The sequence below is a fragment of the Microbulbifer jejuensis genome (assembly GCF_047289955.1).
Classification (GTDB): domain Bacteria; phylum Pseudomonadota; class Gammaproteobacteria; order Pseudomonadales; family Cellvibrionaceae; genus Microbulbifer.
The window spans coordinates 1-114,659 of sequence record NZ_JBLBUB010000015.1 but is presented as its reverse complement, the minus strand read 5'-3'; the positions used below and the strand labels follow the sequence as shown (position 1 = coordinate 114,659).

The window sequence follows — 114,659 nt, the reverse complement described above, 5'->3', positions numbered from 1 at the left end:
CGACAGCTCTTTTATGTAATCTTCCTGGTCGTTTTCCAGTTGCGCGCCGTAGCAGCGCACACCATTACCCAGATCGCCGACAAAACCGGACAACGCCGCACACACCAGGCTGCGCAGGGCGATCATGCTGTCATAGCTGGTGTCGTAGATATCGAGTTGGTAGCGGCTCTGCACCAGGCCGGTAGTACCGTCGGCACTTAGGGGACGGGTGGTGGAAACCCGCTGGTACACCAGCACCGGAACGGTGTCGGTCTCCTGCCGGTCTACCGGCAAAATATTGCCGGCCAGCTCAGGAATCTGTGCGGTAAGACGCGTGACGATACCGGTTTCAATCACGTTTTCTTCACCTCTTTGCCCCAGGCTTTTTCAATGCGCTTGATCAGCGCATTTTTGAAACGCTTGAGTACTTTGTCTCGGTTTTCGTCCAGCGCCGGGCGCAGAAAGGGCTTGGCCCTGGCCTTAACCGTCACCTTTTTCCCGAAGCGACCTTTCTTGCTCACCAGTGAGGTGACGCCGCGTCTGACCGCCTTCAGGCTGAGCTCCACCGAATGCAGCTTGGTGCCGAATTCCACGAATGCCGCGTAGAAGACCGGGTTTTTCTTGGTGGATTTGGTACCGACATACACCTGCGCATCCTGTTTACCGCTACCGGCGAGTTTTTTCTTGCCCGCTTTGCCGCGATAGCGGCGAATGGCTTTGCGCAGTTTGCCGCTATCCTCCGGCACTTTGGCCTTAGCCGTCTTCTGCACCACTTGCGCAGCATCGAACAGAGCATCTTCCAGGGCCTTTTGTGCCATGGCGGTATCAGTGATCGCCGCCAGTGCCTTATCCAGTTCCTTAAATCCCTCTACCCGTATATGATCGCTCACAGAACAATCTCCTTGCACAACAAATGCAGCCAGCGGTTTTGCTCCATGGCGTTGATCACAGTCTCCACCTGCAGAGCCCGACTCCCGAACAACACCCGCATCTTGCTGGTAATGCCTGCCCGGTAACGGATGGTGATCTGGTGACTGGTTTCCTGATAACGGCTGTCCGCTGCGGTAAGTTCGCGCGCGGCATGGGGTTTGACTTCCGCCCACACGGTGGCCAGATTGTTCCAGTTTTCCACTTTCGCCCCGGTGGCACGGCTATCGAGTGTGCGGGTTTGCAGGAGGACGCGGTGGCGCAGCGCGCCGATCCTTACACGGCCAGCCATCGGTGCGGATTCCACAGCAGGCGTGTTGGGAGTGGCAGCTGATGACCATTTACGCTTCCTTCCCGGTTTTCGTACAGCCAGGCCACCAGCACGGCGGCACCCAGTTCGATTTCCTCGGTGAGTGGCAAGGCATTTTCCGGCGCGTCGGTGAGATCCGCCTCACGTGCATACAGGATGCGCCCGGTGTAGTGATTGAACGCCTGTTCTGCGGCGACACCGAGGGAAGTCAGGTAAATATCTTCTTCCTCCGGCGGGTCACGCAGATGCTGTTTAAGAAAATCCAGGGAGAAAATCATTGGGAACTCTCCCCATCATTGGAATTGCCCACCCCGGCAGATCCCTCTGACTCACAGGATGGCAGCTCTGTAGGGTGCTCAGTCAATTGCGCTAACTGCTCCTGCAGCTGGCAATTTTCCTCTTCCAGCAAAGCCAGTTTGCCTTCCAGTTCCGTGATAATGTCGCCCTGGGTTTGGATTTTTTGATCACGCTCGGCAATCTTGGTTAGGGCTTCGTTAAGCTCTTTCCCTTCGGGGTGTACACAGGGTAACTGCATCTTTGCTTGGCGTTTCTGCGCCTCCAGCGCCTTTGCTTCCTCTTCAGCTACACGCTGGGGCTTTGTCGGCGATTTTTGTTTTTTGCTCTTGGGCCGGGCCAGCCCATCATTGAGCAGACGCCATGCCTCGTCATTGCCCACCTCAATTTCATCCCCGGCGGCGAGACTGCAGGTGGTGGTGACCATACTGGTGAGCAGGACCAGTTTGAAACTTGTTGCCATTGGAGTTTTCCTCACACAATAAAAAACCCGCACAAGCGGGTTTTAAAAAGGATAGCTTTGAAAGTCGCCGTCGCTTACCCTTGCTGCAGGGTCTTAATGGCCTCGGCCATCAGCAATTTGCCGTCGGTGCGCTTGCGCATACGGAAACCGACATGGCCGGTATCTGCATACTTTTCGTTGAGGCGCTGCATCACCATGCCACCGCGGTCGGCGATGCGGTATTGCCTGAAGTCGCCAAAGGCAATGGATTTATTGCCGGTGGCTACCCCAGGCATGGCTTCGCTGGTGCGCACCCGGTAACCGAGGAAGGAGTCCGGCACACCGGCCTGCAGACTGGGCTGCCAGAGGGGAATACCGTCGGTGCTTTTCAGCTTGCGCATCATGCCGATGGTGCCGTCCTTGGCCAGAAAGCTGGCACCGTTGCGATAAACGGCGCGCACCGAATGAATCAGGTCGATAATCTCGTCATAGGTAAAGGCGTTGGCACTGGCGGCGACCTTGCCAACCGGAGCCGTTATAGTGACACCGGTGGGCTTTTTATTGCCATCACCAGTAATAAAAGCGGCCTCTTCGGCGGTGCCGAAGGTAAGACCAAAGATCCGGGCGATTTCGCTCTCCAGGCTGACCTGGGTATCCTGCAGCAGTTCTTCGGAAACTTTCATAATGCGCCCGAGCTTCCAGGCTTCAATCACACCGGCACCAAACTGGATATCGGATTCCGGATAAGGTGCACCCTCCTCAATCCAGCCGGCCTGGCCATGATCGGCCACCAGCGGCAGGTTGGTGGTGGTGCTGGTGGAGATGACGGTACAGAGCTCACGCATCACCACGTGATCCGTCAGGGCCTCGATCAATTGCATGGCCCAGGAATCCGGCACCGTATAGCCACCGTCCGCGTCGGTGCCGACGGTCAGGGCGGCCTGGATATCCATACTCATGCCAGCGCGCACATACTGCTCAAAGTTGCCCATATATTCAGTGCTGGCCAGCGGATTGGTTGGCGTATTGCCAGCGGGCTCGGGACGCTGTGCAGGGTTCGGCACTTCACTCAGGCGACCTTCGATCTCCACCATTTTTTCCAGCTGTTCGATCTGCTTGTCCAGGGCGTTGAGATCGTTATTCATAGTCTTCCACTGCTCTTCCTGCTCAGTGGTCATGCCCTTGGCGGCGTCCACACTGTCCACCAGGGTTCGCATGGAGGCTGCCAACTGGCCGCGCTTCTGTTGTAGGTCGAGTAATTTACTCATGGGTGCTCTCCGGTTAGGCATAAAAAAACCGACACACTGTTTCCAGTTGTCGGCTCTGGTTGCGGGAAGCGCGGCGCGCTCCGGCTCGCAATAGGGTTAGATTCAGGCTCTTGCTGCTATCTCAGTCAGGCGCGCATAGAGCGGGGTTCTGTGGTTATAGGCGACTGCTTCGAGTTTAGGCTGAGTCGGTGGTGCTGCTGCGGTAATTAACTGTGTGGGAACCTTTCGACAGCCTTTAAATTTATCCGGGGTAAAGCTGGCAGCTGCCTGCAAACCCTCAACGGTTTCATCCGCAAAGCCTTGCTCGACACACTCGCTGGCGGTAAGCCAGGTTTCCTCATCGAGCATGGCGATCAGCGCATCTTCCGCAATACCGGTTTTTTGGTGATAGTCGTTGAGCATGGCACTGCGTAATTTATCCAGGGTATCGGCGGTCTTGCGCAGCTCATGGGCATCGCCGTAGGCACTGGTCCAGGGATTGTGGATCATATACATGGCATTGTCGGCCATAATCACCCGTTCCCCCGCCAGGGCAATAATGGAGCCCATGGAGGCGGCAAGGCCATCAATATAGGTGGTGATTGTCGCCTTGTGCCGTTTCAGTGCGTTGTAAATGGCATTGCCCTCAAACACGCTGCCACCGGGAGTATTCAAGCGCAGGTGGATTTCATCGGTATCCAGAGCGTTGAGCTCGTCAATAAACGCCTTGGCTTCCACGCCGTAGTAACCGATATAATCGTAGATAAAGACTTCAGCCGGGACAGTTTCCGTCTGTGCTTTGATTTCAAACCATTTAGGCATTGTTGTTTCCTGAGCTGGTAGGTTCGCGGGGTTGGGTGATCGGGGCCATACTGAGCTGCAGCCAGTGCTCATTGCCACCCTCGATACTGTTCATATTTTCCAAACGGCGCATATCGTTAATGCTAATGGCACCAGAGTTGAACAGATTCTTATAAAACTCTGAGCGGGACTTTGAGTCCCCGCGCAACAGCCCTTCCACACTGTGCTCAGCATAATATTCACGCCGCTCCATAGGGGAGAGTAGATCGCGAAATATGCTCTGCTCGATACGCTTGAGCCAAGGTAACAGGCTGTACACCACAAACTGAATGGACTGGTGCTCGATATTTGAGAAGGTGGCTTTTTCCAGGTCGGCGATCATATGCGGCGGCACACCAAAAATAGAGGCAATCTCACTGCGCTGGTATTTGCGCGATTCGAGGAACTGGGCATCCTCGGCGCTCATGCCAATCTGGTGCCATTTGGCGCCTTCCTCCAGAATGGCAACCCGATGTGCGTTGGCACCACCCTGGTGCCGCTCATTCCAGCTTTTTCTCAGTCGCTCATAGGCTGGATCTGATAGCTTGCTCTCCACCTCCAGAACACCGCCGGGCTTGGCACCGTTGGCAAACAAGCGCGCACCATGTTCCTCCAGTGCAAGAGAGAGGCCAATCCCCTCGCGGGCCTGACTGATCGGCGACAGTCCAATAATGCCGTTGGTGGACAGGCCCGCAACACGCCATATACGCTCCGGCGTAAGAGATCGAAAATCCCCGTCGTGTATCTCAAACACCAGCCGCTTGGTCGTTTCCGAACGTCCCACCCACACCTTGTCGGGATTGATGGGCCAGACACCGCGCACACGTCCGGCCCTGTCCCGCTCCACCTCGCTGAACCCATTGCCGCGCAGTTGCAGCGCGGCCATCAGCTGGGTGCGAAAGTCCATCGCGGTCATTTCCTCGTTGGGCAAATCGTGTAACAGCACCTGCAGGGGATGATGGCTGGCAATCTCGCGGTTATCCGCCCCAGTTTTGCGGTACAGATTGAACGGCAGCGCGGCAACGGTTTCCGACAGAATACGCACACAGGCATAGACAGCGGCCACGCGCATGGCGGTATCCGGGGTCACCACCTTGCCCGCGACGGACTGGGGCGCGTTCAGGGCTGCCAGCAGATCATCGCTGGGCGCCTTTAAGGTACTGGTCTCTGCGCGAAATAGTTTATCCAGCATGGTTTCTCCTGTTTTCGCGGGCCTTGAGGAGTTCATCCACTGAAGTGGATCGGGTATTCCGCCAGGCAACCAGGAGCCCGAAAGCCATTAACAGCCCACCCACCACACAGAGCGCCAGGGGCTGGCTGATTTTCCAGAGACCGCAGGCGAGCAGCCCGAGGCCGAGAATGGCGATCAGGTCGGGGGTCAGTTTTTTCATAGGAATCTTATGTCTCGGTTTTCGTAGACGCTGGTTGTGGGCTCTTTGCCCGTCAGTGCGATGGTGAAGGCGATCAGTGTGGCCACGGCGCCATCGATCTTGGATTCCTTGTTTTCCTTCACCGGGCGGATCTTCTTGCCATCGTCGATCTCTTTGGCCACCACATTGCCCATCATCCAGGTGAGGACCGGGTTGCCATCGTGATGAATACGGCCGGCCTTGAGCAGAGCCTCGAACTCCTTCATAAAATCCGACATGGAGTAGTTCTGGGGCACCTCAATCACCTCCAGTTCAGGAACCTGCTTCTGGATCGTTTGCGTCAGCTGGGTTGCGCCCCAGGGATCAAAGCCCAGGGCCCTCACCTCAAAGTTGCGCACATCATGCTCAACGTCGTCCTGAATTTGCTCGTAATCAATCGTCTCACCATCGGTCGGAGTCAGTGCGCCCAGGTGTTCCCAGGTTTGATAGTGCTTATTGCTCTCTTCCCTGATCCGTTCCTCCGGTAAGTAATGTCGGCCAAAAATATAGTAATGCCGCTGACCATTTATCTCTCGTTCAAAGACAGAAATGTTCGAGGTGATATCCAGCTTGCTGGACAAATCCAACCCTTTGTAACAAGGGTCATTGACGAAATTCTCCAGCTGCAGGGAGGTATCCGCCTGCCGGTTCCACTCCACCATATTGAGCCAGGCACACTTGGCGGTAACCCAAACATTCAGATGTTTAGTTTTAAATGCATTCTGCTTGCGCGGACTTTGCACGGCATTACGCTGTCTTGCCTTTAGATAGTCGCCACCAACAGATATACCAAAGTTGGGATTGGCTTTAACAAGCGACTGCTCACTGGTCCAGTCATCATCGGGATCAATACCGTAGACAATACCGAACAACTCATCATTCTGGATACTGCCCTCTAATACCGATTGCACATCCTGCTGTATCGCATAACAGGGGCCGGCGATCTGATTGCCCGCTGTGGTAATCAGCAACATCAGCGGCTGATCGCGTGCGCCCATACCGGTCAGCATGGTGTCGTAAAGTACATCGTCGGTATGCTCATGGACCTCATCCAAAATGGCACAACTGGGGCTGGCACCATCTCCAGGTTTGCCGATCACCGGCTCAAAGCGGCTGTTGTCCGGCAACCGCTTGGTGCCGCGCTGATCGCACTCCAGTCGCTTCGCATGAGAGGTCACGCCATAGGCTCGACGAAATGCCGGGGTACGCTCTGCCATTTTCTGTGCTGGCCGAAAAACTAGCCAAGCTTGCTTCTCTGTAGTGGCTCCACAGTAAATCTCAGCCCCGTACTCACCATCTTCAGTGAGCATATACAAACCGATACCGGCAGCAATAAGAGACTTTCCGTTTTTTCGCGGTACGCAAATGTAAGCGATATGGAAACGGCGCAGACCGGTATCCCTGTGAACCCATCCGAACAGGGAGCCGATGATATATTTTTGCCAGGGCTCTAGCCGGATGCGCTTGGCGAGGCCACGCTTGGCTGCCCACTTGCCCTTCACATGCGGTAGCAGCTCAATAAAGCGAATCACCTTTAGGGCTTTATCCTTATCAAACACATAGGGAAATGCCTCCCCTTTCTGCAGGTCATCTACGTGGCGCTGAACAGAAAGAATTTCCCAGCGGCACGCGGGTTTTACCCCCGTCAGAACATCATTGCAGTAGGCATCCATATCTGCCAGGTGATCTATATCCCAAGTCATAGGCGGTCGAACTCATCATCAAACAGGTTGCCCTGTTTGTCGTTAAAACGGAGTTCCGTTGCGGGGGACATACCCAGCTGCGCAACCATACTGTTCCAGAACCGTGCTACTTCGCGCAGCTGGCCGACTTCCGGGTGATTCTTTATTTGTTCACCATTGCGGCCATCGACGGTATAGGTGCGTCCGTTATCAGCGATAAATTGCCGCAACTCATCCATCTCGACCTTGGTGCGACAATACTCATAGATATAATCCACAAACAGCGGCTTTAGCCGCCCCACCTTCGCCAACTCCAGCGCCACACGATCCCACACTCGGCGCTCTTCCTTAGTGACCCCTCGCGGACGTAACTTTTTGGCCAAAGCTTTGAGTTCAGCTTCCTTCTCTGCAGTGGCCTGTTCATTCTGTGCAGCTGCCGGGTGGTGAACCACATTTCCGGCCTGCGGATATCTCCCTGGCATATCAATCACCTAAAAACACCCAAGTGGGTTTTTTCGATTCAATTCAGCGCGCATAAAAATTGACTTAGGGCGGCGGTGTCGGATTTTTCACTCTTTAGAGATTTAACCCACCCCTCCCCCTGGCGCCGCCACCTTCCTGTGCGGTCTTGATGAGATGACAGGGCTTGCACAGCAACTGAAGGTTGCCCATATCATCCGTGCCGCCCTGTGACTTGGGTTTGATGTGATCCACGTGGGTTCCAGCAATGGCCAACCCCTTGAGCAAGCAATGCTGGCAAAGCCCTTTGTCCCGCCGGATCACTAACCTGCGCAATTTTCTCCAGACTGACCCATATCCGCGCTGGGTATCTGTGCCTTTCTGCTTCTGCCATATTCCCCAGCGGTTTTGAGCCTGGGGGCAGCGATCTGAATGCGCCTGTCTACAGCGTGCGCAGTAACGCTTAGCCCTTGCTGGCATTACGCTGACCCTGCTGCTCTCTCGCCATCTTGTGGCGCTGGTGACTGTAGTACCAGTTCACTACAAAGGAGGCGATGGCCACCAGGGCACAGATAAAGCCAATGGGGTTTTGAACAAACAGGCTGTAGATACCGCCGATAGCGCCCACCGTTACTGTGGTGGCATGACTGGCCTTTTCTGCCAACTCTCGCACAAGGTCGTGTGTGTTCATGGCTTCACCATTGCCTGTGTTTTTTCCTTACTTCCCTGGCTGGAGCCAAACCAGAATTGCAGAATCATGGGGATGGCCCCGGTGATCACACCCAACATCAGGGTGCCGGTCTTCTCAATAGCCGGGGTCAGGGTAATCTCACCGGAGAACAGGGCGAAGGTCAGCGCGAAGTAGCCACCGATAAACATAAAGGACAGCGCCATCTGTGCTGCCAGGCCACCCTTGATCCCCATGTGGCGGGCGCTCTTGCGATCCTCCACTTCAAGCCGGTACACATCAATATCGAGTTTGCGCATCTGGAGCTTGAACTGGTTGTCGAGGCTGCGTAGCTCCATCAGCTTCTCGGGGCTCGCATTCAATACCAGCTCCGCAATGTCCTGCTCCTGAGCATCGGCATCTCCCAGAAAGTGGTCGGCAAGGAACTTGGTTGCGGTCCCTGCAACAGGGCCACCCAAGGCAGCGCCCAAGGTCGGCGCCACGCTTTTAACTATCGCTTTCCAGTCCATTAGTAGCTCCAGATTTTCGGACCTGGGGAAGTAGCTTTCTCCAGGCGTAAAAAAACCGGCTCAGTGGCCGGTTTGGGTGGTTGGATAAAAACGGCTAGCGCCATCCTGCGAAGGGCCCTAGCTTATTGCTTGCGCTTGTTATGCATCGCTTTCCCGAAGGTGGTAAACGTCACCCTCAATAAATCTTTCATATGATTCACAGGTAATCCAACCGTATTTATCAGAATAATACCCTATATTATTTTCAACATAGGAAGCAATTGTTTCCCAGGAAAACAGGCAATGTTCATGATTGTCACTAACTGGAAAGTTTCTCTTGGTCCATTTCTCTTCGTTATCGAGTGCAGCCTCCATAGCCTCGGGTAACCACCAGCCTCTATAGGAGAACATGTCACCGGCTTTTGGAGCTGGATGGGTACTATTAAACGTATCAAATGTATATGTAAGTTCGTCACAATTAACTACACGGTGCAGTTGAAATTGTTCAGTTCCTGTTTTTGGATCTATATAGAGACCCGATGGAGCAACTGGTCCTGAATCCATTCTGTCAAACTCGATCACAGTTCTCGTTACGTTACTCTGTGATGAAATGGTAACAATCTTACCTTTTGGCTCTATGTAAACCATACTTCCTCTTTATGCATAACGCCTCAATCAGCCGACGCGTTAGCGGTCGGCTGCATTGATTTGTTAAATTCGTTGGTCATATATAGCTCAATCTTGGGCGGATGAAATGGAGCTTCAAGTTCTACTACGGCCACACCCTTTGGGAGACCAATTAGAAACTTATGTTCATACTTAACAATGCTAGTTGGTCCCCATAAATAGATTCCGGACCAAAAAGCGTTCCAATACACGATTTCTAAGTAGTTCGCTGATACAAAATAAAGGCCATTGCTACCCACTACTACAAGGTTGCCAGGTTTTGTTATTAACCCTGCTTTAGGCGAATCGGGTAATAAAGTTACGAGTTGTGGCGTGCTTGGTTTTTTCATATTTGGAATAACGTATACAGCACCACGTGACAACATGTGATCTAGCCCTTCCAATATGTAAAGCTTAGGCCCATCAGTTATAAGCTCTTGAACGTTTCCCTTTAAGAGTGGTTTATAGCTTCCTTCATGAGTGTAACCAAGTTCTCCTCCGAATTCCCCTTTGTCTATGGAGCTATAGGTAATGTCACCAATCGTTAGCTGAGTATTTCTTGAGGCATTATCATTAATCTTTAGCTCCAGCGCACCATTAGCCTTATAAATAACATGTCGATCCCATTTTATACGAAGGTCTTCATAGGAGTTAGGGGCACGACTCTTCTCATTCAATTCGTATATTTCTTCAATTGGTGTCTTTGAAAGATTCCACTCTGTCAGTATTTCGCCTAACTCCTTTGATATAGAGCACATGCTATATAACGAAAGAGCTAGAATCACAATTACTCTCATGCCTGCCTCAAGAATTTAACATTTAAATACTGATCACCATGACCACTATTATCCTGATTACTGACCCCGGAATCAATTTTGCGCCGTTTACCTACAATCAGCATTAAAAACAGCTAGTTACATGGATTTGGTGCAGTCGTACAAAATATGACCACCCCCTTCAGAGTAAAAAACCGACTCAGTGGCCGGTTTGGGCAGTTGGGTACTTGGTGCGAGGATTTACGTCTTGCTAGCTAAGTGCCATGCCTGGTAAACCCCTGTAAACGACAGCGCAATCAATCGGCGGGCGATGTTCTGTCCACTGGTGGACTTGATCCACTGCAGCAGGAATTCACGCACCCGCGCACTGCGCTCGGCACTGTCTGCCGCTTTCTCCTCGGCTGTATAAAACAGGGCATCGCCGGTTTTAATCAGGGCATCCGCTCCTTTCTCCAGCGCTTTCTCACTCCCCCAAAGGCGGGACCATATACTCATAGCGTCAGCTCCTAAGCAGAATTGTTGGATTTGCTGCCTCTATTTTGCTTGTGTTGCTCACGCACAAATTTGTTGTGCCGGTTGCGGGTAATCACTGCATACACATTCCACGCCAGACCAAGCGTAGCGATAATCACCCCCAGCACCTGCAGCGGAGTGACGGGAGTTTGTGTCAAACCCACCCCCATAACTGTGACTATCGCACTTCCGGCTTCCTGTTCATTCATGGAATCACTTTCTCCAGGCGTAAAAAAACCGGCTCAGGGGCCGGTTTGTTCATTTAAGTATCTAATATTGCAGCAAGCGCAACATATCCTTATTTGTTATGTATAATCGTGCTAGCCGTTACTCACTACAAGGCACCTTTTATTTCTTTTCTAACACCTCGATCTCTGCTTCGTAAACCTCAGCCTCATAGAGATCTCCCCCATTTTCATCCGGACAAAAAACTAAGGCCATTGGTAGCCCATTTTTACCAGTAAAACCCTGATCCAATTCTACGATATCTCCAACACTTGGCTTTCGACCACTTGGTACTTCAACCTCAAAACGTTCGTCAGGAAGCTCGACTAACAGCCTCGCTCTAGGAGGACTTGATTCGTTCATTAACTCTACAATTTATGTTTTATAATCTTGAATATAGTTGGACTACTTAGTAGTGGTAGGACAGCCGGTTACCCTAACTGCCCCCACGCAGATCCGGACGTGCGGGACTACCGCATCCGGCTCTTCAGTAATATATTCACTCGTGTAAAGTACGATCCCTATTACCAGTCCACGAGTATACTGAGTTTATATATCCGTGGCGACTTTAGCCCAAAACTTCCCAACATCACCCCCATGCTTCATCTTGCAATGATGCTACTACCCTTCATAGCCAATCTCGAACCGCCATATGTGGGCCCACATGTACGGTGGTGTGGGGAGGGCGGGCTAGAAACCCGCCTTTACCCGATTAAGGTTTTGCACTGATTTCAGCCAGTGCTGATTTGCTAACACATTCATGCTCCAGGCATATGCCAACATAGGCTGCTTTATTCCCGGCGCTTTCAGTAAGGGCTGATTTTGCAAGTTCTAAGTTACCGCTCTCGATATTTTGGAGAACTTCATTTTCTAGATGCATAGACTTTGACATAGATATAACAAAGTCATCGTGGGAATTACTATACAGATAGAAAATCCGCACATTCAATGCCACTGAAATAATGAGTGCTACTGATAAAATAACTTTCGAACGATCCATATATTAAACTCTCCAAGAACCTTAACATTTAAATACTGATCCCCATGACCAGTATTTCCTTGATCAGTATTTCTGGATAAATATCGTGCCAACCTCTCAAAAATCCTCTGTGAATCAATCAGATACACCAACCTGGCACTATCGTCACATATGGAAAAATGATCACTCTGACCAGTATCCCAATAAACATCACAGAATGTAACCCCCTGTATTTATTGGTTTTTTAGGAGAAATAAGCCTCCCTGCCAAAATAACAGTCACAGTGATCGAAATTCACCTTCCCATTTGGTCACATTATCTATGGAATCACCCCCACAAAGCTGCTCACCATGGCCCCCTGGGAGGCGATAGCGATCTCGCCTGAGTCCCAGCACCCAGCCAAGCGGCAGGCGATGTCGTGAAGCTCTGGCTCTCCACACTCCAGGAGTTCTGCCGTATTACGGCACAGCTTTAGCAGGAAGGCCTGGGCATAGTCTCGTGCGGTGATGCGCCCCTCTATAAGCAAATTAATTTGAATAATGATAATCAGCAGTAGAAAGCGGGCGCTGTGGGCCTCGGGACAGTTACCCAGACCACTGCTATCCGCCTCAGCGTGGCAGCGATAACAAAGGTGCGCAGCCATCGCATCGTGGGGCTTGATTCCCCGGCCCTTACCATAGCTGTGGCTGCGCTGGCCCTGGTAGTGGGCGGCTACGGTGGTGCCCTCGTTATTACCACAGCGGACACAATCACGGCCTTTGGCCAGCCTCAGTAGTTTCGGGATGCGGGTGGGCTGCAGGTTCACTTTGTCTCCCTGGGTATCTCCAGTCTGAACTGTGAGTCCCTCCATACGCCTCCCCTCAGTAGCTCCAGTTTGTGACACCTGGGGAAGTAGCTTTCTCCAGGCGTAAAAAAACCGGCTCATTGGCCGGTTTGGGTGGCTGGTTAGACCTTACCCGACAAGAACTTCCACCTTGCAAGAAGCATGAAGCTTAGCTTGACGCACTAACGTCAGCAAAAGGCGCGCTGCCTTTTGGCGTCACTCTTGTTGCGATTGTTATATGGTTTATTAGTTGGGCCTAAGGTTTTCAATAATTTTTGCATCTACCCAATAGATATCTGCTTTATCGCCTTTATTGTCATACGACCGGTGAAAGAAAAAGTACTTTCCATCTGGGGTCACACTACCAAATTGCTCTTGGAATTTTGTGTTTATCTTATCTCCTAAGTTTATCGCAGTTCCCCATGAGCCATCTTGCTGTCGGAAAGAAATATGCAGATCACTATCACCATATCCACCGTCTCTTTCACTATCCCATATAATGTAAGACTCATCTGGCGCAATGAAGGGGTGAGCGGTCCATTTACCCGTGTTTATTTCTTTGCTCACAGATCTAGGCGCCTCACGTTTGCCATCTATTAATCGTGAATAACGAATATTGCCTATTTCAGTTGCCTCATCAAAATAGTAAGTGCCTTTAGATGAAGCTGTGAGACGCATGATAGGCAAATCATTGAAAGGGGCATCAAGACTTTTCACCTCAGACCAACCAGAGTGGGTTCGCTCCCTATAGGCTTTCCCCAAGTGCAAAATATTACCGTCAGGGGAAACAAATGGTTGCCCGGCTCTGGGTGGTACAACAGACTCGATCCATTGTTTATCTTTGTATTGAATGACAAACAAAGTATTCTTTTTATATTCCCCCCCTCTTCTTCGAAAATAGAACTCTTTTAGATCGGGACTAAAGGCTGCTGATCCAGCCCTAAATCCCTTATCAAGAATGCTAGGAGCAAAACGTTCAGAGATCAAACCTGGCGGCTTTTGCCCAAGATATAGTTCTTTTGAGGCTGGAGATTTATCTTTACTATAACTATTGCCACTCATACTTATCATAGAAAAGAGTAAAACGATTGAAATACGATGCATAATTTATCCATAATTTGAAATCAAGGAATTATTTAACTTCCATACTAAATTCGCTTTCACTGATATAACGCTTAAATGTGATTGAGAAGGTAGTCACTTCAAGCAAGTCATTTTTAAAATATCTGACATCCTTATGACTGTTAGATGATTTTGTTTTTACGGCGAAAATCAATTTTTTGGGTGCATATAACGCCCGCCGCACAGGCGAGCAACTTGTTGCGAGTCCAGCACATGTAGTGCGCGCTTGTGCCGGCGTTTGTTAGGCTTTGCGCCACAACTCGATTGTTCTTGACTCAGGAGCCTCTCCCCATCGGAGAAAGATATTACCTTGGCTTGGACTCTTTTGCGTAATAAAGACTACTACCTTATTGTCAAAGCTGCAACTCTCTAGATACAGCCAAACAGATTTCGATTTCACCATAACGGCCTTCGGGCTGACCAGATCAAACTCCTTTGGAATATCCTCTCCCGTTAATAGGGACATACCACCTTGAGAAATGAGTTTGACAGCTTCTGTATAAAGAGACCCGAGCTGTTGATGTGATAATTTTTTGGCAACATCTACTCTTTCAGCTTCTTCCGTGCACTCAACACCGCCGCAGCCCACTAATGTAAAAATTATCATTGTAAGCAACACATATCTAAACATTACAGGACCTTTTAAGAAGCCTAACGCCGAGATCAGTCGCGGCTAAGTTTATGCGCTTTTGCGCAAGAATTGAGCGAAGCGACAGCGCAAAAAGTGCATAAAATTTGCCGTCGGCTGCATCGCCTAGTTAAAACCTATCACTCTTTCCAAGGGTCACCCTCGGAGCTAGCCGTTCCCATCACTGGTCTCTCTGATTCCAAAACTGCCTTTTCTTGCCTTATTTTTAGCCAAGAGTAATAAAAAATACTAAGCGCAAAGACATTGAAGAGTAGAAAAAACACAGATGCAAGGACTCTATTTCCTGTAAATGGCACATCGTATTTTCTGAATTCTCTTCTCGCCACCTCATTTACTGCCCATCCGTAAACCAAGCCGGACAGAACCACTACTATCACAGTGCTGATGTAGTGGGGAATGAACATTCCCCCGATTCCGATTGGGATGATTTGTGATAGTAGCCCAAGGATTATTGCTAAGATGAAATTCATATTCTTTTGAGTATTCAGTGTTTCTTGGTTTCGAGTTTTAACATTTATATAGTGTTCGCCGTGACCACTATTATCCTGATTACTGCCCCGGAAGCAATTCTGCGCCGTTTACCCATAATCCGCATTAAAAACAGTTACTTACATGGATTTGGAACAATCGTACAAAATACGATCATTCTCTCCAGAGTAAAAAACCGGCTCAGTGGCCGGTTTGGGTGGTTGGGTGTCTGGTAGAGACAGCAATCACAAAGTAGCTAATTTATAGCTCTAAAACGCAAAAGTGCCAAATTTGCGTAACCCCAAAACTTACGATAGATCTGGCTTGGGGTTGTCCATTTTTTAAGAATGGCTACCCCAAGTTAGAGGTCGAGTATCGGTCCCATAACAAGATGATCTATATGACACATAATCCTCGTATTGCGGCTGCTTTGAAGTGTAGCTAACAACCAGCCCGATAACATGCGCTTGTTAACCCCTTACCGCTACGTAAATGCCGCTACCTATGAGCATTGAACCAGAACTAGCCCTAAGAAGACGCGCTTTTTTGGAGTTAGAATAAATGGATTTGGCTTTATAAGCTATGTAGGCATAGCCAAACATCACGCCGCCAACAGAAAACGTTGCGATGGCATACAATAAAACCGCATCGGAGACTGCTACATTTGATAAGTCTAGGAATGCAGGAAAAAAGCTAAGGTAGAACAAAATAGCTTTTGGATTGCTTAGAGTTGTGATGAGACCAGCCGCAAAGCTGGCAGTGTGTCTTGGCGCATTAATAGCCCTGCCAGCACTAGTATTTGGAGTTGATGAGAGTATTGATATACCCAGCCATATTAAATAGGCTGCACCTAGATATTTGATGACGAAGAATAACTCACCGAGCACATTTGAAAGAGTTGCCAAGCCAAGTAGTGCAAGAGTTATAAAGACGAAATCACCTGTAACGATGCCTGCAGTAGTAAACAAACCGTGGCGCAAACCTGCGGACGTTGATCTTGCGGTGACGGTTAATACTCCAGGCCCCGGTATCAAGGCTAGAACAACCATTGATATAAATAGTGCCATGGAAGTAGTCGGAGTCATGTTCTCTCTCGTAGGGTAAACATTTATATAGTGGTGGTCGTGACCACTATTATCCTGATTACTGTCTCTAAATCAATTATGCGTCACGCCATTCATATGCTCTCCCCCTCAATAACTCCAAACAGCAGGCCGGGTACGCTCACCCGGTATAGGCTCAAGATCATCCAGGTGCAGGAATCGGCCCTTGTAGGGACCATGCTACTTTACCCCAATGCCAGTAAACCCTTCCTCTATCGCAATCCTCAGCAGCTCATAGGCACGCCCACCAGAAACTGATACATCCACAGCCTGCTCAGTGGTATGTGTCATGGTCGATCCGATACTGGCGCAGTGGTCCTGGCAGCGATAACCAGAGGTGATTACCATCGGCTTGGCAAACCGCTCCCTGACTCTGATTAACCGGCGCAGCGTGTCATCCGAGAAGTGGAGTTTCCCGCAACAACGGCAGGACAGCTCCGCTTTCGTGAAGTAGGCGTTCTTGAACATGGGGGTTCCCAATACGAAAAAGCCCGCACTGGGCGGGCTAGGACTAATCAGAACAAAACTCAGATTTAGAATCTACATTGATCCAAGCTTCGTCGTAATTTTCATACCACTTATGGACGAATGTCGAGGTACTCAGGAGATGCATGGTTTGCATTTTTTTCATCACAGCTTGAAATGTCAGGCCATGAAAAATCAACACTTCTATCTGCAATCGTAGCTGATAAAAGCATTGAGTATCCTCTATCCACCTGCTTGGGATCTTCAAAATCTAGCTTGCACCAATTATCTGAACAAGATTGATCTGTAGTGAAATATACACTTCCATCGCCATGAACTATCACTCGAGCAACCTTTTCACCACAGTATGATGCTGAGTGCACGACATTACTTGAAAGAACTAATGCAGCCACAGAAAAAGTCATAGATTTTATTAATTTCGACATTTACTTTTGTCTCCCCAAATCACAGCATTAAAAATTAATATAGAAGCAAGTGGGGCATAACTATACGCTATGGCGCTTTAATTGCCTACTGCTACAAAGAACTGGATCTTGCTAGTTAAGTGCCATACCTGACACACACTGCAAACATTAGGGGGCAGTGACTCTGGAGCAAAAAATTGAATTTTGGACATAAATAAGCCCCGCCAGCTTTACCAGACGGGGCTTTCAAAGGGGGGTATGGTCCCGCTGCGCATACTTCGCGACAGCTTATACAAAGTTAGTCCATATTGACGTATGGTGTCAATACATACAGGCTGTTTTTAAATACAGTTATGCGGCATTCTGCGACAAAAAGAAAGCTTCCACCGTTGCTTCAACAATTTGACACATTTTTTCAACCCAGGGCTTTGACTTTTTGACCTTCCTGGCCACATCCTGCATTTCCCACCGGTAGTAATACCGGAACCAAAAAACCTTCCTCTCTAACGCAGCCTTCTCCTTGTCCTGTCGCCTGGCTATCACATTCAGGTAAGCCAGTACTGCAGCATCCGTAAGGGCTGCTCTCTCGTAATCTATCGGTACCGAGCCCTCCCTATGCCCTGAGATCATCCTTCGCCCAAATGCCGCCATACGGGGCCAGCTCACCGAATCCCCCGCACGTTCAGGATAGGCCCTGGACCACTCCCACAAGCGCTCGCGAATGCTGATTTCATTGACCATCTTTTCCCCTATCTCGATTAACCAACAAATTGTCGGAATCTCTTAGACGGCTCAGCCTGGTGTACCTCCGCCGTCCATACATCCATGCGGAACTGGTTGAGCTTGGCTTTGAGGTTATCGATGCCCGGCTCACCACGGCGGTGCTTGGCAGTGATCACTTCCACCAGGCCGGGGTTCAGGGAATCAAAATTATCTTTGTCCTCCCGGTACAACAACGCCACGATATCGGCGTCCTGCTCGATGGAACCGGAATCGCGTAGCTGGGACATATTGGGCCGACCACCCTTGGCCGCTTCGCGGTTGAACTGGCACAGTGCCAGCACCGGTATATCCAACTCCTTTGCCAACGCCTTGAGTCCGGCAGAGACGCCAGCTACCTCCCGCTCGCGGCTCATCCCATCGCCACGCACCTGTTGCAGGTAATCCACCACAATCAATGACAACGGGCTCTTGCGGTGTTCACGGCGGGCACGACTGGCAATTTGGTTGATGTGCAACGCACCCTGGTCATCCACCCCCAGATCTATGCCTTTGAGTTTGTTTACGGCATAGGTCAGGCCCTGGCTGTGCTGGGCGTAAAAACCTTTGCGGTCATCGGAGTTGTCAGAGTCGGCGAGCCCTATGGGGATGCGGCCAATCATGCCCACCAACCGGCGGTAAAGCTCCCGGCGGCTCATTTCCAGGGAGAAGACCAGGGCGCGGTTGCCATTGAGCGCATTGTGCGCAGCCACCTGCATGGCAAATACGGTCTTTCCTGTACCAGTGGTCCCAGCAAGGATTACCAACTCACCACCACGCAGCCCTTTCCAACGGCGGTCTATGCAATCCCAGCCGGTGTGTACCCGCTCGATCTGCTCGCCAGTCTCCAGGCGGTTCCAGTCCTGCAGAACCTCCCTGGCTGCCCCATCCAGATCTTGAGGGCCTGTACCGGTATCTCGGGCACGCTCCAGGTCGGACAGGCTGGACTGGCATTCGCCGATAATCTCCGTCACAGACCGGATTGGCGCGGTGTAAACGGCTTTGCTGAAATCATCGAAAGCAGCCAGCAACTTACGGCGATGGGCGTGGTCAGCAGCAATGCGGGCGTAGGTTCGTACATTCGATGCCCCTGGGGTCTGTTCACACAGTTCAGCCAGGTAGGCAACGCCTCCTGCAGACCCCAGCTTTTTGGTGCGGTTCAGCTCCTCACCCACAGTAAACGCATCCACTGGCTGGGAGTTCTCTGCCAGGGATTTGATGGCTGTAGCGATAGTGCGGTGTGCCGGAGTCATAAAATCCGACCGGCCTACAATCTCGAATACGTCCTCGATGGCGGAGGGGTTGATCAGGAGTCCACCAAGAACCATCTGCTCTGCAGCGATCAAGGTGTTCTGCTCGTCCCGGTTCAGACGCTTGGCCATCATGCCGCTGCTCCCTTTGCGTTTTCGGTGATGCGTGGATAATTATTCGGGTCAGTCAACCACTCCAGGTCGGCCCTGTGGGAACCATTCAGCCACTGCTGGCTGGCGCAGAAGGCGAAGAATTCATCAAACCAACCCAACTCGCGGTTTGCGCGTTGCGTCCACAGGTAGGTCAGGAACTCCCGCCTTCGGTCGCTCAGGGCTGTCACCGGCACGTTGTTGGGCAGGTTGCGGTGGTAAGACTCGATAATCCGGTCAAACGGAATGATCTCCGGTTGCTCGTCCTCCCAACGGCGTTGGTTCAGGTAGGTGGTTGGGTGCAGCCTGTCAAAACCGAATTGGTTGGCCAGCAGGCGGTGTTCGATATCCTCGGCAAGCAACTCCGCAAACGGCTCTGCATCCCGTTTGGATTTTTTCAGGTTGGCCAGGAAGGCGGCATGCGCTTTTCGCTTGCCCACCCTTGGCAAACCTGCTGACCAGAATCGATCGAACGCCGAATCGATCATAGTATTGGTTTGTTCTATGGTTTGTTCATTGGTTTGTTCTTTGTTCTTGGCTGCTGAGTCCAAATTGGACTTGGTCTCTGAGTCCAAATTGGAATTGGTATCCCCACCCAATTTGGTCTCCCCACCCAATTTGGTCTCTGATACCAACTTGGTCTCTGAGTCCAAATTGGCGGGGACCGTTAGAGTGTATTCATTGCCCCCGGTGAATCCCCTTTTTTTCTTTTTCAACCAACCTTTTTCGGATAGCGCCTTGGTCAGTTTCGACACACGGGTTTTGTCTTTGATCTGTGCACGTTCAGCCAATGATTCCAAACTGGGCCAGACGGTATTCGTGTCCTTTCCACGAAAAGAGAACAGAGAAAAAAGGACGCGACGCTCGGGGTCAGTGAGACGACCATCGGTCAATACCTCCAGGGGGGCGACAATAAGGCTCATTTTTCACCCCCATTCAAAACAGCAGACTTTCGATAGGCACGGTCAGCATCCGCCGCCGCCTTGATTTGTTCAGGTGGGATTTGGAGTAAGGCACGCGCTAACTCACAAGCCGGGAGGCCCGTTTGTTGTGCGCGTTCATTCACGCAATACAGGACAAAAAGATCGGAGTCTTCCATTATCGCCTCCGTCCGCTTCTGCGGCTCTTCAATGGTTTTGATAGTGTCCGTTACATCAAAAGCTGCCGGTCTTTCACCAGCTCGATTTTTTAGACCCTTGGCTTTGTTTCTTCGCGATAGCGTTGAACGCTCTCTAATCGCTCCAAGTCTTCGCGCTCACTTTCAATAACATTTACCCACTCACCTGCAAGGTGGGCACCCAAGGTGGCCAGCTCCTGCGTAGTGGGGTGGTTATCGGGCATGAAGGAAATAGCGAGAAATAGAGTGCGCAGCTTTTCTACGGCTTCTAAGCTAACGCCAGCGAGGTCAAGGGATTGGGTAATAAACTGATCTGCCCGAGCAGCGGGCACAACTGGGGCGTGGTTAGGCATGATAGCCTCCTGATATGGCGAGTTAGCCGCCACACAGGAGTTGCGAATCTCGAAATGGTGGCGGGGTAAACGGGTTCGCAATACCGCTATCAGGAAACGGCGGGCCCGAAGGCCCCCCGAATACCCCACCATAACAAGGAGGTTTCGCGCACAAAAAAAGACGCTTACAGCTAGAGGCGTCTTCCCGGCGCCTGATAAAAACGGGTTGCGAACCCCGGCTCCCGATTTTGCGGGAGCGGGATAAGCATAGGACCGTTCTCCGATTCCTGTCAACCGGGGAAACTGGCTTTTCCGTATAGACGCCTGTTGCATTTTCTATGCCCTTCACCAATAACTTCTGCACTGTTTCGTGCCGAACTCTCCCGGCTGTCACACCACTGGGCAGGTGTCGCCATTCCCGGTATGCTGAAAGCTCCCAAACCAACAGCAACGGAGAATTGCTATGAACGACTCGCACGAACGCATCGCAGCAGACATACTCATTTCCATGATTCGCATAGGTGAGGAAAACTCAGATAGTCTTGCCTCTCTCGCCAAATACTCAAGCCTGGAAGGTGCAGTTGAAAAAGTTTCAGCCGCCTATCAAAAAATCTTCGATACAGTAAGAAATGCTGGAAAACAGAAATAACTTCAGCTTTTCGGGTCCGGCATTGGCACTGGCTGGGCCCCATTCAATCTGTTAATCGCGCTCTGAATGTTGCCAACCCAAAACTCAACATCACATCCCTGGCGCGCTGCGAGGTCCGTCGCCTGGTTGAGTATCTGTTCACGCGTTAGAGATACCTCGGGCTCAGGCTCCCTTTGGCGGGCCCCTATAGGGCTTTCAGACCCTAGCGCCTCGCCTTGCTCCGGTTTAAGGAATTGCACAATTTCTGACAGCTTTACCCGGACCTTCAAAAGCTCAACTTGGTGTCTGCTGTAGTCCACACTTTGCCGGTCATTTTGATCCGCCTGGCTCAACGCTTGCTGGGCCTCATCAATCTTTTTGATTGCGATCTGGACCTTGGCAACCACTCTCTCTTTGGGCTGGATTAGAACTACGTCCTGGCTATTGATCAGTGCAGAAAGGCTTTCGGCTACCAGCGCTGCTCCTTGCTCCGTTTTGAGGAATTCCGCGACCTCACTGTGTATGCTTTGCTTGTCCATCCTTTTCTCCTGTATGAATGACCATGGTTGGCTATTGATTAACCAGTTCTTGCCTTGCCTCCATACTGCTATTGGTGGCAGCTCTAGGGCCTTCGCCCCAGATGTCGGGGCGACAATCTGCCAAAGGGATGCCTGTTTCAGCAGACAACTTGCGAGCGAGCTTGTGGCCTGGCCGACCATTTCCGTAAGCAATCCGAGAAAGGTAGGCACCAGTGGTATCTACTTTCTTGGCTAGCTTTTCCCGCTCCTGCAGGGACAGGGATCGAATGTGGTAATTGAGATTCATGCAGAAACTATATTAAAAAGGTATAGTTTCAGTCAAGAAGGTTTAGTTATTTGCCTGAAAATTGGCACTTAACTAAACCTTTTAGGGTCATTAACGGTCGTTAAAGGTTTGATAAGCTGGCGCAAACTCTGATGGTTTATGCAACGATGGATATCAACGAAATAAGGCGTGCGAACATACGGCTGCTTGCTGCTGACTACAAGAACAGGCGGGCGTTTGCCGATGCTATTGGTCGCTCTGAACAACAGCTCTACCAATTGATCGGGAAAAATGCCACTAAGTCTATCGGTAGCCGCATCGCTCGGGATGTAGAACAGAAGTTGACTCTCAAAGAGTATAGTCTGGATGTTTTGATGGAGTCGGCAGAAAACCAGCCATCAATTACTCCTGACGGCATTGATCTGGAACTATTAGAGAACTGTATTGAGGCAGTCGAAAACGCCATCGAAAGCCAGGGGATACAAGGAATGCCGGCAGGAAAGAAGGCGCAAGCAGTAGCAGTAGCATACAGTGCAGCCCTTGCCAGTAGTAAAAACCAAGTTGCTCCTGTAAATTTTATCGTCAGGACACTTTCACGGTGACTCTCTAACCGGCTCCACAGTATACATTTTGAGTACAATCACACTCCGCACAACTTTATATATCGATCCTGATATATTTATAGCAACCCCACGTAATTAGCTCTGTTTTAGTACTTGGTGCCAGCATGAATTATCCACATTGCCCCAAGCCTCGGGGCACTGAGTTCTCTTTTCACACTTCCGGCACTGGACTGGAAAGGTAGACTGAACCGCACTATCAGCTACTCTCTGAAGCCGAGATGCTTCCTGGTTCTTTTTCTTGTCTTTGGTCAGGCACACCAATTCCATAAACCACACCTCCTGTGGGTCAAGCTCAGTGCATCACAGTAAACTAGAATGACTGTCCTATATAGCCTCTTTGGGTAATTTATTACTTAGCAACTCTGCATATTTTGTAGAGTTATTCACGCGCACTCTGCAAACTTTACCGACCAGATCAATTTGATCGAGCAGACGGTCAAAATGTTTATCGAGCGCATGAGCTCAGCCAAAGTTAACAGGCCCACCGCTTTGGCATCATTATTTTCAAGCTTCACCAGAACAATCATGGAGCCAAATTGTCATGCAATAGAATTTTGGGCATACAGATGTCACCAAATTAGCCCTTAAGTTCAGACCCACTCTCAAATGCATTCCCACCAAATGCCCCAACGCCCTGCTTAAAGCTCTTTTGAAGGATCACGAGCCGATAAGCTCACCAATATGAGAAGAAATCACCGCCTTTTTACAAAAACTATACTTTTTTGGTTTTATTTACTGAATCTTTTTAGTATAGTTAAATTGAAGTCCCAAGGTTAAGTAAAACTATTGCATTGAGGGGGAGCGGTCACGCATACCACCAGCTCAACCACTCCATGCAACAACTCTACAAAGGAAGCCAAGTGATGGAGTACAGGAAACTGGCCCCCCGTCAGGCTGAAGCGCTGACACACCGCGCTCGCGGCCTTAGCAATGCTGAAACCGCCGCCGCTATGCGCTGCTCTATCGCCAATGTCGCCAACCTGTTGACTGAATGCTTCTTTAAATTGCACGCACGTAACAGTACCGATGCCGTCGCTAAAGCCATTAAACACGGCCTGATCCAGTTCGGCCTGCTCGCCTCCATTCTCGTCAGCGCCGGCCCGGAGGCTCAGGAACAACTCCGCACCCGATTCCAGCGCAAACCCACCATTAAAACTATTCGCATACGTAACCAGGGAGGGAGCACCGCATGAAGGGCATCAAATTTAGATCAATCCCGATCACCGACTCAGGGGGAAATCCCAACAGGCCGGTGCTTAGCAAAGAAAACGTTGTGCTGCAGGGCAATATCCTTGGGCGGATAACTTGCCAACGTGGGCTCGACGGCAGCCTGAACTACCACGTCTGCCTGAATGTAAACCTCTCCAGTGCTCTGGGGGCAGGCCTGGCACAGGGCCACGGCGCAAACCGTGCAGAAGCTATTAAAGACGCCCTCATCAAAAGCCGGGAAGCGGCAACGGATTACCTCGCAACCCTCGATCACCTTGCACAGCAAATCAATGAGAGTGAGTTCGCATGAACTCTGAAGCGGTTTCACCAACGGACTACAGCGCCCACGCCTTTCTGGAAAAAGCCGCTCAGCATATGCGCGACCGCGCTTTGCAGCGAGACAGCAAAGACGGCGAGCGCTCCATGGCCAAAACCGTTGCCGCTTTTAATGCCCTCTACGGGTTTGATCTCACGGAAGAGCAGGGATGGCAGTTTATGGTGCTGCTCAAACAGTCCCGTGCAAGCTGCGGGGTGTTTGTACCAGACGACTACGAAGACGGCGCTGCGTACTTTGCCCTGGCCGGTGAAGCCGCAGCAAAGAACAGAAAGGAGGAATAAATGTACGTCTATACGCAAACTGAACCGGGACTGTGGACCGTAGGATTTTATGAGCCAAATGGTAAATGGGTGCCGGAGTCAGATCACACAAGCACCGAAGAGGCAGCCCAGCGTGTTGCATATTTGAACGGAAGCAAATCGGAATAACTTTCCACCGCGCCCCTGGCGCATTCAGCCATCTGTACCCCCACTGCTTGGGCCGCAGGTACTGGGCCCTTTTTTAAAAGGAGCAATATTTAATGAGGCGATACGCAGTTTTTTGCGGTAGCTACAACCTGATGATAGGTGGCGCAAAAGATTTATTGGAGTCATTCGAAACCCTCGAAAAGGCAAAAGAAAAAGTGGAGAAAATTCCCAAAGAAAATTCCTTTGCTAACTGGGTACAAATCTTCGACAAAGAAACCGAAGAAGTAACCGTTTATACCATCGTTGACGGCAAGTTAAAGGAAAGGAAAAACGAATAATCACACCCCTAAATAACTCCCTCAGCCCGCCTAGTGTGGGCTTTGTGGGTGACAGTATTTAATATTTTAATCAACTTGGTACAAGAAAATGAATGAAATTTGATTTTAGAATCACTGGCGAAAATTAGACTGTTTTTTCTTCTCTTGATTGACAGTCTATTTTTCTTCCCCAACTAGGAGTGGTGATCTCGAGTCCGGTGGAAGGCCGGCACCCAATAAAAGGAATTCGCATGAAACATTTAATCGTGCCCATAGATATTCGCAACGGTCGCCCACTGATCACCAATACGATGAAATCGCAATGCATTGGTGAGCACACCTTCTTCCGAGAGGAAGCCTGCGGCCAGTGCTTACTTGAAGGCCATCGCGATGACTGTGAATACTGCCAGGGCTCCGGCGAATATCTACAGGAAATCACCGTACCCTGGACTACCGCCAAAGAGATTTACAAGGCTATGACAGAAGCTGCGGTCAGGGGTGAGGGCTGAGTTGTGAGACTCTGGCAATCCATCACCGGCATCGCCGCACTCATTTTCTGCGGCACCAGCCTCGCCTTTACTGTGCAGCTGTGGATCGCCATACCCAGCACTACCGGTAGCCAGGTAGTGGCCGGCCTTACCGCCGTTGCCCTGGAACTGTGTAAGTTTAGTTTTGCGCCGCTCGGACTCTGGTTGCGCTCCCAGGGACAGCTCAGTGGCCATGTCCTCCTCGCGCTCTGGCCATTACTGGTGGTGATCAGCATTGTCGCCACCGTTGGATTCCTCGCCACTCACAGCGAAGAGCAGCAGCAGCGCAGCACCCAGGGCAGCTTGGAATACCAAGCGCTTGAACAGCAGCTCAACAGCATTAAAGAGCAGATCAACAGCCTCAACGGCCTGATCGCCACAGACGCCGCCAACGGTTACCGCCAGCGCGCTATTGATACCACCCCCAAATTGCATGCCCTGGAAGCCCAGCGCAGCCAGCTGATCGAAAGCCTGTCCACGGCGCAACCAGCCACCAGCATACCCGGCGCGTTTAGCAGCCTGGCCAGCATGCTCAATACAGACCCCGTGCGATTACAGCACGCCGGATTCCTCGTCCTGGCAATCATCACAGATGTGGTAGGGCTGGTGGCGTTACTAGCGTTTAACGCTGCCTCAACGGTTTGTAAACGTTTAGCTAAACGGTCTAAACGGTTTTCAGCGCCAGATAAACAGTTTTCAACGGATTCTAAACGGTTTTCAACGGACGCTAAACGGTCGCGAACCGAGCCTAAACAGCTGCTAAATGACGCTAAACAGCTACCAACGGTAGATAAACGGTTGCCCAGGGAAGGGCAGGGCTCCTCAACGTTTCCTAAACAGTTTTCAACGGTTTCTAAACGGTCCTCAACGCCAGCTAAACGGTTTTCAACGGACCCTAAACGGTTTGTAAACGCCGGCTTCAGTCAGGAACAGATTGAACTGGCCAACCAAATTTGCGCCGGAGAGTTCGGCACCCGGCCCGTGTTACGCAACATCATCAAGTGCATTCGCGGTGGATACCCAGCCGCCAAACCCGTTTTCGATGCCCTGGAAAAGGCAGGAGAACTCACCCGTGAAGGCCAGAGGTTTTACCTGGATGGGTGCCAATAGGATAACCAATAGGCGCGGTTTTGATCGCGCAATCATTTACAGGATAGTGAGATGAGCGAAATACTAACCGATGCCCAGTTGCACAGGTTGACCGGCGCTAAATCCTCCGACGCACAGAAACTGATACTAGATGAGAATCAAATTCCCTATGTGCGTCGGAGAGATGGTAAGCCTGCAGTAACCTGGGAAATGGTCAATCAATCTCAGTTGACCTACAAGAATCGCTTTAATTCAAAGGATGCAAACATCCAATTACCCTCAGGCATAAACATGGGTGCAGCTAATGGCTAGGCCAAGAACCCCTAAAAATGCCTGGATGCCTCGCTGGGTTGAACTTTATTCCCGTGGCTACCGAGTAAAAATTCGCAATCGAGGGGTATGGCATCTTTGCGGCCCAGATGCCACTAAAGCGGAAGTGTGGACAGAATATGAGCGCTGGGAACAAGATCAGCAGGGTAAACCATTCACAATCTCCGACCTGATAGACCTCTATTTTGCCTCACCGCAATACACTAAGGAGTTGCGGACGCAAACACAAAAAGACTACCTCAGATATTCCAAAAGAATACGCGACGTTTTTGGTAATGCAAGACCAAACACTATCACTTCGCCAGTTATACAGCTATTCATGGATACAAGAGGCCAAGAATATCCAACAGCAGCGAATAGAGAGCGCACATTCCTTGCCATAATATTCCGTTGGGGAAAGGCTCGTGGCCTGGTATCAATTGAAGATCCGATCAAAGCCGTAAAGCCGCTCAAGGAGCGCAGGGGAGGGCGGTATGTAGAAGACTCTGAATACATGGCCTTTTATTCTTGGTTGGGCTCCCGTGGTCATGCAGCCCATCAAGCGGCAATGGAAATATCTTACTTATGTGGTGCTCGACAGCAAGATGTATTGGCCTTAAAAAGGCAGGATATTACCGAAGAGGGGCTACTGATCCGCCAGCAGAAAACTGGCAAAAATCAGCTAAAGCTATGGACCGAAAGACTGCATGATGCGGTTGATATAGGATTAAAAGCCAATAAAAACTCCGGGGCACAAAGCGTGCACTTGATTCGAAACAAGAGTGGACATGGCTTTACCCGCAGTGGATTCAACAGTATCTGGATTCGAGAACAATGGGCCGCCATAAAGGCTGGTACCCTTCCTGCCCGATTCCGGTTTCACGACCTAAAGATCAAAGGTATATCGGACTTCAAGGGGGATAAGCAAGAATTCAGTGGTCACAAAACACGCAGCATGATGGAGCGCTACAACCACACTGCTGACAAGGTAGCCTCATTAGACAAGGCAAGGATTAAGCAAAGAGAAGACAGCTCAGAAACTACTGGATAAGCATCCAAAAAAGGCAATCAGAAAAGTTAATGCTGTTAAAAATTACCCCTATGAATTACCCCTAAAGTTGCTGAAACAAGAAGCCCTAGAATCAGGATTTTTGTTAATGTATTGATTTTAAAGATTTATTTCTGCATGCTTGAAAGAAATTGAATACATGAACACAGGTTACGCCATCCTGAGCAAAGCGAACTTGTGATTGGCACAGAGAAGGCAGGTGCCCAATTATTGAAGCTTCACTAATCACGCCACTTTTGATCGGCGGGCTGAGATCACTAGTTTCTGACAGTGCGTGTGACATCACGTCACCATACAATGCGGCATGCTTTATCAGCAACCAATACAAGGTTGATAAAGAACCTGAAAACAACTTCTCGTTTACTGCTGAATGGATTGCGCATTCTGTTCGCGCACGATGAAGGGAGCCGCCACTAGGGTTTCCCGGAATCGGAGCGTAGTATAACGTTTTGATTACCATCCTTCTGGATGTGCTCACCGACCTTATCCGGTTTAGTGAGGGCAATTCCTCCTGTATGGAGCACATCAGTTGTTTGGGGGCCGTGTTATGCATTGCTCCAACGAGAAGTTGATCAATTTATTTTTCTGCTTTCAGATGTTGTCATCGGCCAGATCGTCGGCTAAACAACGGGGTTAAGTGATCGTGGTATGCACAGGCATCCATCAATTTTTTTAGAATAGTAGATAGAGCAGCACCTCACAACATACAGGGTTGATCAAACTATCATGAGAGACAAAGGGCAGGCTTCTCGGTCTGGCCAGCCGCCAGTCAACTCTCCTGAGCCTGCCGCGGACATTAAGATCTGATTGGCTATTTTCAATCTGTGCGCCCAGAGCATAAGTTGGATTGGGCGACTGACATATGAGAGAAAAAACGTTGACTTGCAGTATCTTTTCAATCAGTCCCGTCTGCTGATGATAGTGCGCTTAAAGATTCAACGATCACTTTGTGAAGCTGTTCATTTTCAAGAAGTGCTTTGATCTGGTATCTTTTCCCTTGGATCAACTGCTTGTGTTGTCAGGTTTGCGGTTTTATTTCTGACTGCTGTTTCTAGGTGTGATAGCTGAGAAATGTGCCAGCAGTTGGTTCACTTCTGAAATTTTAACCGAATGCAGTTTTGTATTAATTCAGCAATAGGTGGTAGACAAAAGAGAGTGGGGCAAGCGCTTCTGAGTGAAATTTGCACCGCAAGCTGTAAGCAACTTTTTATACTCAAAGGGTTACATAACATCAGTCCGTTGCTGGTGTGATATTTTCTTTTGGGCATTATTAACCTTCAAGGTTCAAGCATATGTTCAAGCATACATTTTTACAAATTGCCACTTCTGCAGCAGCAATTGCGATAGGCGCTATGGCACAGGCCAACAGTGCCGCCATGGTCAACCCAGCCAGCAGTGTTGTGGTGGGTTATTGGCACAACTGGTGTGATGGCGGAGGATACAAAGGCGGAAACGCACCTTGTGTCACACTGGATGAAATCGATCCGATGTACAATGTGGTGAATGTTTCTTTCATGAAGGTTTTCAATACCTCTGCTGGGCGTATTCCTACCTTTCAGTTAGACCTGGGTATTGGTCTTTCAGAACAACAGTTTATTGATCAGATTGGTGCACTGAACAGCCAGGGGCGTTCGGTCCTGATTGCTCTGGGCGGAGCGGATGCTCATATTGAATTAAGCGCAGGTGACGAGCAGCCTTTCGCAGATGAAATCATCCGCCTGACTGATCGCTACGGTTTTGATGGTCTGGACATCGACCTGGAGCAGGCAGCTATCACCGCTGCGGATAATCAGACGGTGATTCCTGCCGCATTACGCCTTGTTAAAGACCACTACAGGGCGCAAGGTAAAAACTTTCTGATCACTATGGCCCCGGAATTTCCTTATCTGACCAACAGTGGCAGGTACGTTCCCTATATTGAACATCTTGAAGGTTACTACGACTGGATCAATCCCCAGTTTTACAATCAGGGTGGCGATGGTATCTGGGTTGAAGGTGTTGGCTGGATTGCCCAGAATAACGATGCTCTGAAAGAAGAATTCATTTACTACATTTCAGACGCTCTGGTAAACGGCACTCGAGGTTTCCACAAAATTCCTCACGACAAGCTGGTATTCGGCATTCCTTCCAATAATGATGCGGCAGCTACTGGTTTTGTTCAAGACCCTCAAAAACTGTACAACGCTTTTGAGCGCCTAGATTCACAAGGTCAGGGCCTTCGTGGTGTCATGACCTGGTCTATCAATTGGGACATGGGCACCGATGCATCGGGCAATCTCTATAACGAACGGTTTATCAAAGATTACGGCCCATTTATCCTCAGTAACTCACCAACTCCGCCACCAGCAGTGGAAGGCAAACCTGTTTTTAAAGGAATTCAGGATGTCCGTACTTTGCAGGGGCGTTTATTTGATGCTCTGGCTGGCGTGAGCGTCAGGGATTCTGAAGACGGTGATCTCACTGGCGCTATTCGGGTTGATGGCTATGTGGATACCCATACCATTGGTACCTATGCACTCACTTATCATGCAACAGATGCTGACAATAACACGACTTCTGTTGTTCGCTCTGTCGAAGTGTACAGCCTGAAACCTGTGCTTTCCGGTGTTGCCAGCACTATTATCCTGTTAAACACGCCGTTTGATGCAATGAGTGGTATTACTGCCAGTGATGCTGAAGACGGCAACCTGACAGCTACTGTGCGAGTGTCTGGTTTTGTAAATACCGCAATCGCTGGTGTATACACACTCACCTATTCCGTTACCGACAGTGCGGGCCAAACCGTAACCGCTGAGCGGAAAGTGACTGTGTCCGACGGCTCTAGCTGTGCCAACCCCTGGGAGTCCAATGCCACTTATTTACAAGGCGACGAAGTCTCTCACAACGGCATTCAGTGGATGGCTGGCTGGTGGACCAGGGGTGAGGAGCCTGGAACCACCGGAGAATGGGGTGTATGGCGTGAAGTGCCCGACAGCTCTTGCGGCAGCGGTAGTGAACCAACGCCTGATGCAAAGATAACCGTTTCCGCTGTTGCTGCTGAGTACACTGCGAACAATGGTGAGGTAAACCTGTCTCTGCATGTTGCTGTAAACGAAGCGATGGATCTTATGGTCAGAATTACTGATCAGAATGGAACTGCTGTCAGTAATCACAGCCTGGCGGTTGTCAGCACTGCCAACCTGCCAATGACCATCAACAATGCAGAAGCCGGTCTCTATACATTGACGGTGACAGGTACAACAGTAACTGGCGAAACGATAAACCACAATACCAATTTTGTTGTTAAGGCTGGCGGTAGTGACACTCCTCCGGGTGAGTATCCACAGTACGACAGCAATGCCAATTACAATGCTGGTGAAATCGTGATCGGCAGCGACAGTGCTTTATATGAGTGCAAGCCATGGCCTTATTCTGGCTGGTGCTCAAACTCCTTGTATGCACCAGGCAGTAGTATGCACTGGCGGGATGCCTGGACCAAGCTTTAACGAAAACACCCAAAGGTGAAACTGCGGCGGCAGCACCTAAAGGGGGCCATACCGCCAAAGTTGCCGCGAAGCGGCGACTTTGGTCGTACCAACGCAAATAGAGTGCTGGTTAAATAAGCCTCACTTACTAACAAGACGGAAGAGAAGAATGCCCTCCTCTCGGGACCGTATGAGGCATGGACGCCGATTACGAGCGTACAGGGAGGTATTCACAGCGTGTCCCGAGAGGAGGGTATTCTTTGCTTCCGACCCAGTAGTATGTCGTCATTCTGCTTGCATTCGTTCTTTGTTTAATTTTGCTTAAATGGCTGAGAAACTCCCTAAAGTGATATAGAAAAGGATTAGTAAATTTAATAAAAATGAAAATCGCCGACATGAGAAGATGCATGCCGAAGAGCGCCGTACCGGTTAAAATTCCTCAGGCGATATGCTTCGGTGCCCTGCGAGCAGTTGCCGCACCGTAGTAAAATCCACAACACCGCTATCCACGTAAGTGGGCTTGCCCAATAGGGGCGGATAACCGTCACCGCCCGCTGCCAGGAAACTGTTGGTGGCCAGCCGGTAGACCCGGTCGGGATCAAGGGATCGCTTGTCCTCGCCGAGGGTAAGATTGCCATCACCTGTCAGAGAGATACCGCTAAACTGAATTCCGCGTTCATTGCGGGGCAACAGCGCTATCGCCTCCAAGTACTGGCGCAGCTCCCTGCCATTGAAATCCACATAGCCCACGGTATTGGCAAAGGGCATCACCTGCATCAACGATTTGACGGTGACATCACCTTTATACAGGTTATCGCGAATGCCGCCACCATTGGTGATGGCGATATCCGCGCGGGTAAACTGCCTGAAAGCTTGGGTAATCAGGCTGCCCAGTGGGCTGACGTTGGGGAAATCGCGCTTATCGCGACGGTCAAAGGTCTGCTCGGCGCGAGTAATGACCTCGCGCAGGGCAGCACCGCCTTTGTCCTGGAATTCATGCAGGAAAGCCTGCAGATCCTCGTCGGGCTTGATCCTGGATTGTACGAACGCCTGTTTATCGCTTTGAGGTGTTTTCAGGTTGACCGGTATCAGGCGGTAGTCAACCAATTGAACGGTGTCCTTGCCGACAATAAAGTCTGCCCGGCCGACATATTTGCCCCATTCATGCGCCTGCATTATCCAGCTATTATTTTCAAAATCGGGTTTGCAGGGGGCGCCTGGTTGGTAATCTGCAACCAGTTCCCCCCGGGTGTCGGTGCATACCGGCTGCTGGGAATGGCCGCCCACGATAATGTCGATACCATCCACCGCCCTGGCGAGGGCGACGTCGGTACCGACTGAGTCTATATCGTGGCCCATATGGGTAAGTGCAATGACCAGGTCGGCCTCTTCTTGCAGCCCTGGCATCAGCCGTCTCATCTCTTTCTCCGGCAGGACAAAACTGAAATCTTTCACATACTGCGGGTTGCCAATTTTTTCAGTGGACCGGGTGATCAGGCCAACAACGGCAACACGCATCCCACCCTTGTCAAAAATCTTGTAGGGCTTGAACAGCCGCTCACCAGCACTATCATAGATGTTCGCCGAGAGAAAATCGAAGCTCGACCAGTTTTGCTGTTTTCTGATGACCTCAAGCGGGTTGTCAAATTCGTGATTGCCAACCGCCATGGCGTCGTAGCCCATGCGGCTCATGCCTTTGAAATCCGGTTCGGCATCCTGCATATCGGATTCCGGTACGCCGGTATTCACATCGCCGCCGGAGAGCAGCAATGTGTGACAGCCCTCGGCCGCGACCTCCGCGCGGATCCGCTCAACCAGCGTTTTGCGCGCGGCCATGCCGTACTCGCCGTGCTGGTTGTGCCAGAAGCGGCCGTGGTTGTCGTTGGTATGCAACAGGGTCAGGCAGACGCTTGGATTGTCCTGCGCTGAATGTACCTTGTGCGCAAAACCAAACCACAGCAACTGTGCCATTACAAATAGTGTTGCCAAGAGTGTTGTGCAAAAGCGCATACCTTGTCGATATTGTTTCTGGGTGGTCATAGCTGCTCCCGTCTAATTAGATGAATGCGCCTTCTGCAAAGCTGGAATTCCACTGTCCGCGATGCCTGTAGGTGAAAAAGCCGGCGTTAAGCACCGGCGCTGAATACTTCCGATAGGCAATCAAAAGGTGTATTTCAGCCCCAGCTTCACACGCCAGGTGGATTGCTCAACCTGAAAGCGTTCGTAATTGTCGGTATTCAGACCGCCGAAGGGCTCATAGTAGATATACTGGCCGCTTTCATTCACGTCGTAATCGAACAGTATCTGCTGCGGGAATTCCAGGTCGTACACCTTACCCCAGTCGTCATTCAACAGGTTGGCGAAGTTATCTATGGTGAGGTAGATCACACTGCGGTGCTCCGGCAGGAAGCCGGGCATTTCCTGGGTAATGGCCAGATCCATGGTGGTTACCCAATGCATGGTGTCGGAATACTTGTCCACCTGCCCCCCGGCATAACCGGCCACGCCCGCCTGCCGTGCAATCTCCATAATCTCTGCATAACTCAGGCCGCTTTCGAAGTCCATTATGGAATCGCCTTCGCCGGAGGGAATATAGGGGAGGTAGATGTCAGAGTCATCGAAGCTCGGCTGGTCACCGAGGTCATCGTCCCTGAAAGCACCCAGTGTCCAGGAGAAGGGGCGACCGGAGCGGCGCTCCAGGAAAAGATTAAAGTTGGTGGCATAACCCGGCACAAACTCCTGGCGATAACCCAGGTTCAGTACGAAGCGGTGTTCAATCTCGTAATAGGCGGTACCTTCCAGCGGCAGACCACGATTCTCCACCACTTCGTATTGAAAGTTGGACTCCGCAGTGGAGCTGGTGCCCGGATTGACCTCGGTGATGTCCTGGTGGGTATAGGACAGATTCAAGGAGAGGCCGCTGTCAAACGTCTTGTTCAGGGCGGTGGTCCAGATGATGCTGCGACCACCGTTGTCCACATTGGTCAGCTCCAGGTCGTAGTTGCCCTCAAACTCGGTACCGGCGTAAATATTGTCCCAGATGATGCGATCGCCAACGCGCTTGCCATTGTCCACCCGTGACAGGTCGCGCCAGTAAACGGCATTTTCCCGCTCCACATAGGTCAACTCGGTGGTCCAGTTGAAGTCTGCGCCCAGGCCGGGAATATCAAAGGTGTAGTCGGCGGCCAACTGGTAGCGCCAGTCAGACGGTAGTTTGAAATCCGGATCTATGCTGTTGGTGCTGCCGGCGCCTGGTGCCAGTGCGTCCCTGGCCAGCTGGGGTACTCCGGTAAAGTCCACAACGACCGGGTCCAGACTGGTGAGGTAGACGGAATCCTTGGTGGTGCCGTCATTGGTATAGGCATTGGACACCCACACCAGGGGCATGCCGCCGCTGTAACGGCCGGCGCCACCGCGCAGGGTCAGGTCGTCACGCAATTCCCAGGTAAAGCCGATCCGCGGCAACCAGATATCATGGCCATCCAGGTTTTCCGTATTGGAGTAACCGTAGGTTGCCTCGAAATTGCTGTTGCGATTGGGCGCGCTGTCAATACTGAGGGTTTCGTAACGCAGGCCGGCAACCAGCTCGAAGCCGGCAAAGGGCTCCAGAGTGGCATCGCCGTAGAGTGCATAGGTGGTGCCGTTTACGTCGTAGGCGATGTCCTGGATATTGTTGGTATAGGCATTGCTGTATTCCAGGCTGGCCACACGGCGGTTTTCGAAGTCGTCGATACTGTCGAAACTCCAGGTACCGGCGGCGTCGCGGCCGTAGAGGTTATAGTTCCAGGTATCTTCAATTTCCGCACCAAAACGGTACTGGACGTCGCCGGCCATGTAGATGCCGTGCACACCGAAATTCCACACTTCATTGGCGAGTTCGTTGGCGTGACGGTTTTCATCCTGGCCGGCAACGATGGTGCCACTGGCTGTTCTGATATTGATCTCGCCCCAGTTGGAGTTGGTCAGGGAGGCCTGTTCAAACTCCTTGTAGGACAAGTTCACTTCTGTGCTGAAGGCGTCGCTCCAGTCGGAGAAGAGGTGTGAAGTGTAAAAGGTGTTGTCCTGGGCTTGGTTCCAGAGGTTGGACGACAGATTGAGCGTATTATCACTGTCGGTATAGTTGCGGGCAGCGCGACTTTCCTGGCTGCTATAGGTGAAGTCCCCGCGGTGATTGTCGCTGATATTCCAGTCCAGTTTTACCAGCAGTTTTTCGTCGCTGTCCGCGGGGGGCGCCGAGCCCGCTGAATCACTCGCGCCGTAGACATCCTGCATAATGTTCAGCACACGTGACAGCTCATCCGGATCCACATCGTGACCTTCCAATGTGTCCAGATGGTAGTTGAATACAACATCCTCTTCCCATTTTTCATAGGAAGTGAAGAAGAACAACTTGTCCTGAATCAGTGCGCCACTAAAAGTAGCCCCATAGGTTTCCTCGTCGCTATCGATATCGTACTCGGTTACTGAGCCGTCATCAGGCAACCTGTCGTCTTGTGCAGTTCCTGCCCAGGGGACGGACTCGAAGAAGGCGCTGCGATGGAATTCGTTGGTGCCGGATTTGGTCACGGCATTGATGTTGCCACCGCTGAATTTTCCTTTGCGAACATCAAAGGGCGTATAGGAAATGGAAATCTGCCCCACCGCATCCAGGGAAATGGGTGGGCGGTTGGTCGGGTAGCCATTGGACTGAAGACCGAAAGTATCGTTAATACCCACACTGTCGATGGTGAGTGAGTTGTACTTGGGATTGGTGCCGGCAATGCTCAGTTCTACACCGTCCGGGCTGACAACCGCCAGCGGGTTGGAACGGAGCACATCCTTGAGGTCGCGGTTGAACGTGGCCGAATTCGTGATCTGGTCTTCGCCGAATACACTGCTGGAACCGCGGTTGGTGTAGACCTCGGCATCGGCGAATACCACCACCTCCTCGAGGTCGATTAGCGGAAGGTCTGCACTGCCCAGATTGATAGGCAGAGTGAGAGGAGCACCCAGAGCCAGGTAGAGGTCATTCAGAACTTGTTCGCCCTTATCGGATTCCACACGGATGCTGTAGGGGCCACCCACACGCAGGCCGTTGAGGCTGAAGCGGCCGGATTCACTGGAAAGAATGTCACGGCGGCTGTTGGACGGGGTATGAATAACAGTGATCCTGGCATTATCCACGGGTTGGCCATCGCCACCGGTCACGCTACCGCGGATGGCAGTGCTGGTTTCCTGGGCAAAGGTCACAGGTGCGGCGGTCATCGCCGAGATCACTGCGGCAGATAAAAGCCTGCAAGGAAAAGAGCACAGTTTCATCTAATTCTCCTCATTGTGAAGCGGCCTGAGAAAACGACTCTGGGTGTGGTTTATCGCTTTCCGCTGCGTTTTTGTGGTGAAAGTGAAAGCGGCGCTATTCTCTGGGAGAAAAATGACAATTAAGTTAAAATTTTATGAATCTTGCGATGTAGTAATTTCGAGTGTTGAGCCGAACGGCTTTCTGTAATGTCAATTGTGAATTGAATCTGCGCAATTTGCTTTTCCTGTGTTTTGAGAAAACAGGCAGGGAAGGGGGGGTTGTGCATAATGGCACATGTGTGCCCAGCCGAGGTGCTGAAAATTCTAGTGCGGATAATCAGTATTCAGCGCACAGTCAAGACAGGCTCTTCCTGCGCCGGAGAAAATTCCAACATAATTTAAAGACATACTACCGGGTCGGAAGGAAAGAATACCCCTCTCCTAAGACACGCTGTGAATACATCCTTGTACGCTCGTAATCGGCATCCATGCCTCATACGATCCTGGCAGAGGGGTATTCTTCCCTCTTGCTTTACTAGTAAAAAGCAGCGCAATGGGCAGAAGGTTTCAATATTTCCAACGGGCCGTTCGTAATGGTCTTGAAGCGACTGTAATGACCCTGGAGCGAAGGGGCAGTGTCATTCGGCAGGAACAAGAGAGCATTGAGGGCGCGTTTGTGTCAACTTTTCATCAGTGGCGAGTTCGGCAATATTGATGTACCAAACTGACCATCGGCAAGGACGGTATAGAGCAGGTCATCTACTCTTCCACGCTGAGCAGGGAGAGCTGGCTCTTTGCCGGCAGCCCGTTCAATGCGATAAACGATCATGACGCTACTTTAATGATCATAACTGTTGATTGCCAGACATGCCTGATTAGCTGAGAAAATTATCGCCATTGACGCTTTATTTTGACTGTTAACGCCAGATATGAACCATTCATCGCAAGCGACAGCAGCATCTCCAACCGCCCGTTAACCTTTGAGCATCAGTTAGGAATAAGGAATAACGAGATGAAGACTACTCACTATTTAAGCCTGTGCCTACTTACAGGGGCACAAGCTATCGCTGCTCCCAGTGATGCCTTAATTGAACGGTACAATCAGGCTGCTCAGGGTGATAAAGACAAAGTAGACATCGTTTATAACCAGTTGCAAAACCAGATCGAGCATCAAGGTTCCGATGCGCTCACATTAGTTTATCTTGGCAGCACGCAAACCTTGATGGGGCGAGATGCATTTTTGCCATGGAACAAGATGAAACATGTCGAGCAAGGGCTAGGTACTATCGCCAAGGGTCTGGGCCTGTTGTCTGATAAAACCACACCTCTGCCATTGCAGGAGATCCGTCAGGGCTTGCCAGAGGCAGTGTTAGCCAAGGCGATTGCTGCGAACACATACACCTCACTACCGGATATGTTTAATCATTTCGAACGCGGTTATGACCTCTATATGGATCTCCTATCTGATGTGGATTTCATCGCTCAACCATTTGATGCGATTTCCTGGGTGTTTATCTATGCAATTCAGGCAGCGATACGCGCAGAAGATCCAAAACAGGCGCAGCTTTGGGCAAATCAAATGGCGGCGATCAACCCCAGTCATCCAATGACTTTGCAAGCGCTGGCTATGGCTAATAACGCAGCGTAAGGGGATGAGATGTTGCAGTTTCAACAGTTAAGAAAACAATACCATTTAGGCCGGCAGCCGGTAGTGGCACTTAGCGATGTGGAGGGAACAATCAGTGGCGGAGAGATGGTTGCCTTATGTGGCCCTTCAGGATCGGGCAAAAGTACGTTGCTTAACCTCCTTGGCTTGCTGGACATGGACTATCAGGGACAAGTTACTTTTGGAGGCGCACCCTATCCCAAAGGAGCACAACAGGCAGCGGAGCTGAGGCGTTCTAAGATGGGTTTTGTGTTTCAGAGATTCAATCTGGTGCCGGTTATGAGTGCCTGGGAAAACATTGCTTATCCACTATTGCTCAATGGTTTTTCTGCGCAACAACAAAAGCAAAGAGCGATTGAGATACTCGACAAAGTGGAGTTGGCAAAGTTTGCTTATCATCGCCCAGGCCATCTTTCTGGTGGTCAACAGCAGCGTGTTGCCATTGCAAGGGCATTGGTCCATAAGCCGAAGCTTGTCATCGCAGATGAACCAACTGCCAGTCTCGACAGTAAAACCGCTCAACGAGTGATTGAAATAATGAAAGCGCTGGGCCATGAAATGGGAACTACGTTTGTGGTGGCGACACATGATCAGAAGATGGCGATGCAGTGTGATCGAATCATTTCAATGACCGACGGTAAGGTCAGCAAGGAGTGAAAAATGAGCCAGCTAGTTCCACAATCTGTGCGCATTGCGTTCTTCAATCTGCTTCGCAACCGCCGTCGCAGCCTGCTTTCCGTTTTGATCATCACGATCGCTGTTTTTGCTCTGACGTCTGCTGGTGGGTTTGGGTTGTATACCTATGAATCACTGAAAGAGTCGATTGCGCGTGATACCGGCCATCTGACTATCAGCATGCCCGGCTTTTTTGAAAGGGACGAAGAGATGCCACTGGCAAATGGTTTAGAGGACAGCCAGTTGATGATTCAGCACCTGATATCGAATCCCGATATTCGTGGCATTCAACCAAGAATTGAGTTTACCGGATTGGTTTCCAACGGTAACAAATCCACCATTTTCGTTGGCACAGGGGTTAATGAGCGAGAGTTCGACATGAAGGGCCCATTTCTAAATGTGCGTAAAGGTAAAACGCTGTCAAATGTCCGCTCATCACGCTATGACCCTGCAGAGCCAGAAGTCATGCTTGCCGTGGACTTAGCCCGCAACCTGAATGTGTCCGTCGATGATTGGGTCACGGTATTAGTAACGACCAGTCATGGGGCGTTAAATGCACTGGATTTCAAAGTGCAAGCTATCTATTCAACAGGTATCCCTGAATGGGATAAACGCCAAATGTATCTCCATATCAGCTCTGTAAAAGAACTGCTGGTCAATGAAAAAGTTAGTATTTTGTCGGTGTTTCTTTATGAGACGCAAAAAACAATGGAGTTGAAAGCTTGGGTTGAAGATGCATTAACACCGCTCTCCCGTAATCAGGCCCTGGAAGTGACGCCATGGCAGGAACGTGCATTTTTCTATAGCAAGGTCAAAGGCTTGTACGACCGAATCTTCGGCATCATGGGGGGGGTGATGGCACTGGTAGTTTTCGTTGCGCTATTCAACACCATGACAATGTCAGTAACCGAGAGAACCAGAGAAATCGGCACCTTATCAGCGCTGGGAACTTATCCTGCGGAAATAGTGGCTGGCTTTATCCGAGAAGCCGCACTCTTAGCTGGAATAGGAGCGTTATTGGGTGGTGTACTGACGATTGTGACCAGTGGAGTCTTGATACTTGTCGATGTCCAGATGCCACCTCCACCTGGGAGGACAGAGAGCTACCCGCTCAATATCTATTTTTCTACAACGCTTTTCATGTACAGCATTGCAGGCGTTATGGCGATTTGTGTTCTTGCCGCTTGGCTGTCTGCACGCAAAGGTGTTAACAAACCGATTACGGAGGCATTGATTTATGCTTAAGTTTATTTTATTAACGCTCTGCCTGTATGTTTTCAGTATGCATTCGCTGGCCAATGATGTCAGTCAGATGATCAAAAATGCCGATGCTTACCGCCTGGATACGGACTTTTCCAAAGTGGTTGCCCTGGTTAAACTTTATCGGAATGAAGTGCTGGATAAAACACGTCAGTACAATGTCTATACCCGCCCTGAACGGGAATCGCTGGTGGTGTTCAAATCACCTGTTGAAGCCGGGCAGAAGATGCTGATGCTGGATGATAACTACTGGTTAGTGATGCCTAAGAGCCGCCGCCCAATCCGGATCACACCCATGCAAAAACTACTCGGAGAAGCTTCAGTTGGGGACATCTCTACGCTTACCTGGAGTGGGGACTATTCTGCGACACTGACGGGACATGAAGCCTTGACTATCAATGGTCAATCAGTGCAAACCAATCTGCTGTCACTCAAATCGGTAACCCAAGGTGCCGGCTATGGTCGTATTGAACTATGGTTGGCTGCAAAAACAGACTTCCCGCTTAAAGCCGAGTTGTACCTAAGGTCTGGGAAGTTAGCCAAGCAGGCACTGTTTGAACAGGGTGAGCGAGAAGGGCGCCTCAGAGTGGTGAGTATGACATTGCTGGACAAAATACAGCCGACCAAAAAGACCGTGATTGAATATCAGCAGATTACGTCACATCAACTGGCAGACAAGTTCTATATTCCAGCGTTTCTGACTCGCAATGCGCTATCGGAGTTATGAAATGAAAGGTGGTGTGACAATATTTTTACTTTTTATGACTTCAACGATTTGTATTGCTGAGCCAAATCTTGACTGGGACTGGATGGTAACTGTCAGCAATACACAGCATCGTGATTCGGTCTGGTTTGAACCACATAGTGAGTCGCAAACGCAGCAGCTCGAAGGACTGATAAGTGTGCAGGCAAACTGGCAGGACTGGAGTGGTCTGCTGGCAGTTAAGGGAAACCAGATTGCATCGAGTGAACAAGCTCAGACCTTCGACGCTGACTTTATTGTGCAGGAATTATTCTGGCAAGGTGAATGGAATATGGGGGCATCTCCTGTTGAGTTGACACTAGGTAAACTCCGGCTCGACTGGGGTGTTGGCTACGGCTATCGACCTTTGAATTTCTTTAATTCATACCGCCGCAATCCGGTGGGCATACAGGTCGAAGAAGGGGTAGGGGTTGCAATGGCTTCTTACTTTGATCGCTCTGGAGAATGGAGCCTGTTATACAGCGACTCAAACTGGATGGTACTGGATTCTACTGAGCCGAAACAAGGCTCTGAGCAACAAGGAGCCGGCATTCGGCGATACAGCTTGCGGGGAGATACAGAGTGGCAGGGTATTGTGTATTACGATACTGTCCGTCATGGCTTAATTGCGGGCTCAATGGTGTCGGTGATTAATGCCTTCTGGGAGGTGCACGCTTCTTCACTTTATCAGCAAGATTATCGCGCTTATCAGCAGCAAGCGTTTTTTACACCCGTTGCGGTTGAGACGCAACGCGATGGTTTTCAGGGGCTCATTGGGCTGAATTGGGCCAATGAAGCAGGCAACCAGGTCATTGTTGAATACTGGTACGACAGCCGGGCATGGAGCAAGGACGCATGGATTCAGGCTTTAGAGAGAGCGAATATATTGTCACAGCAAACTACAACTGTTAGCCTGGCATATTCCTATGCGCAGGGACTCAACCAGGTCAATCTGGTGCAGCATAATGTAATGCTGCACTGGAATCTAAATTCGACAAGCTGGCGCCACTGGCAGTGGAGCAAAGACATTTTGTGGGTAGGAAACCTCGAACCGAAATTTGATTTACTTTACTCGCCTGAAGATGGTGGCATTATTGCGACGCAGTGGCTCAACTACAGTACATACGATTCAGGAACGGTTTCGATGGACATTGAACTTGCCGTTCGCTTTATGACGGGTAGCCATGCGTCCGTATATGCAAATCTCGCAGATACGCGCATGATTTTTATAAATTTAAAAGGAAAGTTTTGAAGTTTTGATGACAAACTTTGCAACGCATCTTTCCGAGGGATTGAAGAGTCTCGCTTTAACATCCTTGTTTTGTCTTGTGATAGCCTTTGCGACGCACACGATTTGGCTCAGCCCGCTCTGGGAGCATATTTTGATCAGTTTTGGTTACGGGTACAGCGCTATCGTCATCGCTTATCTGTTGCAATGGTCGAGCAGGCAATGGACGAAGCGCCAGATCAGCGTGATATCAATTGGCAGCTCAATGGCTTTGGGTACAGCTAATGCGTACTACTGGCTAAGTAAATACGAAAAATTTTCTAATTTTAGCCAGATGAAGCCTGTTATCATTCTTGGATTTATTTTTCTAGCGGCGTGCTTTCTGTATTTTTACACATATAAGCAAAAACTGTTGACTCAGAAAGAGTTAGAGCGAGCCAAACGCATTCAGGCTGAGCAGGAAAAAGCGCTATTGTTTAGTCAGTTGAAACAGCTTCAAAGCCAGATTGAGCCTCACTTCTTATTTAATACACTGGCCAACATCAATGCGCTGATCGACAGCGATGCGAAAAATGCCAAGCTGATGCTGGGAAAACTTACAGAACTTTTACGTGAGAGGTTAAAGCAGAGTCGTCAGCACAATTCCACTTTAGAGGGCGAATTGGAGTTGGTGGATGCGTATCTCGCCATACAGAAAATTCGATTAGGTGAGCGACTGAAATATGAAATCATTAATCATTGCTCAGAAAACTTTAATATTCCACCATTGTTGGTTCAGCCTCTGGTCGAAAATGCGGTACAGCATGGAATCGAACCCAGCTCTACCGGTGGATGGATCAGGGTTGAAGCTTCTGAGGCTAAGGAACAGGTGACCATTAAAGTATTGGATGACGGTATTGGTTTTGGATATGCTGATGCTCATCCCGGCCAGGGAATCGGGCTGGAGAATATTCGCCAACGGTTGAACACCTTGTTTGGCAGTAATGCTTTGATGAGCCTGAAGAAAAGCCTAACGGGCGGTGTGGTCGCACAGGTTACGATTTTACGCACGTCACTGGAAAGTCTTGAGGTCAAAATGGATGCAAACTAAGCCTCACACCGCTGTCATTGCGGATGACGAACCTCTGCTTCGTCATCACCTCAGCAACGCTCTGGCCGAGGATTGGCCGGAGCTTGACGTTGTTGCATTAGCGAGCAATGGCCAGCAGGCGTTGGAGATGGTCGAACAGCATCAGCCTGATGTGGTGTTTCTCGATATAAAAATGCCTGAGTTGGATGGGATGTCTGTAGCGAAAAGACTCAGCAAAGAAGACCATAACCCTCACATTGTATTTATCACCGCTTTCGATGAATATGCAGTTCAGGCATTTGAGGCTAGCGCCGTAGATTACCTGCTTAAACCAGTCTCCGAGTCACGTCTGGCACAGTGCGTAGAAAAGCTTAAAACGAAGCTTATCAGTGCAGAACCTCCCGCCAATTTGGGGGCGCTCATTAATCAAATTCAGCAGCTAAATACGCCTCAATTGCCCAAATATCTGAGTTGGATAAGAGCAAGTAAAGGGGAGGAAATTCACCTGATTGCTCTTTCAGATGTTCTCTATTTCAAAGCAGAGGATAAGTACGTCTCTTTGTACAAACAGGAGCGGGGGAAAAAGGTCGAGTACATTCTTCGGACGTCGCTAAAAAAGTTGCTGGCACAGTTAGAGCCGGACACATTCTGGCAGGTGCATCGCTCCAGCGTCGTGAATGTCTCGGCGATAGACAAAGTTAAGAAGGACTTTACGGGTAAGTTGGTTGCTGTCATTGGGGAAGATTCGATACCCGTGAGCCGGGCAATGCAAGGCAAGTTTACCAATATGTGGTGAGACAAGGAAGGTAATAGGGCGGTGTGGTAATTCAAATCAGGTCCTTGATGCTTTTTTGCTCGCGAGGTAAGAGGGCGACCAGCTGGCAATTTTAATGCCATACGATACTGAACATGGCTTTATGCATGTGGACAGCTCCGAGCCTCAAGACGATATGTTTTAAGAGGAGGAGTGACATTTGAAAAATACCATCCTTTATTTCCAATAGTGTTTACTATTGGAAATAAAGGATGGTATGATTTCTGTTACTAAATCACTATCCGATGCCCTATGTCCCAGTGTTTTAAAGCGGTTCCGCTATTTGACTCCCACCGCCCATTCTATGCTCTAAAGCGCAGCACTCTGTTTCCAAAAGACATTTCCACCGTTAAGACATTTGTTGATTTGATAGCCGATGGACCTGTTCCGGAAGCTACTGACGATTACTGGCATGTAAAGGATTTTCTGTGGAGCAAATGTCGGCGATCTGAAGCAACCTATAATGCGTTTAGAAGTGAAGCTGAACGTTTTTTACTGTGGGCTTGGTGTATTCACGGTAAATCTATAGCCTTGATGAAAAAGCGGGACATCGAAGCGTACATTGATTTCGTTGTCAATCCCCCAAAAAGCTGGATTGCAACTCAAGTTTGCAGGAGATTTGAGTCTAAGGACGGCCAGAAAAAACCCAATAAGAAATGGCGACCCTTTGTTGTAAAATTAAGTAAGGCTGAACGTAAAGAATTACTTAGAAGCACCCCAGGCACAGATATCAAACCAGACTCTGGTAATTACGTGCTTGCGCAGAAATCTCTTCGGGAGGTGTTTTCAAACCTGAGTGTTTTGTACAACCATCTGGTCGAGGAAGATTACGCTTTTGGGAACGCAATTGCAGCCGTCAAAAAGGCTTCCCCCCACTTAATCGTTGATGTGTCCAATGATTCGGTTAAGCGCCTGTCGGCACTACAGTGGGAGTACGTTTTAGAAAGCACCAGAACCAGGGCCGATGAAGACCCGGTCTGGGAGCGGCACCTTTTTATCATTGCAGGTATGAAGAGCCTTTATTTGCGTGTCAGTGAATTGTCATGTCGGTCAAACTGGAGCCCTAAAATGGGGGATTTTTACAGGGAGGAAGATGACTGGTGGTTTATCGCGTTTGGAAAAGGCAATAAAAAGAGAAAAGTGAGCGTACCAGTCGACTTTCTTGAGTATTTAAGACGGTATCGTCTAAGCCGTGGCTTGGAAGGATTGCCTGCAGTTGGCGAGTCCTCTCCCCTACTCCACTCAATGCGAAAACATAACCCAGGGCTGCGAGCACGAACAATCGCGATGCTGGCCCAGGATGCATTTGATTTGGCAAGTGAAAATATGGCTCAAGATGGCTTTGAAGATGATGCAAAGGTCCTCTTGGCCACTTCAACTCATTGGCTTCGTCACACCGGTGCCTCAATGGATGTAGAAAGTAGAGCGCTTAAAGATCTGTCAGCAGACCTGGGGCATGGAAAACTAAGCACGACAGATAAAGAATATGTTCACGCAGACGACAGAGAGCGTGCAGCTTCTGGAAGAAAAAGGCGTGTTTGAAATTTTTTCTCGATCGCTCAGGTGGATCCATATTCTCCATATCTGTCGTAGTTCAGATGTAGTAGTTCTGACCTGACCTGACAGACCACCGTCAGAAAAACCGGTAACTGTCAGATCAAGTCTGAACTACTACAATTAAAGCCACCGGCTTTGCCGGTGGATATTTACTTCCTGTATGCGTTGCTGCTCCGGCGTCAGGGCGCTTCCTTTGGGTGTTTTACCACCTCGCTCTAAGCGGAGTCTCCGCACCCATGACTCTATGGTAGATTTGCTGACGCCCATGGCTTCGCACGCGGCCTTTACCGTGTACCCCTGGTCAACAACTAGCTGAGCCGCCTCCAGTTTGAACTCTGGGCTAAATTTTCTTTTTGTGCTGGTCATTTATTCACCTGATCTTCGTTGTGAGTGATGTTATCACCCAAAGTCAGGTGGCCAAATTTACTATGCCACTACAGACTGACCATTATATTTTTGAAATGAGAGCTGATGTAAAAGCTACGGTTGTTGATTACATTTTGTTCTATAACAACCACAGGCTTCACTCTTATCTTGGCTACATGAGTCCTGTAAAGTTTGAACAGCAGGAATTCAGAAAAGCGTCTTAACTGGGTGTCCATTTTTACTTGACCACTACAACCAAGGGTGGCTTTGCCAATGAGAACAGCTTACTCAAGCTGCTTTACGCCGATATACTGAAAGCCTCCGAGCGCTGGACGCACCCGATCCAGAACTGGAACTTGACGCTGTCACAGCTGACGATCCACTTCCCGGATCGCCTGGAGAAATATATCAGCCTATGAGGCTACTTGGCTGACACAGAGTTTTGAACACCCTCGCGTAACGAAACAATTCAACCCGCCTTCGACAGTGTCTTTTAGCAACCGTTTGGAACCAAGTATCAATCACATAATGCGCGTAGATGTTAGCAAGAACCGGACTGCAAATGCTCCCTTGGGGGACACCTTCATCGCTAATCGACAACTCGCCATCCGTTAACACGCCGGCCTTGAACATACGGCTGATGTACCGGATAAAACGTTTATCTTTGATCTTCTCACACAACATATCCTTGAGCATCTGGTGATCAATGGTTCCGAAAAAGTTGGATAAGTCAATGTCAATGACAGTGTCAACTTCATGGTGAAGAAGATGGGTACCCAAGGCTTGGGTGACCGTCGCCTCTACCACCTCAATTGAAAGGCGTTTGTTTTTGTGCACTCTTCTTTTATTCGGCTTTAATGGTTCCGATCACCCAAAGTCAACGTGATACTTTGCCAAGAAATCAATCATTTCTGATTCATTGCCACTGTCACAGAACCGGATCATTTTATTATTGAACTCAAGTTTAGCTTTTGCCGGCACCAAAATAGGGGGAATGCCCTCAGACAGCAGGGCACCATTCATCATCAAGCGGCCAGTGCGCTTATTCCCATCCCAGAAGAACTGATTGCGAGCCATCTGCAAAAATAGGGAGCAAGCTCGTACCTTGGTGTCCTGAATCGTCCCCAGCTTGCCTATCATTTCGTTCCACCTAGCATCCAGGTTCTCATGCTTTGGTGGGGTGTATTCAGTACCAGAGATTCGTACATTGCCAGTTCTAAAGCAGCCCCACTCCAGGGCTTCTTCTTTGGCAACCAGATCTTGAAGACCGCACGCCACCTCTTTTGTCACTGCGAAGCGTTCGGTCTCGATCAGTCCAAATAGCTTCTCCCAGCTGGCCTTCTGGTTTAGCACCAGGTTCTGCTCGCTCAGAGTATGCCCACCAACTGTAATCCCATCTAACAGAGTTTGGACCTCCGGCAATGTGAAAGGTGAATCTTCCAGTGCGGCGGTATCAAACACAAACTGCGTCATATAATGCCTGCACTGAAAAAGTAGTTTCTTATTCATATAAAAGCTCATCGAACTTTAACCTTCAATTGCATTTAGGCATTCTGATCGTACTATATAGGTCGTGAAAAATCTTCTCCAACTCCCTTTCTCTTGGCCTAATCTTTCGATCCAAGGTTTTTTTCCCTTTGATCCCGCTTACAGCCATAAGGTCTATATATCCACAACCACCCTCATACATTTTTTTGATAAAAGTATCTCGAAATGATGATGGCTTAGCACCTTGAATAGGCGTTTTCGCAATTAATTGTTTCAGCTTGGAGTTCATTGATACTGGCTGACGGTCGCTAGATTTTTTACTTCTGAGAGATAAGAGAAATTCTTTATCTCTATCATTCAGGAAAAAATAGCTTTCTGGATCTGAATACCGGTACCAAGATTTGTTACTGCGAAACAACTTCCTCTCGACTCGATTTTCCATGTATGCCTCAAAAAATGGAAGTACGTGATCTTCAGTATGCAATTTCCTGGCTTCGCCATTGTATGCAACTGATTCCGGCAGAGTCCAAATTCTATAAAACTCTCCACTTTGCGCCATCACATGCTGCAACTGCAACAAGCTCAATTCTGAAGGCGTTAGCCCCCAATACACAGCCCCCATAAGCAACGCGGCATTTCTTTGTCCATGTGGAGGGATCGCATTCATATCAAGCAGAAGCTGCAACTCCTGCTCAGTAAATATTTTTTTTACCGCCATGACTCTCAAAGAGTCCATTATGAATATCACAGAAGTGATTATTAACTATATCTGTGATACATACTAGCATCCCAATATACATATCACAATTATCTATATAAGTTGAAATATGATAAAAGGCGGTTAATTAAACATCGATCTCTGGACTATAGCTGAACAGTTAGAGGGTATCCGCACGGTAAAACGGTCGAAGGTCAAACGCTTGCCCGCCTGGCGCGCGCTACCAGTGGAAGAAATCTCCGAAATGATGGATTTTTTCTCTGACTAGAGAGGACCTGACCGGGCTGCGGAATGCGGCGATGTTGGCGCTGATGTTTGGCAGCGGGCCACGCCGATCTAAAGTGGCGGCAATCAATATTGGCGATATCAACCACAAAGAGCGCTGTATCCGCATTGTCGGCAAGGGCGACAAGTGAGCGGAAACTTGAATTGCCGGGCAGAACCTGGAAGATTCTTGGGCTGTGGCTGGAAGCCTTGCAGGAGGCAGGGTTTGCTGAAACCTGGGCAGGCCCCCTCTTCCGCGGCGTCGATCGCTGGGGCAATATCAGCAGCAGGCGTATCAGTGCCGACACGATTTATTACGGGGTGCGCAAGCGTACGACACAGGCCGGACTGGACCGCACATCGCCGCAGCTTTGCCACCTATTTGCTGAATAGCGGCATCGACATCCATACGCTGGTAGGTCTAATAGGACACGAGGTGCTGGATTCAACCCGTCAGTACCTGTGTGCTGCTGGAGCGGCTGCGCGCGCTGGCGCTGCAGGGAACAGCGGTATTTGTGCAGCCGCGCCGCAGATAATAATTAGGGCCTATGCCTTACTGCCGTACCAGAATCAGACCGTCAAGCGGGGGTATCACTATCTTGCCGCGTCGCTGGTCGAAAGTGTCTTTTTGGCGGTTCAGCACATTGATCCAGGTTGAGTCGCCGAGTATCTCCGCTGAAATAGTGTTTGCCTGAGAAGCGTTGTTCAGTATGACCAACACCTGGTTGTTGCGATACACCCGGTGATAGCCGTAAAGCCGGCGCTTATCGTCAATTAACACCGATTGGAAATCGCCCAGTTGCAATGCCGGATTCCGGTTGCGGATATGAATCAGGTTGCGATAGTGTCTTAACAGATCTGTATTGACGCCAACCGGGTCGGGGGAACGCTTGCTGCCATCGGGCAGGTAGACTTCATCCTCATACTCAATGTCCGGCCAGATCATCGGCTTGCGTGTATCCGGATCGTTTGCGCCCCACATGCCCACTTCATCGCCGTAGTAGATCATCGGGGCACCCACATACGTCATCTGGAAGATGGCGAAAAGCTTTTGCAGCTGAATTTCGTGCTCGTTGGGCTTCCTGACGGCATAGTCGGCGTTGTTGGTAACCTGTGATCTATTGAAGTAGTTGCCCCAATCCCGGAAATTGCCGATACCGCGGTTCACGATATGTGAACCGATGCGGTTGGAGTCGTGGCTGCCAAACAGGTTTTGCACCACATAGGCGACGCCCTGTGGGTAAAGGTCCCTGAGATCGGCCAGTTTGCGGTCAAATGCACTGACACTGATATTCATGCCCGGTGGGTTGAAAAAGAATTCTGCCGCGGTGAAGGCAAAGTTGTAGTTCATCTCACCATCGAATTCGTCACCCTGAAAATAAGGCTTTACCTTTTCCGGTACATCGACAATTTCGGCCGTCAGGTAGGCCTCGGAATTGATCGATTTGACATGGCCGCGCCACGCCTTCCAGAAATTGTGATGGACCTCGAATGCCACGTCCAGCCGCCAGCCATCGATTCCGTGTTCTATGCCTTTACCTTTCGGGTTCATCCAGCGCTCGGTAGCGGCGAATACATAGTCTCTCGGGCCTTTGACCAGCCCCTGTTCATCCTCCCGGAATTCCGGCAGTGACTCCACGCCGAACCAGCCGGAATACTTGAATTCGCTACCGGTTTTATCGTCCCGGTAAGATTCGACGATAAACCAGTCCTTGTAGGGGGACGCCTGCTGGTGTTGCCGCAGGTGTTGAAATGCGAAACTGTTGACACCCATGTGGTTGAAAACGCCATCGAATATAATTCGGATGTCCCGTTTGTGCGCCTCATCAATCAGGTTCAATGCCAGCTCATCGGCGCTGGTCCAGACCCAGGTCGATGGATCCAGAGGGTCTTCCGTGGCCATCAATTTGCGATCGCCTTCGGGGTCAGGGCCGAAAGTGGGGTCGATATGGTGGTAGCTGGCCCCGTCGTATTTGTGCAGGGACGGGGCATCGAATACCGGATTGAGGTAGATGGCGCTGATGCCGAGCCCTTCCAGATAATCAAGTTTATCGATAACGCCCTGCAGGTCGCCCCCATAGCGACGCCGCAACAGGTGTTTCCACAATTCCGGCTCACCATTGGCTTTTTCGTAGGTCTGCAACTTATACCAGTCACTGCCCCAGGGGTGGACCTGCCATTTTTTAGGCGCTTCCTGGGGATCTGCGCCGAGTATGTCCCCCACTCCTGGGTCGTTGGCGGTATCACCATTGCGGAAGCGCTCCGGGAAAATCTGGTACCAGACGACCTCTTTGGTCCATTGCGGAACGAATTCTTCGCCCTGGCTGGCACTGGTTGCCATTGAGATGGCGAGCGTAGCCGAGATTAGTGTGCGTACGGCAAGCTGGAGAATGTTACTCATATTAAATGCTGCTTTATTCACTGACGTCAATGTACCAAATGGGGAGGATGCAATCGATTACCAAAACGGGAGGAAAGGTGCCCCGCGACTGCTGTAAACGGCCTTGGGACACCCTTCGCCCCCGGCCGACTTTTATGGTCCGGCTGCAACCTTCCGGGACCGGGTATTCACTGCCAGGTGAATACACTCGTCTCCAAAGTTCCGGTCGGGGTGGAAGACGAGATAATCGAACGGTTACTGCCCCCCTCCCAGGTTAAGTTACCGTTGTCGTCCTTTTTGATGAACTTAAACTGCACCGTGGTGTGCTTCGGCAGGGAGACCGGCAGAAACCACTCAGGATAGTTCGGGTTGTGAAAGGGGCCAACTGCCTTGGACGTATCCCAGTTGCCAAGTTCGGGTATGTCTCCGACGATATAGACATTCTCCCCCAAGCTGGTGCTTGTGTTGACTTTGAAGATAATCTGATTCTGGTCATCCGACAGCACTTCATAGCGAAACTGGTTGCTGACCTTGCCGCCTTTTGTGACCGTAATCTGCTTTACACCTGCACTCACGCTGGGCACGACGGCTTTAATCATGGTATTACTGTTGGCGACGATGGTCGCAGCCGTGCTATCGAATTTGACCGTGACGGCACCACCGAGACCCGTGCCGTAAAGGTAAATGGTATTCCCGGCGCGCCCCATGGTGGACATCACATCGCCCAAACGGGGAATATCGGTGCCCAGGTCGGGGTTGTAAGACCAGACACTGACTTCGCCCCCCTCCAGTGTGAAGGGCGCTAACTGCCCGTTGCCAACCGTCACTGTGTCCCCGAACAGCAGACCGCTCAGCACATCGCCGTAACTGCCTGCCGGCAGGGTCGTGTTGATCGCCGGGACTGAAAACGACTGGTCCGGTTGGCGGTTTACCGCGACTACCACCTGTTTGTTATAAAACTGTCGCTTGAATACCAGCACATCGTTTGTGCTGTAAAGTATGGCGGTTTCACCGTAGGCGATGGCCTCATTCTGCTGGCGCAGGGTGGAGAGCGACTGGATCGTCTTGTAAGCCGTTGTCGCCTGATCGAAAGGGGCTTCTCTTTCCATGAAAACCCGACCGGAAATATCGCTGGCGTCAGCGGCGGTCAGGTACTGCTCGGTCCCGTAGTAGATGTTCGGCGTACCGCGCGCGGTGAGTAGCGTGGCCAGGGCCGCGTGATAGGGTTTGTTGTTCGGCTGAATGTAGCGAAAGCGAGTGACGTCGTGGTTGTCGAGGAAGGTGACCGCCTGGCTCTCATACTCGTAATCGGCGCTGGTCGCAGTCATCATCTGGCCGAACGCACTCATCGTCTCGGAGAAGTTGCCGAAGGTGTTGGTGGATGCGCGGAAATACTCGAAGTCAAGGTTGTTGATACCGGTCCGATCGGGAAAAGATTGGTACTCATCGTACTTGGGGTCTGGGCGGCCAATGAAGAACTCCCCAAAATGGGTCAGCGGCCCGCCATCGGCGGAGTCGATGGCGTCCTTGAACCCCTTGGCGAACGAAGGGCCCATGTGTAGTGTGGCGTCGTGGCGGAAGCCGTCCACACCCTTGGACTTCCAGAACTTTGCCGCTTCTTCGAGATGCGCTACGACGGCCGCGTTCTCGGTGGAGAAGTCGGACAATGAGCCAAGGTCCTTGAATCGAAATCCGAATTGGGTGTCGTCGGAACCGCGGTCGCCGAGATTGTGGAACCAGCCGTTGATGTCATAGTTGGGATCGGCGAGCAGGTTTTCGAAGTTGCCGTCTGAGTTGTGGTCGACGGGATTGCCATTCGAGTCGAACACATAGTTGCCATTGCTGTCCTTGTCCGGCTCGTAGAGATTTCCGTCCTCCTGAGCGTTTCCACTTGTCGGATTTCTGCCACGACTCGTATGGTTTGATACGAAGTCGATAATGAGTTTTATGCCGTTGGCGTGCAGCGCGTCCCTCATCGCCTCAAACTCCTGCATCAGGCCAAAGTGCTTGTTGGTGGCGAAATAGTTGCGCACATGGTAGCCGTGGAAGCTTGTCCAGAGATCGTAGCCACCGCTCTCCTTGTAGTCGTAAATTGGCGTATCGCGGTTCGCATAGGGGGCGGAAATCCACACCGCCGTAATACCCATGTCCTTCAGGTAGGAAATTTTATCGACAATACCCTGCCAGTCTCCGCCCTGGTACAGCTTCAGGTCGTCCCCATTGCCGAGCCCGTCCTGGTCCGGGTCGTCGAACAGGCTGGTGCTTGACCCAGCGGGAATATTGTTGGAGGTATCGCCGTCCACAAAACGGTCGGTAATGATCTGGTAAACGACATCTTTTGGCGTGACCGGAGACAGTGCGCCCGAGGAGGTTGCCGCGTTCGATTCCAGCGCCGCAAGTGCATACAACCCGATGGCAGCGGCCAGCGCTGTAGATATGTCAAAATGACCCAGCGTGATTTTTTTATTCATTACTTCTGATCTCTTTTTGGTGAGTGAACAGAGTAGAGAAAGAAATCGCATTCCCTAGTCACCGAGCCCGCTGGTTCCCCTTTTATATACAGAAAAAAAACGCTACCGGCAGCGGGGGTTGATACTACTGAGTTTCTGCGAGCTTGATGGATTTTATCAAAGCCACAGATGCGCCCCTCCCCCCCCGGGGGGCGTAGAACGAGGACTGACGGCGGCGGCAGCCGTTACCAGCCCGTCTGTGAAAATTTCGGTGGATAGAATACCGTGAAGTGTGGCCGCTTTACCGCCGGCGGTAGGTTGTGTGGCGAGACCTGCCCGCTCTTGCACCCGTACAGGCGCTGGTTCAGGTCCAAAACTTTCGCACGGCCATTCACGCCAGGGTAATCGGTACGAATGAACACGAATCCCACCACATCTTTGACTTGCTGATGAATAACAGCTCGGAAATCATTCCCGACGTGCTCTCTTGGGCGAACTTCTGGCTACTACTCTTCGTAGGGAACAGACTACCTTGCCCTCCCATCAGTCAAACCAGTGCTAGCCTTCGCCCGCGCTTTGCGCAAGTTGCTACATATCATCCCCATACCATCCAACACACGAAAAGTATGTCTCTGGATGATATCCGGGGGCACAAAATAGAGGTTGTCATTTTTCACTGCACTAAGTGTCGGATAGGCTTCCCAAGCATCCAGCCAATCTGGCCGGCTTTCGCCCATACCACTGGATATAATCACCTCAGGATTCCGGTTAAGAACAGATTCGATACTAATCTTTGGGGCCAGAACTATCGCATCAGCGAATGCATTGCGGCCACCACAGGACTCAATCACATCGCTGATCAAGTGTTCACCATTGAGTGTTTGCAGCGGATCATTCCATACCTGGTAGAAGACACTTATAGGCGTTAGCTTTTTGTTGTTGTGCTTTAGCTTGGCAAGCCGTTTAAGCCACTCGGTTGCGGCACGGTTTGAATTGTTACCAGTACCGGCAAGTTCACCAAATAACCTTACACTCAGCGCAATATCTTCGAGCGTGTGGGACTCGTTAACGAATACCGTAAACCCGAAATCCTCCAGTTTTTGTATCATTTCGTCGCCATTTCCCGATCCCCAGGCGACTATCAGATCCGGTTTAAGGGCCAACAAGGATTCATAACTCAGTGCTTTGTAGTTGCCAATCTTCGGCAATTTTCTCGCCTGCTCTGGGTAATCGCTGTAGCTAACCGCGGCAACCAGCCTATCTCCCGCTCCCGCACTGTAGAAGTTCTCCACGATATGCGGGGCCAAAGCGACGATACGCTCTGCCGGTGCGGGCAGTTCAATCCAGTGGCCCCGGGCATCTTGCACACGCACGGGTTCACCAGCCCAGCAAAGCCCTGCCCATAACAGGCTCAAAGTAGTAATGCAGGTTGCGATAGTACTCCGGGACATCATTTAACTCTGCTATTTCTTAATTTACTAATTTTTGACACTTGGATTTCAAATCGTGATCAGGGCTACCCATAGGATCAATACTGCAAGCTCAATAATTTCAATCAGACCCCCGAGACAGTCACCGGTGTAGCCACCAATCGTTTTTTCCCATAAGTGACGCCAAAACAAAATTAAACTGGGTAAAACACAGGCCATCCCTATTGCGATTGGCACGGGCGTTACTATGAGGCCGGCAACTGACACGATAACAACCAGTGGCAATAACTCCCACCTTCGCCCTGAACCTGAAGGCGGGACAAAGCCTTCCATGCGCGCGTATTCAGAAATACTCATGAGAGATAGCGCTGCCGCCCTGGCCAGCATGGGCGATAGCATCAGAGGCAGGTATATCCAGACACCTTTTGCCGCCGGCAGCGTCTGCCCAAGCAGCGTTGCAATCGCTGCGAATTTAATCAGCAAGAATACGACAAGGGCGACCACCGCGACTGAGCCGCAATGAGGGTCGTGCATCACAGTGAGAGTTCGGATACGTCGATCTTCAGGGTCGGCACACTGATGCCCGGCAAAATAGGCATCGGCACAGTCAGCAAGGCCATCGAGGTGTAAGGCACCTGTCAATATGATCCAGAACCCCAACAATATCGCTGCCTGCAGATGGGTTCCCAGTGGATCCAGAAGGTACACAGCTGCAGATAACAGCAGCCCGATCACAACCCCAATCAAAGGGTAAAAGTAAATCGACCGTTCCACCGTCTCCTTGTCTACACGGTGTAGCAGCCCCGCCACTGGCAACCGGGTAAGAAAGACCAGCGCATACAGAAACGCCTGGGTAAGACCGGAGAACTTACGGACGATAAACATAGGTACTCTGCTCTGGGTAGGGAATTGCAAAAGTTTCGCTAGTGCAATCGTATTCCATCGATGCGGCAAATCCATAGCCAACCTGCAGCGAGATCATCTGGCTGGGTGACCAACCATTGGCAATGGTCAGCATTAACTTAATCACACCACCATGGGTTATTAACAACAGGGACTTTCCCTTGTAGCGGACGGATAAATCCCTCATTGTGAGTAACACCCTGGAGCGAAAAGAGGTAAAGGGCTCGCCGCTTGGCGGCGAGTGTTTATCGGGTTCGCGGCTCCAAAGATCACACAGCGCTTGTTGCTCGGTCCAGATTTTATTGACCGGTTGCCCTTCCCACTCACCAAAACCGATTTCGCGGATGCCTGCAGAAGAACTCACTGGTAATTTCTTATCGAGGCCGAGTTGAGTAGCAAAAGCCTGGCAGCGATGCAGTGGAGAGGTGACAATTCGATCCCATGGACCGGCTAGCGCCTCAAGCCCACGGGACATCTGTTTCCAACCTTCATCAGTCAAGGGGGCGTCAATCTGCCCACGAAAAATGCTGCCACCAGAACAGGCACCGTGACGCAACAGGTCAATCCGCAACCGGTACACCTGCTTCACTGAAGGTGAACATTTTGTTATGTAAGTTAATCGCCTGCTTGATAATACTCACGGCCAATACAGCGCCAGTGCCCTCCCCCAACCGCATATTCAAGCTAAGTATGGGAGTAACGCCCATACACTCCAGAGCCAATTTGTGCCCGGATTCCTCAGACAAATGGGCATAAAGTAACCAGGGTTTTACTGAGAGGTTGATAGCCCCGGCGATGGCGGCTGCAGCAGTCGCCATAAATCCATCGACCAATACCGGAGTGCACCGCTGTGCACTGGCAATAAAAGCTCCGGCCAATGCCGCAATTTCAAAGCCGCCGAGAATGCGCAAAATGTCTATTGGAGAGTCGAACGCTGCATAGTGCTGCTCCAGCGCCGATTCAATCAGCTCAACCTTGCGGGCGAGTACCGCATCACCAACGCCGGTTCCACGACCCGTAATATCGGCCACTTTTAAATCGAACAGGGCTGCAAAGATAGCAGCCGCGGAGGTGGTGTTACCGATGCCCATATCACCGCCGATAAAACAATCACTATCGGTGGACTGTCGACGCCCAGCATTAAGTGCGCATGCCAGCTGTGTATAAGTCATGGCGGCAATACCTTGGGAAAAATCTGCCGTTGAAGGGGCTATGACTTCATCTACCAGGCCTGGGTGCCCGGCAGGCACCACACAGCCCAGGTTGATTGCGGCAAAATCGGCATTCTGCTCGCGGCTCAACACATTAATAGCCGCCCCACCCTCACAAAAAATATTGAGCATTACCGAGGTTACAGCTTGGGGAAATCGCGAAGTCCCGTGGGCAGCGATACCGTGATCGGCTCCGAAAACTCGCACAGACAAGCGTTCAAGCTGAGGCTGCTCTCTGCCCTGGAACCCAGCGAAGTCTATGGCGAGACTTTCCAGCCGGCCGAGCGCGCCTTCCGGCTTTATTAATCGTTTCTGTCGAGCTGTAGCGGCATTTCGAGCAGATTGGTCCGGTGTTGGAGCTGGCTCATAGAGCCAGTTCAATTCATCCGTCATAGCCTTAGGCCTCTCACGCTCAATTTATTTGACGGTTAGCGGTAAGCCGGCAATGGCCAGGGTTACGCTGTCTGCCCTTTCTGCCAACACCTGGTGCAACCACCCGGCAGCGTCTACAAACTCCCGAGATAGCTGTCCAAGAGGCACTACCCCAGATCCAACTTCATTGCTAACAAAATCCAGGGGCTAACGCTGTTTTTCGGATCATTACGCCTTAGGTCAACGCACTGTAGCAATGCGTCACGCTCGCGCTCCCATACCCCCTGATGGATGCAGTTACTGAGCCACAGGGTCAGGCAATCCACCAAAACGCAGTGGGAATGTGGAGCTGCGTCTAAAGCCTCTGCCAGTGCGATGGGCTCTTCTATAGTCTGCCAGCGTTGATCCCGATCTCCCTGATGGCGAGCGATACGGGAAAACATTTCCTCATCCCCCGCAGTGGCAGTTGCCAAATAGGCAAGCCCGCCGGCGTTATTGTTTTGCAGCCAGTGTTCAGCGCGCTGCTGCGCCAATCGGCTTTTACCACTGCGGGCACCACCCAGTATCAAGTGCACCTCACTATTGCTATACATCAGCCACTACCAGAGATTTACCGGTCACCGGATGTGGTATCACCGAGACACTGTACCCATAAAGCTGCTGCATATTTTCTGTGGTCAGGACGCTTTCAGCGCTTCCGTAAGCCATGCTGCGCCCTTGCTTTAGGGCGAGAATCCGATCGCTGTAACCACTGGCATGAGCGAGATCGTGAACCGTCATTACAACAGCCACGCCGCTCCGTGCAAAATCCCGCACAGCCCTCATCATTCCATACTGATGTGCGATATCGAGGCTGGTGGCCGGCTCATCTAACAAAAGCAAACGATCGCCTCCGTCTTCAGCACGCCAGATTTGGGCCATTACCCGTGCCAGCTGCAATCGCTGCTGTTCACCGCCCGATAGTGTGGGATAGAGACGCTCGGATAAGTGGCTAACGTCTAGAGCCGCCATAGCTTCCAAACAGATTGCCCTATCTCGCTCTGTTCCTGTGGCGTGCGGTGTTCGACTCAGGGCCACCAGTTCCAGCCCGGTAAAGGCAAATGAAAGCGGATTGTTTTGCGGCAGAACGGCCAATTGCCTGGCTCGATTGCGGGCAGGCAAACTGGGGAGAGACTCCCCTTTAAAATGAACCCGCCCATTCTCCATCGCGGCTTCGCCACAAAGTGCGCGCAACAGCGTCGACTTCCCAGCGCCATTGGGGCCAATCACACAAACCAGTTCGCCGACATCAACTTCAAAGTGTACCTCGGTGAGCAGCGGCCGATTGTCCACGCTTACAGAGACTCCCTCCGCGTATAATAGAGCCACTAGAGGGATCCTCTGCTTTTGCGCAACAAAGAAATGAAAAATGGCACCCCGACCAGTGCGGTAATCAACCCTACCGGTATCTCAACTGGAGCAATAATCGTGCGCGCGAGGGTATCAGAGAGTAGTAATAGGATTGCCCCGGCCAGTGCTGATAGGGGCAGCAGCTGGCGGTGATCCGGCCCTACCCATAAACGCACCATATGCGGCACCACTAAACCGACAAAGGCGATACTGCCAGCCACTGCGACCGAAGTCCCCACCCCTGCAGCAACAAACACAATCAAGGTAGTTTTTACCCGCTCTACATCAACACCGAGATGTCGTGCTTGGGACTCCCCCAGCAGAAGAACATTAAGCGAAGACCCGAATCGGGACATGGTAACAAGCAAACCACACAGCACCGCCAAAATCAGAAAAGCGCGGGGATAGCTCGCCGCATCCAACCCGCCCATCCGCCACAGGCTGATACGGCGAAGCATTTCATTATCGGCAAAATACTCCATCAATCCGACCAAGCTCGCAGAAAAGGCAGTAACGGCAATACCCATCAGCAGCATGGTAGCCACGGAAGTCCCATTGATACCTTTTGCCACCTTATAAACCAATGCCACCGCAGTCAGGCCGCCGCAAAACGCGGCAATCGATACCATCGGCAAACTTCCAAAGGCACCCGCCACTTCCGCGCCAAGCAGAATAGCCAGGCAAGCACCGAACGAGGCACCAGCGGTCACGCCAATTAATGATGGATCTGCGAGCGGGTTGCGAAACAACCCCTGCAACATGGCGCCACAGATTGCGAGCACCGCTCCAACCGCTGCGGCCAGTATCGCTCGAGGCAGGCGTATTGCCTGGACGATATCTCGAGCCAGTCCCCCTTCGCCCTGCCCACTCAGCGCAACGAATACCTGCGATGGCGAGAGGTACACTGCACCTACCGCCACTGCAGTGACGAAACTCGACGCAAATACTGCCGGTAGTAGCCACCAAGCAAGATTTAAAGCTCTGATGCGGGCAATAGTCACTGGCTTTCTTCTCGTAGCGCAGTTGTATTCTGAGCCCTTTCAAATTGCTTGAGCCAAGTGCCCTGCATATGTTCGGCAATTGAGTCCGCCAGCCTGTCCAACTGTTTCTGGCGGTGGGCATTCAGATCCAGCGATGAGCCACCTTTTAGGCCGCCCCAGGCAAGTAGTGCATTTTGGGCTTGTGGCGAATCAAAAAGTCCATGTATATAAGTAGCGAGCACCTGCCCATCGGCACTGATGGCACCATCTGGTCTGAGGTTTCCATCTTCTTCATCAAGGTATAACGCAGGAGTTTCCAAGGCTGGCCCCTCTGTAATTCCGCAGTGAATCTCGTAGCCTTGTATGGGGATATCCATCTTTTCTTTTTCCTGGTTTTTCAAAGATAGAAACCCGGAAACATTTTCCAGCGCTTTAACTGGCTGCAGCCTGGTTGTGTAATTCAGGTATCCAAGACCTTGTTCGCTACCAGGGGTATCTTCTATTCCCTCTGGGTCCTGCACCTCTTTTCCCAGCATCTGCAAGCCGCCACAAATACCTATGAGTTTTCCACCGTAACGCAAGTGTCGATCCAGTTGTGTGGGCCAGTCATTTTCCTTTAGATAGGCAAGATCAGCCCGTACATTTTTACTTCCGGGTAGAATGATCCAATCACAAGAGGGGATTGAATCACGAACGCTCAAAAATTGCAGATCGATATCTGGATGCAATCTCAGTGCATCAAAATCTGTATGGTTGCTAATGCGCGGTAATATAGGTACCACCACTTTCAATTTGGCATCAGCGCGGACCTGCTGGGCACTAATAGCATCTTCCGCATCCAGGTACAGGTCGTGGAGATAGGGCAATACACCGAGTACCGGTTTGCCGGTGTACTCTTCCAGCCAGTCAAGCCCTGGCTGTAACAATTGCAGGTCGCCGCGGAACCGGTTGATCACAAAACCCACTACGCGCTCGCGCTCTGAGGGGGACAATAATTCGAGGGTACCCACCAAGTGGGCGAAAACCCCACCGCGATCAATATCGGCAATCAATACCACCGGGCAATCCACTGCTTCGGCAAAACCCATATTGGCAATATCGTTTTCCCTTAGGTTGATTTCTGCCGGGCTACCGGCACCCTCGACAAGCACCAACTCATATTGATTTTTGAGTCGTTCAAAGGAATCCAGTACAGCATTGTGTGCGGTGGATTTGTAATGGTGGTAATCCAGGGCCTGCATATTCCCCAGTACCCTGCCCTGGATAATAACCTGGGCACCGGTATCTGATGCAGGCTTGAGAAGCACAGGGTTCATATCACTGTGTGGTTCTATTCCGCACGCCTGCGCCTGTAGCGCCTGCGCCCGTCCTATTTCACCAGCATCCGTAGTTACGGCACTGTTAAGTGCCATATTTTGCGGTTTGAACGGAGCAACACGGACACCGCGCCGGGCGAAATAGCGCGCAAGCGCCGCCACTAAAGTACTTTTGCCAGCATCGGAAGTGGTGCCCTGGACCATCAAAACGGACATAATGAGTACAACTTATATGTGTTAACAGACTTTAGTAATCAACCCCTTTCCTGGCTTTGATCCCCGCTTTAAATGCATGCTTGATATCTTTTACTTCAGACACAGTATCCATAAGCTTTTGCAGCGCACTACCACCACCGCGGCCGGTCACTACTACACTCTGCTCTGGCGGACGCTGAACCAGCATCTCCAATACCTGTGATTCATCCAGGTATTTGTATGCGAGCATATAAGTCAATTCGTCCAACACCACCAGCTCATAGCTGGCATCGGTGAGCATTTTCTCTGCCTCTGCCCAGGTTCTTTTCGCTGCGGCTATATCGCTGGTTCGATCCTGGGTATTCCAGGTAAAGCCGGTGCCCATTTGGTAGAGGGTTACTTGCGGGCAGTGGTTTTTGAGAAAGAGCTCTTCCCCAGACTGCTGTGCGCCTTTAATAAATTGCACTACACCCACTTTCTGGCCGTAACCCAATGCCCGTATGACCATGCCGAAAGCCGAGCTGGATTTTCCCTTGCCATTGCCAGTGAGCAATACAGCAACACCACGCTGGATATCGGCCGCTGCGATATTTGCATCGATCTTTGCTTTGTGTTTTTGCATTGCCTGCTTGTGCTTGGCATTTTTTTTCTGCTGATCTTCCGACATGGTCACCTCAGTTCGAAAAACTATTTAAGAAGCCATATTAGAAACTGAATTCCACACCGGCATAACCGGCAGGCCCTGCTGTGTTATACCCAGGCACTTCCTCGTAGTCTTCATCGGTAAGATTTTCTCCACGAATGTATACAGTGGTAACGTCATTCAACTGGTAACGCACACTGGCATCCAACACTTGGTAATCTTCCATGGAGGAACCGTCTGTATCTATTGCACCGGCACTGGAGCGCAGATTCATCACCAGACTGAGTGTGCTGGTCGGCTTGTAGGTAAAGCCAAGATTGGCCAGGTGTTCCGGGCGGCGCGGACGAGGGGAGTCATCCGCCTCTTCGGTATCGGTATAAGTGTAATTTGCAGAAAGTAACAGGGAGTCAGTCAACTGGGTTTCGGTGATCAATTCAACTCCACGGGATTTGCTTTTTCCATGGCTTTGCAGGTAACCATACACATCCCCGTCCCAGCCAATTTCATTTTCAATTACTTGATTAAACAGTACAAATTCAAGATGCAGGGCATCTTCGTCGAAGTACTCAATACCAATATCCAAGCCTCTGCTTTTTTCCGGTGTTAGTGATGGCAGCGCTATCAAGGCAGATTCAAAGTTATGATTAATTTCAGACAAGCTAGGAGCACGGAAGCCGGTGCCATAGCTAGCCTTAAGTTTTATTGTACCACCTGCAACCTGCTCAAACAGGTAAGCCGAGCTGGCCCGGAAACTGTTATGGCTGCCAAAATCTGAGCCGTTGTCATGCCGAACGCCCAGCGTAAAGAAAGCCTGCTCGGTGTAATTTCTCTGATATTCTGAATAGACGGCCCATTGGTCACGGTCCAGGTCTGCTACCGAATCTTCACGACTTTCCAGACCGTAAATTACCGCTTGATCGCCAGAAAATTCGAAGGACCCATTGAGGTTCAATTTTTCAATTTCACCTTCGGCATGGTAAGAAGACAGCCCTTGGGTTATATAGGTCCGACTCACGTCAGAGTGCGAATAGGACAACTCCTGCTTTCCACTTTCACCTTTGTGTGCCAAACTCACCCTAGCACTCTCTTGGCTCAAATCAAACGTACAGTCATCCTGCGTCGGCCAGCCACAGCGATCATAATCTCCACTGGCATCAGTATCCCGTACCACGACCTCTGCCCGCCACTGCTCCGACAGGCTCCATCCAAGGCGACCGTGCAGGGTCTCATTATCGTATCCGTCGTCATCTCTTAGCAGGGTATCGAAACTGCTCGTATTAAAGCCCTCAGTCTCCACCTTTGCAGCGGAAACAAAGTAATCCAGTGTTTCAGTGCCGCCACTAACGCTGGCATTGTAGCGCTGGGAATCATAGCTACCGCCCTCTGCGGATACCTCATACTGCTGACCGTCATCTTCACGACGAGTTGAGATATTCAGTACACCACCCGCATCCGCACCATAAAGCATGCCCTGGGGGCCGCGCAGCAGCTCCACACGCTGCAAATTGCTGCTCATAATATGTTCAATATGGGCGCCACCTCGGGGATTAGAGGGATCGGAAATATCGATACCATCAATCTGTACCAGGGTTCTGAAGCCAGACTCACCCCTCACCTGCAAGGAGGTTGTCTTGCCCATACCGCCGTTATTGGAAACGGAAACCGACGGCACGCTGCGCAAGACATCAGCCAGGGAGGCCAATCCCCGTGCTTTTAGCTGTTGTTCATCCAGCACCGTCACCGAGGTGGCAACCCTGCGCAGTGGCTCACTTTGCCGAGAGCTCACAACGACCACGGTTTCCAGGGCAGGAATGGATGATTCGCTATCGGTGGAATTACCAAAAACTGGTGCGCTGGTGGCTGACAATACAGCCCAGCTCAATATAGATTTATTCAAGTTTCAACCCCTAAGGACAAAAGCACATGGGATCGAGGGAGGAATAGCAATGCGGCACGCATAAGCGTGGTAGGTCGTATTGCAAGATGGCAGCCCTCCGCTCCATCGTGGTTCGAATAGAGGCCGGTATCGGGCTTACCGCTTATAGTTCAAGCGGATCACCGTTGCGGGGGCAGCGCCGGAATTCCGGACTTCCCGTTTAACCTTCCCAGCCAACTTTAGGCAGAAGGCACCTCTGATCGTGGTCGCGAAACTAGTGGAAAAGCACTGAAAAGTCAACATAAGCCAAAAATAAGACGACTATAAAGAGAGAAATCAACTGATAGGAAGGTGAACAAAGCTTGATGAATGGTAGGGAGCATTGATAGATTAGCCCTCAAGGTAGTGAGACCAGTATTCGCCAGGGTGATCCTTTACAGCGCACTTGAGGTGAAAAAGGAAAAACATTGTCGTCAAAACCATCAAGAAAAGACAATTGATTGAGGTGATTCCAGCTCTATCGGGCAAAGGAGGCTTTTGATATCGCGTTTATGCAGGTAAATTTACGGTCTGGGATTTTGCACGACTTCAGATACAAAAACGGTAGTAAAGTCTTATCATAGCTAGTGTTTAAAACAGTCCAATACACCCATTAAGGTCAAGAATCCCAGATCGCCCCATAGGCGGGGATTCCCAGTAATTCCATTTCGTAAACTACTTTCTGGGTGAGGGGCTGATTGGCAATACAGATAACCGCTTCTGCATTAGTTGCTCGAACAGCATTTTGTGCCAACTTAACAAGGTCAGATTTGCCACGGCTACTGGTATCCCATATTAAGGCATCAGGTACAGCACCCAGCACTTCATCAACAAGTTCGTCGCCATAGGTTTTACGAGGACTGCGGGTTGACCAGATTAAACTGGCGGGCACTTTTTTTGCCAACAGATGGGGTAAGCAGGGGCCAATCCCACTGCCGGTGGCTATATATACTACCTTTCTAAATAATACCTCAATATTGGCCACGCCTGCTGTTGGAATTCCTTTTGTCCAAACTTGCTTTGGCTTGTCATCGATAAATCTGCCTGTCCAATCTCCAGATCGGGAGATTGTCAGCCGAAATCCATCCTCACTTGGTGCAGGCACATTGGCAAATGAATGCCATTCCAGTAAAGGGTTTCGGCTGATGGCGGTGGAGGAGCCTGCAAAAGGTGTCACACCATGATCAAAACGGGTCAGAGCAACATGAGGAGAAGGAGAAACAATATTAATCTTCACCTTTTTTAGCCGTAGCCAAGGTAGGATCACACTGAACGTTATGATGCAAAGACCCCAGAAGGAGGTGCTCCGGATAAGATCAGAGAAACTACCGGCAAGCAGGTAAGTTTGAACCCAAAAAAGAATGAGTACAGACCAACCGCCAAATCGATGCACCCACTCAAACTGGTTATGGATACGACGCCGAACTGATGGCAACGCCATGGCAACAATAAGCACAAGTACTGCCATAAGTAAAAATGCCACCAACACAAGGTTTTTGGGTGTGTTTGACAGCGGATTGTTTTGCTGATAGATCAGCCCTGCCAAAAAAACAGCATACCAGAGTGTTCCAGCCACAGCGCTGCCGCTGTGCAACCCTCCAAAATGGTATACTTTGGCCAGACTCCATCGGATCCAGAGTGGCCAACTGACTGGGGCTCTGGTTGCAACCCAAAAGAAAAAGTTGATAATATATTGCTGACGCACCAATACAGCAACAACGAAATTGGCCAAAACCAAATCTAATAGCACAGATAAATCAGTGCCCTGTTTCGGCCACCAACCTGTCTGAGTTAATCCATGCCATAATATCCCAACATTAACAGTAAACACCAAAAAAAACAGGCGATTATAATGTTCAAGATAACGATGCCGCAGGATTCTCAGAAACAAACTTGGTTTTCCATCTAAAGTGAGCTTTTCTACCACTGCATCCATAATACTGTCTCTCCTGCTCCTTTCTTATGAAGGATAATGCACTGTTTTTTTATGAACCTGATCCATTAATGCCTGCTTGTCAATCTTGCCCCTGTCTGTCACTGGAAACTCAGAAAGAGCAATGATAGTTGAAGGTAAACAGTAATATGGCAGTCTTGCACCAATGGTATCCATACAGTTTTGAGTATCAACACTAAGGGGTGTAACAAATGTCACCAGTTTTTCATTACTTATTTTCAATGTTACTGCCTGCTGGCACCCTTTGACGGATTCAGTAACGGTAGAAATTGAGTCCAGCTCAACTCGAAAACCTTTTATCTTTACTTGGTCGTCTGTTCGTCCCCAATGCTCCAAATCACCATTTTCATTCCAACGCCCCAGATCACGAGTTCTGAACATCATTCCACCATTGGCAATGAAAGGATCTGGCTGATATCGCTCCCTGGTCAATTCTATATTATTAATATAACCAGCTGTAACGCCTTTCCCTCCCGCCCAGATTTCTCCTATACTACCAATCGAACATGGCCGAAGGTGCTCATCAAGCAAATACACCGTGTTATTTGGCGTAGGTTTACCGATAGTAAGCGAATATGGATAAGAAAAATAAAGCTGTGCGGTATTAATAATAGTTGTTTCTGTTGGCCCATAACTATTGATGAATTGACACTGGGCCGCCCACTGCTCAGCAAGGGGTTTTGGACAGGGCTCTCCTGCTACTGCTACGGTTTTCGTTGAATGACAGAGTGTGGAATCAATTTTTGACAGAATACTTGGAGTGGCGATGATCACATCACACTGCCGGGCAACTTCTGTAAAATCGGTATCTCTGATCATCAGCGTGCCACCATGAGCCAGACAACCCAATATTTCCCATGCTGCCATATCGAAGGCAATGTTCAGTAATTGAGACACTTTGTATCCCGACTTAATTCCTAAATTTCCTGGCCTAGACAGCAAAACATTACACACATTGCCATGGGTAACCTGGACGCCATTAGGAGTACCTGTGGTGCCGGAAGTAAACAAAATAAAACAATTGTTGTTGGGATTGACCTCTGTTACGCACATTTTCGTTGAGATATTGCTTTTCCAACTGCCAGAACTTCTGTGCAAATCGTCAATGGCCAAAATCGTATGATTGACAGAGGATGGTATTTTCTCGATAAGGTGTGACAGAGTTAAATACACCCTGATTCCGGCTACACCCATGACCTTTAACAAAATTGACTTTGGAGTTATTCTAACGTCTTGTGGAACATAAGCAGCTCCAGTTTTTAATATCGCAAGAATACCAACTAACATATAAATTGATCGCTCCAAAAATAAACCTACATTATCACCAGGCCCCACACCTAACTTATTCAATTGCACTGCAAGATAACTAGCCTGCCGACTCAATTCTCCGTAGGTTATCTGCAGATCTCTGTGTTTTGCAGCAATAGCGCCCCCCTGCTTTATGGTTTGACATTCAATGGCCTGATGGATCATTTGATACGGAATTTTCACATCCGGACCTTTAGCATAAGCTTCGAACTTTTCCTGATCAGCTTGCGAGAGATTACTCAAGACAGTTTTATTAAAAATTTGATTTTTTTCGGATTCCTTAATAGACTGATCTATATATGCTGAAATATGCTGGGATTTATGCTTTTTTATTCCCATTATTTATTCTCCAGGGCACATCTGAAAGTTGTAGTTTTTCGACTTAAGCACCTTATAAATACGAGAATGAAACATATTGAGGCACTCAGGAATAGTTTTTACAGCTATCCTCAAAATTAGTTTCATGGAGAACTATGATATATGGCGCCACCCACGAAGAATCCCTTTTCAGCGGTTTTTTTTCCGTGATCTGCTCCTCATTTATCCAGCCAAGAGCTAGTACTTTCTCACTAGATAATCAGCAAGCCTTATTGTTGTTAACGTTAACTGTAAAAATTTTGACTTTACCCAAAAGACTCCATACGAACAGTTCATAACATGATTAGTAACTTATTTTAGAATTTTTTTGATTTTATTTTATTCAGCCAATTTTTTATGTACAGGCAAGAATATAAATCTAAAGCGGAAAACGCCTCAAGGATGACGTCGATGTAGATTGCCACAAAGGGATTTTTTACGGCGATACGATATCTATGCGGAGTGGATGCCTTGACATTTTCGTGATGTTACGGTCGGCATACATGTAGCCACCAGATAGTCATGCTACATACTAGTAAAGCAGAAGAAAAGAATACCCCTCTCCCAGGACACGCTGTGAATACATCCTTGTACGCTCGTAATCGGCATCCATGCCTCATACGATCCTGGGAGAGGGGTATTCTTTTCTTCTGACCCGGCAGTAAGCGACTATGCATAACACTATTGCGGCATTTGTAAATTTGCTGTATTTCCCTGCATCAGACACCGTCTTGGGGTGGAATCTAACAACAATTAAAGCAATATCCGTGTTGGGAAAGTACAGTATTACAATTCGATCTTATTGAGCTACTGACCATCAGAGAGGGGACATAACATCCCTCAATACACAGACAATCTTCGCTGGTTGGAACTGGGTGTAGTTGGTGGAAAATACCAGCGGCTTTACCAAGCTCGGCGTCAATTAAGAACCGGATTACGCCCTCATCGACAAGATCAATGTTCTCGCCCGCCTACGCTACAGCGCTGACGAGAAATCCTGTACCTGGCTGACATTGGGCATCAGTTTCCGCAATCTACGCATGGGAGTGGAGGAAATGATTATCTCCGCCGCCGACAACCACAACGTGAGAGAGAAACTGTGCGAAGCCAGCGACGAGTGAGTGCATCCACCAGCCGCCCGGTTGGGAAATATCACTTTAGCGAGCGGGCGATGGCGTTTTGCCCTACTCCAACAGTCATAAGTTCGGAAGTTTAGATCCACTCAACCGGCTCACCGTCGATACACCAACCGAACCGAACCGAACCGAACCGGAAGGGGTGAAAAATATTGAACGGGGAATGATACGACCTGCTCGACAGCCTGCGCGTACGGCTCAGTTATTTCGATATGATTGTCGACAATAGCCAGCGCAGTGTCGAGAGCAAACCACCGGGCTCCGCCAACGCCCTGCCGTAGATGATCAACGACAACCAGTAATTTACCGGTTTCGAAGTCACCGTCGATTGGCTGCCACTAGACACTCTGCGCCTGGGCCTGGTGGCGATCCGTGACCAGGAATCCCTGTGGAACACTTCTACGCCACCGAGAGCAAACTGCAACAGAGCCTGGATAAGTCCAGGGCCAACACCGCCTATATCTTAACCATAGACTGGGCACCGGTCATAAACGGCCGCCTGTCGTGGCAGAGTGGCAACTGCTTGTTAGCATTGTCGGTTCGAAACCTGCTCGACAACGGGTGCGCAGCCATTCCCAGCGGTCGCACGCTGCATGTGTTTGGCACACCCTATACGAGGGTTTTTGAACTCAGCACTATAAGTGCGGAGGTGCGTGACAACTTCTGACCTTGACAAAGTGGGAGCCGTGCGGCTCCTCTGAGCCAATCTTCTATTCCTGCCCTCTTGCAGTTCCTGTGTTGTGTATAGTGCCCTCATTTCCAACTGGTGCTGATTCCGAATCATCCTAGGCCGGGAATTGCGCTAACTCTCACGAGATACTGACTGGCCTTATCGCTGGCCTGGATTCGGACCTCAATAGCCAGCGACCTGACCGTCCTTGCGGCTCTCAGAGGCACCCCAATACACGTCCTGCTCGTCATCGCGCAGAATTGCCTGATAGCCGCCATAGGGGCCACTTTCAAAGCGCAACTGGTGCCCCATCTGCACCAGTTTGCGGCGCGTTTCCAGAGGGAATCCATCTTCGAGACTCAGGTAGCCCCCATCGAGCATTGTCTCATCTGTAGGCTGGCTGGAGCCACTGTGGAGGATGCGCGGCGCATCACCCGCTTCTTGCACGTTGAGGCCAAAGTCAATCATATTGATCATGATCTGGGCGTGCATCTGCGGCTGTGTGGGCCCACCCATCACACCAAAACTCATCAACGGTTTACCACCTTTGGTCACAAAGGCCGGAATGATTGTGTGAAAAGGTCGTTTGCCGGGCTGATACTGGTTGTAGTGCCCCTGCTTGAGACTGAACATTTCACCACGATCCTGAAGAATAAACCCAAGCTCCCCCGGTGTCATACCAGAACCCATGCCACGATAGTTGCTCTGAATCAACGACACCATGTTACCATCGCCATCAGCAACAGTGAGATAGATGGTATCGCCGTGTCTCAGGGCAAGATTGCCGGCATCATATCGTTTGGAAGCGCTCTCAAAATCGATAAGCTTGCGTCGTTCGGAGGCATATTCCTTGGAGATTAGCTGTTTCACGGGCAGACGATTGAACCCAGGGTCAGCGTAATATTTAGCCCTATCCTCGAATGCCAGCTTCTTGGCTTCTGCAAACAGGTGCAGATAGTCCGCGCTGTTTCTGCCCATGGCAGCCAAATCATACCCTTCCAGGATATTCAAGATCTGCAATGCCGCTATACCCTGACCATTGGGCGGCAACTCCCACAGATCGTACCCACGGTAGTTGGTGGAGACCGGCTCAACCCACTCTGAGCGATGGGCTGACATGTCTTCATAGGTGAGAAATCCGCCCTGATTTTTAATATAGGCGGCAATTTCCCGAGCAATATCGCCTTTATAGAAAGCATCCCGACCACCTGTTGCGATACGGCGATAAGTCTTTGCCAGGCGGGGATTGCGAAACACTTCACCCTCTTGTGGCGCTCTGCCATTGGGCATAAATGTTTCGCGAAAACCGGGATAACCCTGCAGCCGCGGCACGGACCTGTTCCAGTAGTATGCAACCAACTGGGTTACAGGGAAGCCCTGCTCTGCGTAGTCGATTGCAGGTGCCAGAATATCGTCCATCGGCAAGCGTCCAAACTTTTTGTGGAGCTGAAACCAACCCTCAACGGCTCCAGGAACCGAAACCGGCAAGGGGCCATGAGAAGGGATCTTGCCGTGGCCATTATTGGCAAAATATTCAAATGGGAGAGATTTTGGTGATCGACCGCTGGCGTTGAGCCCGTAGAGTTTTTTATCCTTCGCACTCCACACCATTGCGAACAAATCGCCCCCGATGCCACAACCAGTAGGCTCCATTAGCCCCTGAGCCGCATTGGCGGCAATGGCTGCGTCCACTGCGCTGCCTCCGCGCTTGAGGATATCCAATGCTATCTGCGTCGCGAGGGGTTGGCTGGTGGCCGCCATTCCCCGGCTAGCCAATACGGGTGAACGACTGGCGAAGCCCTCCCCGTTTACCCGGTCGAACGCAACGGCAACCCAGGCACTGCCCAGTAGCGGGCTCAGGTATAGCACGATAAGAACTTTGTGAAATATTTGTCTCATGGAATAGATTCCTCTTCTTTTATACTGATGTAACAGAAGCGGGGTATTTATACCAGCTTCTCTTTTAACTATTCGACGAAAATTCTGTATTGTGAGGTTTGGTAGAGTTACCTTAATTAGGGCTAGGACCTCTCCCCCGTGCTTTGCTAAAATTTTATTTTATTTTGAATTAACAATAAATTGATAACGACTTTATAAGTGCATTCTTTTTCGGTGTTCCATCTGATGAACAAATACAAACGGGCTTGCGGAATAAAAGTACAGCCTTTCTAGTGTGTTTCGGTGTCCTTCTGCCAGGCTCAACAACCTGGATTTTGCATACCGCATCCACAACCAGCAGGGCGGGGTCTGCTGGTTGAACAAAATGTGTCAGACCAGACCCAAACATCCAATTTGGTCAGCGCTGCTGTACACCTATCAAGGGCTCTGGGGATTATGCCCTCCATATATTGAAAAACCCCTTGAACCTCTTAAGCGGTATTGATCGCCTTATAAGTTTTCACACCGATAACTTTGCCACTGATTGGGAAATTTTGCCTCTATAAGCCTGGCCACCTTCGGATAGGCACAAACAGGCCGGGTTCGGACCACCTCGCCACTGTCATCCATTTGCTTGGCCACCAAATACTCCGGAGCTTTATTTTCTTCAACCCATTTTTGCAGCGTCACAAGCGGATCAAATACATCGGGCGCATTGGCATTTTTTTCCCAGCAGTGCCCCATACCCGGCACCATAAACAGTCGCGCATCACGTTTTAACGCAGAAAAGCTGCCGGCGCTTTTTGCTGCCTTTTTGTAATACTCAATGATTGGGTCAGGGATAATCAGTGGATCAGCCAGCCCCTGATACATCAGCAGTTTGGCATGGTTCTTGTTGAGACCAGAGAGATCCGTATCCACTGCATCGGTCAGTGCAGGCACCGGGGACCTGGCAATCAATACCTGCATGGCGTCGGTGGTGATAGCGCTATCGGGATCTGGCGCGTTGACACTGTGCATGAGCAGCTTGCGGTAGCTGTTGGCTGCCAACAGGCCCCAACTGGGCCTTGTCTCAGAACCAAACAGCCAGATGTCCCCGTAGTGTTCAGCACCATAGCGCAAAACGGGATAGACAGTTTCCCCATCCCTGTTTTTTACTCCGCTGTACAGTGTATTCAACATACGGGCTTCTGTAGAGGCCAGGCACTGATTGTTCGGCTTACCTTTTAAATCACACTGCATCGACCTGAAATCAATGCGACAGGCGCCGGGGTTTGATATCACCCCGTCGATCTGGCCATCACTGCCATCGCATTTTTGCATGACTTCGCGTTGCAGAAATGGAACCTTTTCCTTGGGCAGTACGTATTCGCCCTCGTTTTTTACCAATTTGGCGAGCCAATTACCCCAAAGCCCGGCATTGCCGCTCAGATCAAAAATGCTGCCACCCGCAGCGATACCGTCAAACAGGTCCGGGTAGCGTTGAGCGGCCATCATGCCGAGGCGACCGCCATTGGAGCATCCGGAGAAATATTTATAGCGTGGACTTTGCTGGTAAAATGCAGTCGCTATGGCCGTTCCGGCAGTCGCAACCACCGGCAACACTTTATGTGCGTAAAGTTCCAGGGCATCCGGATCACCAACACTAAAGCCCGCGTCCCAGCTCTCACCACTGTGACCACCATCCTGACTGATGGCCGCATAGCCGAGTTTCAAAGCTTCGTTAATTGCGTTGGAGTGGCCTTTCTTATCTGGTAATAACTGACCGCAAAAGCCGCCACATCCGGCCATCATAAAACGACCATTCCACTTTTCCGGAAGGCGCATTTCAAAGCCCACCCGCCCATCAATTTTTCCGCGAACCCGGCAGTAGCGTGGCAAGCCCACGCTATCTTGCCAGGCTGGATACTCGCGCAGGCGCACATTTTCGGGCAGTGCCAGGCTCTCTTCGCACAGTTTCAGTTCCGAAGCTTCTCCAGCCCCGGCATTCATTCCAAACAGCAACAAAAAGAAAGCAATTAACAAGAAAGCACCATCCACTACTTTTTTCATGTACGCATCCTCAAGTCGAACACCAAAACCGTGAAGCAAACAGGTCTTGCCCATCCCCCCACTGTTACCCGACACTATCGATTCAAATACTCTGCCTGCGGACATTCCAACAACAGGCATGTGCGTGGACGGACCCTGTATAGGTTTACCCTTTTATTTATAGCGGTATTTCGAACAGGTAGGCACCGCTGCTCACTAAGAAACTGCGTGACCCATCGGAACCTTGAATTTCGCTCCTCTCATAATCCACCCAGCCGAGCTTGCGAATGCCATCACACCAACCCCGTTCAGATTTTCTTCGCTTATCGCAACTGTGCAAATTATCAGAGATCTTCTGGGCAATTTGCCGGGTTGGATTAACAGCGCTCTATCAGGAGTGCAGTACCGGTTCCCGCAGCCCCACTGGCAGCCACTATCCCCAACTGTAGACCGCGGCGCTCCAGTTCATCCAACAAGGTCCCAGCCATCACTGCACCGGTGGCGCCCATGGGATGCCCCAAAGCAATCACACCGCCATTCACATTTAACTTGTCCTGGTCAATCTCAAGATCGCGACGGCATTTGATCACAGTCGCCGCAAAGGCCTCATGCAATTCAAAAAGATCCACATCGGCAGCGGTGAGGCCCTGTTGCTGCATCAATGTGTCAACCGCCCTGGCACAGCCGGTGTTTACGGTCATAAGGTCATCGCAAAGGCTGACTGCCCCGCGGATTCTGGCTCGCCTCGGCAGTCCCATATCCCTACCCAACTGCGCATCCCCTATCCACAAAAGCGCTGCACCGTCAGCCATGGCTGGGGAATTGCCAGCGGTGTGGATATGACGGATAGCGCTGAGCCCCTCCACACCCTGCAGTTGCAGGGCGTCCACCCCACTCGCACCCAGTTCGGCAAAAGCTGCTGGCAGCTGCGCCAGAGATTCCAGTGTGGTGCCATCACGGATGCACTCATCGGTCTTTACCACAATGCCCTTGGCCGCATTGGTAATGGGCACGATGGAGCTAAACCAACCAGCATCCCTGGCCCGCGCCGCTCGCTGTTGGCTCTGCAGTGCAATGGCATCAGCCTCCTGCCGGGATACTGCGTACAGTGAGGCAATCAGGTCGGCACCCGAGCCCATCATCAGCATACGACACCGGGCTGCCAGGGCGGCATCGCTAAAAACGGAAGCGCGATCCGACAACATGGGGATGCGTGACATCATCTCCACCCCTCCAGCCAATATCGAAGATGCCTGGCCAGCACCGACCTTGAGAGCGGCGAAGTTAATGGCATCAAGGCCGGAGGAGCAAAAACGGTTGAGTGTGATACCCGGCACCTGTTCAGGCCAGCCGGCATAGAGCAGTGACGTTTTGGCAATGTTGGCGGCCTGTTCACCAGCCTGAGTGACACAGCCCAGGATCACATCCTGGACTCTCGCCTTATCCAGCCCTGTGCGGGACTCCAGCGCTTCATAGAGATGCTTCATCAATTCCAGAGATGTCAACTCGTGTAGTCCGCCCGATGCTTTGGCACGTCCCCGTGGGCTGCGAATGGCATCGTAGATATAGGCTGAATTCATGTATCTACTCCCACGATAAAACTGGCACAGGTGGTGGCACTGCCACCCAGATTAAAGGTACCCATATTCTTCGCTCCCGCTATTTGATAGTCCCCGGCCTGGCCGGTGACCTGCCGGTGGCAGTCCAGCACCATGCGCACACCGGTGGCGCCCACTGGGTGCCCCAACCCAATCAGGCCACCACTGGCATTGATCGGCAGATCGCCATCAGCGGCAATGCGGCCCTCCTCGATTGCTTTCCAACTTTCGCCCGGCGCCGTCAGGCCGCAGTGATCAATCACCATATACTCGGTGATGGAAAAGCAATCGTGTACCTCCAGGCCATCCAAGTCTGTGATGTCTCCCAGTTTGGCACGGGTCAGGGCATCGCTGAGCAGCTGTTGGATATGGGGAAATAACAGCGGATTGCCGTCACTGTGATGCAACTTGGCTTCCAGCTCAATGGCGGCTGAGCGGTGCCCCCAGCCCTTGATACGGGGGATATCCCGCAGACTGAGGTTGTGCTGCCGAGCATAAGCCTTGGCGGCCCGTTCACTGGCTACAAAAACACAAGCCGCACCATCGGTAATTTGTCCGCAGTCGGATTTGCGTATACGCCCTTCGATAATGGGATTGTGGATGTTACTGTCGGTAAAGAACTCGGGTTCAAACTGCCAGTTGCGCGATTGCGCGCGGGGATTTTTCCTCGCATTGGCAAAATTCAGCTTGGTAATTGCCCGCAGGTAGGTGGTATCGATGCCGTGGCGGCGCTCATATTCATCGATAATACGGCTGAACATAAAGGGCCAGGGGTAGTCGCAGTGCTGCGCTTCTACCCCCTTCCAGGTGGCTGCACCCAAATAATCGGCACCGGTTTTCCCCGGCACGTTGCGCATATATTCCAGCCCCAGCACACAGGCCAGATCGCAATCGCCACAGCGAATATCCCGGATGGCCCCCAGCAGGGCCATGGAGCCAGAAGCACAGGCAGCTTCATGGCGTGTGGTGGGCACACCGTTTAACTCCGGAAATGCCTGGGCAAAGAATCCACCCAGCAGCCCCTGCCCGGCAAACAGGTCGCCGGCAAAATTCCCCACATGCCCGACCTCAATCTGATCGGGATCAAGCCCTGTGGCTGCCAACCCCTGCTCCAGGCAGGAGCGAAACATTGCGTAGATATCCAGGCCTTCGCGGGCCCAGTTTCGGGCAAAATCGCTCTGGCTGCCACCCAGTATATAGACACTTGCCGACATGGTTATTTTTCCTCTGCCCCGGTTTGCGCGCAGGCCCCGGCCGCAATGCGTTCACCGACCCACTGTTGCAAAACAAAGCGCTGCACCTTACCCAGGGGATTCCTGGGCAGTTGCTCAAACAATTCCAAACGCTCTGGCAACTTGATCCTGGCGACACCCTTGCCACACAAATAATCGACCAGTTTGTCGAGTTTCGGTGCACTGATACCATCGCTGGGCACCACACAGGCACAGATACGTTCACCCAGGTCAGCATCGGCATAGGAGCAGACTGCGACATCACTGGTGCCGGGCAACCCCTCCAGCAGAACATCGATCTCAGAGGGGGATATTTTCATACCACCGCGGTTGATGATGTCTTTGCAGCGCCCGGCAATGCGATAAAAGCGGTTTCCCTCTCCACAGATTTCCACCAGATCCCCGCTCAGGAAATAGCCATCTTCGGTAAACACCTCCAGTGCATCTGCCCCCCAATAACCATCAAAGACTGTGGGTCCCTTAACCGCCAATTCTCCGACTACGCCCGCTTGCGTGATCTCCACGCCGGTATTTGGGTCGACAACTTTGGTCCAGATGCTCTTGCTGGCTCGGGATTGCCAGGTAAGACCAGCTGCGCCGAAACGTGGAAACATATAGGCTCGCACCGAGGGCTCAGGCACATCCACGGGTCTCGACACCAAACTGATGCCCTCGTTGGAGCCGTAGTAATTCACCACACCAATACCGTAATCGCCCTCAAATTTTTCTATCATCCAGGGTGATAGCGGTGCGGATCCGGAACCAATGGCACGCAAGGTCGAAAAATCGAATTGTCCCCACAGAGATTCATTTTTTGCCAGGCGGGTGAGCAATGAGGGCGGCGCAAGCGTAAAGCTGACCCGCTCATTCTGCAGCTGCTGCAGAAAAATCTCCGGCTCAAAGGGCTGATGTAAAACCAGTGTGCAGCCTGATAAGGCAAAGGGATATAGAAAAGCGCTCACTGAGGCCATATTGACCAGTGGAAAGGGATTTAACAGTACATCACCGGGTCGGTAGTCTCCTGCTTCAATACAATTGAGTGCCACGTTAAGCCACATATTGTGCGAGCGCGGCACCCCTTTGGGCATGCCTGTGGTGCCCGAAGTCCAGCAAAGGGTAAAAATATGATTGGCATCCCACGGATTTGCAGCTTCATGTCTTTGCAGATGCCGGCGTGCCTGGGTATCATCTCCATAGTTTATGTGCAAATTTTCATCCAGCACCAGTACCGATAGGCGGCTGCCCAGAAATTCTGCCATCAGGCTGCCAAATGGCTTACCTTTTAAGGTCTTCATGGCAATGTAGGCGCGGGCATCGAGCGCTTTGGCAATATGATCCAGCTCGTGCTGTCCGTACTGCACCGGTATCGGGGAAATAATGGCACCGATACGGCTGATAGCCAGGTAGCAGATGACCAGTTCCACGATATTGGGTAATTGCACGATAACGCGATCTTCAAAGCCCACACCCTGCGCCAGCAAATGGTGGGCAAGATTGGCACTGGCTCTTTGCAGCTCGGCAAAGGTCAGACGCTGTGGTTCAGAGCCCACCAGTTGATGTCGACTGGGTTGATCCACCAACGCCAGCAAATCCGGTTGTCTGGCTGCTCTTTCCAGTAACAAATCGTGCAGCTTGACCCCCTGCCAAAATCCCCTGTCTTCATATTCCTCTATTTTTTGTCGGGAAGATGTAATCATGATTTTTCCTTTATACTGAAAAGTGAAACTGCCCTGCTTCTATGGGGACATTGCCACCTGATATTCGGTCGTCAATTGTTCTACCACTTGGGCAATGGACTGTATTTGAGTAATGGCGCCCACACCTTGCCCAGCGGACCAGATATCTCGCCAGCGTTTTACATCACCCGCTGCCTTTAAAAAATCGATTTCCGCTGCGTCGGGCATGTTGTCGGGATCATAACCCCCACGAACCAAACTGTTTCGCAACCAATTGGCTTTAACCCCGGTAATTGCGTCGCTGGTAACAATATCGGCTCCAGAAGCACCCACCAGCATCTGTTTATACGCTCTCTGGGCAAGGCTTTCGTGGGTGGGTATAAAGCGTGTCCCCATATAGACGTAATCCGCACCCAACACTTGGGCCGCACGCACTGCGCGTCCGTTGCCAATGGCGCCGGAGAGAATAATCTCGCCATCGAAAAACCCACGCACCTCTTCCACAAAGGCAAAGGGTGAAATATGCCCGGTATGGCCACCTGCGCCAGTGCACACCAGCGCCAAGCCATCCACGCCGGATGCCGCAGCCTTGCGGGCCAGTTCGAGTGACACCACATCGGCATACACTTTGCCGCCATAACGGTGTACCCGATCCACCGCCTCCCGGGGGCTGCCCAGTGCCGTAATCACAAGGGGAACCCGGTACTCTGCCGCCAGCGCCAGTTCCTCGTGGCGGCGGCTATTACTGCGGTGCATAACCAGATTGATAGCCCAGGGGATTGCCAGGGATTTTGCGGTCAGCGCTTCGGTAATACGGCGCAACCAGCCATTGAGATCCTGCAGGGTCCTGGCATTGGGCGCGGGAAAGGAACCGACGATACCCGCTTCACAACTTGCCAGTACCATTTCCGGCCCGGACACTAAAAACATGGGTGCCTGAATAATGGGCAATGTTAGTTTTTTTGACTCGCTTTCTTTTAATATTGAGTCGGGCCCACTCCTATCACTCATTTTACAACAACCCCCAGGCTATCTCTCGGCACAAATACAGGCCCGTGACAATAGGCTTTTGTTATTAGACTTAATTGATAAAGATCCTATATCAAAAGAATGCGTTCAAACAAGCATCCACACAAGAAAATTCTATATAAAAAATATAAATAACAAACCATTCATGGTTTTTATCGAGCCTTTTGGCATCTCAAAAAGCACCCCAAATCCAACTTGCGCTAATAGACTTATGGTTATAGACTGCAGAAATGGCCACTAAGTAATTAAGCCCATACCTGTATCAGGTGAATATATAAGAGGCCCTGTATGCCGATGCAATCCCCTAAAAACGCACTCTTCCCAACTACCGTCAAATGTCTTGGTGAATTTTCACAACTGGAAGATACCCCGCAGTGGATTTACGAGTTGGACAATCCCTATTTGCACGGTGTCTATGCGCCTACGAATAATATCAATACTCACGCTACGAATTTGGAAATAGAGGGAGAAATCCCAGCCGATATGTACGGTGCCTATCTGCGCAACGGCCCCAATCCCCGCCAAAAGCCCTCTTCCCTATACCATCCTTTTGATGGAGACGGCCTGGTGCAGGGACTCTACTTCAACAATGGTCAGGTCACCTACCGCAGCAGCCAGATACAAACGGCAGCGCTACTACGCGAACAGAGCGAGTGCCAGGCTGTCTGGCCCGGCGTGATGGGAACTTTTGATTTTACCCTGCCGGACTTTCCTATCAAGGACACCGCCAACACGGATATCATCTGGCACAATGGCCGCCTGATCACCCTGTGGTATAACGCCGGCATTCCCTACACTCTGGATCCCATTACCCTGGAAAATCTGGGACCGTTGCAATCACCCAGCAAGCTGACCCGCAAAATGTCGGCGCATTCGCGTGTCGACTGGGAAACCGGGGAAATGTTTTTCTTTGATTTCGGCGACACGCCACCCTATATGAATTACGGTGTTCTCGGAGCCGATGGCAGACTTAAGCACGAGTGCCCCATTGACCTACCCGCCCCGCGTTTGCCCCACGAGATTACCTTTACCCGTAATCACGCCATATTGCACGACCACCCACTGTTTCACGATATTCATATCCTTCGGCAGCACGGGCGGCGAATCATCCGTTTTCACCGTGACATGCCCACCCGTTTCGGGCTGATTCCACGGCTGGGCAGCCAAGTCACCTGGTTCGAATGTGAACCCTGTTATGTACTACACACCTCCAATGCCTGGGAAGAGGGCGACTGGGTGGTTATAGATGGCTGTCGCTCAACCAATCCCATGCCCGACGCCGATCCCGAGGAGGGCACGCTCTCCCATATGCTTGCCTATATGCGCCTGGAAGCCAACAACTACCGCTGGCGCCTTAACCTGCGCACAGGAGAAGTGAGAGAGGGGCCGATCGATGACTTAAATTCGGAATTCAACAAGAGCAATCAACTGTTTCACGGCGTAAAAACCCGCTATGCCTACCATCAAAAAATCCCTCTGCGGCGCGATGGCGGGCACACCTTACGCTTTACCGGATTAATCAAGTACGACAATGAAACCGGTAGGCGTCAGGAGTGGGATTACGGCCCTGGGGTGTTTGGCAGCGAAACCCCCTTTGTCCCCAAAAAGGGCGCTGACCGCAGCAGTGCCGAAGACGATGGCTACCTCACCACCTTTGTCACGGACACCCGGAGCTGGCGTTCCAGTTGTTTGATTTTTGATGCCCAGGATATTACTTCCGGTCCACTGGCAACCGTCAGGCTGCCCCATAGAATACCTTACGGTTTTCACGGCTGGTGGGCGCGCGGAGAGGATATTTACCGTTAACCCCACTGGTCTGCTAAGGACGGGATTGGTAATAGACAAGCGAGCGAAGCAGATGATGATCAATAGTCTTCACTATACGCTTTTCGCCTCACAGCATCTATCAGCTATCCCGTGCTCAAGCCTCGATCAGCGCTTTTGTCACAGGGCACGACCTGTCGCCCAAAACCGGCAAGGGGCTCAGGCTGAAAGCAATTACAAGCCCGCAGGCCTTCCCTTTTTTTTAAACTCAGCAACTATTGTCACTTTGAACCAAAATTTGTATTGATCAGCGCATACAAAGATCGCTTAAAAAAATATCACCCCTTTCGCCATACTAGATTTGTTTGGCGAGATTGGATTTGAGTGCTAAGGCTATATCGCCACATAATAAAAACTATGGAGAATAAAGATGAACACCAGAATCGGAAAAATTCCACTGTCACTGCTGGCCAGTGCCATCGTTACAGTCACCGGCACCGGCGAAGCGAGTACTGGGAGTATTGAAGAAATCGTCGTCACCGCTGAAAAGAGATCTGCCAGTATCCAGGATGTCCCTCTGGCAGTCTCTGCCATTAGCGGTGACGATATTGGTAGCGGAAAAATTGCAGATGTCAATGACGTTACCCTAAAAACTCCGAATGTCAATTTCACTCAGTTTAATTTGGGCGAACCGCGCTTATACGTGCGCGGTATCGGCAACAGTTCTGACTCCGCGGCCAGTGATCCGGCAGTGGGGGTTTTTATTGACGACATCTATATTGGTCGCACCGGCGGCAGCGGATTCGATCTAATCGATTTGCAACGCATAGAGGTGCTCAAAGGGCCCCAGGGCACTCTATATGGGAAAAACACCAATGGCGGCGCCATTAATATAATCACCAGGCGCCCAACCTATGAAAATTCCATGGAGTTCAGTTTTACCACCGGCAATCAGGGATTGTACCAAGCCCAGGCACTGCTCAACGGTGGTATTACTGACACTGTGGCAGGCAGGGTTGGTATTGCGCGCAAGCAGCGCGATGGCTTTGAGGAAAATGTACTCCGCCCCACCGATGTCATTGTCGACAGCGCTCTGAACAACAGCCCGATTATCGGCAATTCCTCGCTCTCCGGTGGTGGTCGCCTGGGTGACAGGGATAACGTCGTTATGCGCGCCCAACTGCTATTCGACCTCGGCGAAGAAACCGAGCTACTGCTGGGTGCGGACTACTCAAAAGACCAATCCAACGGCAGTTGCAATCATTTGCAGAATATTTCCGCTGGCGGGCCCACTGCGCCATTGTGGCAAAATGCCATCGGCGGGCTATCGCCCCGATATACCCGCGACAAGCGCACCTGCGCCACTCAGTATGACGTTTCCCAGCAACGGGAAGCCCGGGGCGTGAGCGCCCGTTTTGAGCACAACCTGGTCTGGGCCGACCTAATGTCCATTACCGCCTGGCGTGCCAGCGATATCGCGACACTGGACGATCTGACTGGTATTCCCCTGACGGATATCACCGTACCCTACTCCACGCCGGAAAATGTCATCAATGGTGTCGAGGAGCATGCCGCACAGTTTTCACAGGAATTTCGCCTGAGCGGTGGTAATGACAACATCGATTGGATCACCGGGGTCTTTTATATGCACGAAGACGTCGACCGCGATGAGGAATTCTATACGCGCTACAACGTCGCACTACAATCTTTGGGCCTCGCCGCCGAAGGCGATGTTCTGTTTCAGCAAAATAATACCACCACTACTACCGCACTCTATGGCCAGGCAGACTGGAATATTAATGACAACTGGATGCTCACCTACGGTTTGCGCTGGAGCCGGGATAAAAAGGAAATTAGGCAGGATGCACGGGATTTACTGGGCACCGGTTTTCCCACCGGTGTGCCGCTGATCCTGCCGGCATTTGCGCAAGCGGTGCAGGGCGCGCAGGACTGGGATCAAATTACGCAAAGGGCCTCTATCAATTACCGTTTTGGTGAGGACGCCCTGATGTATCTGACTTACTCCGAAGGCTTCAAGAGCGGTGCCTTTCCCTCCCAGGCAAATACCGCTGCCAACGCCGTAAAAACTGTGGACCCGGAACTGGTAAAAAACGTCGAAGCGGGATTGAAATCCTCCTGGTTTGACAACCGACTGCTGTTCAATGTTGCCTATTACGATTCCAGGTACGATGATATGCAGATCTTCGAACTGACCCCCACCCTGCTGCTGGTGCTAAACAATGCCCAGGCCACCTCCCGCGGCGTTGAAACCACACTCGATTTTGCCGCCACAGACCGGCTGGCATTTCGCGCAGCCTACAGCAGTGGCAGAGCCCGTTTTGATGAATATGTCACCCCCGGCGGCGACGACCGCTCCGGTAACTGGCTGCCCTGGGCACCGGACAAATCCGGCGCGCTGGATATGGACTACAACTTGCCGTTAGCCTCCGGGGGCATGCTGGCTGTGAACCTAAACTATGCCTGGAAGGGGGAATCCTTTGCCACATCGTCCAATGCAGATATTACCCATCTGGATGCCTACGGTATTTGGGGCGCTTCCATTGCCTGGACCAGCAGCGATGATTCACTGTCGCTGCGCGCCTGGGGCAAGAATCTGGGTGACGAAGACCAGACCGTATCACTGGTTGTTGATCCCACAGGGATTACCTCGGAAAAATACATGGACCCGAGAACTTACGGTATCACCGTGTCCAAAACTTTTTTCTAGTAGATAAAAGTTCATAAAACCGGGCACATACTACCGCCGTTGGGTGACATGTGCCTGAAACCGGGCCGGCTGACAAAAACCGACAGGGCCTAACCGATTTCTACTTCACCCGCTTTGGGTACGGCATTGCAGGTTTGACAGATCACATCGGTGGCCAGCTCCTGGCCGCAGGGCTTGTGTACCAGAGTCAGGGGGTGTTTGACCTTTGGCAACCACTCCAATACCCACTGTCGCAACGCCATGGTGAGCGGGTACAGGGCCTTGCCCTTCGGGGTCAGATGATACTCGTAACGGGGAGGATTGTTCTGGTATGCACAGCGAGCAAAGATATCCGCCCCAACCAGCAGTTTGAGGCGGTCAGCGAGAATATTGGTGGCCGCGCCCAGTTGCTGATGAAAGTCGTCGTAGCGCCGCAGGCCCACAAAGGCCATGGCCATCAGCAGAAGAGTCCAGCGGTCGCCGATAATATCCACCACATGACCCAGCAACTGGGGCTGTCCTGCAGTGCGGCTGCGGCGGCTGCCACCCAAGCCGGTTAATTTTTTCACAGCCCTGCCCTCGGGTAGGGTTTTAACCACTCTTTCAACGTCGTCATAGCGCAGTTTTACCCTGCAATGACGACATATCGCGAGCGGATGGAGGCTGTGACCTCTGCCGATCTTGTGACGAAGCGTGACGGGCAAATCAGAGGGCTTAATTCCACTCCACTGGGTTTCCCACTGCCACACCAACAGCGCCCAGGGATAGAGGGCCAGGCCCTTGCCCGTGAGTCTGTACTCATGGCGCAGTGGTGCTGCCTGGTAGGGATTCCTGTACAAAACGCCCTGCTGAACCAAGGTTTCCAGGCGCTTTGACAGGGTGCCGCGCGAAGCACCGGTCCTGGAACGAAAGGCTTCAAAACGATGCTGACCGAGAAAGATCTCGCGCAGAACGAGAATGGTCCATCGATCTCCCAGTAGATTAAGCCCTCGGGCCACAGGGTTGGATAATATCTGATGAGCTGCTTGCATGGCGGGCATGCTACTTGAAAGTCCAGTTCTGATAAACAGTAACTTTGAGGACACACTTGCATTCAGTGTGATTCGCTTGTTAGTCTAATAACAAAAGTTACTTTGCCCAATATAATCTGGCTGCCAATACAGTAACGTGCAGCCAATAAAAATATTAGTTTCTGGAAAAAGTCATGGCCACTTGGTTTCAACAACACCGCGACAAATTCAACCGCGCTCTGGACGCGTGTAAATATCGCTATGCTTGGAGCGCCTATCCGGAAAGTCCCAGCAGCAGAATTCACGGCACGCATGCCGCGGCTGCGGGCAGGGCCCGCTTTGAGTCCCTACTCAATAACGACTACCCCCTGACACTGCCCGGTGAGGTGAGCCGCATCGGCGCCGAGGCGTCCCCCTATACCGGCGCACCACTGGGCATTGGCTATCCCAAGGTGGATATCGATACCATCATGAACGCCGCCCAGGCGGCTATCCCCCCCTGGCGGGACAGTGACGTGGAGACCCGGGTCGGGGTGTGCCTGGAGATTCTGGAGCGCTGCGCCGGGCAATTGTTTGAAAACGCCCACGCCACCATGCACACCGCCGGGCAGAGTTTTATCATGGCCTTTGCCGGCAGTGGCGCCAACGCCCTGGATCGCGGGCTGGAAGCGCTGGTCTATGCCTATAAAGCCATGGTCGACGTGCCTACCAGCGCGGACTGGCAACGGCGTTTTGGCAAGGACAGCAGTGCCAGGCTGACAAAACACTACAAACTTTTACCCCGCGGCCCCAGCGTTAATGTCTGCTGCGCCACCTTCCCCCTGTGGAACGGCTATCCGGCGCTATGCGCCAGCCTCGCCACGGGCAACCCGGTGATCTTCAAACCCCACCCCAATGCCATTCTCCCCGTGGCTTTGGTGGTGAGCGTGTGCCGTGAGGTGCTCGCCGAAGCGGGCTTCAGCCCCGACCTGGTTTCCCTGGTGGCGGATACCCGCGAGCAACCGGCCACCACCGCACTGCTGCAGCACCCGGCCACGGCAATTATCGACTTCACCGGCAGCCCCCACTTTGGCCAGTGGATTGAAGCGCACTGCCGCCATGCTCAGGTCTACACCGAGACCGCCGGCTGCAACGCGGTGGTAATGGAGTCCTGCCACGATATGGCGGCCATGTGCCGGGCCGTGGCCCACTCTTTGTGCCAGGCCTCGGCGCAGATGTGTACCAGTGTGCAGAATATCCATATCCCCGCCCAGGGTATTGTCGCCGGTGGCCGGCGCATCGGCTTCGAGCAACTGGCAGATGCTCTGGTGGCAGCGGTGGAGGAACAGCTCGCCGAACCGCGACAGGCCGCACTGCTGTGCGGCGCACTGGTCAACGACGATATTTGCACAACCCTGGAGAAGGCGCGGGCACTGGGGGTCCAGCATGGGCAGATACTGCGCCACAGCAACCCCTATACACACCCCGAATACCCGTTAGCCCGTACCGCTACGCCGCTGATGATCGCCCTCGATCAGAGCCAGCAGGCCCTGTACAGCAGGGAATTTTTTGGCCCTGTTTCTTTTTTAATCAAGGGGCCCAGCGCCGAGCGCTGCCTGGCCAGTGCTACCGACAACGCCAGGCGCTGTGGCGCCATTGCCTCCCACGTCTACTCCATCAACGAAGCCTTCTTACACGCCGCACAGGACGCCTTCAATCACGCCGGCGCTTCGGTCGCCTGTAACCTGACCGGCATGCCGATCAACTTCGCCGCTGCCTACAGCGACTACCATGTCACCGGCCTGAACCCGGCGGGCAGCGCCTGTCTGACCGACCTGGCCTTTGTAGCCAGCCGCTTTCGCATTGTGCAGCGCAAAACCCTGTACGCTGCATCCGAGGCTTAGCCCGCAATGACCAATGTATTTGTGATCGGCATCGGCATGACCGAGCTGGGTAAAACCGTACAGCGCAGTGTGAAAGACATGACCGAAGTGGCTGTGTCCCTGGCACTTCGGGACGCCAGCCTGGAGCGCCGCGCCGTACAGGCGGCCTGGTTTTCCAACAGCCGCCAGGGATTGCTGGAGGGGCAAAATGGCATTCGCGGTCAGTGCGCACTGCGGCCATTGGGGTTTCAGGGCATCGCCATTGCCAATGTGGAAAACGCCTGTGCCTCGGGCGCTACCGCGGTACTGCAGGCCGTGGCCCATATCGAGGCGGGTTTTTGTGATGTGGCGCTGGTGGTGGGTGCCGAAAAGATGTTTTTCCCCCAGCGCCGGGAGGCCATGTTCAAGGCCTTTAACGGGGGTACGGATATCTATCGCCTGGAGGAGTTTCAACAGCAGTGCCGCCGGCAATGTCGGGAACTGATTCCTCCGCAGCAGCAGCACGAGACTGAAACCACCGATCACAGCTTTTTTATGGAAAGTTACGCCGCCCAGGCCCGGCTGCATATGCAGCGCTTTGGCACCACCCAGCGGCAGCTGGCCATGGCCGCAGCAAAAAACCATCGACACTCGCGTTTTAACCCCCTGGCCCAATACCGCCACAGCTTGAGCGTGGAGCAGGTATTACAGCAGCGCAGTATCGTCTGGCCCTTCACCCTGCCCATGTGCGCCCCCATCTCCGACGGCGCCGCCGCTGCGGTGCTGTGCTCGGCCTCAGTGCTCAAGCGGCTGGGCGGGCGCAAGCGCGCGGTTCGCATTCGCGCTATACACCTGGCCAGTGGCAGCGATCGCCCGGCGAGAGACTTCGAGCATCACATTGGCCGCCTGGCTGCACTGCAGGCCTATGCCCAGGCGCAGATTGAGCCGCGCGATATCGATGTGGCCGAAGTGCACGACGCCACCGCCTATGCGGAGATTCAACAACTGGAAAATTTGGGCCTGTGTCCGCTGGGGGAAGGCGGCCCCTTTACCGAGAGTGGGGACACCGCCCTGGGCGGTTCAATGCCGGTCAACCCCTCCGGCGGATTGGTATCCAAGGGACACCCGGTGGGCGCCACAGGTATCATCCAGTTATACGAACTGGTGCACCAGTTGCGCGGCGAAGCCGGACCCCGGCAGGTAGTCAAACCCCGAATCGCCGTGGCTGAAAATGGTGGCGGCTTCTATGAAACCGAGGAGGCCGCCACCGTGGTCACCGTACTGGAGCGTGCCACAGCATGAGTTTGAGCACCGCACTCCCCCTGCCCATTGAGCACCTCTACCACGGCTGCGCCCGCAACCCCGACGGCATTGCGGCTCAGGACCCCGAAGGGCTTATCCGCTATCGCGAACTATTAATCCGTGTCGAGGCACTGGCGCTGGCCCTGCTGGACAGGCTGGCACCGGGCAGCCATGTCGGTCTGTGCGCGGGCAACCACATCGACCACCTGGTGGCACACCTGGCCATTATCGCTGCCAGGCTGGTGTGGATTCCAATCAACCCCAGCAACGGCCCCCGGCTCAATGCCGCGCTAATTGCCAGCAGTGATATGCAGCTGCTGCTGGTGGATAGCCACAATCGAACAGCCATTGCCGACAGTGCCGTCGAGCAGCTGGCCCTGGACGCGCAAACCGGTCAGGATTGTCGCAACCTGATCGCCCGCTACCGGGGCCGGCCCTTTGCACGGCAACTCCCTGACCCCGCTGCCACCATGGCCATCAAGTTTACCGGCGGCACCACAGGCCAGCCCAAGGGTGTACTGCAAAGCCACGCCAATGTCGCAGCAGTGATCGCCAATATGCAGGCGGTGTACCGGTTTCGCCAGGAGGACACAAACCTGGCCGTAGCGCCGCTAAGTCACGGCGGCTCTCACTACATACTGCCACTACTCAGCGTTGGTGCGCGCCATATTCTCCTGCCCAGTGCTGATACCGACGCCATGGTGGAGGCCTTGGCACACCAGGGCGCCAGCGTCAGTTTTATGCCGCCCACACTCATCTACAAGCTGTTGCAGCGGCTGGAAACCATGCCACACCGGTTTAGCCATCTGCGCCAACTCACCTACAGCGCCGCACCCATGCCACCGGAGCGTATCGCCCAGTGTCTCGAGCGACTGGGGCCCTGCCTGTCCACCGTCTACGGCCAGACTGAGGCCCCAATGACCATCACTGCACTCAGCACCCGGGAAATGTGCCGCGAGGAACTGCGCGGCTCCGTGGGCCGGGCCTGTGTTCACAGCGAGGTGGCCATTGTCGATACCGACGGGCGAGCCCTCTCCGTAGGCCAGACCGGTGAGATCGCGGTGCGCGGCGCTCTGGTGAGCCCCGGCTATTACCGGGCGCCTGAGGCCACCAGTGCCAACTTTCGCGATGGTTGGCTACGAACGGGCGACCTGGGGTATCTCGATGCAAACGGCTACCTGTTTTTGCAGGGGCGCAGTGTGGAGTTGATTATCTCCGGCGGTTTCAATATCTATCCCGCAGAGGTGGAAAACGCCCTGGTGGGTCTACCCGGTATTGACGAGGCTGCCGCCTTCGGTGTGGCGGATAACTACTGGGGCCAGCGCCTGGAAGCCGCTGTCTGCCTGGCTCCCGGCACAACCCTGCAGGCCGATACCATACGTACACTGGCAAAACCGCTGCTGGGCCCGGTAAAAACCCCCAAGGCCATCCATATTCTGCCCGCCCTGCCCCGCAACCCGGTGGGCAAGGTGGTGCGAAGAGAGTTGCAGGCTCTGGTATATCCCCGCTGAGCGCGATGGCATGTGACAGAGGTCATGTTTATTCGCAACAAATATCCAAAATAGGGCTCAAACTATGGTCGATATCGGCACAAGCGGTATGAAGCGCATGGCGCAGTTTTCAAAAACGCAACCCCGCCCCGGTATGGCGGGCAATCTGGATTACCAGATTAAATCCGTCATCGAAGGCCGGGTGGTTTATCACTACACGCCCAAGCAACGGCACCAGAACCTGATTGGATCATTGCACGGAGGGATTCTCGCAGCGCTTTTGGACAGCGCCATGGGCGCGGCTGTGATGACCAGGCTGGGCCCCGGCGAAAATCACAGCATGGTCGACCTGACGGTAAAATTTATTGGCGCGGTTCGAGATGAAGAACCATTAATCATCGAGGCACAGGTGGATCATTGCGGCAAACGCCTGTTCGCCACCAGTGGCAGCATCCGCACGGCAAAGGGCCGATTGATTGCGCGTGCCCTGGCAAATGCGGTGCGACTGTAATTCCCACGCGCCCGGACTCTGGCGCTTTATCACCAACAGGCATTTTATCACTGTATTATTATACAGCTTCAGTCGCTATCTTCTTGGTGAAAAGCACTGAGTATGGCAAGGCGCTCCACTAGAGTCATCTCTAACGGACCTGTATACAATTCGATACTGGCGCGCAGGAAAAAATTAAACAAACCAATACCCCTTGCACAGAGGGTTTCCGAGGTGCAGGGACAGACTGCCCAGGCTCCAGTGCAAGGGCAGTCTGCTATACAGTTAGTGCAACAAATGATGACCGGAGTTTACATAGAGCGCATGTTCAAACACCCCGGCCATCGTGAAAGACAGTCAGCACCAATCTCAAAGCCGAATCTTATTGCGATTCTTCTCAAGGGTTGCTGTGCCAATCCCTTTGACATCCAGCAGCTGTTCCACTGACGTAAATGGGCCGTGCTTTTCCCGGTACTCGACGATCAACTGTGCTTTCTCTGTTCCCACGCCTTCCAGCTTTTCTGCCAGCTCAGCAACGGAAGCACTGTTGACGTTGATCTCAGAAACCACCTGTTCAGCGGTTTCTGACCCCGTATCATTTGCAGTGATTACCGGTGACAGGCTAAGCGAGAAAACGAGAACGAGCAGGGCATGGGTTAATACGCGGATATTTTTCATGATAGGCTCCCAGTGAAAGTATTTTTATTTCACATTGGGACTGTCTTACTCCCCCAAGCCGCAGCATAATACCAACACACTGAGCAAAATCCGCTTACCATCAATTACACTGCATCACACCGGTCAAGACAGACGATCCTTATTGATCCGCGATCTCAGCCAATATCTCCCGCAGTGACCTCAAAGGATCACTGGTTGCTGTAATCGGCCGCCCGACCACCAGAAAGTCGGCGCCCTGGGCCCGGGCTTCGGACGGCGTGAGTGTGCGTCGCTGGTCTCCGCTATTGCTCCAGTTCGGGCGGATACCGGGGGTCACCAGCATAAATTCTGGCCCACAGGTCTCGCGCAGAACCCGAGCTTCACGCGCCGAGCACACCACACCATCGAGACCGCAGCTTTTAGCACTGGCGGCGAGAGACAGCACCTGCGCTTTCAGAGGCCTGGAAACCCCCGTTGCCGCCAGTTCCTCCGCAGTGGTACTGGTCAATACGGTTACCCCGATCAGCAATGGCTTTTTTTCACCAAATTCCCTCAGAGCCTGCACCGCTGCGCTCATCATCCGCTCACCACCACTGGTGTGTACGTTGACCATCCAGACACCGAGACGTGCAGCAGCCTTTACCGCTGCGGCAACGGTATTGGGGATATCGTGAAACTTCAGGTCCAGAAAAACCTCAAAGCCGCGCCCAACCAGGGTACGGACCAGATCGGGGCCCGCTGCGGTAAATAATTCCTTGCCAACTTTCACCCGGCAAAGCGCGGGGTCCAGCTGGCTGGCCAACGCCAGAGCCTTGTCGGCATGGTCGTAATCCAGTGCAACAATAATCGGGGAAGAAACCAGAGCCTGCAAAGAAATACCTCATTAAAATTGCTTTTATCCAATGGCCAACGACAGGATGGGCCTGAGCACCTTCGCTGCCTGCTACTATTACTCGCCCTCAATTCCCTTAACGGAGCGAACAGAATCCCAGTGTTTGCAACTGGGACAGAGCCAGTGCAACTGATTGCCGGAAAAACCACAGTTGCTGCAGCGATAGTGGGGGCGGCTGGCAATCAATTGATCTATCAGTGTCTTGAGTAAGGACAGATTCTCACGCGCCCTGCCCTGTGCTGTTCCGATATACAGATCGAGAAAACGCCCCAGCCCCCGCAGGGATGGGCGCAGTGCCAATTGCTCACCCATAAAAGCAGCAGCGGCTGCTTCACTATCCTGCTGTTGGATGCGCTCTGTCAGCGCAATGAGAACACTGTTGGAGGGATGCTCACTCAAGAGAGACTCCAGGTAGCGATCCAGCCCCTTTCCGTCCCCCAACTCACCGTAGCAGGTAATCAAAAGCTCCAGTATTTCTGGAATATAATCCGGGTTCTGCTTGGGAATGCGCTGTAGCGCTTTAATGGCGTCTCGGGGTTTGCCAAGCAAATATTCCAGGCGCGCCCACAGCAGACAGGCCCGTATAGATCCGCGATCATATCCCAGGGCTGCGTCGAGGTGTTTGCGCGCACTGAGATAATCCTTAGCGGTAATCGCCTCCTCCGCCAGTTCACAGCAAAAGTGGGCCTGTACCGACGCCCAGTCGGGTGACAAGCGCTTGAAGCGGCGGCCATGGAGCAAATTGACAGCGTGAATAGCCTTGGCCCATTCGCGTTCATCCCGATACACCTCGACAAGGTGTTCAAGGCTTGTGGCACGCAGTTCCTGGGCCGTCTCCACCAGTTCTTGCAGCAGGCGCTCAGCTCGATCGAGCCAGCCTGCAGCAATATAGTCACAGGCCAGTTCAAACTGCGCTTTTTGCTGGCTCTGCCGGGCCAGACTGGGGCGTGCCAGGAGATTCTGGTGTACCCGTATCGCCTGGTCGTACTCCCCCCGCCGGCGCAGCAGGCTGCCCAATGCCAAATGGGTTTCAAAGGTTGTCGGGCTGACTTCGAGGGAATCGATAAACTTGTCGATGGTGTCGTCGTGGCGCTCACTCAGAAGATAATTGAGCCCCTGGGCATAGGAGCGGGCCAGGGATTCCTCCTGTTCGCTACAGTCAGGTTTCTTCCTGGAGCTACCTCGCCCTAATACCCAGCCGATAGCGATCGCTGCCAGCAGGAAAAAGAAGTAGGTAATATCAGGCAATTCAGTCTCCGGAAACCTTTTGGTGCGCAGCGTGCAGCTCACGCTCCAGCTTCTTGAGCTGCTTGTTCAGTCCGCGTACACGGCGGCGCTGGGAATACACAGGGAGTAAACTGGCCAGGAAGCCCAACAGAACCCCCAGCAGCAAAGTGCTGATGAGCCACACCCCCACACTGCCTGAATACAGGGCATTACCTGCAATCACCGGCGCTATAACCTGGGGATTTTCCACAGCGAAATAAATGCCGAAGGCCACACACACCAGGGCCAACAGGCCATAGGCAATATGCAACAACCAGCGCAAAAATGACAAGGGAACCTCCGAGTTCCACTAAGAAGGCTTTATCGACCAACACCTTGGGCTTTCGGAACGCACTATAGGATCACCAGCGAAAGCCGATTATCAACCCAGCCGTGCAGTGTAATCATACTTCGATCCCCGTTCCTGCATGCATACTGCGATTAACTCTGTCGCGCAGTTCTTTGCCCGGTTTAAAATGGGGCACATATTTGCCGGATAGTGCAACCGCATCCCCAGTTTTGGGGTTCCTCCCGGTGCGGGGTCCGCGGTAGTGCAGGGAAAAACTGCCAAAACCCCGTATTTCAATGCGCTCTCCCTGGGAGAGTGCGTCGGACATGGTATCCAGCAAGACCCTCACCGCCAATTCTACATCCTTTACTGGCAGCTGATCCAATCTCAACGCAATCCTTTCGATCAGTTCGGATTTGGTCATGCGCTCGGCAACCTCTGCAAGTTATTGATTATTTTGGCGTAGTCCTGCAATCATCTAATACAAAGCCGGACTGGGCAACCCCAGTCCGGCTCTCGGAGCGCACCAAATAGGTTATTTGACGCACTGACTGAACAGTCAGGAAAGATTAGTCCTTATTGTTCATCTGTGCCTTGATCAAGTCACCGATCGTGGCTGGCTGCACCTGTTCGGACTGCTTTTTGCTGTGATCCTTGACAGCCTGTTTCTCATCATCCTGGTCCTTGGCTTTGATAGACAGGCTGATCACACGGTTCTTGCGATCCACGCTGGTGATTTTAGCCGTTATTTCATCGCCTTCTTTCAGGACATTGCGAGCATCTTCAACCTTGTCGCGGCTGATTTCGGAAGCCCGCAGAATGCCTTCGACTTCATCCGCCAGGGAAATGACCGCCTGCTTGGCATCCACCTCTTTGATAGTCCCGGTGACAAAGCTCCCGCGGTCACTGGTTGTAACGAAGTCGGAGAACGGATCGGACTCCAACTGCTTGATGCCCAGGGAGATACGCTCGCGTTCGGAATCGATACCCAGAATGACGGTCTCAATTTCGTCGCCCTTCTTAAACTTGCGAACCGCTTCCTCGCCCGCTTCGTTCCAGGAGATATCGGATAAATGAACCAGGCCGTCGATGCTGCCATCGAGACCGATAAAGATACCGAAATCGGTGATGGACTTGATCTTGCCGGAGATTTTATCGCCCTTGGCGAATTTACGTGCAAAGGCATCCCACGGATTTTCCTGGCACTGCTTGATACCCAGGGAAATACGTCGACGCTCTTCGTCGATATCGAGAATCATCACCTCTACTTCGTCGCCCACCTGGACAACTTTGGACGGGTGGATATTCTTGTTGGTCCAATCCATTTCGGAAACATGCACCAGGCCCTCTACCCCCTCTTCCAACTCGGCAAAACAGCCGTAGTCGGTCAGGTTGGTGACAACGGCTTTCACGCGGCTGTTTTCCGGGTAGCGCTTCTTGATGGATACCCAGGGGTCTTCGCCCAGTTGCTTCAAGCCCAAAGATACACGGCTGCGCTCGCGGTCGAACTTCAAGACTTTTACCTGGATCTCATCGCCAACATTCACAATTTCGCTCGGATGCTTGATACGCTTCCAGGCCATATCGGTGATGTGCAGCAGGCCGTCGATACCGCCCAGATCTACGAACGCACCGTAGTCGGTCAGATTCTTCACAATACCCTTGATGCTCATGCCTTCCTGCAGGCTCGCCAGCAGGGCCTCGCGCTCTTCGGAAGTGGCAGCCTCCATCACCGCTCGACGGGAAACCACAACATTGTTGCGCTTGGCGTCCAGCTTGATAACCTTGAATTCAAGCTCCTTCCCTTCCAGGTGCGCGGTGTCGCGGACCGGGCGGACATCGACCAGGGAGCCGGGCAGGAACGCGCGGATATTGGCAACATCAACCGTAAAGCCACCCTTAACCTTGCCACTGATAACCCCTTTGACCACCTCGTCAGCTGCGTGGGCCGCATCGAGAATTTTCCAGGCTTCAGCGCGCTTGGCTTTCTCGCGGGACAGTCGGGTCTCCCCGAAGCCGTCTTCCACTGCTTCCAGGGCAACTTGCACTTCGTCACCCACCTGCAGCTCTATTTCGCCTCTGTCATTGATGAACTGGGCAGCGGGGATAACGCCTTCAGACTTCAGGCCCGCGTGTACAGTTACCCAGTCTTTATCCACATCAATAACAACACCGGTAACAATTGCACCCGGTGCCATTTCGACGCTTTTCAGGCTCTCTTCAAATAATTCAGCAAAGCTCTCGCTCATTACATTACCTATAGTGAGGGGTTCAGCCGTTGGTAACTGTTGAGTGTAGTCAACCGCCAGCCGCGACCCCAGCCGCGCTGCCAGCACGCGGGTCGGATTACAACAACGGCCGGGCAATCCTGGCAAGACCCGGCCGTTGTCGTTAAAAAAACGGGTTGGTACTGGTTATGCGGGTTTAGGGAACCCCGGGCTGGATCCGGTCGAATACCAGCGTCAGTACCCGCTGCAGGACTGCCTCAATATCGACCCCGGTACTGTCGAGCTCAACCGCATCCTCAGCGGGAGCAAGGGGAGAGGCTTCTCGATTCATATCCAGTGTGTCACGGGCACGGATGTCCTCCAGCAGGTCGCGGAGGCTAACAGAAACCCCCTCCCCCCGCAACTGCGCCGCCCGTCTTCTGGCGCGCTCCTCGGCACCCGCGGTCAAGTAGATTTTGACTTGAGCGTCGGGGAAAACGGTAGTGCCCATATCCCGGCCATCTGCCACCAGACCTGGCAGCCGGCGAAAATTCCGCTGTCGTTGCAGCAGTGCCGCACGCACCCCCGGAATGGCAGCCACCTTGGAGGCGGCCATACTCACCCGCTCCATGCGAATATCACTGGTCACCTCGCGCCCCTCCAGGAGTACCCGCAGCCGACCATTGTCCACAACAAAGCGAACATCAAGCGCCTTTGCCACCTGCGCCAGCGCGATCTCACTGGTCAGGTCCACACCTCTGTTCAGAGCCGCCAGCGCCGCTGTGCGATAAAGGGCGCCCGAATCAAGCAGGGCGAAATTCAACCGGGCCGCCAGCAGCTTGGCAATGGTGCCCTTACCAGATCCGCTGGGCCCATCAATCGTGATTACCGGCGGCAGCTCGTTTGCATCACTCATATATTTTTTGCACAACTCAACCTCTTTATGAACGGCACAAACCAGATCTTAAACCCACCCACTCCGGGCCTGCTGGTTATGCCAGTTGCAACTGCAGGCCCGCGCTGACGGCCAGGTCGGCAAAATTCGGGAATGAGGTCGCCACGTTGGCGCAGTGCAGGATGCGGATTGTATCCTTTGCGCGCAAAGATGCCACAGCAAAGGCCATGGCAATGCGGTGGTCCCCCAAACTATCCACAGTCCCACCGCTAAATACCGTCCGCTCCCGCACACCGCGTATCACAATACCATCCGGTGTCGGCTTCGCCTCCACGCCCAGGGCTGTGAGGCCGTCCGCCATCGCCTGGATCCTGTCGCTCTCTTTGACACGCAGCTCAGCAGCACCCGTCAGCACCGTCTCACCCTCCGCGCAGGCTGCGGCAATAAACAATGCCGGGAATTCATCAATCGCGAGCGGCACCTGATCCTCAGGAATTCGGATGCCTTTCAGTGGCGAATAACGCACCCGGACATCCGCCACAGGTTCGCCACTGACCTCGCGCTTGTTGAACAGTTGGATGTCAGCGCCCATCATGCCCAGAATATTGATCACACCATGGCGGGTCGGATTGATGCCGACATGCTCCAGCACAATATCCGAGCCGGGCGAGATTGCCGCGGCCACCATAAAAAAGGCAGCGGAGGAGATATCCGCTGGCACATCGACACGGCAGGCCTTGAGACTGCCTCCCCCACAAAGCGCGGACTTGGCACCATCGCGAAGTACCTGATAAGCAAACCCCTGCAACATGCGTTCGGTATGATCGCGAGTCGGTGCAGGCTCCACAGTCGAGGTCTCGCCGTTTGCATAGAGGCCCGCAAGCAAGACTGCGGACTTGACCTGAGCACTGGCCATTGGCAGGCGATAGTCAATTCCGTGCAACCGGCTGCCCCCAATGATGCGCAGAGGTGGCCGCCCTCCGGGGCCCGTTTCAATGGTCGCCCCCATCTCCCGCAAGGGATTGGCAACCCGATCCATAGGGCGCTTGGACAGGGACGCATCACCGGTCAAAGTAATATCGAGGCCCAAGCCGGCAAGGATACCTACCAGCAGGCGCATTGAGGTGCCGGAATTGCCCAGATAAAGTGGTCCCGGCGGGGCCTTCAGGCCGCGCAAACCCACACCGTGAATGGTGACCCGGCCATTGACCGGCCCCTCGATAACCACCCCCATATCGCGAAAGGCCTGCAGGGTCGCCAGGGCATCCTCCCCCTCCAGAAAACCCGCCACCTCTGTCACGCCCTCCGCCAAAGAGCCCAGCATAATGGCGCGGTGAGACATGGACTTGTCTCCTGGTACACGCAGCCTGCCACTGACACATTTCCCCGGCTGAGCGATAAAAGTCATTGCCTTTGTCTGCATAAATTCTGGATTCACTTCTTTTGTCAGCATTTTGGTTACCTGATCCCGCGCCGTTTTGGCCCGGGTAAACACGTCCATCAAGCCAGTGCTGTCACCGCAGGCAATAGCTTTGCGCAGGGCCGTCAGGTTGAGGCTGTAGAGATCGATCGCCTTTAAAATGGCGTCCCGGTTGGCCAGCATAATGTCCCGCCACATCACCGGATCGCTAGAAGCGATGCGGGTAAAATCACGGAAACCCCCTGCGGCATAGCGGAAGATATTTTCATTTTCCGCGTCGTGCGCCAGAGTATCCACGAGACTGAAGGCAATCACATGGGGAAGATGACTGGTGGCTGCGAGTACTGCATCGTGCTCTTGCACAGGCATCTGTAACACTTCCGCACCCGCCACCTGCCACAATTGCACCACCCGCTGCAAGTGGCCTGCACCGGTTTCTGGCAGTGGGGTCAGAATTACCCGGTGGTTGTAATAAAGGTCATCGCGCGCAGCAACTGCGCCACTCTGCTCAGAGCCGGCAATGGGGTGACCCGGCACCAAAAAACTGGGCACCCTGCCCCATACTTTTTCCGCCGCACGCACCACATTGCCTTTGACACTGGCGCCATCTGTCACCGTAACGCCCGCAGGCATATAGGCTTTAATTTGAGCGAACACCGATTCCACCGCCAGGGTTGGCACTGCGATAAAAACCAGGTCATTCGCTCCCAACTGTGGCAACACCTCGGCAAGACTGCTGCTGGCACTGTCAACAATACCGAGCGTTTTTGCCTGTTCACAGGTTTCCCCTGGGGCCGCAACACCGATTACCTCGCGGCATGCCCCCGCAGTTTTTAACGCCAGTGCAAAACTGCCGCCAATAAGGCCGACTCCGACGACTACGAGCCGGCCGATTCGCGCCTGATCCATCACAGCACACCGCGCGGGTAGGAACCGAGCACCTTCACGTCCGAGGCACAAATACCCACCTCCCGCAGGGCCGAAGCAATGGCCTCGGTGTCTCGATGTCCCTTAAAGTCGATAAAGAAGACGTAATTCCAGTGACCGGACTGGGACGGGCGCGTTTCCACCCGGGTGAGGTCAACCCCAAAGCGGCGGAATGGCTCCAGCAGATTGTGCAGAGCACCTGGTTCGTTTCGCATCGATACCATCAAAGAGGTCTTGTCGTCTCCGCTCGCCGGCACCTCCTGGGTTCCGATAATCAAAAAGCGCGTGGAATTATCCGGGCGATCCTCAATTTTTTCCGACAAGATTTTCAAACCGTACAACTCAGCCGCCATATCGCCTGCGATGGCTGCGGAATTCCATTCCCCCTTGACCCGCACAGCCGCATCGGCATTGCTGGACACGGCTACCCGCTCTACATTGGGATAGTGTGCATCGAGCCATTTGCGACATTGCGCCAAGCTCTGCGCATGGGAATAAATCCGCGTGATTGCTTCTGCACGGGTGACATCCGAAATCATCAGGTGATGGTGAATACGCAGCTCCACCTCACCACAGATGCATAAATTCGAGGTCATAAAATTGTCCAGGGTATGGTTAATGACCCCCTCTGTGGAGTTCTCTATGGGCACAACCCCGTAGCTGACCGCACCCGCCTCCACCTCGCGAAACACCTCGTCAATGACCGCCAGGGGGCGGCTTTGTGCGGAGTTGCCAAAATGCTTTAACGCCGCCTGCTGGGTAAAAGTCCCCTCCGGCCCCAGGTAGGCCACCTTGACTGGCTCTTCCAGGGCCAGGCAGGCAGACATAATCTCCCGAAACAGGCGCGCCATTTCCTCATCGGTTAAAGGGCCGCTATTGCGCTCCATCGCCCGGCGCAGTACCTGGGCTTCGCGCTCCGGCCGGTAGTACAGTGCATCCTCACCGGTTGCCTTTTTCAACGCGGCAACTGCCAGTGCACAGTTGGCTCTTTCACTGATCAGCCGGGCGATATCGCCATCAATGCTGTCAATACGATTGCGCAGCTCCAGCAAACGCTGGTCACCACTTTCAGTTTCCTCGATCATCCGTTTATCTACGTTTCAGCTCACTGATCAACTACTGAGTCATTCGCCCGGGGCCGGAATGCAATAGCATCTGCAAGCCAGCCACCGCCCTAAACCATCAAAAATACTGTAGCGCGAAACCCTGTTTTTTCGGACTCATTATTAGCCCCGGCGCGCTTCGAAATCCGACAAAAATGCCACTAATACCTCCACTGCTTCAAGCGGTACGGCGTTGTATAATGACGCACGCATGCCACCAACCGAGCGATGCCCTTTCAAGCCCAGTAGCCCAGCCTCACCGGCCGCCTCGAGAAACGCTTTGTCGAGTCGTTCATCGGCCAGCACAAAGGGCACATTCATACTGGAGCGGCTTCCCCTCTCCACAGGGCTGGAAAAAAACGCACTGCGATCAAGAAACTCGTACAACAATATGGATTTTTTGTCGGCGAGTCGCGCCATCGCCTCAACCCCCCCCTGGGCCTTGAGCCATTGAAATACCAGGCCGGACAGGTACCAGGCAAAGGTCGGTGGCGTGTTATCCATGGAACTGGCATCCGCCGCCACCTTCCAGCTCAGACTGCGCGGAATATTCTCCATTGCCCTGTTGAGCAGATCCTCGCGGACAAGGGCAACGGCAATACCCGAGGGCCCCATATTTTTCTGGGCGCCGGCATAGATCACGCCAAACTTATCCACTGGAATCGGGCGCGACAAAATACTGGATGACATATCGGCTACCAGGGGGCAATCCACCTCTGGCACATAATCAAACTCGACACCGCCAATGGTTTCATTCGGGGTATAGTGGAGATAAGCCGCCTCCGCACTCTGCTGCCAGCTGTCTTCAGCGGGGGCGTAGCTGAAATTACGGTCTTCACTGGAAGCAACCACCGTCACTTCGCCGTATCGCCTGGCTTCCTTAATGGCTTTTGCCGCCCAATGCCCAGAGTGAATGTAATCGGCCTTTTTGGGGCCCGAGCCAAAGAGATTCCAGGGTACGGCACCAAACTGCGCTGTGGCACCGCCCTGCAGGAACAGCACTTTGTAGTTATCCGGGATAGAGAGCAGGTCGCGCAAATCCTGCTCGGCGCGCTCGGCAACTGCAATAAACTCCGCTGTGCGGTGGCTGACCTCCATCACTGAACAGCCCAGACCGCGCCAGTCTAGCAACTCCTGCTGGGCCTGATGCAGTACCGGCTCCGGCAATGGACCGGGACCGGCGGAAAAATTAAATTTCCTCATAGTATTACTCCAGAAAGCCAAACATGGTTTCAAATATAACTAGATGCACCAACGCACAAACTGTCATTCTGGGAGATGGGCCTTTCGCTTTGGCGCCTTTTTTAGGGTGCCTGAGGCAAGAAAGGCCGCGATAAACGCAGCCTTTCACAGGAGTGCCTAGGGCGTGGGTCACGCCGGCCCTCCGCGATCTTCGCTAACCTCTTCCGTCTCCTCAATACGCCCGAGTCCCACGAGTTTCTCGCCAACCTTCAAGCGTATAACCCGCACCCCCTGGGTATTGCGCCCAAGGATAGAGACTTCGTCAACCCGCGTGCGTACCAGAGTGCCCTGGTCGGAGATCAACATCATCTCTTCGCCCGGATGCACCTGACAAGCCCCGATCAGGGCGCCGTTGCGCTCACTTTCAGCGATGGCAATCACGCCCTGGGTGCCACGCCCCTTGGTGGGGAAGTCCTCAATTGCTGTGCGCTTGCCGAATCCCTTCTCGGTCGCCATCATCACCGAGCCACCCTCTTGCGGAATCACCATAGCGATCACCTGCTGACCGCCCTGCATTCGGATGCCTCGAACGCCCCGTGAGACACGCCCCATGGAGCGGACATTGCGCTCGGAAAAACGGGCAGCTTTGCCGGCACTGGTAAACAGCACCACATCGCGCTGGCCATCGGTAATCGCCGTGGCCACCAGGCGGTCCCCGTCTTCCAGTTCGATAGCGCGCAAACCGACGCTGCGCGGGCGCGCAAAGGCCGTTAACGGTGTTTTCTTCACAGTGCCGTTAGCGGTGGTGAAGAAAATAAAATGATTTTCGTCATATTCAGACACCGGCATCATGCTGCTGATGCGCTCACCCTCTTCCAGTGGCAACATATTGACTATGGGACGCCCTCGGGAGGCACGGCCGGCAGTTGGCACTTCATAGACTTTGAGCCAGTAGACCTTACCCTTGTTGGAGAAGCACAGGAGGGTATCGTGGGAGTTGGCAATCAGCAGGTGCTCGACAAAGTCCTCACTTTTCACCTGGGTCGCCGACTTACCCATACCGCCGCGGCGCTGGGCCTGGTAATCGGTCAAGGGCTGGCTCTTGGCATAGCCGCCGTGAGAGATGGTTACCACCTTGTCTTCCGGGGTGATCAGGTCTTCTACGGTCAGGTCCTGGCGGGAAGCCACGATATCGGTAAGGCGCTCATCCCCAAAATTCGTATCAAGCTGCGCCAGCTCCTCGCGAATCACCGCCATCAGGCGCTCGAAGCTAGCGAGGATATGCAGGTATTCGGCGATTTGTTTCAGCCGCTCCTGATACTCAGCCAACAGTTTATCGTGTTCCATTCCCGTCAAACGGTGCAGACGCAGCTCGAGAATAGCCTGAGTTTGTGCAGGGGACAGATAGTAAGCGCCATCCTCGCGCAAACCGAACGCTTTTGGCAGGTCGTCCGGGCGGCAGGCATTGGCACCGGCACGCGCCAGAAACTGCTGTACATTGCCTACCGCCCAACCCTTGGCCAACAGCGCCTCGCGGGCATCGGCCGGGGTTGCGGAGGACTTGATCAGCTCGATCACCGGGTCGATATTGGCGATGGCAATCGCCAGTCCCTCCAGAATATGGCCGCGCTCGCGGGCCTTGCGCAACTGGTAGACTGTACGGCGTGTAACCACTTCCCGGCGATGGCGCACAAAGTGCTCCAGCAGCTCTTTCAGGTTCAGGATCTTGGGCTGACCATCTACCAGGGCAACCATATTGATGCCAAACACACTCTCCAGTTGGGTTTGTGAGTAGAGATTGTTCAGAACCACATCGCCCAGCTCACCACGCTTCAGCTCAATCACGACACGCAGGCCGTCCTTGTCCGACTCGTCGCGCAGCTCCGAGATACCCTCGATCTTCTTCTCTTTGACCAGCTCGGCGATACGCTCAATCAGGCGGGCCTTGTTCAACTGGTAGGGAATCTCTGTGATCACAATGGTTTCGCGATTGCTCTTATCATCGCGAATCACATCCGCTTTGGCGCGCACATAAATACGGCCGCGGCCGGTGCGGTAGGCCATCAGGATGCCGGCGCGGCCATTGATGATGGCCCCGGTGGGAAAATCCGGTCCGGGGACATACGCCATCAGGTCATCAACCGTAAGCGTCGGGTTGTCGATCAGGGCCAGACAAGCCTTGATGACTTCACTCAGGTTGTGGGGGGGGATATTCGTGGCCATTCCCACGGCGATACCGGAAGAGCCATTGACCAGCAGGTTGGGTACCCGTGAGGGTAACACTTCCGGCATCTGCTCGGAGCCATCGTAGTTATCAACGAAATTGACGGTTTCCTTGTCGAGATCCGACAGCAGCTCGTGGGCCAGCTTGTCCATACGGATTTCGGTATAACGCATGGCAGCCGGGCTGTCGCCGTCAATGGAGCCGAAGTTTCCCTGGCCGTCTACCAGGGTGTAACGCAGGGAGAAGGGTTGGGCCATGCGCACAATCGTGTCATATACCGCGGTATCCCCATGGGGATGGTACTTACCGATCACATCGCCAACGACACGTGCCGACTTCTTGTAGGACTTATTCCAGTCGTTTTTGAGTTCGCTCATTGCAAAGAGCACACGGCGGTGTACCGGCTTGAGGCCATCGCGTACATCCGGCAGTGCCCGCCCGACTATCACACTCATGGCATAGTCGAGATAAGACTGCTTGAGCTCTTCCTCGATATTAATCGGAGAGATTTCTTTGGCTAATTCGCCCATGACTTACGGCGTTCCTTGTTATAGCGCGGGCATGAGTACCTGCCCCGGATAAGCGGGCAATTCTAGCATAGTTTGACGCCGCTGGCGGGATGGCCCCGGAACCCCACGGCATCACTGCCCGGTTGCTGCGCTTGTACTCTATCGCTAAAGTGACTCTCCACCTCAGCTGCCATCATCATATAGTCCAATGCACCAATTCGTAGACACCCTGATTCATGCACGCTGGATTATCCCGGTCATTCCAGAGCAAAAAGTGTATGAACACTGCTCCCTGGCCATTGTTCAGGGGCGCATTACAGCATTGCTGCCGTCGGCAGAAGCCAAACTCCGCTTCGCGGCAAAACACGAAATTGACCTTAACCAACACGCACTGATTCCGGGGTTGATCAATACCCACAACCATGCCCCCATGGCACTCTTGCGCGGTTTTGCCGATGACCGCCCGCTCAAGGAGTGGCTCGAACAGCAAATCTGGCCGGTGGAACAGCGCTGGGTGGGCCCGGAGTTTGTGGCAGACGGCAGCCGCCAGGCCATCGCCGAAATGCTGCGTTCAGGCACTACCACCTTCTCCGACCAGTACTTTTTCCCCGAAGCTGTAGCGGTGGCCGCCCGCGAGAGCGGTATCCGCGCCCACATCGCCTTCCCGGTGCTGGACGGTCCGAACCCCTGGAGCCGCCACAGCGAGGAGGCGCTACACAAGGGTCTGTCCCTGCGCGATGACTACCGCGCACACGAGCGTATCGAAGTGGTTTTTGCCCCCCATGCTCCCTATACCGTCGGGGACCAGACCCTGGAAAAAATCGCGGTATACGCTGCCGAAGCACAGATCCCGGTACAAATACACCTGCACGAGACCTATCGGGAAGTCGAGAATGCCCTGGCACAATCTGGGGAGCGCCCTACCGAGAGGCTGTTGCGCATGGGCCTGATGGGACCGCAGACCCTCTGCGTGCATATGGTGGCAGCCAATGAGCAGGATATAGAGCTACTGAAAATGAGCGGCGCCCATGTCGCACACTGCCCATCCTCCAACCTTAAACTGGCATCGGGTTTTTGCCCCGCCAGCGAAATGCTCAAGGCGGGTATTAACGTCTCCCTAGGAACCGATGGCGCCGCCAGCAATAACCGCCAGGATTTGTTCGCAGAGGCCAACACCGCCGCACTGCTGGCAAAAGCCGTCAGTGGCAGTGCTGCGTCCCTGCCGGCGCACCAGGCACTCGCGATGGCCACAATTAACGGTGCTCGCGCTCTGGGCATCGAAACCATCGCAGGCAGCCTCGAAGTGGAGAAAAGTGCCGATATCGCGGCTATCGATCTGGGTGGACTGGAGCAGCAACCGGTACACAACCCCCTGTCCCAGTTGATTTATGCCGGTGGAGGACACAAGGTCACGGACGTCTGGGTTGCGGGCAAGCAGCTTTTAAAAGAGCGCCGGCTACAAACTCTGAACGAGACCGAGGTAATCCAGCGGGCACACCTCTGGCGTGATAGAATCGCCGGCGAGGCGCGCTAGACGCGAACGCACCGCCAGTGTCCAATGGCCGGACAGACCCGGCTACTAGCGACGGAGTTTGCAGAAAAGTTCATGAGCAATAATGTAGATCCCGCGGAAATCGCCAAGTTTGAACAGCTCGCCAGCCGCTGGTGGGATAGGGAAGGCGAATTTAAACCACTACACGAAATCAACCCCCTGCGCGCCAATTATATTGACGGGCACGCGCCAGTCGCCAACAGAAAATTGCTGGATGTCGGCTGTGGCGGCGGCATTCTGGCGGAAGCCATGGTCCATCGAGGTGCGGAAGTCACCGCGATTGATATGGGCGAGGCGCCCCTGAACGTCGCCAGATTACATGCCCTTGAAAGCGGCATCGAAGTGGATTACCGCCAGATAACCGCTGAGGCACTGGCTGAAGAAATGCCCGAACACTTTGATATCGTCACCTGTCTGGAGATGCTGGAGCATGTTCCCGACCCCGCCTCGGTCATTTGCGCCTGTGCAAAACTGGTCAAACCCGGCGGCCACCTTTTCTTTTCCACCATCAACCGCACCGCCAAAGGCTGGCTGTTCGCTGTTGTGGGGGCGGAATATCTCCTGCGACTACTCCCCAAAGGTACCCACGAATACGGCAAGTTTGTCCGCCCTTCGGAATTGGGCAAGTGGCTGCGCGAGGCGGGTCTGGCGCTTCGCGATATGACCGGCATGACCTATAACCCGATCACTCGAATCTATAGACTTAACGACCGCGACGTCGATGTGAACTACCTGATGTATGCCAGCAAACCTGAATAAGCAAGCCAAGCGAATGAAAGCGGTTTTATTTGATCTGGACGGCACGCTCCTCGATACGGCGCCGGACTTTATTGTTGTACTCAATCAACTGCGACAACAGGAGCAACTGCCACCCCTGCCCGACGGGATCATTCGAAGTGCGGTCTCCAACGGTTCCCGGGCATTGGTGACCCTGGGATTTGGCAAAAAGGAGGGCGACCCCGGGTTCAACAGCCTGCTGCAGCGTCTGCTGGATCTCTACCTCGCACACCTTGCCGAAAGGACCGTCCCTTTTGCCGGGATAGAGGTCCTGCTGGATACGCTTCTGGCAAACAATATTCCCTGGGGTATTGTGACCAATAAACCGGAGGCTTTTACCCTGCCACTGATGCAGGCCTTCAGCCACCTCCCACCCCCGACCGCAGTTATCTGCCCCGACCACGTCAGGAAATCCAAGCCGGACCCCGAGGCAATCTTGCTTGCCTGCGCTAAAATCGGCTGCGATCCCTCAGAAGCCATTTATATTGGCGATCACAAGCGGGATATTGTCGCCGGCCAGCGTGCAGGCATGCCCACCATCGCCTGCAACTATGGCTACATCGACGCCTCGGAAAACCCTGCCAGTTGGGGGGCGGATCACCTGATCCAATCGGCAGCTGAGATCTGGCCACTGCTGCGACAGCAGTATATTGAACCCAAGCAGTAACACCCGGCCCCAATAGCAGCGGGACAGTATCAGGATTTTTCATGTCAGAATTTTTCGGCAACTATGTCGCGCCCATCAGCCTCCTCAAAGGCAAAGTCATACTCGTCACCGGTGCCGGGGACGGTATCGGCAAAACTGCGGCCAAAACCTTTGCCGCCCATGGGGCAAGTGTCATTCTTTTGGGGCGGACCACAGCAAAGCTCGAGATGGTCTATGACGAGATCGAAGTCTCCGGGGGACCTCAGCCGGCTATTTTTCCCATGGATCTGAACGGGGCCCGTATAGAGGATTTTGACAATCTTGCCGAGGCAATCGAAGGGGAGTTTGGCCGTCTGGATGGCCTTCTGCACAACGCCAGTCTTTTAGGCCAGCGCACACCAATAGCCAACTACCATTTCTCCATCTGGCAGCAGGTGATGCAAGTGAATGTCAACGCGGCATTTGGGCTCACCAAGACGCTACTACCCCTGCTGGAGAAGTCCGAGGCGGGATCAATCATCTTCACAAGCTCAAGCGTTGGCCTGAGAGGACGGGCCTACTGGGGCGCCTATTCCGTATCAAAATTTGCTACAGAAGGATTAATGCAGGTATTGGCAGATGAGTTGGAGGGTGTATCGAATATCCGTGTAAACAGTCTCAACCCAGGCGCCACCCGCACGACAATGCGTGCGAGTGCCTACCCTGCTGAAAACCCTCAGTCGGTAGTGCCCGCCGAGGAAATCATGCCTACCTACTTGTACCTGCTGGGTGATGACAGCCGAGGTCAGAGCGGCAAACACTTCAGCGCGCAGAAGCGCTGAGCCCACTACCAATCCACAAGAAGCCAGGCTCAGCCCGGTTTCTTATGCGCGCACCTTGATCACCACCTACTTTTGGTCCGCTTTGTTATCATCACCTGCCGGACTCCGACTTGATTCGGCATCGCTATCTCCCGGCGCCATGTGCTCGGGAACATCGGCAAAAATATCCCCTTCAAACTCCAATATCTCACTGCCATCATGCATACCAGCGTCTTTAATCCCCTGCTGCTTCTTGCCAGGCTCATTAGGCTGTAATTCCTGGCCCTTCAGGAGCTGGGCCGTCCATCTGTCCCCTGCCCTGGCATAGGCACCCTCTGAAACCGAAAGCTGTAATGCCTCAAAAATGAAGTAGCCTGCAATAGCAGTACAAACGGCAGCAGGAGTAATCAAGCTTTTCATTTTTCGCCCCCGGGTAATGTGAAGTTATGTTTTTTTAGTTGTTTGATAAAGGATCAATTCAGGAAGAGCGGCATCCGCTCCCCTTCTGGAGTTGGACTGTCACCAAGCACCAAATTCCACTGGCAGTTATTTTTCCATGCGCTCCCGATCAATGGTGTGAAAGGCCGCACAATTTTATTTGTTCACTTACCACAACTCGGGCAGAATAGCGGCAATGAATGGCAAGACAGTATCGAAGTGATGAAAGCATTACTCTCGCTCTCCCTGTTGGCCCTACTAGCCCCCGGTATATCTGCCCATACTTTGAGCGAGCAACTCCAGGAGTGCTCCCACATAACGCCCGACAACAGCCGCTTGATATGCTATGACAAGCTTAGCGCTACACTCGGACAACGCGCCGAACAGGATTTTGGCCGTGAGCAGAAACAAATTTCGCAGGCCCCGCAATCTATCGAGGCAACAATCACACATATCCGAGCAAATGCCTACGACAAGCAGATAATCACTTTGGCTAATGGTCAAATTTGGCAACAAATCGATAGCAACCGAATACGCTGGAAGACCGGTAACCGAGTAATTATAGAGCGCGGACTCCTGGGTTCTTTCTTTATGAAACCCGCGGAAGGTAAGCGCAAGATTCGCGTAAAACGATTAAAATAGCCCTCTAACGCCCTATTGGGGACAGAGCCAAATACAGCCCCGCCTATATGCACTCCCCTGCGCCTGCTTTTTAAAAAATAAAAGACTCAAGAGTCACTTTCAAAGTAGGCGCTTATTTCAACATTCAACTATATTTAAAGTGAATTTGGCGCCAAACCGCGCCTGGTCCCAACCGCTTACAGCGTTCACACACTACGTACAGAGAGTTTAGGCATTTGTCCCGAGAAAAGTTTTACTCAAGGGATGAAGATTGGCTGAAGGATACAGACGAAGCCCTATCCGATTCCGGCACAGGTGCCTGTGGCCATGCAGAGCCTGGACCGGATATCGGAGAGATCCCCGCATCAGGGGAGCCGCTCACTGAGAGTGGCAGCACCCCAATGCAAAGCTATCTCAAACACCTGTACCGGCTCGACTTACTCACTCCCGAGGAAGAGCACAGTACCACCTGCCTGCTGCGGGATTTGGAGGACCGATTAATCGCCCTGTTACAACACTATGGCAAACAAGCGGTGCAGTTGCGCAGCGAGGGCGTTGAGCAGAGAGGCAGCACCGGGGCCTATGATCACGGCCTGATCATAGGCCATGCCCAGGAACTGCTGACACTGGGAGCTCTTCTCCCGCGGGACCGCAGTCGGCTGACCGGCTTACTGCAGCGCTTCCAAAAACAGCGCAAAAAACTGATCCAGTGCAACCTGCGCCTGGTCATTGCCATTGCCAAGCGGTTTCGCAATCCGGCTGTGCCCTTTATCGATCTGATTCAGGAGGGCAATGTGGGGTTAATGAAAGCCATAGAGCGCTTTAAACCCCAGATGGGCTATCGCTTCTCAACCTATGCCTACTGGTGGATACAGCAGGAAATCCAGCTGGCTCTGCGCCGCAACGAGGATCTGGTGCGCCAGCCTGCCAATGTCCAGGACGACCTTCGGAGCATATATCGGGCCATTGGCGAAGTGCGCGCGCAGGGTTTGCCGGCCTCGGATGAGAACCTTGCAGGGCATACGGGATTGGACCTGGAACGCATCCAGAGCCTGCTGAAATTGCCCGGCCCCACCGGTTCACTCGACGACCCTGTCGCGGATGATCAAAGCAGTACCCGGCTCGACTATGCGCCCGCCGACGAGCTGTACAACACCGATGCGCTGGTCACCAATCAGGAACTGGCAGAGCGGTTGCGCGAAGCGGTCGAGCGCCTGCCGGCGCGACAGCGCACCGTATTAAATCTGCGTTACGGGCTCGCCTCTGACAGGGACTGCTCTTTTCGTGTGATCGGCGAACAGCTCGGCCTCAGCCAGGAGCGCGCCCGTCAACTCCACTCGGATGCCCTCCGCCAACTGAAACGACAATGGCGATAATACAGTGCCCGCAACCGACCCGCCGCTGGCATCGGTTTCCCCTTGTCGTGTATTTACCCGGCTCTCTGGGGGATCACTCCGCCAGGGTCAACACTCTTGCCACCAACAACATTCCTACTAATCTTAAATACGACTTTTAGCAGTGAGTTACCCAACTGAGGTTATGTGTAAATCTATTGCCGCAAGTGCGCATTGCACCGGAGTGATCAATTGTATACTTCTCGCCATTTGCGGGTTTTCCATCTCCCCAACTGCTTTTGCTGAGCAGGAATTGATTGTCAGTGCCGGCAAGGGGCTCGGAAAGGCTCTGCTGCAGAGAAATTCCATTTCCGCTGCGGAAATGGCGGGCGTGAATTATTCCTATCTCTTTGCCTCATCCGGAAACGCAAGATATCTTTGGCAATGGTGGGGCCAGGGAAGTTACTCCTACCTGCGCCTGGCACACCACAACGAAAATCAACAACAGAATATTGTTGAAATCAAGCCGGTGCTACGCTGGTATCCACGCAATGAGCCCAGCGGTACTTTTGCTGAAGCCGGTGTTGGCGCCTCCTACCTGAGTCGCAGGGATTTTGGTGATATCCAACTCAGTACAAAGCTCAATTTCGCCTTACACTTTGCATTGGGATATCGCTTTTCCAGTGGCCACACCTTGTCTCTGCGTTACAGCCACTTTTCCAATGCTTATACCAATAATCCCAACCCCGGGTTTGATTTTGCCTCACTAAACGGGCACTTTAATTTTTAGTGCTGTTCGAGGAGAGGGTAGCCCTCCGAACTTTAATCGAGGTTAAACGTATTCATTTATTTTCCGTCAGCTCCGAAGGGAGCCCTTCCATCCGCAATGATAAAACAGGCGTACACCTGCGTAAAAGCAAACCCTGCGAAGAGCGCCACATCAAGGTGAACGAGACCTACTATGAATACCGCCTCAAGGCGCAGTCCCCCTACTCCGGCAACCGCTCAGTGCCGTGGATTCAGATGAAAGGCCACTGGCTACGACAAGCCGGTTTTGAGATCAATACGCCGGTCAAGGTCAGGGTGATGGCGGGGTGTCTATAGCGCACCATAGAACATACCGAGCATAAAAAACATGAGTCAAGATTTAAAAAAAACTAGTAAATTTCTAAGCTTCATTCTTCGCCACCAGCCTGACGACATAGGCTTAACCCTTGACTCTCAAGGATGGGCCTCCATTACCGAACTTATCGAAAAAGCGAAGCCTAAAGCAAGTCTCACTAAAGATTTAATTAAAGAGGTTGTCGCATCTAGCGACAAACAGCGCTTTGCTCTTTCTAGCGATGGGCTGTATATCCGTACCAATCAAGGCACTCGATTAAAGTGGACTTAGGCTTAACTCCACAAAAGCCACCACCCGTTCTTTATCATGGAACTGCTAGTCGTTTTGTGGATTCAATAAAACAAGATGGACTAAAAGCTGGGCAGCGACACCACGTCCACTTGTCAGTTGATGTCGCTACGGCCACTGTTGTTGGCCAACGTTATGGAAGTCCCGTAATCTTAAAAGTTGACGCTGGAAATATGTTCAAGCAAGGCTACACATTCTTCCTGTCAGATAACAGTGTGTGGCTAACTAAACATGTTCCTGTACAATATTTATCAACGCTTACTTAAGCTGCCTTGCTTTTCCGGCAACTCCTCCCAAGATTCCGCAACAATTTCATAACATCCATCACTATCAAAATAAATCATGTAGTGATTTAACTTCCACGAGGTGCGCTGATCCTCTGCTGTAGACTCCACCAACTCATTTACTAAACTTGAATTGGAGATTTTAACTAAGCTGTCATAAGCCTTCTCAATCTTCCAAGCCGGACAATGGGATTCAGCGACATGAGAATGAGCCCGAACATTCTTAAAAAGCAAACCGCTGCTATAAATGACACCATCTCTATCGTAGTCAAAATAAAGCTTAAGAATCCTACCAGGAAATTCCAAGTAAACACCCGATACGGATGATGTCGAGGGCTCTGGCAGTGAATAACAATCTGTTGTAATACTCATACTAAAACTCCCCTGCTTGCCTTACCGTTGAAATACCTTCATCCGTCAATTTATTTCTTTTTAATTGTCCGGTAAGCCTTGCCTCATAAGAAGCACTACCAGTTCGATTGACTGCTCTCCACTGGGATCTAGGGATGCCTGCTCTCATCAAAGCTTGGGAAGATCGAGTGTTAAGGATTAATGTATTACCGTTTCTCACTATGTAGTCAATCGGCACATCCGAAACCTTGAGATTTCCTGATTTAATTGCAGCAGCGATATCATCTACTGTCCGCCCTGCAAATTTACCGCCTTCACTAAAAAATTTTCCAAAAGTTTTCTGTGCAAAGTTTGCACCATCAAGCACCCCTTCTGTAGCATTTCTGATAAACAGAAAAGTTCCAAATTTGACTGCCCCGCCGACGACGGCGCCCTCACCTGGAATGCCTTCGAGTAAACGCAGAACTTCTCTGCCGACATCTTTTAAGTCTAGCGAATGATCTATGGTACTAGGCTCATTACCTGTCGGCAATGTAGGAATATCATCAAACGGAGGGCCGTCATTTGAGATGATGGTTTCGTTAATATCACTCTGGCCAAAAGAGTTGTGCCGACGCGGAACCGTCGTTATTTTCCCTACAACCCCAATGCAATCAACGAGTTAAAGAGCGTTTGCGCCAAGGCGCGTATAGATTATCAGGTTACAAACCCCAAGGCACTTTTTCGCTTAACATTGGTGAACCTTGAGCGCGGCGGTGGATGGTGATTAAAACCCCCCGGCTTTATTCCGCGCGCACTGGATAAACTCACAACAGAGTTAGCCCCCTTGGGGGCGCGCCGACAGGCGCGGGGGACAAACACCCTGCGACCAGCCCGGCCTGCCCGCCTTTAGCCGCCTGACATTGGCACAAACTACCTACAAAGCCCATTCACCCCAGCCGGCACAGGGCTTGCCCGTGCCGGCGGGCAGGTGTTGTTCGGGCGGGGAGGTGCGCGCTTTTTAGCGCGCCGGGGGAGGCATGGCTGGGAGAGCGGCCGCTAAGGGAAGATTGCAGCTGGCGCCCTGCTGCGCTTTTACTGCAAGCGGGGTGACAGATGCGAGCTTGCCTTTGCAGCCATCTTTTTGCGCTGTGCAGTTTGGAGCGCAGCGTAGAACTGCCCGCAGCCACGCCTTTCGTGGCGGAGGCGGAGCGGACGGTTTGCGCTGTCCGCCGGCACGGGGCGAGCCTGGCACTTCGCTTTGCGCTTTTTCCTGCAAAGCGTGTGACAGGCGGATGGGTGGCATTGCTCGCGCCCTCTTCTTCGGCAATGGCCAGTATTTTGTGTTTTAAGTTGGTTTCGCCCATGTAAAACAACGATTGCCCGGTCATGGCCGAGTACTGTACCCGTTCGTCTTCCGGTATCAGCGCGAGGATGGATTCCATCAGCGCGCTTTTGCCGGCGGCTGAAGACGATTGGATCATTACCGCCAGGGGCCGCTCCAGTTTTCTGGAGACACAGGCCAGGTAGCCGGTGAGTTTGTTGGTTTCCTCGCCCACCACACCAACCCGGTTACCTGCGTGTGTTGTGCATTTCCCTTAACCTTTTCAACTTCCGGCACCGTGGCCGCGCTGGTAATGACCGGCTTGCTTTTGCCCTTGCCCATCCACTCCGCCTGGCGGATGACCAGCGCCAGGGCTTTTTGCGCTGGCTGCATCTGGTTTGCGTAGTCATTGGCATCCATGCCCTTCGGGAACTGGATACGGAAGCAGTCGATGCCGTGGGACTGGAGTTTTTCCGCCACTTCTGCGGCCGCTTTATCGCCGGCGGCATCGCGGTCGTAGGCGATTAGCACGCGCTGGATTTTGTGGTCGATCAAGGTTTGCAGAAGCTCGTCGGTAAAGCCGTTGGTGCCATAGCTGCTGGTGACATGGCAAAAACCCCAGCGGTAAAACGTCAGCGCGTCGATAAGGGATTCGCACAGGATCACTTCTTCGGTCGCTTTTAGACCGGACCGATTGAACACGCCCTGGTGCGGCCCCGGCAGATACAGGTGTTTGGGCGTGCCCTTGCGCAGGTTGTCCTGCAGCTTGCGGCCATAAATCTCGCTGGCCTGACCGGCGGCATTAAAGACCGGGATCACCAGCGAGCCGTTAAAATGCTCGCGGCCGGTGTCCCGGTAAATCCCCAGCCGCTGCAACTGTTCGCGCAGCTGTTTGCCGGCCTTGCGGTTCTTCTCCGGCAGGCGCAGGCCGAGAGTTCTGTTGGCATAACCCAGTTTAAAGGCGTGGATCAGGGCCGGGTCATTGAGGCCGCGTTTCTTGAGATAGTCTTGCGCGTCGGGGGACTCCAGCAGGGCCTGGTGGTAGAAGTCGATCACCTGGTCCAGTACCGCCCGATCGCCGGCGTCCAACGATACCGGGCTCTCCAGCTTGCGCACGGTGGCCCGTTTGACCGGGGCACTCCCCTTCACAGAAGGGGCGGCAGCTAAGACAGAGACATCATCCCGCAACAACTCCACCGCATGGCGGAAGCTCACTCCCTGGGTTTTTATCACCCAGTCGATCACGGAACCGGCCGCACCGCAGCCAAAGCAGTGAAACAGGTTCGATTTGGGGCTGATGATCAGGCTGGGGGTTTTCTCATCGTGGAAGGGGCAGCGAATGGCGTAATCCTTGCCCCGCTTTTGGGGCTGGTAGCCCTGGCTTTCTATCAGCCGCAACAGGGATACCTCTTCCTTGATGCGCTCCAGCTCATCCGTTGGTATCCGTGCCATATGTATCCCCCTTTTCAGCAAAATCTTGTCAAGGCCATACTTATGGATTATTATGGTACATAGTTATGTATATCTGTGCAACACACTTATAGCCCGGGGTTAGGATAATGGTCACATTAATCAGGACACTCTTGATGATGAGCCTACCCGTCCGACTGATTGCCCTGCGCAAAGACATGGGACTGACCCAGCAACAAATGGCCGATACCATTGGCGTTCATGTCAATAGCCTTAAGAAGTACGAGGCTGGACAAGCCCAGCCCTCATTGGACGCCTTGAAGAAGATGGCCCTAGCCCTTCATGTCAGTACCGACTTCTTGCTATTTGATGAACATGAGCGTGTGCTCAGTGAAGACCTGGCATTACAGCTCGAAGCCGTGAGTCAGATGCCCGCTGATGAGCAGATGGTGGTACGCGAAGTGCTAGAAAGCCTGATTATTAAATACCAGTCCCGGCGCTGGGACTCGGGGAGACAAGCCGCTAAAGGCTGAGGCGTTTACAAGGCGCTGACTGGTTGGGGGGCAACCCAACCAGCCAGCTAACCACAACCCACTGGATTGGAGTGAGTCATGGCTACCGGCAATGGTAAAACAGGCGTACGCCTGCGTAAAAGCAAACCCTGCGAAGAGCGCCACATCAAGGTGAGCGAGACCTACTATGAATACCGTCTCAAGGCGCAGTCCCCCTATTCCGGCAACCGCTCAGTGCCGTGGATTCAGATGAAAGGCCACTGGCTGCGCCAAGCGGGGTTTGAGATCAATACGCCGGTCAAGGTCAGGGTGATGGCGGGGTGTTTGGTGCTGACTGTTGAATAGTCCTACTAAAAGGTAGTGTTCAGAATTCTGTGTCATTTCTTTATCATTAGCAAAAAAGAGATGACCTATGACTAAACATACTTTCGATATGGATGCTGCTATCAAGGCGCTGCGTGAGGGCAAAGACCTCAGCGGCAAAGATGGCATCCTGAC

At 52.2% G+C, this 114,659-nt stretch carries 114 protein-coding genes, 4 pseudogenes and 1 riboswitch (1 of these 119 running past the window's edge); of the genes and pseudogenes, 41 read left to right on the top strand and 77 right to left on the bottom strand.

Annotated features, from left to right (window positions below):
* From ACL7TT_RS11630 to ACL7TT_RS11475, 32 genes are all read right to left on the bottom strand, one after another.
* Positions 1-336, bottom strand: partial view of a hypothetical protein gene (locus ACL7TT_RS11630; RefSeq protein ID WP_299948137.1) — the 5' portion only. The gene continues 45 nt to the left of window position 1, outside the view; 336 of the gene's 381 nt are visible here — the first part of the coding sequence; its start codon is at positions 334-336; its stop codon lies beyond the left edge, outside the window.
* A complete protein-coding gene (locus tag ACL7TT_RS11625; RefSeq protein ID WP_413395593.1) occupies positions 333-869 on the bottom strand; it encodes an HK97-gp10 family putative phage morphogenesis protein in 537 nt (178 codons plus the stop codon). Before ACL7TT_RS11625 ends, ACL7TT_RS11630 begins: the two co-directional genes overlap by 4 nt.
* Positions 866-1,198 carry a phage head closure protein gene (locus ACL7TT_RS11620; protein ID WP_299948141.1) on the bottom strand — a complete coding sequence of 111 codons (333 nt, stop codon included), beginning with the start codon at positions 1,196-1,198 and terminating at the stop codon, positions 866-868. Before ACL7TT_RS11620 ends, ACL7TT_RS11625 begins: the two co-directional genes overlap by 4 nt.
* Positions 1,183-1,494 (bottom strand): head-tail connector protein, encoded by a 312-nt coding sequence (locus ACL7TT_RS11615; protein WP_413395591.1) that lies wholly within the window; start codon positions 1,492-1,494, stop codon positions 1,183-1,185. Before ACL7TT_RS11615 ends, ACL7TT_RS11620 begins: the two co-directional genes overlap by 16 nt.
* Positions 1,491-1,973, bottom strand: coding sequence for a hypothetical protein (locus ACL7TT_RS11610; RefSeq protein WP_413395590.1), 483 nt, complete (start codon positions 1,971-1,973; stop codon positions 1,491-1,493). Before ACL7TT_RS11610 ends, ACL7TT_RS11615 begins: the two co-directional genes overlap by 4 nt.
* Positions 1,974-2,047: 74 nt before the next feature.
* Entirely contained in the window at positions 2,048-3,220 is a 1,173-nt protein-coding gene (locus ACL7TT_RS11605; protein WP_413395588.1) for a phage major capsid protein, read from the bottom strand.
* A 102-nt stretch (positions 3,221-3,322) separates the two neighbouring features.
* Positions 3,323-4,021, bottom strand: coding sequence for a head maturation protease, ClpP-related (locus ACL7TT_RS11600; protein ID WP_413395586.1), 699 nt, complete (start codon positions 4,019-4,021; stop codon positions 3,323-3,325).
* On the bottom strand, positions 4,014-5,231 hold the full coding sequence (locus ACL7TT_RS11595; RefSeq protein WP_413395585.1) for a phage portal protein: 1,218 nt from the start codon (positions 5,229-5,231) through the stop codon (positions 4,014-4,016). The genes ACL7TT_RS11600 and ACL7TT_RS11595 overlap by 8 nt, the downstream gene beginning before the upstream one ends.
* Complete coding sequence (locus ACL7TT_RS11590; RefSeq protein WP_413395583.1) at positions 5,221-5,430, bottom strand: hypothetical protein; 210 nt, start codon at positions 5,428-5,430, stop codon at positions 5,221-5,223. The genes ACL7TT_RS11595 and ACL7TT_RS11590 overlap by 11 nt, the downstream gene beginning before the upstream one ends.
* Positions 5,427-7,151, bottom strand: a complete 1,725-nt coding sequence (locus ACL7TT_RS11585) for a terminase large subunit (RefSeq protein WP_413395581.1) — start codon at positions 7,149-7,151, stop codon at positions 5,427-5,429. The genes ACL7TT_RS11590 and ACL7TT_RS11585 overlap by 4 nt, the downstream gene beginning before the upstream one ends.
* On the bottom strand, positions 7,148-7,612 hold the full coding sequence (locus ACL7TT_RS11580; RefSeq protein WP_413395579.1) for a phage terminase small subunit P27 family: 465 nt from the start codon (positions 7,610-7,612) through the stop codon (positions 7,148-7,150). Before ACL7TT_RS11580 ends, ACL7TT_RS11585 begins: the two co-directional genes overlap by 4 nt.
* A 94-nt stretch (positions 7,613-7,706) precedes the next feature.
* The gene (locus tag ACL7TT_RS11575; RefSeq protein WP_413395577.1) at positions 7,707-8,069 is read right to left on the bottom strand and encodes an HNH endonuclease; all 363 of its coding nucleotides are present in this window, start codon (positions 8,067-8,069) and stop codon (positions 7,707-7,709) included.
* Complete coding sequence (locus ACL7TT_RS11570; protein WP_413395575.1) at positions 8,053-8,280, bottom strand: phage holin family protein; 228 nt, start codon at positions 8,278-8,280, stop codon at positions 8,053-8,055. The genes ACL7TT_RS11575 and ACL7TT_RS11570 overlap by 17 nt, the downstream gene beginning before the upstream one ends.
* Positions 8,277-8,786, bottom strand: coding sequence for a hypothetical protein (locus ACL7TT_RS11565; RefSeq protein ID WP_413395573.1), 510 nt, complete (start codon positions 8,784-8,786; stop codon positions 8,277-8,279). Before ACL7TT_RS11565 ends, ACL7TT_RS11570 begins: the two co-directional genes overlap by 4 nt.
* A gap of 138 nt (positions 8,787-8,924) precedes the next feature.
* Entirely contained in the window at positions 8,925-9,413 is a 489-nt protein-coding gene (locus ACL7TT_RS11560; RefSeq protein WP_413395571.1) for a hypothetical protein, read from the bottom strand.
* 23 nt (positions 9,414-9,436) lie between these two features.
* Complete coding sequence (locus ACL7TT_RS11555; protein ID WP_413395569.1) at positions 9,437-10,228, bottom strand: hypothetical protein; 792 nt, start codon at positions 10,226-10,228, stop codon at positions 9,437-9,439.
* A 219-nt stretch (positions 10,229-10,447) separates the two neighbouring features.
* The gene (locus tag ACL7TT_RS11550) at positions 10,448-10,702 is read right to left on the bottom strand and encodes a hypothetical protein (protein WP_413395568.1); all 255 of its coding nucleotides are present in this window, start codon (positions 10,700-10,702) and stop codon (positions 10,448-10,450) included.
* 11 nt (positions 10,703-10,713) lie between these two features.
* Positions 10,714-10,929, bottom strand: coding sequence for a hypothetical protein (locus ACL7TT_RS11545; protein WP_413395566.1), 216 nt, complete (start codon positions 10,927-10,929; stop codon positions 10,714-10,716).
* Between the two features lie 139 nt (positions 10,930-11,068).
* Complete coding sequence (locus tag ACL7TT_RS11540; RefSeq protein ID WP_413395564.1) at positions 11,069-11,308, bottom strand: hypothetical protein; 240 nt, start codon at positions 11,306-11,308, stop codon at positions 11,069-11,071.
* 349 nt (positions 11,309-11,657) lie between these two features.
* Complete coding sequence (locus tag ACL7TT_RS11535; RefSeq protein ID WP_413395562.1) at positions 11,658-11,945, bottom strand: hypothetical protein; 288 nt, start codon at positions 11,943-11,945, stop codon at positions 11,658-11,660.
* 298 nt (positions 11,946-12,243) lie between these two features.
* Positions 12,244-12,774 carry a hypothetical protein gene (locus ACL7TT_RS11530; RefSeq protein ID WP_413395561.1) on the bottom strand — a complete coding sequence of 177 codons (531 nt, stop codon included), beginning with the start codon at positions 12,772-12,774 and terminating at the stop codon, positions 12,244-12,246.
* 219 nt (positions 12,775-12,993) lie between these two features.
* Positions 12,994-13,851 carry a TolB-like translocation protein gene (locus tag ACL7TT_RS11525; protein ID WP_299948422.1) on the bottom strand — a complete coding sequence of 286 codons (858 nt, stop codon included), beginning with the start codon at positions 13,849-13,851 and terminating at the stop codon, positions 12,994-12,996.
* A 259-nt stretch (positions 13,852-14,110) separates the two neighbouring features.
* Positions 14,111-14,500 carry a hypothetical protein gene (locus ACL7TT_RS11520; RefSeq protein ID WP_413395560.1) on the bottom strand — a complete coding sequence of 130 codons (390 nt, stop codon included), beginning with the start codon at positions 14,498-14,500 and terminating at the stop codon, positions 14,111-14,113.
* 137 nt (positions 14,501-14,637) lie between these two features.
* Complete coding sequence (locus ACL7TT_RS11515) at positions 14,638-14,988, bottom strand: hypothetical protein (RefSeq protein ID WP_413395558.1); 351 nt, start codon at positions 14,986-14,988, stop codon at positions 14,638-14,640.
* A 468-nt stretch (positions 14,989-15,456) separates the two neighbouring features.
* On the bottom strand, positions 15,457-16,071 hold the full coding sequence (locus ACL7TT_RS11510; RefSeq protein ID WP_413395557.1) for a LysE family translocator: 615 nt from the start codon (positions 16,069-16,071) through the stop codon (positions 15,457-15,459).
* Positions 16,072-16,269: 198 nt separating this feature from the next.
* Complete coding sequence (locus tag ACL7TT_RS11505) at positions 16,270-16,557, bottom strand: D-Ala-D-Ala carboxypeptidase family metallohydrolase (protein WP_413395556.1); 288 nt, start codon at positions 16,555-16,557, stop codon at positions 16,270-16,272.
* 110 nt (positions 16,558-16,667) lie between these two features.
* Positions 16,668-17,000: a hypothetical protein gene (locus tag ACL7TT_RS11500; protein WP_413395555.1), complete on the bottom strand. Its 333-nt coding sequence runs from the start codon at positions 16,998-17,000 to the stop codon at positions 16,668-16,670.
* A gap of 330 nt (positions 17,001-17,330) precedes the next feature.
* Complete coding sequence (locus ACL7TT_RS11495) at positions 17,331-17,720, bottom strand: hypothetical protein (protein ID WP_413395554.1); 390 nt, start codon at positions 17,718-17,720, stop codon at positions 17,331-17,333.
* 17 nt (positions 17,721-17,737) lie between these two features.
* Positions 17,738-19,123, bottom strand: a complete 1,386-nt coding sequence (locus ACL7TT_RS11490) for a replicative DNA helicase (protein ID WP_413395553.1) — start codon at positions 19,121-19,123, stop codon at positions 17,738-17,740.
* A complete protein-coding gene (locus ACL7TT_RS11485) occupies positions 19,120-20,061 on the bottom strand; it encodes a helix-turn-helix domain-containing protein (protein ID WP_413395552.1) in 942 nt (313 codons plus the stop codon). The genes ACL7TT_RS11490 and ACL7TT_RS11485 overlap by 4 nt, the downstream gene beginning before the upstream one ends.
* Complete coding sequence (locus tag ACL7TT_RS11480) at positions 20,058-20,237, bottom strand: hypothetical protein (RefSeq protein ID WP_413395551.1); 180 nt, start codon at positions 20,235-20,237, stop codon at positions 20,058-20,060. Before ACL7TT_RS11480 ends, ACL7TT_RS11485 begins: the two co-directional genes overlap by 4 nt.
* Positions 20,238-20,326: 89 nt before the next feature.
* Positions 20,327-20,608, bottom strand: a complete 282-nt coding sequence (locus ACL7TT_RS11475) for a hypothetical protein (protein WP_299948069.1) — start codon at positions 20,606-20,608, stop codon at positions 20,327-20,329.
* 442 nt (positions 20,609-21,050) lie between these two features.
* Between ACL7TT_RS11475 and ACL7TT_RS11470 the strand changes: the two genes are divergently transcribed.
* The gene (locus ACL7TT_RS11470; protein ID WP_413395549.1) at positions 21,051-21,236 is read left to right on the top strand and encodes a hypothetical protein; all 186 of its coding nucleotides are present in this window, start codon (positions 21,051-21,053) and stop codon (positions 21,234-21,236) included.
* Between the two features lie 2 nt (positions 21,237-21,238).
* Here the strand turns inward: ACL7TT_RS11470 and ACL7TT_RS11465 are convergent, their stop codons facing one another.
* Positions 21,239-21,754, bottom strand: a complete 516-nt coding sequence (locus tag ACL7TT_RS11465; protein WP_413395547.1) for a hypothetical protein — start codon at positions 21,752-21,754, stop codon at positions 21,239-21,241.
* A gap of 432 nt (positions 21,755-22,186) precedes the next feature.
* Here ACL7TT_RS11465 and ACL7TT_RS11460 point away from each other — a divergent pair, with 432 nt between their 5' ends.
* The 10 genes from ACL7TT_RS11460 to ACL7TT_RS11415 all read left to right on the top strand — a co-directional run bounded on the left by ACL7TT_RS11460 (position 22,187) and on the right by ACL7TT_RS11415 (position 31,391).
* A complete protein-coding gene (locus ACL7TT_RS11460; protein WP_413395545.1) occupies positions 22,187-22,621 on the top strand; it encodes a hypothetical protein in 435 nt (144 codons plus the stop codon).
* Positions 22,622-23,505: 884 nt separating this feature from the next.
* The gene (locus tag ACL7TT_RS11455; protein ID WP_413395544.1) at positions 23,506-23,835 is read left to right on the top strand and encodes a response regulator transcription factor; all 330 of its coding nucleotides are present in this window, start codon (positions 23,506-23,508) and stop codon (positions 23,833-23,835) included.
* Positions 23,832-24,161, top strand: coding sequence for a hypothetical protein (locus ACL7TT_RS11450; RefSeq protein WP_413395542.1), 330 nt, complete (start codon positions 23,832-23,834; stop codon positions 24,159-24,161). The genes ACL7TT_RS11455 and ACL7TT_RS11450 overlap by 4 nt, the downstream gene beginning before the upstream one ends.
* Positions 24,158-24,469, top strand: coding sequence for a DUF6378 domain-containing protein (locus ACL7TT_RS11445; RefSeq protein ID WP_413395540.1), 312 nt, complete (start codon positions 24,158-24,160; stop codon positions 24,467-24,469). Before ACL7TT_RS11450 ends, ACL7TT_RS11445 begins: the two co-directional genes overlap by 4 nt.
* A 239-nt stretch (positions 24,470-24,708) precedes the next feature.
* A complete protein-coding gene (locus tag ACL7TT_RS11440; protein WP_413395538.1) occupies positions 24,709-24,933 on the top strand; it encodes a hypothetical protein in 225 nt (74 codons plus the stop codon).
* Between the two features lie 230 nt (positions 24,934-25,163).
* Positions 25,164-25,421, top strand: coding sequence for a hypothetical protein (locus ACL7TT_RS11435; protein ID WP_413395537.1), 258 nt, complete (start codon positions 25,164-25,166; stop codon positions 25,419-25,421).
* Between the two features lie 3 nt (positions 25,422-25,424).
* A complete protein-coding gene (locus ACL7TT_RS11430; protein WP_413395535.1) occupies positions 25,425-26,549 on the top strand; it encodes a hypothetical protein in 1,125 nt (374 codons plus the stop codon).
* A gap of 51 nt (positions 26,550-26,600) precedes the next feature.
* On the top strand, positions 26,601-26,840 hold the full coding sequence (locus ACL7TT_RS11425; protein WP_413395533.1) for a DUF4224 domain-containing protein: 240 nt from the start codon (positions 26,601-26,603) through the stop codon (positions 26,838-26,840).
* A complete protein-coding gene (locus ACL7TT_RS11420; RefSeq protein ID WP_413395531.1) occupies positions 26,833-27,888 on the top strand; it encodes a hypothetical protein in 1,056 nt (351 codons plus the stop codon). Before ACL7TT_RS11425 ends, ACL7TT_RS11420 begins: the two co-directional genes overlap by 8 nt.
* A gap of 1,310 nt (positions 27,889-29,198) precedes the next feature.
* Positions 29,199-31,391, top strand: coding sequence for an immunoglobulin-like domain-containing protein (locus tag ACL7TT_RS11415; RefSeq protein ID WP_413395529.1), 2,193 nt, complete (start codon positions 29,199-29,201; stop codon positions 31,389-31,391).
* 408 nt (positions 31,392-31,799) lie between these two features.
* Here ACL7TT_RS11415 and ushA read toward each other — a convergent pair whose 3' ends face one another.
* Both ushA and ACL7TT_RS11405 read right to left on the bottom strand, forming a co-directional pair.
* Positions 31,800-33,410 carry a bifunctional UDP-sugar hydrolase/5'-nucleotidase UshA gene (gene ushA, locus ACL7TT_RS11410; protein ID WP_413395527.1) on the bottom strand — a complete coding sequence of 537 codons (1,611 nt, stop codon included), beginning with the start codon at positions 33,408-33,410 and terminating at the stop codon, positions 31,800-31,802.
* Positions 33,411-33,530: 120 nt separating this feature from the next.
* Positions 33,531-36,668: a TonB-dependent receptor gene (locus tag ACL7TT_RS11405; RefSeq protein ID WP_413395525.1), complete on the bottom strand. Its 3,138-nt coding sequence runs from the start codon at positions 36,666-36,668 to the stop codon at positions 33,531-33,533.
* A 991-nt stretch (positions 36,669-37,659) separates the two neighbouring features.
* Between ACL7TT_RS11405 and ACL7TT_RS11400 the strand changes: the two genes are divergently transcribed.
* The 8 genes from ACL7TT_RS11400 (at position 37,660) to ACL7TT_RS11365 (ending at position 45,643) form a co-directional block, all read left to right on the top strand.
* Entirely contained in the window at positions 37,660-38,295 is a 636-nt protein-coding gene (locus tag ACL7TT_RS11400) for a hypothetical protein (RefSeq protein ID WP_413395523.1), read from the top strand.
* 9 nt (positions 38,296-38,304) lie between these two features.
* Positions 38,305-38,970, top strand: coding sequence for an ABC transporter ATP-binding protein (locus ACL7TT_RS11395; RefSeq protein WP_413395521.1), 666 nt, complete (start codon positions 38,305-38,307; stop codon positions 38,968-38,970).
* A gap of 3 nt (positions 38,971-38,973) precedes the next feature.
* Complete coding sequence (locus ACL7TT_RS11390) at positions 38,974-40,233, top strand: ABC transporter permease (RefSeq protein WP_413395519.1); 1,260 nt, start codon at positions 38,974-38,976, stop codon at positions 40,231-40,233.
* Positions 40,226-40,975: an outer membrane lipoprotein-sorting protein gene (locus ACL7TT_RS11385; protein ID WP_413395517.1), complete on the top strand. Its 750-nt coding sequence runs from the start codon at positions 40,226-40,228 to the stop codon at positions 40,973-40,975. Before ACL7TT_RS11390 ends, ACL7TT_RS11385 begins: the two co-directional genes overlap by 8 nt.
* Before the next feature lies 1 nt (position 40,976).
* Positions 40,977-42,242 carry a hypothetical protein gene (locus tag ACL7TT_RS11380; RefSeq protein ID WP_413395515.1) on the top strand — a complete coding sequence of 422 codons (1,266 nt, stop codon included), beginning with the start codon at positions 40,977-40,979 and terminating at the stop codon, positions 42,240-42,242.
* Between the two features lie 7 nt (positions 42,243-42,249).
* Positions 42,250-43,308, top strand: coding sequence for a sensor histidine kinase (locus ACL7TT_RS11375; RefSeq protein WP_413395514.1), 1,059 nt, complete (start codon positions 42,250-42,252; stop codon positions 43,306-43,308).
* On the top strand, positions 43,298-44,083 hold the full coding sequence (locus ACL7TT_RS11370) for a LytR/AlgR family response regulator transcription factor (RefSeq protein WP_413395512.1): 786 nt from the start codon (positions 43,298-43,300) through the stop codon (positions 44,081-44,083). The genes ACL7TT_RS11375 and ACL7TT_RS11370 overlap by 11 nt, the downstream gene beginning before the upstream one ends.
* 270 nt (positions 44,084-44,353) lie before the next feature.
* Positions 44,354-45,643: a tyrosine-type recombinase/integrase gene (locus ACL7TT_RS11365; RefSeq protein WP_413395510.1), complete on the top strand. Its 1,290-nt coding sequence runs from the start codon at positions 44,354-44,356 to the stop codon at positions 45,641-45,643.
* A gap of 165 nt (positions 45,644-45,808) precedes the next feature.
* Here the strand turns inward: ACL7TT_RS11365 and ACL7TT_RS11360 are convergent.
* Positions 45,809-46,024, bottom strand: a pseudogene (locus ACL7TT_RS11360) (transposase); the annotation flags it as partial.
* 62 nt (positions 46,025-46,086) lie between these two features.
* Here ACL7TT_RS11360 and ACL7TT_RS11355 point away from each other — a divergent pair.
* Together ACL7TT_RS11355 and ACL7TT_RS11350 are read left to right on the top strand one after the other, a co-directional pair.
* Complete coding sequence (locus tag ACL7TT_RS11355) at positions 46,087-46,248, top strand: IS3 family transposase (RefSeq protein ID WP_413395609.1); 162 nt, start codon at positions 46,087-46,089, stop codon at positions 46,246-46,248.
* A 12-nt stretch (positions 46,249-46,260) separates the two neighbouring features.
* Positions 46,261-46,443: pseudogene (locus ACL7TT_RS11350) on the top strand (IS256 family transposase); the annotation flags it as partial.
* Here the strand turns inward: ACL7TT_RS11350 and ACL7TT_RS11345 are convergent.
* The 3 genes from ACL7TT_RS11345 to ACL7TT_RS11335 are packed head-to-tail and all read right to left on the bottom strand — an operon-like array spanning position 46,433 to position 48,230.
* Positions 46,433-46,861 (bottom strand): reverse transcriptase domain-containing protein, encoded by a 429-nt coding sequence (locus ACL7TT_RS11345; RefSeq protein ID WP_413395508.1) that lies wholly within the window; start codon positions 46,859-46,861, stop codon positions 46,433-46,435. The pseudogene ACL7TT_RS11350 and the gene ACL7TT_RS11345 sit on opposite strands and share 11 nt — an antisense overlap.
* 30 nt (positions 46,862-46,891) lie before the next feature.
* Complete coding sequence (locus tag ACL7TT_RS11340) at positions 46,892-47,533, bottom strand: Fic family protein (RefSeq protein ID WP_413395507.1); 642 nt, start codon at positions 47,531-47,533, stop codon at positions 46,892-46,894.
* 25 nt (positions 47,534-47,558) lie between these two features.
* Complete coding sequence (locus tag ACL7TT_RS11335) at positions 47,559-48,230, bottom strand: site-specific integrase (RefSeq protein WP_413395506.1); 672 nt, start codon at positions 48,228-48,230, stop codon at positions 47,559-47,561.
* 429 nt (positions 48,231-48,659) lie between these two features.
* Here ACL7TT_RS11335 and ACL7TT_RS11330 point away from each other — a divergent pair, with 429 nt between their 5' ends.
* Complete coding sequence (locus ACL7TT_RS11330; protein ID WP_413395505.1) at positions 48,660-48,887, top strand: site-specific integrase; 228 nt, start codon at positions 48,660-48,662, stop codon at positions 48,885-48,887.
* Positions 48,888-49,047: 160 nt separating this feature from the next.
* On the opposite strand, the gene ACL7TT_RS11325 is transcribed toward ACL7TT_RS11330, so the two are convergent.
* Positions 49,048-50,895, bottom strand: a complete 1,848-nt coding sequence (locus tag ACL7TT_RS11325; RefSeq protein WP_413395504.1) for a glycoside hydrolase family 13 protein — start codon at positions 50,893-50,895, stop codon at positions 49,048-49,050.
* 167 nt (positions 50,896-51,062) lie between these two features.
* The gene (locus tag ACL7TT_RS11320) at positions 51,063-53,345 is read right to left on the bottom strand and encodes an alpha-amylase family glycosyl hydrolase (protein ID WP_413395502.1); all 2,283 of its coding nucleotides are present in this window, start codon (positions 53,343-53,345) and stop codon (positions 51,063-51,065) included.
* A 365-nt stretch (positions 53,346-53,710) separates the two neighbouring features.
* On the opposite strand from ACL7TT_RS11320, the pseudogene ACL7TT_RS11315 reads away from it, so the two are divergent.
* Positions 53,711-53,816, top strand: a pseudogene (locus ACL7TT_RS11315) (Tn3 family transposase); the annotation flags it as partial.
* 35 nt (positions 53,817-53,851) lie between these two features.
* Here the strand turns inward: ACL7TT_RS11315 and ACL7TT_RS11310 are convergent.
* From ACL7TT_RS11310 to ACL7TT_RS11250, 13 genes are all read right to left on the bottom strand, one after another.
* Positions 53,852-54,697: a cobalamin-binding protein gene (locus ACL7TT_RS11310; RefSeq protein WP_413395501.1), complete on the bottom strand. Its 846-nt coding sequence runs from the start codon at positions 54,695-54,697 to the stop codon at positions 53,852-53,854.
* 126 nt (positions 54,698-54,823) lie between these two features.
* A complete protein-coding gene (cobS, locus tag ACL7TT_RS11305) occupies positions 54,824-55,714 on the bottom strand; it encodes an adenosylcobinamide-GDP ribazoletransferase (RefSeq protein ID WP_413395500.1) in 891 nt (296 codons plus the stop codon).
* Complete coding sequence (locus tag ACL7TT_RS11300) at positions 55,623-56,228, bottom strand: histidine phosphatase family protein (protein WP_413395499.1); 606 nt, start codon at positions 56,226-56,228, stop codon at positions 55,623-55,625. The genes cobS and ACL7TT_RS11300 overlap by 92 nt, the downstream gene beginning before the upstream one ends.
* Positions 56,218-57,261: a nicotinate-nucleotide--dimethylbenzimidazole phosphoribosyltransferase gene (gene cobT / locus ACL7TT_RS11295; RefSeq protein WP_413395498.1), complete on the bottom strand. Its 1,044-nt coding sequence runs from the start codon at positions 57,259-57,261 to the stop codon at positions 56,218-56,220. Before cobT ends, ACL7TT_RS11300 begins: the two co-directional genes overlap by 11 nt.
* Before the next feature lie 24 nt (positions 57,262-57,285).
* Entirely contained in the window at positions 57,286-57,408 is a 123-nt protein-coding gene (locus tag ACL7TT_RS11290) for a bifunctional adenosylcobinamide kinase/adenosylcobinamide-phosphate guanylyltransferase (protein ID WP_413395496.1), read from the bottom strand.
* On the bottom strand, positions 57,408-57,833 hold the full coding sequence (locus ACL7TT_RS11285) for a bifunctional adenosylcobinamide kinase/adenosylcobinamide-phosphate guanylyltransferase (RefSeq protein ID WP_413395494.1): 426 nt from the start codon (positions 57,831-57,833) through the stop codon (positions 57,408-57,410). The genes ACL7TT_RS11290 and ACL7TT_RS11285 overlap by 1 nt, the downstream gene beginning before the upstream one ends.
* Positions 57,826-58,608 (bottom strand): heme ABC transporter ATP-binding protein, encoded by a 783-nt coding sequence (locus ACL7TT_RS11280; protein WP_413395492.1) that lies wholly within the window; start codon positions 58,606-58,608, stop codon positions 57,826-57,828. The genes ACL7TT_RS11285 and ACL7TT_RS11280 overlap by 8 nt, the downstream gene beginning before the upstream one ends.
* Positions 58,608-59,630, bottom strand: a complete 1,023-nt coding sequence (locus ACL7TT_RS11275) for a FecCD family ABC transporter permease (RefSeq protein ID WP_413395490.1) — start codon at positions 59,628-59,630, stop codon at positions 58,608-58,610. The genes ACL7TT_RS11280 and ACL7TT_RS11275 overlap by 1 nt, the downstream gene beginning before the upstream one ends.
* A complete protein-coding gene (locus ACL7TT_RS11270) occupies positions 59,627-61,141 on the bottom strand; it encodes a cobyric acid synthase (protein ID WP_413395488.1) in 1,515 nt (504 codons plus the stop codon). Before ACL7TT_RS11270 ends, ACL7TT_RS11275 begins: the two co-directional genes overlap by 4 nt.
* 31 nt (positions 61,142-61,172) lie before the next feature.
* On the bottom strand, positions 61,173-61,787 hold the full coding sequence (cobO, locus tag ACL7TT_RS11265) for a cob(I)yrinic acid a,c-diamide adenosyltransferase (RefSeq protein ID WP_413395486.1): 615 nt from the start codon (positions 61,785-61,787) through the stop codon (positions 61,173-61,175).
* Between the two features lie 37 nt (positions 61,788-61,824).
* Positions 61,825-63,660 (bottom strand): TonB-dependent receptor plug domain-containing protein, encoded by a 1,836-nt coding sequence (locus tag ACL7TT_RS11260; protein WP_413395484.1) that lies wholly within the window; start codon positions 63,658-63,660, stop codon positions 61,825-61,827.
* Between the two features lie 104 nt (positions 63,661-63,764).
* A riboswitch (cobalamin riboswitch) is annotated at positions 63,765-63,912 on the bottom strand.
* Between the two features lie 385 nt (positions 63,913-64,297).
* Entirely contained in the window at positions 64,298-65,614 is a 1,317-nt protein-coding gene (locus ACL7TT_RS11255; protein ID WP_413395482.1) for a hypothetical protein, read from the bottom strand.
* Between the two features lie 24 nt (positions 65,615-65,638).
* Positions 65,639-67,279: an AMP-binding protein gene (locus ACL7TT_RS11250; protein WP_413395480.1), complete on the bottom strand. Its 1,641-nt coding sequence runs from the start codon at positions 67,277-67,279 to the stop codon at positions 65,639-65,641.
* Positions 67,280-68,821: 1,542 nt separating this feature from the next.
* Here ACL7TT_RS11250 and ACL7TT_RS11245 point away from each other — a divergent pair.
* Positions 68,822-69,100 (top strand): hypothetical protein, encoded by a 279-nt coding sequence (locus tag ACL7TT_RS11245; RefSeq protein ID WP_413395478.1) that lies wholly within the window; start codon positions 68,822-68,824, stop codon positions 69,098-69,100.
* A 186-nt stretch (positions 69,101-69,286) separates the two neighbouring features.
* On the opposite strand, the gene ggt is transcribed toward ACL7TT_RS11245, so the two are convergent.
* The 6 genes from ggt to ACL7TT_RS11215 form a co-directional block, all read right to left on the bottom strand.
* Positions 69,287-71,002: a gamma-glutamyltransferase gene (gene ggt / locus ACL7TT_RS11240; RefSeq protein ID WP_413395476.1), complete on the bottom strand. Its 1,716-nt coding sequence runs from the start codon at positions 71,000-71,002 to the stop codon at positions 69,287-69,289.
* 489 nt (positions 71,003-71,491) lie between these two features.
* Positions 71,492-73,033 (bottom strand): tannase/feruloyl esterase family alpha/beta hydrolase, encoded by a 1,542-nt coding sequence (locus ACL7TT_RS11235; protein ID WP_413395473.1) that lies wholly within the window; start codon positions 73,031-73,033, stop codon positions 71,492-71,494.
* 356 nt (positions 73,034-73,389) lie between these two features.
* Positions 73,390-74,592: an acetyl-CoA C-acyltransferase gene (locus ACL7TT_RS11230; RefSeq protein ID WP_413395471.1), complete on the bottom strand. Its 1,203-nt coding sequence runs from the start codon at positions 74,590-74,592 to the stop codon at positions 73,390-73,392.
* Complete coding sequence (locus ACL7TT_RS11225) at positions 74,589-75,824, bottom strand: acetyl-CoA acetyltransferase (protein WP_413395469.1); 1,236 nt, start codon at positions 75,822-75,824, stop codon at positions 74,589-74,591. The genes ACL7TT_RS11230 and ACL7TT_RS11225 overlap by 4 nt, the downstream gene beginning before the upstream one ends.
* Positions 75,825-75,826: 2 nt before the next feature.
* The gene (locus tag ACL7TT_RS11220; protein WP_413395467.1) at positions 75,827-77,539 is read right to left on the bottom strand and encodes a class I adenylate-forming enzyme family protein; all 1,713 of its coding nucleotides are present in this window, start codon (positions 77,537-77,539) and stop codon (positions 75,827-75,829) included.
* Between the two features lie 39 nt (positions 77,540-77,578).
* Complete coding sequence (locus tag ACL7TT_RS11215) at positions 77,579-78,448, bottom strand: NAD(P)H-dependent flavin oxidoreductase (RefSeq protein WP_413395465.1); 870 nt, start codon at positions 78,446-78,448, stop codon at positions 77,579-77,581.
* Between the two features lie 387 nt (positions 78,449-78,835).
* Here ACL7TT_RS11215 and ACL7TT_RS11210 point away from each other — a divergent pair, with 387 nt between their 5' ends.
* Both ACL7TT_RS11210 and ACL7TT_RS11205 read left to right on the top strand, forming a co-directional pair.
* The gene (locus tag ACL7TT_RS11210) at positions 78,836-80,353 is read left to right on the top strand and encodes a carotenoid oxygenase family protein (protein ID WP_413395463.1); all 1,518 of its coding nucleotides are present in this window, start codon (positions 78,836-78,838) and stop codon (positions 80,351-80,353) included.
* A gap of 388 nt (positions 80,354-80,741) precedes the next feature.
* Complete coding sequence (locus ACL7TT_RS11205) at positions 80,742-83,039, top strand: TonB-dependent receptor (RefSeq protein WP_413395461.1); 2,298 nt, start codon at positions 80,742-80,744, stop codon at positions 83,037-83,039.
* Positions 83,040-83,128: 89 nt separating this feature from the next.
* Here ACL7TT_RS11205 and ACL7TT_RS11200 read toward each other — a convergent pair whose 3' ends face one another.
* On the bottom strand, positions 83,129-84,049 hold the full coding sequence (locus ACL7TT_RS11200; protein ID WP_413395459.1) for a winged helix-turn-helix transcriptional regulator: 921 nt from the start codon (positions 84,047-84,049) through the stop codon (positions 83,129-83,131).
* A 173-nt stretch (positions 84,050-84,222) separates the two neighbouring features.
* Here ACL7TT_RS11200 and paaN point away from each other — a divergent pair, with 173 nt between their 5' ends.
* From paaN to ACL7TT_RS11180, 4 genes are all read left to right on the top strand, one after another.
* Positions 84,223-85,911: a phenylacetic acid degradation protein PaaN gene (gene paaN, locus ACL7TT_RS11195; RefSeq protein WP_413395457.1), complete on the top strand. Its 1,689-nt coding sequence runs from the start codon at positions 84,223-84,225 to the stop codon at positions 85,909-85,911.
* A 6-nt stretch (positions 85,912-85,917) separates the two neighbouring features.
* A complete protein-coding gene (locus tag ACL7TT_RS11190) occupies positions 85,918-87,171 on the top strand; it encodes a thiolase family protein (RefSeq protein ID WP_413395455.1) in 1,254 nt (417 codons plus the stop codon).
* Positions 87,168-88,682, top strand: a complete 1,515-nt coding sequence (locus ACL7TT_RS11185; RefSeq protein ID WP_413395453.1) for a class I adenylate-forming enzyme family protein — start codon at positions 87,168-87,170, stop codon at positions 88,680-88,682. The genes ACL7TT_RS11190 and ACL7TT_RS11185 overlap by 4 nt, the downstream gene beginning before the upstream one ends.
* A 64-nt stretch (positions 88,683-88,746) precedes the next feature.
* Positions 88,747-89,172 carry a PaaI family thioesterase gene (locus tag ACL7TT_RS11180; protein ID WP_413395451.1) on the top strand — a complete coding sequence of 142 codons (426 nt, stop codon included), beginning with the start codon at positions 88,747-88,749 and terminating at the stop codon, positions 89,170-89,172.
* 348 nt (positions 89,173-89,520) lie between these two features.
* On the opposite strand, the gene ACL7TT_RS11175 is transcribed toward ACL7TT_RS11180, so the two are convergent.
* The 11 genes from ACL7TT_RS11175 to gyrA form a co-directional block, all read right to left on the bottom strand.
* On the bottom strand, positions 89,521-89,829 hold the full coding sequence (locus ACL7TT_RS11175) for a ComEA family DNA-binding protein (protein ID WP_413395449.1): 309 nt from the start codon (positions 89,827-89,829) through the stop codon (positions 89,521-89,523).
* A 139-nt stretch (positions 89,830-89,968) separates the two neighbouring features.
* Positions 89,969-90,679, bottom strand: coding sequence for an orotidine-5'-phosphate decarboxylase (pyrF, locus tag ACL7TT_RS11170; protein ID WP_413395447.1), 711 nt, complete (start codon positions 90,677-90,679; stop codon positions 89,969-89,971).
* Between the two features lie 78 nt (positions 90,680-90,757).
* A complete protein-coding gene (lapB, locus tag ACL7TT_RS11165; RefSeq protein WP_299946052.1) occupies positions 90,758-91,948 on the bottom strand; it encodes a lipopolysaccharide assembly protein LapB in 1,191 nt (396 codons plus the stop codon).
* Position 91,949: 1 nt separating this feature from the next.
* Positions 91,950-92,258, bottom strand: a complete 309-nt coding sequence (locus ACL7TT_RS11160; protein WP_299946050.1) for a lipopolysaccharide assembly protein LapA domain-containing protein — start codon at positions 92,256-92,258, stop codon at positions 91,950-91,952.
* A 112-nt stretch (positions 92,259-92,370) separates the two neighbouring features.
* Entirely contained in the window at positions 92,371-92,679 is a 309-nt protein-coding gene (gene ihfB / locus ACL7TT_RS11155) for an integration host factor subunit beta (protein WP_299946048.1), read from the bottom strand.
* Between the two features lie 145 nt (positions 92,680-92,824).
* The gene (gene rpsA / locus ACL7TT_RS11150; RefSeq protein WP_299946046.1) at positions 92,825-94,504 is read right to left on the bottom strand and encodes a 30S ribosomal protein S1; all 1,680 of its coding nucleotides are present in this window, start codon (positions 94,502-94,504) and stop codon (positions 92,825-92,827) included.
* A gap of 175 nt (positions 94,505-94,679) precedes the next feature.
* Positions 94,680-95,378 carry a (d)CMP kinase gene (gene cmk, locus ACL7TT_RS11145; RefSeq protein ID WP_413395444.1) on the bottom strand — a complete coding sequence of 233 codons (699 nt, stop codon included), beginning with the start codon at positions 95,376-95,378 and terminating at the stop codon, positions 94,680-94,682.
* Positions 95,379-95,454: 76 nt separating this feature from the next.
* A complete protein-coding gene (locus ACL7TT_RS11140) occupies positions 95,455-97,686 on the bottom strand; it encodes a bifunctional prephenate dehydrogenase/3-phosphoshikimate 1-carboxyvinyltransferase (RefSeq protein ID WP_413395442.1) in 2,232 nt (743 codons plus the stop codon).
* A complete protein-coding gene (pheA, locus tag ACL7TT_RS11135; RefSeq protein WP_413395441.1) occupies positions 97,686-98,789 on the bottom strand; it encodes a prephenate dehydratase in 1,104 nt (367 codons plus the stop codon). The genes ACL7TT_RS11140 and pheA overlap by 1 nt, the downstream gene beginning before the upstream one ends.
* A 141-nt stretch (positions 98,790-98,930) precedes the next feature.
* The gene (gene serC / locus ACL7TT_RS11130) at positions 98,931-100,010 is read right to left on the bottom strand and encodes a 3-phosphoserine/phosphohydroxythreonine transaminase (RefSeq protein WP_413395440.1); all 1,080 of its coding nucleotides are present in this window, start codon (positions 100,008-100,010) and stop codon (positions 98,931-98,933) included.
* Between the two features lie 168 nt (positions 100,011-100,178).
* Positions 100,179-102,743, bottom strand: coding sequence for a DNA gyrase subunit A (gyrA, locus tag ACL7TT_RS11125; RefSeq protein WP_413395439.1), 2,565 nt, complete (start codon positions 102,741-102,743; stop codon positions 100,179-100,181).
* A 187-nt stretch (positions 102,744-102,930) separates the two neighbouring features.
* Here gyrA and ACL7TT_RS11120 point away from each other — a divergent pair, with 187 nt between their 5' ends.
* The 4 genes from ACL7TT_RS11120 (at position 102,931) to ACL7TT_RS11105 (ending at position 106,518) form a co-directional block, all read left to right on the top strand.
* Positions 102,931-104,256: a TRZ/ATZ family hydrolase gene (locus ACL7TT_RS11120; protein ID WP_413395438.1), complete on the top strand. Its 1,326-nt coding sequence runs from the start codon at positions 102,931-102,933 to the stop codon at positions 104,254-104,256.
* A gap of 72 nt (positions 104,257-104,328) precedes the next feature.
* On the top strand, positions 104,329-105,033 hold the full coding sequence (ubiG, locus tag ACL7TT_RS11115; protein ID WP_413395436.1) for a bifunctional 2-polyprenyl-6-hydroxyphenol methylase/3-demethylubiquinol 3-O-methyltransferase UbiG: 705 nt from the start codon (positions 104,329-104,331) through the stop codon (positions 105,031-105,033).
* Between the two features lie 13 nt (positions 105,034-105,046).
* Positions 105,047-105,718: an HAD family hydrolase gene (locus ACL7TT_RS11110; protein WP_299946024.1), complete on the top strand. Its 672-nt coding sequence runs from the start codon at positions 105,047-105,049 to the stop codon at positions 105,716-105,718.
* Between the two features lie 41 nt (positions 105,719-105,759).
* Positions 105,760-106,518, top strand: a complete 759-nt coding sequence (locus ACL7TT_RS11105) for a YciK family oxidoreductase (protein WP_413395435.1) — start codon at positions 105,760-105,762, stop codon at positions 106,516-106,518.
* A gap of 66 nt (positions 106,519-106,584) precedes the next feature.
* Here ACL7TT_RS11105 and ACL7TT_RS11100 read toward each other — a convergent pair whose 3' ends face one another.
* Positions 106,585-106,917, bottom strand: coding sequence for a hypothetical protein (locus ACL7TT_RS11100; RefSeq protein WP_413395434.1), 333 nt, complete (start codon positions 106,915-106,917; stop codon positions 106,585-106,587).
* A 42-nt stretch (positions 106,918-106,959) separates the two neighbouring features.
* Here ACL7TT_RS11100 and ACL7TT_RS11095 point away from each other — a divergent pair, with 42 nt between their 5' ends.
* From ACL7TT_RS11095 to ACL7TT_RS11075, 5 genes and pseudogenes are all read left to right on the top strand, one after another.
* The gene (locus tag ACL7TT_RS11095) at positions 106,960-107,577 is read left to right on the top strand and encodes a hypothetical protein (protein ID WP_413395433.1); all 618 of its coding nucleotides are present in this window, start codon (positions 106,960-106,962) and stop codon (positions 107,575-107,577) included.
* Between the two features lie 215 nt (positions 107,578-107,792).
* The gene (locus ACL7TT_RS11090; RefSeq protein ID WP_413395432.1) at positions 107,793-108,932 is read left to right on the top strand and encodes a sigma-70 family RNA polymerase sigma factor; all 1,140 of its coding nucleotides are present in this window, start codon (positions 107,793-107,795) and stop codon (positions 108,930-108,932) included.
* Positions 108,933-109,095: 163 nt separating this feature from the next.
* Positions 109,096-109,680, top strand: a complete 585-nt coding sequence (locus ACL7TT_RS11085) for an acyloxyacyl hydrolase (protein ID WP_413395431.1) — start codon at positions 109,096-109,098, stop codon at positions 109,678-109,680.
* A 155-nt stretch (positions 109,681-109,835) separates the two neighbouring features.
* Positions 109,836-109,994 (top strand): SymE family type I addiction module toxin, encoded by a 159-nt coding sequence (locus ACL7TT_RS11080; protein WP_413395429.1) that lies wholly within the window; start codon positions 109,836-109,838, stop codon positions 109,992-109,994.
* Between the two features lie 31 nt (positions 109,995-110,025).
* Positions 110,026-110,567: pseudogene (locus ACL7TT_RS11075) on the top strand (RNA 2'-phosphotransferase).
* Here the strand turns inward: ACL7TT_RS11075 and ACL7TT_RS11070 are convergent.
* The 4 genes from ACL7TT_RS11070 to ACL7TT_RS11055 form a co-directional block, all read right to left on the bottom strand.
* On the bottom strand, positions 110,553-110,957 hold the full coding sequence (locus ACL7TT_RS11070) for a hypothetical protein (RefSeq protein WP_413395428.1): 405 nt from the start codon (positions 110,955-110,957) through the stop codon (positions 110,553-110,555). The pseudogene ACL7TT_RS11075 and the gene ACL7TT_RS11070 sit on opposite strands and share 15 nt — an antisense overlap.
* Before the next feature lies 1 nt (position 110,958).
* Positions 110,959-111,468, bottom strand: coding sequence for a hypothetical protein (locus tag ACL7TT_RS11065; RefSeq protein WP_413395426.1), 510 nt, complete (start codon positions 111,466-111,468; stop codon positions 110,959-110,961).
* Positions 111,469-111,865: 397 nt separating this feature from the next.
* Entirely contained in the window at positions 111,866-112,474 is a 609-nt protein-coding gene (locus ACL7TT_RS11060) for a hypothetical protein (protein ID WP_413395424.1), read from the bottom strand.
* A complete protein-coding gene (locus tag ACL7TT_RS11055; RefSeq protein WP_413395423.1) occupies positions 112,399-113,691 on the bottom strand; it encodes a CHC2 zinc finger domain-containing protein in 1,293 nt (430 codons plus the stop codon). Before ACL7TT_RS11055 ends, ACL7TT_RS11060 begins: the two co-directional genes overlap by 76 nt.
* Positions 113,692-113,825: 134 nt before the next feature.
* Between ACL7TT_RS11055 and ACL7TT_RS11050 the strand changes: the two genes are divergently transcribed.
* Together ACL7TT_RS11050 and ACL7TT_RS11045 are read left to right on the top strand one after the other, a co-directional pair.
* The gene (locus ACL7TT_RS11050; RefSeq protein WP_413395421.1) at positions 113,826-114,182 is read left to right on the top strand and encodes a helix-turn-helix domain-containing protein; all 357 of its coding nucleotides are present in this window, start codon (positions 113,826-113,828) and stop codon (positions 114,180-114,182) included.
* 78 nt (positions 114,183-114,260) lie between these two features.
* Positions 114,261-114,506 carry a SymE family type I addiction module toxin gene (locus tag ACL7TT_RS11045; RefSeq protein WP_413395420.1) on the top strand — a complete coding sequence of 82 codons (246 nt, stop codon included), beginning with the start codon at positions 114,261-114,263 and terminating at the stop codon, positions 114,504-114,506.
* Positions 114,507-114,659: the final 153 nt, after the last annotated feature.

Coding starts and splice junctions, on each gene's coding strand:
- ACL7TT_RS11620 (WP_299948141.1), bottom strand. CDS start 1,198: ATGGCTGGCCGTGTAAGGATCGGCGCGCTGCGCCACCGCGTCCTCCTG.
- ACL7TT_RS11615 (WP_413395591.1), bottom strand. CDS start 1,494: ATGATTTTCTCCCTGGATTTTCTTAAACAGCATCTGCGTGACCCGCCG.
- ACL7TT_RS11610 (WP_413395590.1), bottom strand. CDS start 1,973: ATGGCAACAAGTTTCAAACTGGTCCTGCTCACCAGTATGGTCACCACC.
- ACL7TT_RS11605 (WP_413395588.1), bottom strand. CDS start 3,220: ATGAGTAAATTACTCGACCTACAACAGAAGCGCGGCCAGTTGGCAGCC.
- ACL7TT_RS11600 (WP_413395586.1), bottom strand. CDS start 4,021: ATGCCTAAATGGTTTGAAATCAAAGCACAGACGGAAACTGTCCCGGCT.
- ACL7TT_RS11595 (WP_413395585.1), bottom strand. CDS start 5,231: ATGCTGGATAAACTATTTCGCGCAGAGACCAGTACCTTAAAGGCGCCC.
- ACL7TT_RS11590 (WP_413395583.1), bottom strand. CDS start 5,430: ATGAAAAAACTGACCCCCGACCTGATCGCCATTCTCGGCCTCGGGCTG.
- ACL7TT_RS11585 (WP_413395581.1), bottom strand. CDS start 7,151: ATGACTTGGGATATAGATCACCTGGCAGATATGGATGCCTACTGCAAT.
- ACL7TT_RS11580 (WP_413395579.1), bottom strand. CDS start 7,612: ATGCCAGGGAGATATCCGCAGGCCGGAAATGTGGTTCACCACCCGGCA.
- ACL7TT_RS11575 (WP_413395577.1), bottom strand. CDS start 8,069: ATGCCAGCAAGGGCTAAGCGTTACTGCGCACGCTGTAGACAGGCGCAT.
- ACL7TT_RS11570 (WP_413395575.1), bottom strand. CDS start 8,280: ATGAACACACACGACCTTGTGCGAGAGTTGGCAGAAAAGGCCAGTCAT.
- ACL7TT_RS11565 (WP_413395573.1), bottom strand. CDS start 8,786: ATGGACTGGAAAGCGATAGTTAAAAGCGTGGCGCCGACCTTGGGCGCT.
- ACL7TT_RS11560 (WP_413395571.1), bottom strand. CDS start 9,413: ATGGTTTACATAGAGCCAAAAGGTAAGATTGTTACCATTTCATCACAG.
- ACL7TT_RS11555 (WP_413395569.1), bottom strand. CDS start 10,228: ATGAGAGTAATTGTGATTCTAGCTCTTTCGTTATATAGCATGTGCTCT.
- ACL7TT_RS11550 (WP_413395568.1), bottom strand. CDS start 10,702: ATGAGTATATGGTCCCGCCTTTGGGGGAGTGAGAAAGCGCTGGAGAAA.
- ACL7TT_RS11545 (WP_413395566.1), bottom strand. CDS start 10,929: ATGAATGAACAGGAAGCCGGAAGTGCGATAGTCACAGTTATGGGGGTG.
- ACL7TT_RS11540 (WP_413395564.1), bottom strand. CDS start 11,308: ATGAACGAATCAAGTCCTCCTAGAGCGAGGCTGTTAGTCGAGCTTCCT.
- ACL7TT_RS11535 (WP_413395562.1), bottom strand. CDS start 11,945: ATGGATCGTTCGAAAGTTATTTTATCAGTAGCACTCATTATTTCAGTG.
- ACL7TT_RS11530 (WP_413395561.1), bottom strand. CDS start 12,774: ATGGAGGGACTCACAGTTCAGACTGGAGATACCCAGGGAGACAAAGTG.
- ACL7TT_RS11525 (WP_299948422.1), bottom strand. CDS start 13,851: ATGCATCGTATTTCAATCGTTTTACTCTTTTCTATGATAAGTATGAGT.
- ACL7TT_RS11520 (WP_413395560.1), bottom strand. CDS start 14,500: ATGTTTAGATATGTGTTGCTTACAATGATAATTTTTACATTAGTGGGC.
- ACL7TT_RS11515 (WP_413395558.1), bottom strand. CDS start 14,988: ATGAATTTCATCTTAGCAATAATCCTTGGGCTACTATCACAAATCATC.
- ACL7TT_RS11510 (WP_413395557.1), bottom strand. CDS start 16,071: ATGACTCCGACTACTTCCATGGCACTATTTATATCAATGGTTGTTCTA.
- ACL7TT_RS11505 (WP_413395556.1), bottom strand. CDS start 16,557: ATGTTCAAGAACGCCTACTTCACGAAAGCGGAGCTGTCCTGCCGTTGT.
- ACL7TT_RS11500 (WP_413395555.1), bottom strand. CDS start 17,000: ATGTCGAAATTAATAAAATCTATGACTTTTTCTGTGGCTGCATTAGTT.
- ACL7TT_RS11495 (WP_413395554.1), bottom strand. CDS start 17,720: ATGGTCAATGAAATCAGCATTCGCGAGCGCTTGTGGGAGTGGTCCAGG.
- ACL7TT_RS11490 (WP_413395553.1), bottom strand. CDS start 19,123: ATGATGGCCAAGCGTCTGAACCGGGACGAGCAGAACACCTTGATCGCT.
- ACL7TT_RS11485 (WP_413395552.1), bottom strand. CDS start 20,061: ATGAGCCTTATTGTCGCCCCCCTGGAGGTATTGACCGATGGTCGTCTC.
- ACL7TT_RS11480 (WP_413395551.1), bottom strand. CDS start 20,237: ATGGAAGACTCCGATCTTTTTGTCCTGTATTGCGTGAATGAACGCGCA.
- ACL7TT_RS11475 (WP_299948069.1), bottom strand. CDS start 20,608: ATGCCTAACCACGCCCCAGTTGTGCCCGCTGCTCGGGCAGATCAGTTT.
- ACL7TT_RS11470 (WP_413395549.1), top strand. CDS start 21,051: ATGAACGACTCGCACGAACGCATCGCAGCAGACATACTCATTTCCATG.
- ACL7TT_RS11465 (WP_413395547.1), bottom strand. CDS start 21,754: ATGGACAAGCAAAGCATACACAGTGAGGTCGCGGAATTCCTCAAAACG.
- ACL7TT_RS11460 (WP_413395545.1), top strand. CDS start 22,187: ATGGATATCAACGAAATAAGGCGTGCGAACATACGGCTGCTTGCTGCT.
- ACL7TT_RS11455 (WP_413395544.1), top strand. CDS start 23,506: ATGGAGTACAGGAAACTGGCCCCCCGTCAGGCTGAAGCGCTGACACAC.
- ACL7TT_RS11450 (WP_413395542.1), top strand. CDS start 23,832: ATGAAGGGCATCAAATTTAGATCAATCCCGATCACCGACTCAGGGGGA.
- ACL7TT_RS11445 (WP_413395540.1), top strand. CDS start 24,158: ATGAACTCTGAAGCGGTTTCACCAACGGACTACAGCGCCCACGCCTTT.
- ACL7TT_RS11440 (WP_413395538.1), top strand. CDS start 24,709: ATGAGGCGATACGCAGTTTTTTGCGGTAGCTACAACCTGATGATAGGT.
- ACL7TT_RS11435 (WP_413395537.1), top strand. CDS start 25,164: ATGAAACATTTAATCGTGCCCATAGATATTCGCAACGGTCGCCCACTG.
- ACL7TT_RS11425 (WP_413395533.1), top strand. CDS start 26,601: ATGAGCGAAATACTAACCGATGCCCAGTTGCACAGGTTGACCGGCGCT.
- ACL7TT_RS11420 (WP_413395531.1), top strand. CDS start 26,833: ATGGCTAGGCCAAGAACCCCTAAAAATGCCTGGATGCCTCGCTGGGTT.
- ACL7TT_RS11415 (WP_413395529.1), top strand. CDS start 29,199: ATGTTCAAGCATACATTTTTACAAATTGCCACTTCTGCAGCAGCAATT.
- ushA (WP_413395527.1), bottom strand. CDS start 33,410: ATGACCACCCAGAAACAATATCGACAAGGTATGCGCTTTTGCACAACA.
- ACL7TT_RS11405 (WP_413395525.1), bottom strand. CDS start 36,668: ATGAAACTGTGCTCTTTTCCTTGCAGGCTTTTATCTGCCGCAGTGATC.
- ACL7TT_RS11400 (WP_413395523.1), top strand. CDS start 37,660: ATGAAGACTACTCACTATTTAAGCCTGTGCCTACTTACAGGGGCACAA.
- ACL7TT_RS11395 (WP_413395521.1), top strand. CDS start 38,305: ATGTTGCAGTTTCAACAGTTAAGAAAACAATACCATTTAGGCCGGCAG.
- ACL7TT_RS11390 (WP_413395519.1), top strand. CDS start 38,974: ATGAGCCAGCTAGTTCCACAATCTGTGCGCATTGCGTTCTTCAATCTG.
- ACL7TT_RS11385 (WP_413395517.1), top strand. CDS start 40,226: ATGCTTAAGTTTATTTTATTAACGCTCTGCCTGTATGTTTTCAGTATG.
- ACL7TT_RS11380 (WP_413395515.1), top strand. CDS start 40,977: ATGAAAGGTGGTGTGACAATATTTTTACTTTTTATGACTTCAACGATT.
- ACL7TT_RS11375 (WP_413395514.1), top strand. CDS start 42,250: ATGACAAACTTTGCAACGCATCTTTCCGAGGGATTGAAGAGTCTCGCT.
- ACL7TT_RS11370 (WP_413395512.1), top strand. CDS start 43,298: ATGCAAACTAAGCCTCACACCGCTGTCATTGCGGATGACGAACCTCTG.
- ACL7TT_RS11365 (WP_413395510.1), top strand. CDS start 44,354: ATGTCCCAGTGTTTTAAAGCGGTTCCGCTATTTGACTCCCACCGCCCA.
- ACL7TT_RS11355 (WP_413395609.1), top strand. CDS start 46,087: ATGCCACTACAGACTGACCATTATATTTTTGAAATGAGAGCTGATGTA.
- ACL7TT_RS11340 (WP_413395507.1), bottom strand. CDS start 47,533: ATGAATAAGAAACTACTTTTTCAGTGCAGGCATTATATGACGCAGTTT.
- ACL7TT_RS11335 (WP_413395506.1), bottom strand. CDS start 48,230: ATGGCGGTAAAAAAAATATTTACTGAGCAGGAGTTGCAGCTTCTGCTT.
- ACL7TT_RS11325 (WP_413395504.1), bottom strand. CDS start 50,895: ATGAGTAACATTCTCCAGCTTGCCGTACGCACACTAATCTCGGCTACG.
- ACL7TT_RS11320 (WP_413395502.1), bottom strand. CDS start 53,345: ATGAATAAAAAAATCACGCTGGGTCATTTTGACATATCTACAGCGCTG.
- cobS (WP_413395500.1), bottom strand. CDS start 55,714: ATGGATTTGCCGCATCGATGGAATACGATTGCACTAGCGAAACTTTTG.
- cobT (WP_413395498.1), bottom strand. CDS start 57,261: ATGACGGATGAATTGAACTGGCTCTATGAGCCAGCTCCAACACCGGAC.
- ACL7TT_RS11285 (WP_413395494.1), bottom strand. CDS start 57,833: ATGTATAGCAATAGTGAGGTGCACTTGATACTGGGTGGTGCCCGCAGT.
- ACL7TT_RS11270 (WP_413395488.1), bottom strand. CDS start 61,141: ATGTCCGTTTTGATGGTCCAGGGCACCACTTCCGATGCTGGCAAAAGT.
- cobO (WP_413395486.1), bottom strand. CDS start 61,787: ATGTCGGAAGATCAGCAGAAAAAAAATGCCAAGCACAAGCAGGCAATG.
- ACL7TT_RS11255 (WP_413395482.1), bottom strand. CDS start 65,614: ATGGATGCAGTGGTAGAAAAGCTCACTTTAGATGGAAAACCAAGTTTG.
- ACL7TT_RS11250 (WP_413395480.1), bottom strand. CDS start 67,279: ATGGGAATAAAAAAGCATAAATCCCAGCATATTTCAGCATATATAGAT.
- ggt (WP_413395476.1), bottom strand. CDS start 71,002: ATGAGACAAATATTTCACAAAGTTCTTATCGTGCTATACCTGAGCCCG.
- ACL7TT_RS11235 (WP_413395473.1), bottom strand. CDS start 73,033: ATGAAAAAAGTAGTGGATGGTGCTTTCTTGTTAATTGCTTTCTTTTTG.
- ACL7TT_RS11230 (WP_413395471.1), bottom strand. CDS start 74,592: ATGAATTCAGCCTATATCTACGATGCCATTCGCAGCCCACGGGGACGT.
- ACL7TT_RS11225 (WP_413395469.1), bottom strand. CDS start 75,824: ATGTCGGCAAGTGTCTATATACTGGGTGGCAGCCAGAGCGATTTTGCC.
- ACL7TT_RS11220 (WP_413395467.1), bottom strand. CDS start 77,539: ATGATTACATCTTCCCGACAAAAAATAGAGGAATATGAAGACAGGGGA.
- ACL7TT_RS11215 (WP_413395465.1), bottom strand. CDS start 78,448: ATGTTTTTAGTGTCCGGGCCGGAAATGGTACTGGCAAGTTGTGAAGCG.
- ACL7TT_RS11210 (WP_413395463.1), top strand. CDS start 78,836: ATGCCGATGCAATCCCCTAAAAACGCACTCTTCCCAACTACCGTCAAA.
- ACL7TT_RS11205 (WP_413395461.1), top strand. CDS start 80,742: ATGAACACCAGAATCGGAAAAATTCCACTGTCACTGCTGGCCAGTGCC.
- ACL7TT_RS11200 (WP_413395459.1), bottom strand. CDS start 84,049: ATGCAAGCAGCTCATCAGATATTATCCAACCCTGTGGCCCGAGGGCTT.
- paaN (WP_413395457.1), top strand. CDS start 84,223: ATGGCCACTTGGTTTCAACAACACCGCGACAAATTCAACCGCGCTCTG.
- ACL7TT_RS11190 (WP_413395455.1), top strand. CDS start 85,918: ATGACCAATGTATTTGTGATCGGCATCGGCATGACCGAGCTGGGTAAA.
- ACL7TT_RS11185 (WP_413395453.1), top strand. CDS start 87,168: ATGAGTTTGAGCACCGCACTCCCCCTGCCCATTGAGCACCTCTACCAC.
- ACL7TT_RS11180 (WP_413395451.1), top strand. CDS start 88,747: ATGGTCGATATCGGCACAAGCGGTATGAAGCGCATGGCGCAGTTTTCA.
- ACL7TT_RS11175 (WP_413395449.1), bottom strand. CDS start 89,829: ATGAAAAATATCCGCGTATTAACCCATGCCCTGCTCGTTCTCGTTTTC.
- ihfB (WP_299946048.1), bottom strand. CDS start 92,679: ATGACCAAATCCGAACTGATCGAAAGGATTGCGTTGAGATTGGATCAG.
- rpsA (WP_299946046.1), bottom strand. CDS start 94,504: ATGAGCGAGAGCTTTGCTGAATTATTTGAAGAGAGCCTGAAAAGCGTC.
- cmk (WP_413395444.1), bottom strand. CDS start 95,378: ATGAGTGATGCAAACGAGCTGCCGCCGGTAATCACGATTGATGGGCCC.
- ACL7TT_RS11140 (WP_413395442.1), bottom strand. CDS start 97,686: ATGGATCAGGCGCGAATCGGCCGGCTCGTAGTCGTCGGAGTCGGCCTT.
- pheA (WP_413395441.1), bottom strand. CDS start 98,789: ATGATCGAGGAAACTGAAAGTGGTGACCAGCGTTTGCTGGAGCTGCGC.
- serC (WP_413395440.1), bottom strand. CDS start 100,010: ATGAGGAAATTTAATTTTTCCGCCGGTCCCGGTCCATTGCCGGAGCCG.
- gyrA (WP_413395439.1), bottom strand. CDS start 102,743: ATGGGCGAATTAGCCAAAGAAATCTCTCCGATTAATATCGAGGAAGAG.
- ACL7TT_RS11120 (WP_413395438.1), top strand. CDS start 102,931: ATGCACCAATTCGTAGACACCCTGATTCATGCACGCTGGATTATCCCG.
- ubiG (WP_413395436.1), top strand. CDS start 104,329: ATGAGCAATAATGTAGATCCCGCGGAAATCGCCAAGTTTGAACAGCTC.
- ACL7TT_RS11110 (WP_299946024.1), top strand. CDS start 105,047: ATGAAAGCGGTTTTATTTGATCTGGACGGCACGCTCCTCGATACGGCG.
- ACL7TT_RS11105 (WP_413395435.1), top strand. CDS start 105,760: ATGTCAGAATTTTTCGGCAACTATGTCGCGCCCATCAGCCTCCTCAAA.
- ACL7TT_RS11100 (WP_413395434.1), bottom strand. CDS start 106,917: ATGAAAAGCTTGATTACTCCTGCTGCCGTTTGTACTGCTATTGCAGGC.
- ACL7TT_RS11085 (WP_413395431.1), top strand. CDS start 109,096: ATGTGTAAATCTATTGCCGCAAGTGCGCATTGCACCGGAGTGATCAAT.
- ACL7TT_RS11070 (WP_413395428.1), bottom strand. CDS start 110,957: ATGAGTATTACAACAGATTGTTATTCACTGCCAGAGCCCTCGACATCA.
- ACL7TT_RS11055 (WP_413395423.1), bottom strand. CDS start 113,691: ATGGCACGGATACCAACGGATGAGCTGGAGCGCATCAAGGAAGAGGTA.
- ACL7TT_RS11050 (WP_413395421.1), top strand. CDS start 113,826: ATGATGAGCCTACCCGTCCGACTGATTGCCCTGCGCAAAGACATGGGA.
- ACL7TT_RS11045 (WP_413395420.1), top strand. CDS start 114,261: ATGGCTACCGGCAATGGTAAAACAGGCGTACGCCTGCGTAAAAGCAAA.